Here is a 90,079-nt window from a genome sequence, read left to right as displayed (position 1 = left end):
ATATCCTTCCCAGCGCGGATCCTTCGGCACGCCTGGACTTCGCCTGCAAGCTCACCGACAAGGCCTGGCGCATGGGGCACCGCATCTACCTGCATTGCAGCGACGCGGCCCAGCGCGATGAGCTCGATGCCCGGTTGTGGCGCTTCAAGGGCGAAACCTTCGTGCCCCACGGCCCCGTCGAAAGCGAACCGGATGGCCTGATCGTTCTCGGCCTGGGCGACGACCCCGGCGAGCACCATGACCTGCTGGTCAACCTGGACCTGAAAGTCCCGGCATTTGCCCAGCGGTTTGCCCGCATCGCCGAAGTGGTGGTGGAAGACCCGACTATCCGCCAGGCCGCTCGCGAGAGTTTCCGTTTCTACCGCGAACAGGGCTATCCTCTGCAAGATCACCGTTTACAGCGACTCTGAGCCATCGATGGACACTCCCAAACCGCTGCAAAAGTCCGCGCACCTGCTGGATGACCTCGAGTCCATCCGCCAACTGCTCGGCGATGACGACCTGCAACCTCCGCTGCTGACCGAGACCGTCGACGGCGAAGTGCAGATTCCACTGCTGTTCGATATGGTCGGCGGCAAGCCTGCCGTCGAACCCCTCGACGAGGCGCCGACAGAACCACAACCAGCCCCCGCTCCGGTGGTCGAACCGCCACCTGCTCCTGTAGCGGCCGCTCCAGCCCCTGCACCAGCACCGACACCAAAACCCGCTCCAGCGCCCAAGAGCCAGGATGCCCTGCTGCACCTGGACAGCGAACTGCGCGCCGCCGCGCAACTGATCATGCAAGACGTGATCGACGACTTCGCCCCGCACATCGAAACCGAAATCAAGCGCCGCCTCGACGCGCGCATGGATCGCCTGCTCGCCGCAGCGACAAGCGGCAAGCCATAAGTCGCAAGCTGCAAGCAAAAGCCGGGTATGGCGATCTTGTCACTTGGAACTTGCCGCTTGTGGCTTGCAGCTACCCCCCTCCGCTATACTTCCCGGCTTTTCCTGAATAAATGCCAATAGGGTCCCGCCGCGCATGGATAAGACCTACCAGCCGCACGCCATTGAAACTTCCTGGTACCAGACCTGGGAGTCAGAGAATTACTTCGCCCCGCAAGGCGCGGGCGACTCGTACACCATCATGATTCCGCCACCGAACGTCACTGGCAGCCTGCACATGGGCCATGGCTTCAACAACGCGATCATGGATGCCTTGATCCGCTTCCGCCGCATGCAGGGCCGCAACACCCTGTGGCAGCCGGGTACCGACCACGCCGGTATCGCCACCCAGATGCTGGTGGAGCGTCAGATCGAAGCCCAGGGCCAGAATCGTCACGATCTGGGCCGGGAAAAATTCCTCGAGAAAGTCTGGGAGTGGAAGGATCAGTCCGGCGGCAACATCAGCCGCCAGATCCGCCGCCTGGGCTCGTCCGTGGACTGGAGCCGCGAGCGCTTCACCATGGACGACGGTCTTTCCGAAGCCGTTAAAGAAGCCTTCGTGCGCCTGCACGAAGACGGCCTGATCTACCGCGGCAAGCGTCTGGTCAACTGGGACACCAAGCTGCACACCGCGATCTCCGACCTCGAAGTGGAGAACCACGACGAGAAAGGTTCGCTGTGGAACCTGCGCTACCCGCTGGCCGACGGCGCCAAGACCGCCGAAGGCCTGGACTACCTGATCGTCGCCACCACCCGTCCGGAAACCATGCTCGGCGACTCCGCCGTGGCCGTTAACCCGAACGACGAACGCTACAAGGCGCTGATCGGCAAGTTCGTCGAACTGCCGCTGGTGGGCCGTCGCATCCCGATCATCGGCGACGACTACTGCGACCCTGAATTCGGCACCGGCTGCGTGAAGATCACCCCGGCCCACGACTTCAACGACTACGAAGTCGGCAAGCGCCACAACCTGCCGCTGCTGAACATCTTCGACAAGAACGCCGAAGTGCTGCCGGCTGCCCAGGTGTTCAACCTGGACGGCACGCTGAACGAAAGCATCGATGGCAAGATCCCGGCCGAATTCGCCGGTCTCAACCGTTTCCAGGCGCGCAAGGAAATCGTCGCCGCGTTCGACGCCGCCGGCCTGCTGGTCAGCGTCGACGACCACGCCCTGAAAGTGCCGAAAGGCGACCGCTCCGGCACCATCATCGAGCCGTGGCTGACCGACCAGTGGTACGTCTCCACCAAGCCGCTGGCCGAGCCGGCCATTGCCGCCGTGGAAGACGGCCGCATCGCCTTCGTGCCGAAACAGTACGAAAACATGTACTTCTCCTGGATGCGCGATATCCAGGACTGGTGCATCAGCCGCCAGCTGTGGTGGGGCCACCGCATCCCGGCCTGGTACGACGAATCGGGCAAGGTCTATGTCGGCCGCGACGAAGCCGAAGTGCGCGCCAAGCACAACCTCGGGCCTGAGGTTGCACTGCAACAGGACAACGACGTCCTCGACACCTGGTTCAGTTCGGGCCTGTGGACCTTCTCCACCCTGGGCTGGCCGGAGCAGACCGAGTTCCTCAAGACCTTCCACCCGACCGACGTGCTGGTGACCGGTTTCGACATCATTTTCTTCTGGGTCGCCCGGATGATCATGCTCACCATGCACCTGGTGAAGAACGAAGACGGCACACCGCAGGTTCCGTTCAAGACCGTGTACGTACACGGCCTGGTTCGCGACGGCCAGGGCCAGAAGATGTCCAAGTCCAAGGGCAACGTCCTTGACCCGCTGGACATCATCGACGGTATCGAGCTCGAAGCGCTGGTGCAGAAACGCACCACCGGCATGATGCAGCCGCAACTGGCGAAGAAGATCGAGAAGCAGACCCGCCAGGAGTTCGCCGACGGCATCGCCAGCTACGGCACCGACGCCCTGCGCTTCACCTTCTGCTCGCTGGCGTCCACCGGCCGCGACATCAAGTTCGACATGGGCCGCGTCGAAGGCTATCGCAACTTCTGCAACAAGATCTGGAACGCCGCGCGCTACGTGCTGGACAAGGGCGAGGACTGCGGTCAGAACGGCGAAGCCTACGAGCTGTCGCTGGCCGACCGCTGGATCATCTCCCAGCTGCAGCGCACCGAAGCCGAAGTGACCCGCCAGCTGGACCAGTTCCGCTTCGACCTGGCGGCCCAGGCGCTGTACGAGTTCATCTGGAACCAATACTGCGACTGGTACCTGGAGTTGTCCAAGCCGGTGCTGTGGGACGAAAACGCGCCGGTCGAGCGCCAGCGCGGCACCCGCCGCACCCTGGTGCGCGTACTGGAAGTGGCGCTGCGCCTGGCCCATCCGTTCATGCCGTTCATCACCGAAGAAATCTGGCAGCGCCTGGCGCCGCTGGCCGGCATCCAGGGCAAGACCATCATGCTGCAACCCTGGCCGGTGGCCGTTGAAGCGCGCATCGACCAGGCCGCCGAAGACGACATCGAATGGCTCAAGGGCCTGATGCTCGGCACCCGTAACATCCGTGCCGAAATGAACATCGGCCCAGGCAAGCCACTGGCGTTGTTCCTGAAGAACGCCAGCGCCGAAGACCAGCGCCGCCTGAGCGAAAACGAGACCCTGCTGAGGAAGCTGGCCAAACTCGAATCGATCACCGTGCTGCAAGCCGGCGACGAAGCACCGCTGTCCGCCACCGCCCTGGTCGGCGAGATGGAAGTGCTGGTGCCGATGGCCGGCCTGATCGACAAGGGTGCCGAACTGGCGCGCCTGGACAAGGAAATCCAGCGCCTGCAAGGCGAAGTGCAGCGGGTCGGCGGCAAGCTGTCCAACGCCGCCTTCGTCGACAAGGCCCCGGCCGAAGTGATCGACAAGGAACGCGCCAAACTGGCCGAAGCCGAACAGGCTCTGGGCAAGCTGGCCGAGCAGCACGCACGGATCTCCAGCCTGTAACGGCGATTCGAGCGGTCATAAAAAGGGAGCCCTGCAAAGGGCTCCCTTTTTTATACCCGACCGAAAGGCTCATGCCTCTGTAGGCGCGAGGCTTACCCGCGAAGCGTTATTCCTGGCACACCGCGTTATCCTGGCGGCGCCGCTGCCGGGGCAGATATGGGACAATGCGCGCCACTTTGAGCCATACCCGAACCGATTTCGCCCATGACCGCCCCCCGCCCTCCCAAAGTTCCGCGCAAAAAGCCTCAACCTCCTGCCCCGGCCAAGGCCGTCGCGCCGCGAGAAAAGGCCAGCCTGCACCCGCGTAATCGCCATCAAGGCCGCTATGACTTTGCGCAGTTGATCAAGAGCACCCCGGAGCTGGGGGCTTTCGTGATCATCAATCCTTACGGCAAGGAGAGCATCGACTTCGCCAACCCGGCGGCGGTGCGGGTGTTCAACCGGGCATTGCTCAAAGCGTTCTACGGCATCGCCCATTGGGACATCCCGGCCGACTTCCTCTGCCCTCCGGTACCCGGTCGCGCCGATTACGTGCACTTCCTCGCCGACCTGCTGGCCGCGCATAACGAAGGCGTAATTCCCCGCGGCGCGGCGGTGCGGGTGCTGGACATCGGGGTCGGCGCCAACTGCATCTACCCGCTGATCGGCCACTCCGATTACCGCTGGCAGTTCCTCGGTTCCGACATCGACACCACCGCCCTCGCCGCCGCCAAGGCAATCGTCCAGGCCAACGGCCTGAACAAGGCCATCGGCCTGCGCCAGCAAGCCAACCGCAAGCAGATCCTGCTGGGGCTGCTGGAGAGCGACGAGCGCTTCGACCTGACCCTGTGCAATCCGCCGTTCCATGCCTCCCTGGAAGAAGCCACGCGCGGCAGCCAGCGCAAATGGCGAGCCCTGGGCAAGGCCGATCCCAAGCGCAAGCTGCCGGTGCTGAACTTTGGCGGCCAGGCGGCGGAGTTGTGGTGCGAGGGTGGCGAAGCGCGCTTCGTGACCCAGTTGATCGGCGAAAGCGCCCAGGTGGCGCAACAGGTGTTGTGGTTCAGCACCCTGGTGTCGAAAGCCTCGAACCTGCCGGCGATTCAGGCCGCGCTGAAAAAGGCCGGGGCGCTGGAGAGCCAGGTGGTGGAGATGTCACAGGGGCAGAAACAGAGCCGCTTCGTCGCCTGGACCTTCAAGGACAAGGCACAGCAACAGGCCTGGCGCCAGGAGCGTTGGGTTCGGAAGGGATAGTACGAGGGGGAAAACGGCGATTTACCTTGCGTAAATCGTTGCGGCCTTAAAGCCTGAAAACCGTGCCCGGAAGTGTTCCGAGGCACGGTTCTACTGCAGTCTTACTTGTTGATCGAGTCGGTCAGGCCTTTAGCCACAACCAGCTTGATAACTTTCTTGGCAGCGATTTCGATGGCAGCGCCAGTCGATGGGTTACGGCCAGTACGGGCAGGACGCTCGGTCACTTTCAGTTTGCCGATACCTGGCAGAGTGATTTCGCCGCCATTTTCCAATTGATCAGCAACGATCTGGGCCAGTTGGTCCAGAGCGTTACGCGCGGTGGTTTTCGGCGCGTCGATAGCTTCAGCGATATCAGCGATCAGTTGGTCTTTAGTAATAGCCATTGTGGTGTTCCTTCCCTATCAAATTCATTTGGATTGCAGAGTGCAGTGTCAGCCATCGAGCCAGGTCTTGTGGATCTGGCACCCCGGTCACAACCACGAAAGATCGGGGTTATAGATACCGAAATCAGGGTTTGGTTCGACCTGACAAATGCTGAATGCACGCTTAACGCCGAGACATCGCGTAAGACGGGGCAAAACTAGCACAGAGACGGGGAAATATCCGCCTCTACCTAGCCATTTGGTCAGCTTTATTGCTCTAAATCCGTAAAAAAATGCATAAGCTTGACCCAAGCCGCCTTCCACACCCTTCAAACAGCGCCAAAACCAGCGGGTGCGGTACACTGGGCACTTTTTCGGGGAGTCACGCCCTCTCCCGCCAACCAGCCGAGAAGCCCATGCCGATCCGCCATTGCATCGTCCACCTGATCGACAAAAAACCCGACGGCACACCCGCAGTTCTGCACGCCCGCGATTCCGAACTGGCTGAATCCGCGGCCATCGAGAACATGCTCGCCGATCTCAACGAAAGCTATAACGCCAAACAGGGCAAAGCCTGGGGCCTGTTCCACCCGGAGTCCGGCGCGTTTCCCTTCAGCGGCTGGCTGAAGGAATACCTCGATGGCGGCCAGGACTTCACCGCCTTCAGCCGCGTCGCGGTCGAGCACCTGCAAAAGCTGATGGAAGAGTCCAACCTGTCGGTCGGCGGCCACGTGCTGTTCGCCCACTACCAGCAAGGCATGACCGACTACCTGGCCATCGCCCTGCTGCACCACAGCGAAGGCGTGGCGGTGACCGACGAGCTGGACGTGACCCCGTCTCGCCACCTGGACCTGGGCCAGTTGCACCTGGCCGCGCGGATCAACGTCTCCGAGTGGCAGAACAACAAGCAGTCGAAACAGTACATCTCGTTCATCAAGGGCAAGAACGGCAAGAAAGTCTCGGAGTATTTCCGCGACTTCATCGGCTGCCAGGAAGGCGTCGACGGCCCGGGCGAGACCCGCACCCTGCTCAAGGCGTTCAGCGACTTCGTCGAAAGCGAAGACTTGCCGGAAGAATCCGCCCGGGAAAAGACCAAGGCCCTGGTGGACTACGCCAGCAGCCAGGCCAAGCTCGGCGAACCCGTGGGCCTGGAAGAGCTCTCGGAGCTGATCGACGAGGACCGCCCCAAGGCGTTCTACGATCACATCCGCAACAAGGACTACGGCCTGTCGCCGGAGATCCCGGCGGACAAGCGCACCCTCAACCAGTTCCGCCGCTTCACCGGCCGCGCCGAAGGCTTGTCCATCAGCTTCGAGGCGCACCTGCTGGGCTCGAAGATCGAGTATGACGAGGAAGCCGGGACCCTGATCATCAAGGGCCTGCCGACCCAACTGACCGATCAGCTCAAGCGCCGCAACTGATGCTGCAGGGCGTGCTGAAGAAATTCCTGCTGATCCTGCTGGTGGTCGTGGCGTACCAGAACTGGGGCAAGATCGAGCGCCTGTTCAACCCCTCGCAGGCCGCCTCGGAGCAGGTCCGGGCCAATGCCCGGGTGGTGCTCTACGCCACCGACTGGTGCGGCTACTGCAAGGCCACCCGGCGCTTTCTCGATCAGAAGGGCATTGCCTTTCGCGAGTTCGATATCGAGAAGGATGCCGAGGCGCGCAAGGCCTATGAAGCCCTGGGTGGACGAGGAATTCCGATCCTCGATGTGAACGGCACGCTGATCCGCACCTACGACCCGGACCAGATCATGGCGGCGTTGCAGCGCTAAAACCTTCATCACGGGCCAGCTCACTTCTACAGCGAGCTGGCCCGCGATAAATTCTCAGCCTTACAGCGCCTCGATGCGGAACCCGAAACGCGGGAAGTGCACATGCACCACCCCGCCGCGCGGGTCTTCGCGACGCAGGATCAACTCCTCGCGCCCGGCAAACAGCAACTCCCCCTCCACCGGATCGACGCCATAGTCGGTCGCCGCAATCCGCACCCGCTGGCCGGCGTGGAAACCGTTCGGATCGATGAAGACTTCATCCGGCAAGGCTGCCGGGGTAGCCCTGCGCGCCACTTCCAGCGCCTCCTCGGAGGTCATTGCACTCGAAGCGCCATGACCGAAACCCAGTACCCGGGCCAGCCATGCCGCCACCGCCGGATAGGCGTCCACCAGCGGTGCGGTCACCGGCGTGCCCTTGAGGAACCACAGGGGATGGGCCATGGCGAAGTCGGCAATCGATGGATCGCCGAACAGGAAGTCGCCCTCCTCGCGCTGCAACTGCTGCTCCAGGCGCGCCATCAGCGTCGGCCATTGATGCTTGGCCAACTCCAGCGGCACTCGGGCAGAACTACCGCCGCTGAACAGCCCGGCGCGGTCGGCCATGAAGGCCTTGACCGCTTCCGGCGGTAAATGACCGAAACGCACGGCCGCCGACTCCGGCTGGAACACCAGGCTCACCGTATGCTGGAACACCACCGAATCGGCCCAGGCCGCGAAGGTCGCGCTGACCATTTCCCGGCCTTCGGGAAACAGTGCCGGCGAGGCCTTTTCCTGCTCCAGCCGCCGGGCGATCAGCGCCGTGTCGCAATAAATGTCGGCGCCGACCTGCAGCACCGGGGTCTTGCGGTAACCACCGGTGAGCGCGGTGAGATCGGGTTTGGGCATCACCGGTGAGATCTTCACCGAGCGCCAGGACAAGCCCTTGAAGCCCAGCAACAGCCGGGCTTTTTCCGCGAAAGGAGAAGTTGGGTAATGATGCAGAATCAACTCTGACATGCTGGGGTTCCACTGGATAAGTAGGAAGAGCCAGCTTAGCGTGCAAAGACCGGACAGCCTATATAACCTGTCTGATCACCATCCATCACCGACACTGATCGGGCACCGCGCCTCACCAGACCAGCCGCCTGAGCATGATAGGGAATCCAGCCTTTGGCCATTAAGAACATGAAACCCGTACTGGCGTATTACACCCGTTTTTTATATTTATGCGTTTACAAGTTCCCGAAACTCTTCACCTATAAGTTCAAGAGCCATTTCTTCTCTTACTCGGCGCAGCTGTATAACCCAAAGAAAAGCAAAGCTGTCTATCAGCAGGCAAGCCTTCTGGAAGGGCCGGGACAATGGCGATCAGTCAGTATCATCATCCCCATCACGCCCACCGAGTTGATGTCTCTTCGCAAATGGTTTCATAGAAAAGAACCGCCGTACCACGAAGATGGCCCTGAAAGTTCGACCCCGCACACCGAGGCGGCAATCTTTCCAGTCAAGGGGCTTGGCTATATCCCATTCAATGACACCCACCCTTATGACCCCAGCCGGATATCGGTAAAAACCGACGCTTTCAGGAGCTGCACTATCACCACCATCGAGCTGACCAACAGTGTCACTTACCTGGCGCTCGATTTCTCCCTGCAAGACAGGTCTCAGACAGCACTGTTCAACCTGAATACTTCCCATATCCACGATTACCATGCCTTCAAGAGACTGAACCCCTTCTCGAAGAACTTCCGCATCGTTCACTCCAGTTACTACGTAGAGGAACTACTGACTCAGGGCGTCAACAAGATTGTCGGCGACGCCCACCTGGTCGTGGAAAAGCTGTTCAAACTTTGGGGTATCCGTGCACAAGCCCACTCCCGTATCACCACCGGACGCCTCAAAAGCGAGCTGAGCGACCCATACATCAATCTCTACGCCAGCAGTGACTATAACCATTACTCCCTGATCAGCCGCAACCCCGGCAGACAATGCGACTATTACCGCGATGATTCGGGCAACTTCAGCTACCTATATAACTTCGAATCGAGCTCATTGAACCTGGATGCATTCTTCATCGATAACCTCAATGACCCTCACGACATAAACGACTGCTTGGCCAACTACCTCAACCTGTCGTTGATCAAGGAACTCTGGCATCAGTACAACCAATGCCGGGACGACGTGAATCCGGTGCTCTCGACCATAAGCCAGAACACTTCCGAGAGCCTGCAAACCCTATTGGAAACAAACATAAGGATTGAACGTATCGAAGAAAAGATAGAGGCCCTGACACCGTTCAGCGATCAGTCCTATTGCCCGAGCTTTCGAACCGAGGCAGAAGACGAACTGAAAAGGCTGGTAGAGAAAATCGAGTTACTGAAAAAACGCATCGCCCAACGAAAGTCCCTCAGCAACGATCAGGTGCAATTCGAGAACCTCAAGTTCAATCGTTTCTACTCCTGGATAGTCGGCGGCCTGGCCTTTCTTCAGGTTTTCCTGGCCGCTATCGTCATCGACTGGAGCCAGTCGCTGCAAAGCAACAATCCGGTATTGAACAATCTGAAAGCCCTGCTGCGCTGGCTTCAGGGTTGAGCCCCCCCGACTCTGACAGGATCAGGTAGCCAGATCCCAACTGGCCACCAGGCATTCCTTGGCGCTTTTCCGGAGTTTCTTGATCAGCCGTTCCTGGCGCAGGGCTTCGCTCTTGTCGCGGCAGGCTTCGGTGTAGACCAGCGCGACGGCGGGGCTGGAGAGGAAGAAGCGTGCGCCCTTGCCGCTCTGGTGCTTGGCGAAACGCTTGACCGGGTCGTCGCTGATGCCGCAGTACAAGGCGCCGTTGGCGGCACGCACCAGGTAGACAAACCAGGGTTTGCTCACCACGGGTACAGATTCTGCGTCGTTGGCGGGGGATTGGCTGGGGCGGGTCACGGTGATCGCGGCATGTGGATAACAAGCCGCGATCTTACCAGAGGCAACGATTCAGCGGCCGGCCTGGAAGGCTTTCAGGCCTTTGCGGGCCTGGGCGCGCACGGCGTTTTTCAGCAGCGGGGTCCAGCCGAGGATCAGGCCCTTGGTGCCCAGGGCCTGGCGGGCCCAGCGCCACATATTGAAATGATCGTGGTGCTCGCAGATCTTGCCGTCACGGAACACGAAACGCGCCTGGATATCGTTGACCACGGTATTGCCGGTCTGGCTGAACAGGTAGGTCGCCACCCAGTGGGCTTCGCCGCTGCGCTCGTCGGCGCGCACCTTGTCGAAGGTCAGGGAGAAGTCCTTGGCCCGGGTGGTGAGCATGCGCCACATGTCCCCGGCATCGCGGCCGCGCAGTTCGCCGAACGCCGGATCACTGAACAGCACATCCTCGGTGTAGCAGGCGGCCATGGCCTCGGCATCCAGGCGCTGGAAGGCGCTATAGAACTCAGTGATCAAGGCGCGGTGGGCGTCACTCATGAAACAGGCTCCGACTCAGGGAAAGATGCCTGCACGATAGTCTGCAAACCCGGGAAACACTATCGGCATTCGCCGCGCAAATACCGACAGTGGGACGGATCAGATTTTTTCGCTTTCGACCTGCACGTAGAGCGCACGCCCGGCGCCCAGGCCAGCCACTATGGCCCCCAGGCCGATCACCGCGAAAATCCAGCCCAGGGCGGTCCAGCCACCGGTCCAGTCATGCACCAGGCCGACCGCGAACGGGCCCATGGAGGCCAGGGTGTAGCCGATGCCTTGGGCCATGCTCGACAGGTTGGCCGCCACATGGGCGTCCTTCGAACGCAGGACGATCAGGGTCAGCGCCAGGCTGAAGGTCCCGCCCTGCCCCACGCCCAGCAGAATCGCCCAGCCCCACAGGCCGTCGATAGGGGCATACAGGCAGCCGAACAGGCCGCCGAGGGTGAGCAGCATCACCACCACGATCGCCAGGCGCTGGTCCTTGCCCCGCGTCGCCAGCCAGGGCGCGGCCAGCGAACTGGCGAGCTGGACGATCACCGAGCCGGACAGCACCAGCCCCGCCTGGGTCGGGCTCAGGCCGCGGCCAATAAGGATCGACGGCAACCAGCCAAACACGATGTAGGCCAGCGAGGATTGCAGGCCCATGTACAGCGTCACTTGCCAAGCCAGCGGATCGCGCAGCAAACCGCGCACCCGATAGGCCACATGGTGCGCGCCTTGCCGCTTGCCGACCTGGGGCAGCCAGAACAGCGCCGCCGCCAGCGCCGGCAACGCCCAGAAGCCGAGGCCCAGCGCCCAGCTGTTATCGAAGTGCTGGCTCAAGGGCACGGTCGCCCCCGCGGCCATCGCCGCGCCCAGGCACAGGGCCATGGTGTAGACCCCGGTCATGGTGCCGGCGTGTTTGGCGAAGTCGCGCTTGACGATGCCCGGCAGCAACACCCCGATCACACCGATGCTGGCGCCACCGAGGATGCTGCCGGCGAACAGCCCGACGTCCCCCAGGGAGCTGCGCAGGATAATCCCGCACGCCAGCGTCAGCAGAATGCCGAGCACCACCCGCTCGGCACCAAAGCGCCGCGCCAGCACCGGGGCCAGCGGGGCGAACAGGCCCAGGCACAGCACCGGCAAGGTAGTCAGCAGGCCGGCCTGGGCCGCCGACAGCCCGAGGCTACGCGACACCTCGCTGAGCAGCGGCGCCATGCTCGACAGCGCCGGGCGCAGGTTCAGCGCCACCAGGATCAGCCCCAACAGCAACAGCCACGGGCGACGCGGCGCCGGGTGGCTCTGCTGGACCTCGGCATCGTCGGCCTCGGCGTCGATCAGCAGCTCTTCGAGCTCGGCCTCGCGTCGAGGGACAGCAATAGGTGGCGGGTTATTGGCCTGGTGGCTGGACATGGTGCTCTCGGTCTCAAGGTTCATTGATCAGCTGCCGGGAAATGGCCTTGGCCCGCTCCGGGTCGCGCTGCTCGACGGCGTCCAGCAGGTCGATGTGCAGATCGAACACGGCCTGGCGCCGGGGATGGATGTTCAGCGTCTGGCGCAGTTGCGCGCCGACCACGCTGGAGAAATAGCGGTACAGCTCGCTGAGGGTGGGGTTATGCGCGGCGTCCACCAGGCGCCCGTGAAACACCAGGTCGCAGGCGATGTAGCTCTCCAGATCGCCGTGATAGTGATCGCCGCTGAGGGCCAGGGCTTCGCGCAATTCCAGCAGATCCTGGTCGGTACGTCGCAAGGCCGCCAGGCCGATGGCCTCCGTCTCGATGATCTGCCGGGTTTCGCGCGCCTGCTCCAGGGAGCACTGGGACAGGGCCTTGAGGGTGTCCAGCGGATCGACCACCGCGCGCAGGTAACTGCCGTCGCCCTGGCGAATCTCCACCAGGCCGGAAAACGCCAGGACCCGCATGGCCTCGCGCACAGTGTTACGACTGATGCCCAGTTCCGCCGCCAGCTCCGGCTCGGTCGGCAGGCGCTGGCCGATGCTCCATGCACCGTCATTGATGCGCTGGCGCAGTTGTTCCAGGGCCTGATCGACCAGGGAGCGTTTAATCAAAGGAGAAATTTCTGTCATATGCAGTCGCCTTTTCATCCAATCATCGGATGAATTTTTTGCATATTAGTCAGCTTCGCGTGGGTGAACAACAAAGCCGATGCACGCAGGTAGCAAGCGGAAAGGAAATCCGATTGCTAAAAAAACCCTTTAAGGGTAATTTCATCTCGACTCCAGGTGTCTTATGGAAAAGCACACACCTCATTACGACCTGTCGGTGATCAAGGCGGATGTCGCCCGGCTAGGGGCAGTCGCCTTTACCCGCACCGCCCTGGTCAGCGGCCGGCACCTCGGCCTGACCTGCCGGGACATGCAGCAGGTGATTGCCGGGCTGCAGGGGAAAATGCTCTACAAGTCGATGACCAGCTATCTCGATCATCGAATCTGGCAGGACGTGTATTACACCCACATCGATTCCGTGGAGCTGTACATCAAAGTCACTTACCGCCCCGGCGGCGGTCCCCCAGTGATCTCCTTCAAGGAGAAACACCCATGAAACAAAGACAATGCGTCAGCTGCGGTGCCCCGGCCGGCATGCAGCCGTTCAACAATCGCAGCGAGCTGATCGATTACAAGCACCTGCTGCGGCAGGTCGACGGCCTGGATGGCTGGGAATGCCAGGCCTGCGGCGAAATCGAATTCGACCCGGCCAGCGCCGAACGCTACGCCAGCGCCGGCGACCAGTTGCTGGAGGACGGCCGGCAGTTCATGGCCAGCGAGATGAAGCGCATCCGCCGCAAGCTGCACCTTTCGCAGAAGGATGCGGTGAGGCTGCTCTCCGGCGGTGGGCATAACGCCTTCTCCCGCTACGAGCGCGGCGAGGTCGCCCCACCCCAGCCGCTGTTCATGCTGATGCGCCTGCTCGATCGTCATCCCGAACTGATGGCCGAGGTGCATGCCCTCAGCGCGCAGCAGGCCCCAGCGACGACCGACGACCAGCCGCAGCAGCCGCGCCTCGCCACCTCATGAACACCGGGCAAAAATAAACCCGGCGCCAGGCCGGGTTCATTTTCAAGGCTGTGCCTGGATCAGTGCAGGATCTGGCTCAGGAACAGCTTGGTCCGCTCGTTCTGCGGGTTGTCGAAGAAGTCGTTAGGCGCGGCCTGTTCGACGATTTCACCCTTGTCCATGAAGATCACCCGGTTGGCCACGGTACGGGCGAAGCCCATTTCGTGGGTCACGCAGAGCATGGTCATGCCGTCTTCGGCCAGGCCGATCATGGTGTCCAGCACCTCTTTCACCATCTCCGGGTCGAGGGCCGACGTCGGTTCGTCGAACAGCATGATCTTCGGCTTCATGCACAGCGCCCGGGCAATCGCCACACGCTGCTGCTGACCGCCGGAGAGCTGGCCCGGGTATTTGTTCGCCTGCTCCGGAATGCGCACGCGCTCCAGGTAATGCATGGCGATTTCCTCGGCCTTGCGCTTGGGCATCTTGCGTACCCACATCGGCGCCAGGGTGCAGTTCTGCAGGATGGTCAGGTGCGGGAACAGGTTGAAATGCTGGAACACCATGCCGACTTCCCGGCGGATCGCTTCGATCTGCTTGAGGTCGTTGGTCAGCTCCACGCCATCGACCACGATGCGGCCCTGCTGGTGTTCTTCCAGGCGGTTCAGGCAACGGATGGTGGTGGACTTGCCCGAGCCGGAAGGCCCGCACAGGACGATGCGCTCGCCCTGCTTGACGTTGAGGTTGATGTCCTTGAGCACGTGGAACTGGCCGTACCACTTGTTCACGCCCTGCATCTGAATAATGCCTTCAGGGCCCACAGGCTTTTTGATCGCTTCACTCATGGAGATACTCCTAACGCTTGTGGCCTGTGTCCAACTTACGCTCCAGATGCATGGAGTAGCGGGACATACCAAAACAGAAAATCCAGAACACCAGGGCCGCGAAGACATAGCCTTCGGTGGCCATACCCAGCCATTTCGGGTCGGCGGCGGCTTGTTTCACGCTGTTGAGCAGGTCGAACAGGCCGATGATGATCACCAGGCTAGTGTCCTTGAACAGGGCGATGAAGGTGTTGACGATGCCGGGGATCACCAGCTTCAGGGCTTGCGGCAGGATCACCAGGCCCATGCTGCGCCAGTAGCCCAGGCCCATGGCCGCGGCCGCTTCGTACTGCCCCTTGGGAATCGCCTGCAGGCCGCCGCGCACCACTTCGGCGATGTAGGCCGACTGGAACAGGATCACCCCGATCAGCGCCCGCAGCAGCTTGTCGAAGTTCATGCCTTCGGGCAGGAACAACGGCAGCATCACCGAGGACATGAACAGCACGGTGATCAGCGGCACGCCGCGCCAGAACTCGATGAAGGTCACGCAGACCACACGAATCGCCGGCATGTTCGAGCGTCGTCCCAATGCCAGCACAATGCCCAGCGGCAAGGCGCCGACGATGCCGACAGTGGCGATCACCAGGGTCAGCATCAGGCCGCCCCATTGACTGGTCGCTACGTTGCTCAGGCCGAGATAGCCACCGTGCAGCAGGCTGTAGGCAATGATCGGGTACAGCACCAGGAAGCTCAGGCCATAGATGGCCTTGTGCGGAACCCGGGCGATGAACAAGGGCGCCACGCCGATCACCGCCAGCCACACGGTCAGGTCCACGCGCCAGCGCAGGTCCACCGGGTAGTAGCCGTACATGAACTGGCCGAAGCGCTGCTGGATGAACACCCAGCAGGCGCCTGACTGGGTGCAGTCGGCGCGGGTGGTGCCCACCCAGTTGGCGTCGAAGATCGCCCAGCTGAGGATCGGCGGCACCACCAGGTAGATCAGGTAGAAGGCAAACAGGGTCAGCAGGGTGTTGATCCAGCTGGAGAACATGTGTGCCCGCATCCACGCCACGATCCCGATGCTGCTGCTCGGAGGTGGCATGTCGGGTTTGAAAGTATGAGTGCTCATGCGCGTTTCCTCACCGCTCGATCAGCGCAATGCGCTTGTTGTACCAGTTCATCAGCAGGGAAATGCTGATGCTGATCGCCAGGTACACGCTCATGGTGATGGCAATGACTTCGATGGCCTGGCCGGTCTGGTTGAGCACGGTACCGGCGAACAGCGAAACCATTTCCGGGTAACCGATACCGGCCGCCAGGGACGAGTTCTTCGCCAGGTTCAGGTATTGGCTGGTCAGCGGCGGAATGATCACCCGCAGGGCCTGCGGGATGATCACCTTGCGCAGGGTCGGACCGTTGCGCAGGCCGAGGGAACGGGCCGCCTCGGTCTGGCCATGGCTCACCGACTTGATCCCCGAACGCACGATCTCGGCGATGAACGCCGCGGTGTAGACGGTCAGGGCCAGGGTCAGGGCCAGCAGTTCCGGGATCAGCACCCAGCCACCGACGAAGTTGAAGCCCTTGAGCTCCGGCATTTCCCAATGCACCGGCGCGCCGAAAATCAGCGTGCACAGCGCCGGGATCACCAGGAACAGCGCCAGGCCGACCCAGAACTTGTGGAACGGCACGCCGGTGTCTTCGAAGCGCTTGTTGGCCCAGCGGCACATCAGCACGATGGCGACAATCGCCACCACGATGCTGAACACGAACGCCCAGAAGCCGTCGGCCACCAGGGCCGCCGGCATGTTCAGGCCGCGACTGCTGACGAAGAAGGTGTCACCGAAGTTGTGGCTGTTGCGCGGCCCCGGCATGGTCAGGAACACCGCGAAATACCAGAACAGGATTTGCAGCAGCGGCGGAATGTTGCGGAACACTTCCACATACACGGTCGCCAGTTTGCTGATGATCCAGTTCTGCGACAGGCGCGCCACACCGATGATGAAACCGAGGATGGTCGCCAGGATCACGCCGATGAAGGTGACCAGCAGGGTGTTGAGCAGGCCGATCACGAACACCCGGGCATAGCTGTCCGCTTCGGTGTAGGAGATCAGGTGCTGAGCGATGCCGAAGCCGGCGCTGCGCTCGAGGAAGTCGAAACCGGAAGTGATCCCCCGGTGCGCGAGGTTGGTTTGAGTGTTGTTGAACAGGAACCAGCCCAGCGAGATCACCGCGACAATCGTGACGATCTGGAATAACCACGCACGCACTCGTGGATCGCTGAGACTGAGCCTCTGCTTTGGTGCGCCGATTGAATTTTGCATGAAGTGCCCCAGGAATAATGGAACAGAACATCACCCGGTGGTTGGCCCACCGGGTGATAGAACCATCAGCGCACAGGTGGTGCGTATTGAATGCCGCCGTTGTTCCACAGCGCGTTCAGGCCGCGGTCGATGGCCAGTGGAGTGCTCTTGCCGAGGTTCCTCTCGAACACTTCACCGTAGTTGCCGACTTGCTTGACGATCTGTACTACCCAGTCCTTGCGCAGCTTCAGGTCCTTGCCGTATTCACCGTCGGCGCCCAGCAGACGAGCGACGTCCGGGTTCTTGGTGGACTTGGCTTCGGCCTCGACATTCTTCGAGGTGATGCCGGCCTCTTCGGCATTGAGCATGGCGAACAGGGTCCACTTGACGATGCTGAACCACTCTTCGTCGCCTTTACGCACCACCGGGCCCAGCGGCTCCTTGGAGATGGTTTCCGGCAGCACGACGTAGTCGGTCGGGGTCGCCAGCTTGCTGCGCTGTGCGTAGAGCTGGGACTTGTCGGAGGTCAGCACGTCGCAGCGGCCGGACTCCAGCGACTTGGCGCTTTCATCGGAGGTGTCGAAGGTGATCGGGGTGTATTTCAGGCCGTTGCCACGGAAGTAGTCGGACACGTTCAGCTCGGTGGTGGTACCGGCCTGGATGCAGATGGTCGCGCCGTCCAGTTCCTTGGCGCTCTTCACGCCCAGCTTGTTGTTCACCAGGAAACCGATGCCGTCGTAGTAGGTCACGCCGGCGAACACCAGGCCCATGCCCGAATCGCGGGAACTGGTCCAGGTGGTGTTGCGCGACAGTACGTCGATCTCGCCCGACTGCAGCGCGGTGAAACGCTCCTTGGCATTCAACTGGCTGAATTTCACTTTGGTCGCATCGCCGAATACCGCGGCGGCTACGGCGCGGCAGACGTCGGCGTCGATGCCGAGGATCTTGCCGGTGGCGTCCGGTACCGAGAAGCCCGGCAGACCGTCGCTCACACCGCACTGCACGAAGCCTTTCTTCTGCACGGCATCCAGGGTCGCACCCGCCTGTGCGAAGCCGCTCATGCCCAGTACCGCGGCGGCCGTGACCACAGCCAGGGTGGATTTCAACATCTTCATTCAAACCTCCAGTTTTGCTCTTGTTGTGTCGGAGCTTGAGTCCTGCCGCACCCTTATGAGGCGCTGTTGACCCTTGTTGGCTTTTTATGGGGTCAAGCGGCGTAGGACTTTAGCTATGAGTCTAGTAGGAGAAAATCCATTTAAGAGAAAACCCATACTCACCAAGCGACCGAACGGGCTGTAGCCCTTGCATGTTCGCGAAGCCCGTAGCGGCCATTGGCGAACGTCCATCATCGGATCTTTGCTATCCCACACCCGCCAGTAGCCTGATAGTGTTACCGGCAGGGTGAACGCAATCACTTCACGCAACGGCTATAGCAAAGCCCGTACCAGAGTGCCGGCTAAAGCGGTTCCGGCAGGGGTCAAGAGCAAAACTTGCAGCCTTGCGACATCTTCTTCACTGATCAACCGACCGCGCACCTCGATCACGCACCGCTTGGGCGCGTGCGCACATATTTGGAGCAACCATGACCGAGCCCTTGATTCTTCAGCCCAGCAAGCCCGTCGATGCCTGTGTGATCTGGCTTCATGGCCTGGGCGCCGACCGCTACGACTTCCTGCCGGTGGCCGAAGCGCTGCAGGAAAGCCTGCTGACCACCCGCTTCGTCTTGCCCCAGGCACCGACCCGCGCCGTGACCATCAATGGCGGTTATGCCATGCCCAGCTGGTACGACATCCTGGCCATGAGCCCGGCGCGGGCGATCAACCGCGAACAGCTGGAGGAGTCGGCAAAACGCCTGAGCGACCTGATCGAAGAACAGCGCGCCAGCGGAATAGACCCTTCGCGGATTTTCCTCGCCGGTTTTTCCCAGGGTGGCGCGGTCGTCCTGCACACCGCCTTCCTTAAATGGCAGGGTCCGCTGGGTGGCGTGCTTGCCCTCTCCACCTATGCCCCGACCTTCAGCGACGAACTCGAACTGTCGGCCAGCCAGCAACGGATTCCGACCCTGTGCCTGCACGGCCAGTACGACGAGGTGGTGCAGAACGCCATGGGCCGTACCGCCTACGAGTACCTGAAACACCATGGTGTCACCGTGACCTGGCAGGAATACCCAATGGGGCACGAAGTGTTACCCGAAGAAATTCGCGATATCGGCGCCTGGCTCGGCGAGCGTTTGCGCTGAATCGATAAGTTAGGTAGCCCGTTGAGCAATCCACTACGCCGCGCCCGATTCTTGCATTACACTGCCCGGCGTACATTCCTTAACCAATTGATGAGATGACCGTGCTCAAAGCACTCAAGAAAATCTTCGGTAAAAGCGAGGCTGAGCAGCTCGCGCCAGGCTCCAGCCCATCTTCCTCCAGCCCCAGCAGCCGCACCGACGGCCATCAGCCGGAACGGACCGCGCCTGCCCCCGTGGCCAAGCCAGAGCCGGTGACCGCAGCCGCCCCGACGGCCCAGACCGCGCGCAGCGACAAGCCAAAGGCCGAGCAGCCGCGCCGCCCACGCGCCCCGAAGCCACCGGTGAGCACCTGGAAACTGGAAGACTTCGTCGTCGAACCGCAGGAAGGCAAGACCCGCTTCCACGACTTCAAACTCGCGCCGGAACTGATGCACGCGATCCACGACCTGGGTTTCCCCTACTGCACGCCGATCCAGGCGCAGGTCCTGGGGTTCACCCTGGCCGGCAAAGACGCCATCGGCCGCGCCCAGACCGGTACCGGCAAGACCGCCGCGTTCCTGATCTCGATCATCACCCAGCTGCTGCAGACCCCACCGCCGAAAGAACGCTACATGGGCGAGCCAAGGGCGCTGATCATCGCGCCGACCCGCGAGCTGGTGGTGCAGATCGCCAAGGATGCGGCCAGCCTGACCAAATACACCGGCCTCAACGTGATGACCTTTGTCGGCGGCATGGACTTCGACAAACAGCTCAAGCACCTCGAAGCCCGCCATTGCGACATCCTGGTCGCCACCCCGGGCCGCCTGCTGGACTTCAACCAGCGCGGCGACGTGCACCTGGACATGGTCGAAGTGATGGTGCTGGACGAAGCCGACCGCATGCTCGACATGGGCTTCATCCCCCAGGTACGCCAGATCATTCGCCAGACCCCGCCGAAAAGCGAACGCCAGACCCTGCTGTTCTCCGCCACCTTCACCGACGATGTGATGAACCTGGCCAAGCAGTGGACCACCGACCCGGCGATCGTCGAGATCGAAGCCGAGAACGTGGCCAACGCCAACGTCGAACAGCACATCTACGCGGTGGCCGGCGCCGACAAATACAAGCTGCTGTACAACCTGGTCAACGACAACGGCTGGGAACGGGTCATGGTCTTCGCCAACCGCAAGGATGAAGTGCGGCGCATCGAAGAACGCCTGGTACGCGACGGCGTGAACGCCGCCCAGCTGTCCGGCGACGTGCCGCAGCACAAGCGCATCAAGACCCTGGAAGGCTTCCGCGAAGGCAAGATCCGCGTGCTGGTGGCCACCGATGTCGCCGGTCGCGGCATCCACATCGACGGCATCAGCCACGTGATCAACTTCACCCTGCCGGAAGTGCCGGACGACTACGTGCACCGTATCGGCCGTACCGGCCGGGCTGGCGCCGACGGCGTGTCCATCAGCTTCGCCGGCGAGGACGACTCCTATCAGCTGCCGTCGATCGAGGCGCTGCTGGGCCGCAAGATCAGCTGCGAAATGCCGCCGACCGAGCTGCTGCGCCCCGTGGAGCGCAAACGCCCAAAAGCCTGAGCAGCATCGTTGTAGGAGCGAAGCTTGCTCGCGATGAACGATAACGCGCAGTGTCAGTAATGACGCCTCGCGGGTAAGCCTCGCTCCTACAGATACAAGCCTGCCCGCAAAAAAACGCAGCCCGACCACAGGCTGCGTTTTTTTTCGCCTGGATATTGCCCGATAAAACTAAAAGTCCATAATGGACAAATTAGTTTATTTCTTGGGAGCACCCGCATGTCCAGCACGCCTTGCGTGATTACCCAGCCTCAAGCCCGCCAGTTGCTGGCGCAGGTCGACGTCCCGCAGATCCTGCGCAAGCTGTTCCACGACCTGGCCGCCGGGCTTGCCGTGCAGCCGGCGCAGCAACTGGTGGAGTTTCCCCAGGGCGCCGGGGACTTCATCAACTACCTGGGCGTGCTGGCCGAAGAGCGGGTCTACGGGGTCAAGACCTCGCCTTATATAGTCCGCGCCGAAGGTCCTCTGGTCACCGCCTGGACCCTGCTGATGTCGATGGACAGCGGCCAGCCGCTGCTGCTCTGCGACGCTGGCGAACTGACCACCGCGCGCACCGCGGCCACCACCGCCGTGGCCGTCGATGCCCTGGCGCCGGCCGCTGCCCGGCACCTGGCGATCATCGGCAGCGGCCCCGTGGCCCAGGCGCACCTGCATTACGTGAAAGCCCTGCGCGAGTGGCAATCCATCCGCCTGTATTCCCCTGGCCTGGCCGGCAAATCCGCCGAAGACATCGCGCGCCTGAAGGCCCTCGACCCACGCCTGCAGATCGTCAGCCAGCTCGATGACGCCTTGCAGGACGCCGACGTGATCATGCTCTGCACCTCCTCCGCCAGCCCGGTGATCGACCCGCGAACCTTGCACAAGCCGGCGCTGATCACCTCCATCAGCACCAACGCGCCACGGGCCCATGAAGTACCGCCCGCCGCGCTGAAGGACATGCAGGTGTATTGCGACTATCGTCAGACCACCCCCGGCTCGGCCGGCGAGATGCTGATCGCCGGCGAACAGCATGGCTGGGACAAGGCTGCGATTCTCGGCGACCTGCCCGAACTGCTCAGCGACCTGGCCCAACGACCGGAGCCGGGGCGCCACGTGTTCTTCCGCTCCATCGGCCTGGGCCTGGAAGACATTGCCCTGGCCAGTGCGCTGTACCGCTTGCAACGCACTCACTGAATACCAATGGCATATCTGTAGGAGCGAAGCTTGCTCGCGATTGACGGCCCCGAGCGAACCACCGTGACAGGCTCAAGATCGATCGCGGGCAAGCCTCGCTCCTACAGACGCGCGTTATCCATTTTTACGGAGGCTCGAATGACCCAGGCAGACTTCATCATCATTGGCGGCGGCATCGCCGGGGCATCCACCGGCTACTGGCTGTCACGCCATGGCCGGGTGCTGGTGCTGGAACGCGAACCGCACCCGGCCTACCACTCCACCGGGCGCTCCGCGGCGCTCTATACCGCAGCCTACGGCACGCCCCAGGTGCGCGCGCTGACCCTGGCCAGCCGGGATTTTTTCGATGCCCCGCCGCCAGGCTTCTGCGAGCACCCGCTACTGAGCCCGCGCGGCGAAATGACCGTGGACTTCACTGGCGACCCCACCGAGCTGAACAACCAGTACCTGAGCGCCAAGGCCACGGTGCCGGAGATGCAACTGCTGAGCGCCGACGAAGCCTGCGCGCGCCTGCCGATCCTGCGCCGCGAGAAGGTCCACGGCGCGCTCTACGACCCGAGCGCCAGCGACATCGACACCGACGCCCTGCACCAGGGTTACCTGCGCGGCATCCGGCGCAACCAGGGCGAGGTGCGCACCGACTGTGAAGTGCTGGGGCTGAGCCGCGACCAACAGGGCCAGTGGCAGGTCCAGACCGCCGGCCAGACCTTCAGCGCGCCCATCCTGATCAACGCCGCCGGTGCCTGGGCCGACCAGGTCGGCGTCATGGCCGGCGCCCGGCCCCTGGGCCTGCAGCCGAAACGTCGCGCGGCCTTCATTTTCGCCGGGCCCGAAGGTGTCGATATCCATCACTGGCCGATGCTGGTGAGCCTGGACGAATCCTTCTACATGAAGCCCGACGCCGGCATGTTCCTCGGCTCGCCGGCCAACGCCGACCCGGTGGAACCCCACGATGTGCAGCCGGAAGAGCTGGACATCGCCATGGGCATCTACCAGATCGAAGAAGCCACCACCCTGACCATTCGCCGCCCGACCCGCACCTGGGCCGGCCTGCGCAGCTTCGTCAGCGACGGCGACCTGCTGGCCGGCTTCGACACCCAGGTTCCGGGCCTGTTCTGGGTCGCCGCGCAGGGCGGCTATGGCATCCAGACCTCGCCGGCCATGGGCCAGGCCAGCGCCGCCCTGGTGCGTGGTGAAGCCTTGCCCGAGCAACTGGCGCGCTTTGGCCTGGACGCCGCCATGCTCTCCCCTGGCCGCCTTGGCTGACCCGTTCAGGTGACGCGCCCCAACGATTGCGGCACACTCGCAGCGCCCCGCCTCGCGGGGCGCTGACACCGCCTGGAGAACCGCCCATGACCTCACCCGCGCAGGACCCTGCCCTGGACAATTTCCGGACGATCGCCGACGCCATCGCCACGCTGTTCTTCCCCCATGCCGAGGTGGTGCTCCACGACCTGCGCACGCAGAAGATCGACTACATCGCCAACAACATCTCCAAGCGCGAAGTGGGCGACGATGCGGCCCTGGACGACATGCTCGGCGAGGACAGCAACGAGCGGAATATCGGCCCCTATGAAAAGCTAAACTGGGACGGCCAGAAGATCCGCAGCCTCAGCAGCGTGCTGCGCGACAGCAACGGCCAGCCGCTGGCGGTGCTGTGCATCAACCTGAATATTTCGCTGTTCGAGAATGCCAAGGCGGCGCTGGACCTGTTCCTCTCGCCGAGCAAACTGATCCCGCAACCGGACTCGCTGTTTCGCGACGACTGGCAGGAACGCATCAACACCTTCCTGCACAACTGGCTGCGCGAACGGCAGCTGGGCCTCAACCTGCTGACCCGCGAACACAAGCGCGAACTGGTACTGGCGTTGCACGCCGAAGGCGCGTTCAAGGGCAAAAGCGCCGCCAACTATGTGGCCAACGTGCTGAACATGGGGCGGGCGACGGTGTACAAGCACCTGAAGGAATTGAAGGGCTGACAGCCTCTAAAAGCATCGCGGACAAGCCTCGCTCCTACAGACGACGCCTGTAGGAGCGATGGCGTCCTCACGAACGCCACACGGCATCAGTCGCCGTAGATGTCGGACTTGAAGTACTTCTCGGAAATCTTCTGATACTCGCCACTGGCGCGAATGCCATCGATGGCGGCATTCAACTGGCTGACCAGCTCGGCATTGCCCTTGCGCACCGCGATCCCCGCGCCCTCACCCACGTATTTCGGGTCCTTCAGCTCCGGCCCGACAAACGCATAGCCCTTGCCGCGCGGCATCGACAGAAAGTCATTCAGCGGAATGGTGTCAGCGAAAATCGCATCGAGACGCCCGGCCGCCAGGTCCATGTAGATCTCTTCGTTGTTGCTGTAGCGCTTGACGTTGATGCCCTTGGGCTCGAACACCTCGGTGGCGTAGCGGTCGGTGGTGGTCGCCCGTTGCACACCGACATTCTTGCCCTTGAGGCTGGCGTACTGGTCATCGACCGTCGCACCTTCCTTCATCACCAGCCGCGAGGAAGTGAAGTAGTACTTGTGGGTGAAGTCGACCGACTTCTTGCGGTCTTCATTGATGGTCATCGACGACAGTGCCATGTCGATTTTCTTCACTTTCAACGAAGGAATCAGGCCATCGAATTCACCCTCGACCCATAGGCACTTGACCTGCATCTGCGCGCACAAGGCATTGCCGATGTCGTAGTCGAAACCGACGATCTCACCTTTGTCGGTTTTCGAGGCGAACGGCGGATAAGCCGCCTCGATGCCGATGCGCAGGGTTTTCTCGGCGGCGAACAGGCTGCCGCACGCCAACAGGCTCAGGACCAGGCCACTGATGAGGGGGAGTTTCTTCATATTCGTTCTCTCGCGGGTTGTTGTTGGTTTGGCAAGACAGAAGAAAGGAGTGAAACGGTGAAGCCTTGTTTTGTACTTGTAAATCCATACTGGACTTTTACGTATATTTCGTCAACGGAGCGGATACGCTTCGTCCCGCCTTTGGTCGAGATACCAAATCGAGAGAGAAACAGGGAAGTCGAGGGTGTAACTGAGGGCCTATCGCGGGCAAGCCTCGCTCCTACAGACGGTGTTGATCGTAGGAGCGAGGCTTGCCCGCGATGGCGGACTTGCGGTCAATACAGAGGGATCAGGCCATCACTCTTTCCAGCGATCCGCCGCCGCATGATCGCTGTCACGGCCTTCCACCCAGCGCGGGCCATCGGCGGTGGTTTCCTTCTTCCAGAACGGCGCGCGGGTCTTCAGGTAGTCCATGACAAAGGCACAGGCATCGAATGCCGCCTGGCGGTGGGCGCTGGCGGCGCCGACGAAGACGATCGGCTCGCCCGGCTCCAGCGCACCGATGCGATGCAGCACTTCCAGCTTGAGCAGTGGCCAGCGCTGTTCGGCCTCGGCGGCGATCTTGCCCAGGGCCTTCTCGGTCATGCCCGGGTAATGCTCGAGAAACATCCCCGCCACGTCCAGGCCGTCGTTGAAGTCACGCACGTAGCCGACAAAGCTCACCACCGCGCCGACGCCGACATTCGCCGCATGCATTGCGTTGACTTCCGCCCCCGGATCGAAGGCGCCCGATTGCACGCGAATCGCCATGTCAGCCCCCGGTCACGGTAGGAAAAAACGCCACTTCGTCGCCGTCGCTCACCGGCTCGTCGAGCTGGCAGAGGTCTTCGTTGCGGGCGCACATCAGGTTCTGTTCGCTGAGCACCTCGGCGCCCTCGCGCTGCGCCAGCAGTGCGCGCACATCGTCGACCGTGGCGAAATCGCCGGCGACCCGCAGCGAATCCACGCCCAGCGCCTCGCGGTAGCGGGCGAAAAACTTCACGGTCAGGTTCATTGCTCGTCCGCCTGGTAATGGCCGCTCTTGCCGCCCAGTTTCTCCAGCAGGCGCACGCCTTCGATGGTCATGCCGCGGTCCACGGCCTTGCACATGTCGTAGATGGTCAGGGCGGCGACACTGGCGGCGGTCAGGGCTTCCATTTCCACCCCGGTCTGCCCGGCCAGCTTGCAGCGGGCAACGATGCGCACGCTGTCCTCGCCTTCGGCGCTGAGCTCGACCTTGACGCTGGTGAGCATCAGCGGATGGCACAGGGGGATCAGATCGCTGGTCTTTTTCGCCGCCTGGATGCCGGCGATGCGCGCCACGGCGAACACATCACCCTTGGGGTGACCGCCGCTGACGATCATTTGCAGGGTTTGCGGGAGCATGCGCACCCGGGCTTCGGCCGTGGCTTCGCGGGACGTCACGGCTTTGTCGGTGACGTCGACCATATTGGCGCGACCTTGGGAATCGAGATGAGTCAGCACAGCCTTACTCCTGATCAGGAAAGGCGATTGTAAACCCGAGGGTCAATTTTCCGCACGCCTGATTATCCGCGTGCCCCCGATCCCGTAGGAGCGAGGCTTGCCCGCGATCCAGGCAACGCGGTGCAGCAGGACAAGCGCGGTGATGCCATCGCGGGCAAGCCTCGCTCCTACGGAAGACAGGTTTTGTTCGGGCACAAAAAAAACGGGCGGCCTTGCGGCCGCCCGTTGGGTGAAGGTTACAGATGGGATTCGGCGTATTCGGCCAGGATCGAGCGGGGAACCCCTTGCAGGGTGATGTGCACCCCGTTGGGGAAGTCCTTGAAGCGTTCAGTCAGGTAGGTCAGCCCGGAGCTGGTCGCGGACAGGTAAGGGGTATCGATCTGCGCCAGGTTGCCCAGGCACACCACTTTGGAACCGGCGCCGGCACGGGTGATGATGGTTTTCATCTGGTGCGGGGTGAGGTTCTGGCATTCGTCGATCAGGATCAGGCTCTGCTGGAAGCTGCGGCCGCGAATGTAGTTGAGGGATTTGAACTGCAGCGGCACCTTGCTGAGGATGTAGTCGACGCTGCCATGGGTGTTTTCGTCATCCATGTGCAAGGCTTCGAGGTTGTCGGTGATGGCGCCGAGCCAGGGCTCCATTTTTTCCGCTTCGGTGCCCGGCAGGAAGCCGATCTCCTGGTCCAGCCCCTGCACGCTGCGGGTGGCGATGATGCGCCGATAACGCTTGCTGACCATGGTCTGTTCGATGGCCGCGGCCAGGGCCAGGATGGTCTTGCCTGAACCTGCGGCCCCGGACAGGTTGACCAGATGGATATCCGGATCGAGCAGGGCGAACAGCGCCAGGCCTTGATAGATGTCGCGCGGTTTCAGGCCCCAGGCTTCCTGGTGCAACAGGGGTTCCTGATGCAGGTCGAGAATCAGCAGCACATCGGCGCGAATCTCCTTGATCCAGCCGACAAAACCCTGTTCGTCGATGATGAACTCGTTGATGTGCACCGCCGGCAGGTTGTCGGTGAGTTGCACCTGGTGCCAGGTGCGGCCGTGGTCCTGGCGGGTTTCCACCTTGCTCACGCGGTCCCAGAAGGAGCCGGTCATGTTGTGGAAGCCGTTGGGCAGCAAGGCCACGTCGTCGACCAGCTGGTCGGTGCTGTAGTCCTCGGCGGCGATCCCGCAGGCGCGCGCCTTGAGGCGCATGTTGATGTCTTTGGTCACCAGCACCACGCGCAGCTCCTTGTTGCGCGCATGCAGGTCGATCAACTGGTTGATGATGATGTTGTCGTTGAGGTTTTCCGGCAGCAGGCTGTTGGGCTCCGAGCGTTTGCTCATGAGGATCGACAGCAGGCCTTTGGGGCCGCTCTTGCCACGCTGGATCGGCACACCCAGCTCGACATCTTCCGGCGAGGCCTCACCCAGGGTCTTGTCGATCAGGCGAATGGCCTGGCGGCATTCCGCGGCAACGCTGTGATGGCCGCTCTTGAGCTTGTCGAGTTCCTCCAGGACGATCATCGGGATCGCCACATGGTGTTCTTCGAAGTTCAGCAGGGCGTTTGGATCGTGAATCAATACATTGGTATCGAGTACATAAAGGATTGGCTGGTTGGAGGAAGGGCTACGTCCGTGGTCATCCATACTCGGTCACCTTATGTGGGGGCCAGTCGACGCAATACCATGGCGGTGCTGCGCCTCGAATCGACCGTCGAATTCACCCGCGAAGGTTCGAGTGAAGTGCACACAAAAGGAGTCTTGGGAGACGCCACCTGTGTTGCAGGTTTCGGCGGTCTGACTTCGTAATACTCCAAAACCTGTGACAGGAAAAAGCACTTTGACGCTTTTTTTAAGTTTATTTTGCAGAGTGACGAATAGCCCTTGGCGCGCTGCCCAAGCACCGTTAAAGTCGGAAGTCCGCTTGTATCGAAATCCTCGCCAAAATCGGCAACCTTTCCCCTTCGCCCCGCAAATACAGGCCTTTCGTCGTTTCTAGCGAAACGCGTCCTGACAATCCTCCCAACCGATTCCGCTCTGCGCCGTCTGCGTCAGCAACCAGGGCAATGCCGTCTTCACCGCGTCCTGCCGGGCGTTGAAATTGATCACCCCGTGCCGCCACAACAGCATCAGGGTCAGTACCCGCTGGCCGCTCTGCTCGCCCTTGAGCTTGCCGGCGCCGTCCTGCGGATCGATGTCCCACAGCGCCACCTGCAAACCCTGGGCATTAAAGAAGGCCTGCGCGTCGGCTCGGCGCTGACCGTAGGGCGGGCGGAACAGCGGCACATAGTTTTCCGGCAGCTTGCCCTTGACCAGCTCGACGCTGCGCTCGATCGAGTCCTGCCAGTCCTGCCAGTGGCTGTGGGAGCGATACTCCCAGCCCTGGACGCCCACGCACTGCTGCGCATACAGGGCCTGCAGGCTGGCCACCGAACGTTGTTCCAGGCGGCTCTGCAGCTCGCTGCCGAGTACGAAGAAGGTGCCGTTCATGTTCGACTTGCGCAGGTATTCAGCCAGCCAGGGGGTGTTGTCCGGGGCGAGATTGGCGGCGCTGTCGAAGGTCAGCAAAAACAGTCGGTCATTGAGTTCGTCGCCGTTGCGCTCGTAGTCGCCAAAACGCTCAATCTCGCTGGCGGTCTGGGGAAACAGCGCGGCCTTGCGCAGCAATTCGTCCAGGTACTGCTCATGGAAGGCCCGGCTCGGCTCGGCCCAGCGAGCGTAATAAGAGTCATCGCCCAACTGGAACTTGCCGGCCTGCTCGCGCAGGGTGTCCAGGTCTTCCACCAGGAAACAGAAGGAGGCGTCCTGGTCGCAGCTCTGCTGGGCGAAGTTGTAGTTGGCCAGCAATTGCTGCCAGAGCCGCTGGCGAACGGCATCGATCGACGCCATGTTGATGATCCGCAGGCCCAGGCGCTGCTTCAACGAGCCTTCATCCCAGGCCTCGCTGACCAGCAGGGCGCGGGCAAAGGTGAGGATTTCCGCCCGCGACGCCACGTCGAACAGGGTCGGGTTGCTGAGCTGTTCCGGCCAGGTGCTGCGATCCAGGGTCGCCACCTCGCTCGGGGCCGCCAGGGCGCCGAAGCTCAACAGCCAGATCGAAAGAAAAAACGCGCTGCGCAAAGGGATGTCTCCATAACAAAACCCGCGCGGCACTATAGCCGATGCCACAACCCCGACCCTATTCGAATCCCCATCCCCTCTGTAGGAGCGAGCTTGCTCGCGATGCTCGTCAACGATGACGCATATCGCCTGATACCTTGCGCTGCTCTCCGATTCATCGCGAGCAAGCTCGCTCCTACAGAAAGCAGCAGACAACGGACGACCGGCCTCCCCTATTGCCTTCATAGGTGGAGTCAAATCGCCCAAGCCCCTAGAATCCCCCGACGCTTACAGGAGACGACTTCATGCTGATGGTGATTTCACCCGCCAAGACCCTCGATTTCGAGACCCCGCCCGTCACTCAACGCTTCACCCAGCCGCAGTACCTCGATCACTCCCAGGAACTGATCCTGCAATTGCGCGAACTGAGCCCGGCGCAAATCAGCGAACTGATGCACGTCTCCGACAAGATCGGCGGCCTCAACGCCGCGCGTTTCGGCAGCTGGACCCCGGCCTTCACCCCGGCCAACGCCAAGCAGGCGCTGCTGGCGTTCAAGGGCGACGTGTACACCGGCCTGAATGCCGAAACCTTGAGCGAAGCCGATTTCGACTACGCCCAGCAGCATTTGCGCATGCTCTCCGGCCTGTACGGCCTGCTGCGCCCGCTGGACCTGATGCAGCCTTACCGCCTGGAAATGGGTACCAAGCTGGCCAACGCCCGCGGCAAGGACCTGTACGCCTTCTGGGGCACGCGCATCAGCGAATGGCTCAATGAGGCCCTGGCCGAACAGGGCGACGACCTGCTGCTCAACCTGGCGTCCAACGAGTACTTCTCGGCGGTCAAGCGCACGGCCCTGAACGCCCGGATCATCAATACCGAGTTCAAGGACCTGAAGAACGGCCAGTACAAGATCATCAGCTTCTACGCCAAGAAAGCCCGGGGCATGATGAGCCGCTTCGTCATAGAAGAACGCATCAACGACCCGGCGGCACTCAAGCAGTTCGATGTCCAGGGTTATCGCTACAGCGCCGAACAGTCGAAACCCGACAATCTGGTTTTCCTGCGCGATCACGCACCGGAATAACGCACCCGGTCGACGCACTGGTTTCGCGCAAACGAGTGCGTCGACGAGCGGTCACTTTCCTCTTTGACCCCCGCCAAAACGCCAAACAATTGGCGCCAAAATATTTTCTTCTGAATTTATAACTTTTGTTTCACTCGACAGAGGTCATTTTTTTCAGTAGTGGCACGCAATTTTTTTATCGGTAGTGGCATAAAAATATCCCCGCGCTTTAACTCCCCATAACTAAAGGCTGAAATGGTAAGTGCTATCAATATGAAAGCAGTGCCATCTTTTGCAATATTTCAAGAAATTTCAGAAAACAGGATCAGCGGTCTGGAACTATGTCCTGAACCACCGCTCATACCACCGGTAACGATTCTCGACGAGTTTGTAGGAGATGACTTACATGGGATCCAACGACAGTAGCGAAGTTGTCATATTGTCCTGACCTACTGCTCAAGGACTCGAACTCAGGGTCAATACACAGGAGATAATGCACCATTACTATCCCCTACAAGGCCATGGCATAGCCCGCCTTAAAACGCTTCCGGGAGCGTGTAACTACCTGATTATCATGGGCCTGCGCCTATAAATCAGGATTATCGCCAACCTCGGAGCTGCCTTCCAGCAGGAAGGACGGCGACATTTAAGGGCAGCCCCTACAACAAGGCCAAGTTGCGCACAACTTGAGTGCACTTATTTAGACACTCGGAACTTAGTCTGCCTGCACTGGATATATCAACGCTTGTTCGTTGAACTTCCGAGTGCGCAATTAAAGCTGGCAAACATTAACTCCGGCCATCTAATGGCGTGAATAACACAGAGGTAAATGCGATGCGCATCAGCATATTTGGTTTGGGTTACGTCGGTGCAGTATGTGCCGGTTGCCTGTCTGCACGGGGCCATGAGGTCGTTGGCGTCGATGTTGCCAAGGACAAGATCGACATGATCAACGCAGGCCGTTCGCCGATCGTTGAACCGGGTCTGGGTGAACTTCTGGCGCAAGGTATTCAAACCGGTCGTCTGCGCGGAACCACCAACTTCGCCGAGGCGATTCGCGACACCGACTTGTCGATGATCTGTGTCGGCACGCCAAGCAAGAAGAACGGCGACCTGGAACTCAACTACATCGAGGCGGTATGCCGCGAGATCGGTTTTGTCCTGCGTGACAAGACCTCCCGCCACACCATCGTGGTGCGCAGTACCGTACTGCCGGGCACCGTGGCCAACGTGGTGATCCCGATTCTCGAAGACTGCTCCGGCAAGAAGGCCGGCGTCGACTTCGGCGTCGCGGTCAACCCTGAGTTCCTGCGTGAAAGCACCGCGATCAAGGACTACGACTTCCCACCGATGACCGTGATCGGCGAGTTCGACAAGGCTTCGGGCGACGTCCTGCAATCGCTGTACGAAGAACTCGACGCACCGATCATCCGCAAGGACATCGCCGTCGCCGAGATGATCAAGTACACCTGCAACGTGTGGCACGCCACCAAGGTGACCTTCGCCAACGAGATCGGCAACATCGCCAAGGCCGTCGGCGTCGACGGTCGTGAAGTGATGGACGTGGTCTGCCAGGACAAGACCCTCAACCTGTCCCAGTACTACATGCGCCCAGGCTTCGCCTTCGGCGGTTCCTGCCTGCCCAAGGACGTGCGCGCCCTGACCTTCCGCGCCGGTTCCCTGGACATCGAAGCGCCGCTGCTCAACTCGCTGATGCGCAGTAACGAGTCCCAGGTGCAGAACGCCTTCGACATCGTCTCCAGCCACGAAAAACGCAAAGTCGCCCTGCTCGGCCTGAGCTTCAAGGCCGGTACCGACGACCTGCGCGAAAGCCCGCTGGTGGAACTGGCGGAAATGCTGATCGGCAAAGGTTTCGACCTGAGCATCTACGACAGCAACGTCGAGTACGCCCGTGTCCACGGTGCCAACAAGGACTACATCGAGTCCAAGATCCCCCACGTCTCGTCCCTGCTCAACGCGGACTTCGACTCGGTGATCGACAACTCCGACGTGATCATCCTCGGCAACCGCGACGAGAAGTTCCGCGCCCTGGCCGAAGACGTGCCGCACGGCAAGCAGGTCATCGACCTGGTCGGGTTCATGTCCAAGGCCACCAGCGCGAATGGCCGGACCGAAGGTATCTGCTGGTAACCAGCGGTATCGGGGGCAGCTCCCCGTTCCTGTAGCCGCTGTCGCAGGTGCGATCGAGCCCGAAGGGGTCGCGACGCACCTGCAACTGCCGGAGGTTTATCGCAGCCCCCGGCAACGGCTACAGGAATGTGCCCCTTTGGCTTTTTTGCCTGCCTTAACCCCATCGGGCCACCCCACAGGCTCGCCCGAGATCGAGACGGATGCAGATTATGCACAGGCTAAAGCACGGCCTACTCCAGGCCGCAGGTTGGCTGTTTTTCTTGAGTTTACTGATGGGTCTCGCCCTGGCGTTGCCCGCGTCCACATTCGACTCCGAATCGAAGGACTTCATCTTCCTGATTGGCGCCGTGGGTATCTGGCGCTACTCGATGGGTGCCACGCATTTCGTGCGCGGCATGCTGTTTCTCTACGTGGTCTACCCGCACCTGCGCCGCAAGGTCCGCAAGCTGGGCAAGGCCGCCGATCCGTCCCACGTGTACCTGATGGTCACCAGTTTCCGGATCGACGCCCTGACCACCGCCCAGGTCTATGGCTCGGTGATCCGTGAAGCCATCGACTGCGGCTTCCCTACCACCGTGGTCTGCTCGATCGTGGAAATGTCCGACGAGCTGCTGGTGAAAAGCCTCTGGGCCCGCATGAACCCGCCGGCCCACGTCAAGCTCGACTTCGTGCGCATCCCCGGCACCGGCAAGCGCGACGGCCTGGCCTTCGGTTTCCGCGCCATCTCCCGCCACCTGCCGGACGACCGTGCCGTGGTCGCGGTGATCGACGGCGACACCGTGCTCGGCGAAGGCGTGGTGCGCAAGACCGTGCCCTGGTTCCAGCTGTTCGGCAACGTCGGCGGCCTGACCACCAACGAGTTCTGCGAAGTGCGCGGCGGCTACATCATGAGCGAGTGGCACAAGCTGCGCTTCGCCCAGCGCCACATCAACATGTGCTCCATGGCCCTGTCCAAGCGCGTGCTGACCATGACCGGACGCATGTCGGTGTTCCGCGCCAGCGTGGTCACCAACCCGGACTTCATCGCCGACGTGGAAAGCGACTCGCTGCAACACTGGCGCCTGGGCCGCTTCAAGTTCCTCACCGGCGACGACAAGTCCAGCTGGTTCAGCCTGATGCGCCTGGGCTACGACACCTTCTACGTGCCCGATGCGGCGATCAACACCGTGGAGCACCCGCCGGAGAAGAGTTTCATCAAGGCCAGCCGCAAGCTGATGTTCCGCTGGTACGGCAACAACCTGCGGCAGAACTCCCGGGCCCTGGGCCTGGGTCTCAAGCGCCTGGGGCTGTTCACCAGCGTGGTGCTGTTCGACCAGCGCGTGTCGATGTGGACCTCGCTGCTGGGCCTGACCGTGGCGCTGATCGCCAGCTTCAAGTACGGCACCGCCTTCATCCTGGTGTACCTGCTGTGGATCGGTATCACCCGCCTGCTGCTGACCCTGCTGCTGTCCTGTTCGGGGCACAGGATCGGCCCGGCCTACCCTTTGATCCTCTATTACAACCAGATCGTCGGGGCCCTGGTGAAGATCTACGTGTTCTTCCGCCTCGACCAACAGTCCTGGACCCGCCAACCGACTGCTCTGTCCCGTGACCTCGCCAGCTTTCAACGTTGGTTCAACACCTGGTCGTCTCGGACCATGACCTTCTCCGCCGGCAGCATTTTCGTCGCCGCGCTGCTGCTGATGGTCTGACCCGCCTTGCCTGAATTAACTAGGAAATCGCCCTTATGAACACCGCCGTGAACGTCAACGTAGTGCATGAATCCGAAGCCCAACGCCAACACGCCCGGGTCAAAATCCCGGCCAAGCTGCGCTTCTTCGGCCCCGACCGGACCCCGGTCGAAGCGCGGGTCATCGACCTCTCCGCCGGCGGCCTGAGCTTCAACTGCGGGCAGCTGCCGATCAAGGTCGGCGACGTGCACAAGGGTCGCCTGCAGTTCGTCATCGACAACCTCGGGCTGGCCATGGACGTGGAGTTGCAGGTGCGCTCCGTGGATCGCCAGAGCGGTCGTGTCGGTTGCCAGTTCCAGAACCTCGAGCCCCAGGACATCTCGACCCTGCGCCAGCTGATCACCTCGCACCTGGCCGGCGACATCGTGACCATGGGCGACGTGCTCGCCACCCTGCAGCGCGACAACTTCACCAAGGCGCGCAAGACCAAGGACGCCGGCCACGGCATGAGCGCCCTGGGCCGCCTGCGCGCGGTGACCTTCAGCGCCGGGATCTTCGTCGTCGGCCTGGCGGCCTTCGGCTTCATCCTCAAGTCGGTGTACGGCATGTACTTCGTCAGCCACGCCCAGGCCGGCCTGGTCAGCGCGCCGGGGATGAACGTCACCATGCCGCGTGACGGCACGGTGCAGAGCCTGATCCAGGCCGACGGCGTGGCCGCCAAGGGCGCCCCGCTGGCGACCTTCAGCACCAGCATGCTCGACGTGCTCAAGGGCCACCTGAACGAAGACCAGCTGCAACCGGCCAAGGTCGAGGAACTGTTCGGCAAGCAGATGACCGGCACCCTGACCTCGCCCTGCGACTGCACCGTGGCCCAGCAGATGGTTGCCGACGGCCAGTACGCCAGCAAGGGCGACGTGATCTTCCAGCTGGTCCCGCGGGGCAGCCAGGCCAACATCGAGGCGCGTTTCTCCTACCGCCAGTTCGCCGACGTGCGTCCGGGGACCAAGGTCAGCTTCCAGATCGCCGGCGAAGACGACGTGCGCACCGGCACCATCGTCAGCAGCACCAGCCTCAACAGCAGCGACCTGTCCTCGGACATTCGCGTGCAGATCAAGCCCGATGCCCCGCTGAGCAGCGCCTTCGCCGGCCGTCCGGTGGAAGTCAGCAGCGACCGCGGCCCATCCGTGAACTGGCTGATCGACAAAGCCATGGCTGCCGGTCTCTAAGCGGAGGACATGCCTGTGACTAGCCTTTCCATTCGAATCGGTGCCGGCCGCGAGATCCTTCGCGAGCAAGCTCGCTCCTACACGAGCGCTGCAGCCACCTGTAGGAGCGAGCTTGCTCGCGATAAATCCCAGGGTCGTCGCGCGCTGGCCCTGTGCTCGCTGGCCCTGGCCGTGAGCCTGGCCGGTTGCGCCGGCCTGCCCGACCAGCGCCTGGCCAACGAAGCCCTGAAGCGCGGCGACACCGTGCTTGCGGAGCAGAACTACCGGCAACTGGCGGACCTGGGCTACAGCGACGCCCAGGTCGGCCTGGCCGACATCCAGATGGAAACCCGCGACCCGGCGAAGATCAAGCAAGCCGAGGCGACCTACCGCGCCGCGGCCGACACCTCGCCGCGGGCCCAGGCACGCCTGGGCCGCCTGCTGGTGGCCAAGCCCGGCTCCACCGAGGCCGAGCATCACGAAGCCGAAGGCCTGTTGAAAAAGGCCTTCGCCAACGGTGAAGGCAACACCCTGATCCCGCTGGCGATGCTCTACCTGCAATATCCGCAGAGCTTCCCCAAGGTCAACGCCCAACAGCAGATCAGCCAATGGCGCAGCGCCGGCTACCCGGAAGCCGGCCTGGCCCAGGTGCTGCTGTACCGCACCCAGGGCACCTACGACCAGCACCTGGCCGAGGTGGAAACCATCTGCAAGGCGGCGCTGAACGTCACCGATATCTGCTACGTCGAGCTGGCCACCGTCTACCAGAAACGCGGCCAGCCGGAACAACAGGCCGAGCTGCTGAAACAGCTGCAGGCCGGGCACGCCCGCGGCGCCATCAGCGCGCAACGAGTGGACAGCGTGGCCCGGGTGCTGGGCGACGCCAGCCTGGGCAAGACCGACGAGAAAACCGCGCAGGCGCTGCTGGAGCCGATCGCTCCCGGCTACCCGGCCTCCTGGGTCACCCTGGCGCAACTGCTCTACGACTTCCCCGAACTGGGCGACGTCGACAAGATGATGCAGTACCTGGACAACGGTCGCGCCGCCGACCAGCCCCGCGCCGAACTGCTGCTGGGCAAGCTCTACTACGAAGGCAAGATGGTCCCGGCCGACGCCAAGGTCGCCGAAGAACACTTCAAGAAGGCCCAGGGCAAGGAAGTCGCCGCCGACTACTACCTCGGCCAGATCTACCGCCGTGGCTACCTGGGCCAGGTCTATCCGCAAAAGGCCCTGGACCACCTGCTGACCGCCGCGCGCAACGGCCAGAACAGCGCCGATTTCGCCATTGCCCAGCTGTTCTCCCAGGGCAAGGGCACCAAGCCCGACCCGCTCAATGCCTATGTCTTCAGCCAGCTGGCCAAGACCCAGGACACCCCGCAAGCCAACGAGCTTGCGCAACAACTCGAAGCCCAACTGCCGCCAGGCCAACGCGCCGAGGCCCAACGCCTGCTGCAACAGGAGCAGGCCGTACGTGGCGCCTTGAGCCAGAACACGTTGGAACTGCACGCGCTGCAGGAAGAAGACGGTGAGGAATCCCTATGAAGTTCACTCCATCCAGCCACGCCAATCCTGTAGCCGCTGCCGCAGGCTGCGATCGAGCGCGCAGCGCTCGCCAACCAGGCGACCGAGATCTGTCAGTGGCACCGCGTGCGCAGGTTTTGCGGCCGCTGCGCAGCCGATCGCAGCCTGCGGCAGCGGCTACGGGAAAACTGTTCAGCCTGTCGAAGCTGGGTGTGGCCCTGGGTTTTGCCCTGGTCTGGTCCAACCCGACGCTCGCGGCCATCACCGAGAGCAAGAACTTCGGCCTGGAAGTGAAGATCACCGGCCAGTCCGAAGACGACCGTGACCTCGGCACCCTGGGCGGCGGCGACGTCAACGGCGTCGGCCTCGACCTGCGCCCCTGGGTGTACGGCGAAAGCGGCAACTGGAGCGCCTACGCCATGGGCCAGGCGGTGACCTCCACCGACATCATCGAGACCGACACCCTGCAGCAGTCCGACGGCGCCAGCACCGAAAGCAGCAACAACAGCGACCGCAAGAGCAAGAAGAACTACCTGGCGATGCGCGAGTTCTGGATCGGCTACAGCGGCCTCACCCCCTACCCGGGCGAGCAGTTGAAGTTCGGTCGCCAGCGCCTGCGCAACGACGACGGCCAATGGCGCGACACCAACATCGAAGCCCTGAACTGGACCTTCGACACCACCCTGCTGCGCGCCAACGTCGGCATCGCCGAACGTTTCAGCGAGTACCGTACCGACCTCAAGGAGCTGGCGCCGGAAGACAAGGATCGCCTGCACGTCTATGGCGATGTGGCCTACCAGTGGACCCCGGGGCATTGGGCCGGCGTCCGCGCCCACCACAGCCACGACGACGGCAAGCTCGACTACCCGGTACCGGGCGAAGCCACCGACTCCCTGGACAAGCGCCAGAACGGCGACCTGACCTGGCTCGGCCTGGAAGCCAACAGCGACGCCTACAACTGGCGCAACACCAACACCGTCAACTACTGGGCGAGCATCACCGGCATGAGCGGCGACCGCGACAAGGTCAACGCGCTGAACACCGACGGCACCCGCCCGGCCCAGGCCAAGAGCGGCGAGAACCTCGACGGCTGGGCCACCGACCTCGGCGTGCGCCTGCGCCTGGACCCGAAATGGCAGGTCGGCGCGGCCTACGCCCGCGCCAGCGGCGACTACGAACAGAACGGCCTGGAAAGCAACCGCTCGAACTACACCGGGACCCGCTCGCGGGTGCACCGCTTCGGCGAAGCCTTCCGCGGCGAAATGAACAACATGCAGACCGCCACCCTGTTCGGTTCCTGGATGCTCGCCGACGAATACGACGCCAGCCTGATCTACCACAAGTTCTGGCGCGTGGACGGCAACAAGCCGGTGGGCAGCAACGGTATCAACGCCGTGGAAAACAACTACGACGACGCCACCGGCGCCCTGCTCTCCAGCTCGTCCCTGCCGCTGCGCGATGGCGAGAAAGACCTCGGCCAGGAAGTGGACCTGGTGGTCACCAAGTACTTCAAGCAAGGCCTGCTGCCGGCCGCGCTCAGCCAGTCGATCGACGAGCCTTCGGCGCTGGTGCGCTTTCGTGGCGGTGTGTTCAAGCCGGGCGATGCCTATGGCAAGAACGTCGACTCGTACATGCACCGCGCCTTTGTCGACGTGATCTGGCGCTTCTGATGCGAGTCGCCAAGGGAGTGCCTGAGATGAACAGCCCGATGAACAGCCCAGCGGTGCGAGGCTCGATCAGCCTGTTGGCCGGCGCCATGCTGCTGGCCAGCAGCGCCGCCTTCGCCAACGTCGAACCGGCCCCGGCCGCCACGCCCGGCAAGCAGCCGACCGTGGCCAAGGAGCTGCAACAGGCCAAGACCTACACCGTCAGCAGCGCGCCCACCGCGCCGCTGAACCTGGCCAAGCCGACCTTGCCCGACCTCTCCGGCTACACCGCCGAAGCGGCAGCGGCGAAGATCGTGCGCAGCAAGCCCGGCAAGATCAGCGTGCGCCGCATGATGCAGGAAGATGCGCTGAAGGACTTTATCGGCGGTGACAACAAGATGGCCGAATGGGTGGTGCGCCAGCACGGCATCCCCCAGGCAATCTTCATCGACGACGGTTACGTCAACCTCAAGGAGTTGGCGAAGAAGCTGCCCAAGCAGTACATCAGCGAAACCTCGCCGGGCGTGTACCTGGCGCGGCTGCCGATCGTGGTCGGGCGCAAGGGCATCCTGGAAATCGACCAGCAGACCCAGGAACTGCGCCTGTCCCAGGAAGGCGGCTCGTTCCTGGTCAACGACGGCCAGCTGTTCGTGCGCGACACCAAGGTCACCGGCTGGCGCGAGAAGGACAACGGCCCGGCGACCTTCAACTCGCCCAAGGAATTCCGTCCGTTCCTGCTGGCCTGGGGCGGCACCGAGACCTACATCGTCAACAGCAAGATGGCCAGCTTCGGCTACGCCAACAGTAAGTCCTACGGCGTGAGTATTTCCCAGTACACGCCGAACATGGCCAAGGTGCTCAAGCGCCCCGAACCCACCGGCTGGATCATCGGCTCGGAGTTCTCGGACATGTGGTACGGCTTCTACTGCTACGAGACCCGCGACTTCGTGGTCAAGGGCAATACCTACAAGGACAACATCGTCTACGGCATCGACCCCCACGACCGTTCGCACCGGCTGATCATCGCCGACAACACCGTCTACGGGACCAAGAAGAAGCACGGGATCATCATTTCCCGGGAAGTGAACGACAGCTTCATCTTCAACAACCGCAGCTACGACAACAAGCTCTCGGGCCTGGTGATCGACCGTAACAGCGTGAACAACCTGATCGCCGACAACGAGATCTACCGCAACCACACCGACGGCATCACCCTCTACGAGAGTGCCGACAACCTGCTGTGGGGCAACAAGGTGATCAGCAACCGGCGCCACGGCATCCGCATTCGCAACAGCGTGAACATCCGCCTGTACGAAAACGTCGCCATGGCCAACGGCCTGACCGGCGTCTACGGCCACATCAAGGACCTCTCCGACACCGACCGCGACATCAAGCTCGACCCGTTCGACGCCCAGGTGTCGCTGATCGTGGTCGGTGGCGAGCTGGCGGCCAACGGCAGCGGCCCGATGTCCATCGACTCGCCGTTGAGCGTCGAGCTGTACCGCGTGTCCATGCTCGCCCCGACCAAGAGCAGCGGCATCAGCTTCTCGGGGATCCTCGGCGAGCGCCAGGACGAAATTCTTGACCTGCTGGTGCGCCAGCAGAAAGCCGTGCTGATCGACCCTGTCGAACGCCAGACCGAAATGCGCGATTGAGGATGACTGTCATGCGCCCACACCTGATCAAACTCTTGAGCCTCTCGGCATTGACCGCGGGCATTCTCGCCGCCGGCAACAGCGCCCGCGCCGACGAAACCCAGGCACCGAAGTTCACCGCCGAGCCGTGCTGCAACCTGTGCCCAGCGGCCCACGACGCGAAGAACTACACCACCCGCTACCAGCAGAACTTCACCACCCTGGTGCAAGCCCAGGGCGACTGGCTGTTCCGCACCCAGGAAGACCTGCGCACCGAGTTCAACACCACGCCGGAAGGTTATCGCCGCCTGCAACAGCTGCACGACGCCTTCAAGAGCAAGGGCGTGGAGCTGGTGCTGGTCTACCAGCCGACCCGTGGCCTGGTGAACCGCAACAAGCTCAACCCGCAGGAGAAGGCCAGCTTCGACTACGACAAGGCGCTGAAAAACTACCAGGGCATGCTCGGCCGTTTCGCCCAGATGGGCTACGTGGTGCCGGACCTGTCGCCGCTGACCAACGAGCAACTGCCGGAGACCCTGCCGGCCCACGATTTCTACTTCCGCGGCGACCAGCACTGGACCCCGTACGGCGCCCAGCGCACGGCGAAGATCGTGGCGCAGAAGGTCAAGCAACTGCCGGCCTTCGCCGACATTCCCAAGCGTGAGTTCGAGACCCACAAGTCCGGGCGCATGGGCAAGACCGGCACCCTGCACAACATGGCCGGCCAGCTGTGTGGCACCAGCTACGCGATCCAGTACATGGACCAGTTCACCACCGAACCCAAGGGCGAAGCCGGCGACGGCGACCTGTTCGGCGATTCCGGCAACCCGGAAATCACCCTGGTGGGCACCAGCCACAGCGGCAAGAACTACAACTTCGCCGGCTTCCTGCAGGAAGAAATCGGCGCCGACATTCTCAACGTCGCCTTCCCCGGCGGTGGCTTCGAAGGCTCCATGCTGCAGTACCTGGGCAGCGAGGAATTCCAGACCAAGCCACCGAAGATCCTGATCTGGGAATTCTCGCCGCTGTACCGCCTGGACCAGGAAACCATCTACCGGCAGATGATGGCCCTGCTCGACAACGGCTGCGAAGGCAAGCCGGCGCAAATGAGCGCCAGCGCCACCCTCAAGCCCGGCAAGAACGAGCTGATGGTCAACAGCAAGAACATGGACCTGCGCAACAGCAGCCACCAGGTCGATATCCGCTTCGCCGACACCTCGGTGAAAACCCTGCAAGCTACCCTCTGGTACATGAACGGGCGCCACGAGGACATCAAGATCGAAAAACCGGAAACATCCGACACCGACGGGCGTTTCGCCTTTGAACTGCGCACCGACGAAGACTGGGCCTCGCAGAACCTGCTGGCGGTCGAAGTCCAGGGTCCGGAAGCGGGCGCCGCGGCGCAGAAAGTCGAAGCGAAAATTTGCAAACGCAACGTATTCCCGGACGCCGGTCAACGCACCGCGCAAATCGGGCAATGAGGTTCCTATGCAAAGCAAAACGCTGAAACAGTTCTTGGCCCCGAGCCTGTTGAGCCTGGCGCTGTTCGCCGGCGCCACCCAGGCCGCGGCCCCACTGCGTCCGCCCCAGGGGTATTACGCGCCGGTGGATAAATTCAAGAGCGGCGACCACAGCGAAGGCTGCGACACCATGCCCGCGCCTTACACCGGCTCGCTGCAATTTCGCAGCAAGTACGAAGGTTCGGACAAGGCCCGCGCGACCCTCAACGAACAATCGGAAAAGGCCTTTCGCGACAGCACCGCCGACATCACCAAGATCGAGCGCGGCACCAGCAAGCGGGTCATGCAGTTCATGCGCGACGGTCGTCCGGAACAACTGGACTGCACCCTCAGCTGGCTGAGCGCCTGGGCCCAGGCCGATGCGTTGATGTCCAAGGACTTCAACCACACCGGCAAGTCCATGCGCAAATGGGCCCTGGGCAGCATGGCTTCGGCCTACCTGCGCCTGAAGTTCTCCGACTCCCATCCGCTGGCTACCCACCAGCAGCAAGCGCAACAGATCGAGGCCTGGTTCAGCAAGATGGCCGACCAGGTGGTCAGCGACTGGGACAACCTGCCGCTGGACAAGACCAACAACCACTCGTACTGGGCCGCCTGGTCGGTGATGGCCACCGCCGTGGCGACCAACCGCCGCGACCTGTTCGACTGGGCCGTGAAGGAATACAAGGTCGGCGCCAACCAGGTCGATGCCGACGGTTTCCTGCCCAACGAACTCAAGCGCCAGCAACGCGCCCTGGCCTATCACAACTACGCCCTGCCGCCGCTGGCGATGATCGCCAGCTTCGCCCAGGTCAACGGTGTCGACCTGCGCCAGGAAAACAACGGCGCGCTGAAACGCCTGGGCGAGCGGGTGCTGGCCGGGGTGAAGGATCCGGACGAATTCGAAGAGAAGAACGGCAAGGAACAGGACATGACCGACCTCAAGGTCGACTCGAAATTCGCCTGGCTCGAACCCTTCTGCAGTCTCTACACCTGCGCCCCGGATGTGCTCGAACGCAAGCACAAGATGCAACCGTTCAAGACCTTCCGCCTGGGCGGCGACCTGACCAAGGTCTACGACCCCTCGCATGAGAAGGGCAACAAGGGTTCGTAAGAAACACGCAAAACCCTGTAGGAGCGAGCTTGCTCGCGATAGCCGCAAAGCGGCGATTCAACCGACACCGCGTCATCGTTGAGTTTTTTTCGCGAGCAAGCTCGCTCCTACAGGACACGCAAGACTCATAGCCGCAGCCAAGGCATGTGATGAATGCAATACGCCTCCCCGGTTTTTCACGGGGGGGTTTGGGGGGGCTCCGGCCCTTTACTGTTGGTCAAACATGGAGAGATCGGGATGGTTTTCTCATCCAATGTGTTCCTGTTCCTGTTCTTGCCGATCTTTCTCGGCTTGTACTACCTGAGCGGGCAACGCTATCGCAACCTGCTGCTGCTGATCGCCAGCTACGTGTTCTATGCCTGGTGGCGGGTGGACTTCCTGGCGCTGTTCGCCGGCGTCACCCTGTGGAACTACTGGATCGGCCTGAAAGTCGGCGCCGCCGGGGTCAGGACCAAGCCGGCCCAGCGCTGGCTGCTGCTCGGCGTGGCGGTGGACCTGTGCATCCTCGGCTACTTCAAGTACGCCAACTTCGGCGTGGACAGCATTAACGCGATCATGACCTCCATGGGTCTGGAGCCGTTCATCCTGACCCACGTGCTGTTGCCGATCGGTATCTCGTTCTACATCTTCGAGTCCATCAGCTACATCATCGACGTCTATCGCGGCGACACCCCGGCGACCCGCAACCTGATCGACTTCGCGGCGTTCGTGGCGATCTTCCCGCACCTGATCGCCGGCCCCGTGCTGCGTTTTCGCGACCTGGCCGACCAGTTCAACAACCGCACCCACACCCTGGACAAGTTCTCCGAAGGCTGCACGCGCTTCATGCAGGGCTTCATCAAGAAAGTGTTCATCGCCGACACCCTGGCGGTGGTCGCCGACCATTGCTTCGCCCTGCAGAACCCGACCACGGGCGACGCCTGGCTGGGCGCCCTGGCCTACACCGCGCAGCTGTACTTCGACTTCTCCGGCTACAGCGACATGGCCATCGGCCTGGGGTTGATGATGGGTTTCCGCTTCATGGAAAACTTCAAGCAGCCCTACATCAGCCAGTCGATCACCGAGTTCTGGCGGCGCTGGCACATCAGCCTGTCCACCTGGCTGCGCGACTACCTGTACATCACCCTGGGCGGCAACCGCAAAGGCACGCTGATGACCTATCGCAACCTGTTCCTGACCATGCTGCTCGGTGGCCTGTGGCACGGCGCGAACATCACCTACGTGGTCTGGGGCGCCTGGCACGGCATGTGGCTGGCGATCGAGAAGGCGCTGGGCATCAACACCACGCCACGCACGCTGAACCCGATCCGCTGGGCGCTGACCTTCCTGCTGGTGGTGATGGGCTGGGTGATCTTCCGCGCCGAGAACCTGCACGTCGCCGGTCGCATGTACGGCGCCATGTTCAGCTTCGGCGACTGGTCGCTGTCGGAACTCAACCGCGCCAGCCTCACCGGCCTGCAAGTGGCGACCCTGGTCGTGGCCTACGCCACCCTGGCGTTCTTCGGCCTGCGTGACCTGTATCGCAACCCGACACCGGTCAAGAGCAAGCCTGAAATCAACACCGAGGCCGACGGTCCGGCCACCGCCCAGCCTGGCCTGATCAAGGCCGTACCGGGGGACAAGCCGGACAGCATCCACCAGCCGGGCTACACCGTGGGCGTCGAAGCCCAGGTCCAGCCGGCCTACTGGGTCGCCGACTGGCCGCGTTACGTGATGCGCGCCCTGGTGCTGCTGCTGTTCATCGCCTCGATTCTCAAACTCTCGGCGCAAAGCTTCTCGCCGTTCCTTTACTTCCAGTTCTGAGGGATCTGACCATGACCCGCTCATTACGCGTCTTCTACATTGCCCTGTTCCTGGTGACCCTGATGGTCCTGGGCCTGTGGTCGGTGCGCAGCTTCTTCGGCTTCAGCACCAACAACGACGCCACTGTGCTCAACGGTCGCTGGGCCAAGGCTGTGGAAACCCACTACGACGACGAGTTCCCGATCAAGCGCCTGGGCACCAACCTGTGGGCGGCCCTGGACTTCAAGCTGTTCAACGAAGGTCGTCCGGGCGTGGTACTCGGCCGCGACCAGTGGCTGTACAGCGATGAAGAGTTCCACCCGATCGTCAACGAAGAACTCAACCTGCAAGGCAACTACGCGCTGGTCGAAGGCGTGCGCCAGGCCCTGAAAGAGAAAGGCGTGAAACTGGTGATGGCGATCGTGCCGGCCAAGGTGCGCCTGTACCCGGAACACCTGGGCGACGTCCAGCCGGCCAGCATCCACGCCAACCTCTACCAGGACTTCCACGCCCGGGTGGCGGCCGACAAGATCCTCGCCCCCGACCTGCTGGGCCCGTTGCAACAGGCCAAGCAGAACGGCCAGCAAGTGTTCCTGCGCACCGACACCCACTGGACCCCGGCCGGCGCCGAAGTCGCCGCCAACCAGTTGGCCAAGGCGATTGCCGACAAGGCACCGCTGATGGGCCAGCCGCAACGCTTCGTCACCGAAGCCGAGCAGACCGTGGTGCACAAGGGCGACCTGCGCCTGTTCCTGCCCCTGGACCCGCTGTTCGAAAACCTGATGCCGGCCAAGGAGCCGCTGCAGAAACGCGTGACCCGCGCCGCCGACGATCAGCCGGCCGCCGACGACGCGCTGTTCGCCGACAACGAAGTGCCGGTGGCCCTGGTGGGCACCAGCTACAGCGCCAACCCCAACTGGAACTTCGTCGGCGCGCTCAAGCAGGCCCTGCACAGCGACGTGGTCAGCTACGCCGAAGACGGCCACGGCCCGGTGTTGCCGATGCTCAGCTACCTGAAAAGCGATGCCTTCAAGAACAGCCCGCCCCAGGTGCTGATCTGGGAGTTCCCCGAACGATATCTGCCGGTCAATAACGATATCGGCGACGCCGACCCGCAGTGGGTCGCAGAGCTCAAACAAGCCGGCGCCCGCCAACAGAACGTAGCTGCACTCAACAAATCCGAGACGCCCGATCGGGCGCAAAACTGAAAGAGAGGTACACCATGACTTTCACTATCACTCCGCGTCGTCTCGCCAAGGCAATCACACTGGCTGCCGGCATGAGCGTCCTGTCCCTGCCCGCCTTCGCCGGTGGCGACGCCGCGCTGTACGGCCCGACCGCGCCCAAGGGCTCGTCCTTCGTGCGCATCTACAACGCCAGCAACCAGGAAGTCAGCGCCACCGTCGGCAGCACCAATGTCAGCGACGTCGCGCCGCTGGCCAGCAGTGACTTCAGCTTCATGCCCGGCGGCGACTACACCGCCAAGGTCGGCAGCCAGAGCCTGCCGGTGAAACTCGCCGCCGACCACTATTACACCCTGGTCAACAACGCCAGCGGCCAGCCGCAGTTGATCGAAGAACCGCCGTTCAAGAACAAGCAGAAGTCCCTGGTCCGGGTGCAGAACCTGAGCGACAAGGCCCTGACCCTGAAGACCGCCGATGGCAAGACCGACGTGGTCCAGTCGGTGGCCGCCAAGGGCCGTGGCGAACGTGAAATCAACCCGGTGAAAGTCAGCTTCGCGCTGTACGAAGGCGAGAAAAAAGTCAGCGACCTCAAGCCGGTCGCCCTGGAGCGCGGCGAAGCCGCGGTGCTCTACGTCACCGGCAATGGCAGCAGCCTGTCGCCAGTCTGGGTCAAGCGCCCGGTCTCGACACGTTAACAGCAGCTGCAAGCCTCGAGCCTCAAGCGGCAAGAGAAGTGCTTTTTCTTGCCGCTTGAAACTTGCTGCTTGCAGCTGCTCCCCCGGACAAAAACAAGAGAGTGAAACGACAGAACGCAGTAGCTCTAACCCAAACGATTTTTGAAGGAGTAACAACATGATTCCGGTGATCTTGTCAGGTGGTAGTGGCTCACGTCTTTGGCCGCTTTCGCGTAAGCAATTCCCTAAACAGTTCCTCGCCCTGACCGGCGAACACACACTGTTCCAGCAAACCCTCGAGCGCCTGGTGTTCGAAGGCATGGACACGCCGATCGTGGTCTGCAACAAGGACCACCGCTTCATCGTCAACGAGCAACTGGCGGCGCGCAAACTCGAAGCCCAGCGCATCCTGATGGAGCCGTTCGGCCGCAACACCGCGCCGGCCGTGGCCCTGACCGCGATGATGCTGGTCAACGAAGGTCGTGACGAGCTGATGCTGGTGCTGCCGGCCGACCACGTGCTGGAAGACCAGAAAGCCCTGCAACGCGCCCTGGCCCTGGCCACCGTGGCCGCCGAGCGTGGCGAGATGGTGCTGTTCGGCGTGCCGGCGACCAAACCGGAAACCGGTTATGGCTACATCAAGTCGACCAACGATGCGCTGCTGCCGGAAGGCGTGAGCCGCGTCTCGCACTTCGTCGAGAAACCCGACGTCAAGCGCGCCGCCGAGTTCGTCGAGGCCGGCGGCTACTTCTGGAACAGCGGCATGTTCCTGTTCCGCGCCAGCCGCTTCCTCGAAGAGCTGAAAAAGCACGACCCGGACATCTACGACACCTGCCTGCTGACCCTGGAACGCAGTGCCCAGGACGCTGACACCGTGGACGTCGACCCGGCCACCTTCGCCTGCTGCCCGGACAACTCCATCGACTACGCGGTGATGGAAAAGACCCAGCGCGCCTGCGTGGTGCCGCTGAGCGCCGGCTGGAGCGACGTGGGCTGCTGGTCGTCGCTGTGGGATGTGCATGAAAAGGACGTCAACGGCAACGTCAGCAAGGGCGACGTGGTGATCCAGGACAGCCGCAACTGCATGATCCACGGCAACGGCAAGCTGGTGTCGGTGATCGGCCTGGAAAACATCGTGGTCGTCGAAACCAAGGACGCCATGATGATCGCCCACAAGGACAAGGTCCAAGGCGTGAAGCAGATGGTCAACACCCTCAACGAACAGGGCCGCAGCGAAACCCAGAACCACTGCGAGGTCTACCGTCCGTGGGGCTCCTACGACTCGGTGGACATGGGCGGGCGCTTCCAGGTCAAGCACATCTCGGTCAAGCCGGGCGCGTGCCTGTCCCTGCAGATGCACCACCACCGCGCCGAACACTGGATCGTGGTCAGCGGCACCGCCGAAGTCACCTGCGACGAAAACGTGTTCCTGCTCACCGAAAACCAGTCCACCTACATCCCGATCGCCTCGGTGCACCGCCTGCGCAACCCGGGCAAGATCCCGCTGGAGATCATCGAAGTGCAATCGGGCAGCTACCTGGGCGAAGACGACATCGAGCGCTTCGAAGACATCTACGGCCGCTCCACTCCGGTGGAACGTGGCGTCGCGGTGAAAACCATCGCCCAGTAACCACAGCGACAAGTTTCAAGCGGCAAGCTGCAAGTAAAAGCAGGAAGTCGTTGTCAGCAAGTCCTTGCCCCCCGTCCGACCGACTGCGTCCCCTATCCGCAGGCGGTTGGGCGGGGGCTTTTTTATGCCCGCGCGCCTCTCGAATGCTCACATCCCTGTAGCCGCTGCCGAGCCCTGGCGAGGCTGCGATAGGACCGAAGGTCCTCCAGCGATCTCAAGACCCTGCGCCCGCTGCGCGGTCGATCGCAGCCTCGCCAGGGCTCGGCAGCGGCTACAGGGATAGGCGTTCAGCCATTCCTACGAGACATTTAGAAAGCGCCGCCGGGCGTTTCAGATAGCTCTCAACGACTTCATCCATGCAGCTCATTAGGGTTTCGGGAGGTAAAGACACATAGCGAAAACAGCGATGGGGCAGCGGATACACACACAAGAAAAGGCAACCGAAAGTGCTGCCTGCACCGACCATGGTGCCTGCCACAGCCACGGGACAAAGACCGATGGCTGAGCAACCCTCCGGCAACAAATACACCACCGATTCCCGTGGCGAACCGACCCCGATGCCTCATGTGCTGCGCCCTGCCAACCCGAATCCTCCGCTGCCGGGTGCACGGATAAAGAACACCTCGATACTGACCACGCCTCAAGGCCTAGACGCTCCTGCGAAACCCTCACAGGTCCAGCCCTCTACACCTGTCGCCCCCGGCTTCTACATCGTGCCCCGGAGCATGCCGCTGAGCGAGTTGCAGCGCCACCTGTTCGACAGCCCCTCACCCGGCGTCCTGGCCAAATACCTGGCCCTCAATCCAGGCCTTGGCGATACGGTCAAAGCCGGCAGCCTGATCGTACTCAGCGATCCGGCCAACCACGCCTGCACCTACGAGGAAGCGCAACTCATGCTCGCCGCCGAGCAGGTCAGGATCGCTCTCGCCCCCCTGACACCCGAAGCCGCCGACTTCATGGTTCGCCATCAGGCCGAGATCGCCGGCTTCACCAGCCAGGCCTCGACCTGGCTGGGCATCGGCACCTCGGTGCTGGGCAAACACCTGGACAAACTACGCGAGACCTTGCAAGACATGGAACGCCTGCATCAGGACAGCTACCGCCAACACGGCCACCTCAGATCCCCCGAATTCCTCGCCCGCCGCCGGCGCCTGTTGGCGCAGCTGGACGCGCAACTGCTGAACTCCACCCGCCTGCGCGGCTACACGCCCCTGGGCGACCACCCCAAACTGAAAACCGCCCTCGGCCTCTCCAGCCGCAGCCTGGTACACCATTGGAACAAAGCCGGCGCCCCCGGCCAGATCCCGGGATACGCCACCCACGTGAACGCCGTCAGCCGCGCGGCGAAGTACATGCAGACGGGTGGGTACATCGGCATTGCGATTGGCGGAGTGTCGTCGGCGTTGAGGATTCAGGAGGTTTGTCAGGCGGGTTCGGGTGATGAGAGTTGCAGGAAGGTGATGTTTACTGAGACGGGGAAGTTTGCGGGCTCAACATTAGGAGGAAGCATGGGAGCGCATGTTGGATATGCAGGCCGCGGTTTTGTATGCGCGGCGCTCGGGGCTTCTACCGGGGTAGGTGGAGTCATATGCACAGCAGTCCTGATAGGAACTGGTGCGTGGCTAGGTACAAATATCGGTGATGATTTTGGAGAAAACGCAGGCCAGATTCTTTACGAGAATACGCTGCAATGATGGGACAAGCGTTTTGGAGTTCCTGGCTCGCTTTTGGACTTTTGATATGTCCGATTCTGTTATGCGCTGTAAGTCTCGCGTACAGCTACTATCTGAGCCGACGCTACCTGAGGGAAATGTTGGAGGCCCTGCAGCGGAGTAAATACTTCTATCGATGGACTGAAAGGCTTCAATATCAGGGATGGTTCGAGCACTTTCTGATGTCTGCCAGTGTTCGAGGAATGATGTTCTGCCCCGGCCCTGGACTACGTAGAGGGTTACTTTCACCGGAGGATGTACACAACTTCCCCCCCCGACTCAAACGCCTTCTGAGCATACAGAACAGATTGGACGGTATTCTTTTCGTCTGGTCCGCAATCATGTATGCGTTGCTGAAGTTGACGGGCTGACGATGCACACGCTCCCTCCGCTAATCGCCCTTATTCTGACTGGAGGCTTGCTTTTGCTTGCCCTCATCAGTCTCCTCTTCAGCTACTACATGAGTCGACGCTACCTCGACGGGATGCTGGGTGCGCTAAAGGGGAGTAACTATTTCGCAGGCTGGGCAACCTACCTGCCTCGCCAGGGATGGCATCCTCGCTATCTGATGTTCGCGAAACTCAGGGGCATGATGTTCTGGCCTGGGCCGGGAATACGCAGGGGGATAATTTCCCCAGACGATGTGCGCAACTTCCCACCGCAGTACAAGCGCCTTTTAAAAACACAGAACGTGCTCGATGGCGTGATTGTCGTGTGGGGCACATTTGTGTACCTGCTGATAAAGCTTTAGTCATTCATCTGCAACCACTGACCAGTGCACCTTCCCAACTATCCATGGAAAGCTTTTATGCATGCACAAGATCTTTGCGAACAGACATCGCCATGACAGGGCAACAATTCTGGCATTCCTGGCTCGCCTTCATCCTTTTGTTATGTCCATTGTTGCTGGCCGTGACAAACCTCTCCTTCAGCTACTACCTAAGCCGGCGATACCTGAAAGAGATGCTGGAAGCCCTGCGGAGAAGCCAGCACTTTTATCGCTGGACCGACAGCCTTCCTCACGAGGGACGGTTCACGCATTTTCTAATGTTAGCCGCCGTTCGAGGATCGATGCTTTGGCCTGGCCCTGCGGTTCGCAGAGGCTTTCTTTCCTCGGAAGACATAGGCAACTTCCCTTCCCATCTTCAGCGCCTGCTGACCATCAGAAACTGGATGGATGTCGTGCTTCTGGTCTGGGGTTCGATCATGTATACGCTGTTGAAACTGACTAAGCACTGACGTGGCGCGCGGGTACGGATGCAGTAGCACTGTCACAGCACCTTCCAGCTGGCTGTGGTTCCTATCCGCAGCCGGCTGGACGGGGGATTCTTTTGTGCCCTGGCGAGGCCCACCGACCTAGTTCATGAACAGTGGCAAATACCCCAGCTCCACCAGCTTGATATCGATCTCCGCCACTCGCTGGACATCAGCCCGTTTGCCCTCATCCATCACCTGTGGACAACTCACGATCAGCGTGCCGCGTTTTGGAATGTCGATGAGCTGGTCGGCGCTCGGAAAATCCCCGGCCCGCAACACGTGTGGACAAAACCCGACCCAGCCGACGGTCTGCCGGTCCTTGAACACCTTGGTGCGCAAATAGTGGTCTTTTGGCGCCAGCACACACCAGTCAAGTTCAGGCCACAGTTCAACGGCCAACTGAATCACCCTGATCACTATCGGTCTCACATCGGGAATGGCTGCCACAAGCGCCCCGCCATCTTCGAAGCGCATGCTGGCGACTGAGTCCAGGTCGTGGGCGTTGTAATGAAAGGCCAACCCACCCTTGAGGGGATCATCCAGGCCATTCCACACGGAAAACTGCAACTTCGTGGGGAAGTCGTCGTTATGGTTGCTCCGCGCTTCTTCACGCAGGTACTCGAAGTCGTCATTGATCCGCTTGCGCAGCGACTCCTCCCTGGAACCGGCCTGCAGATACCAGTCCTGCAACAGAGGATGAATCTCGCCAAGGCCCTGGAAAAAGCGCTCGGCTCTTTCCAGCTGCTCCTCATGCGGGACCGCGGAGATCTTCTGTTTGTCGAAACGCAGAACGAATGAAAATTTTCTGAACAAGCGCTCGTCCTCAGTCAGGCTTCAAAAACACGGTCGGGATTTTCACGGCGGTACTCATCCCACTCTTTCTGCTCTTTTGCACGTTGCTTGATGTACTCATCATGATCCTTGGTGCCCGGCATCGGGTTCCAGTAGGCGGTCAGGTTGGTAAGCCCCTTCTCTGCGTACTGTTCGGCACAATACTCATAGACCACCCTTTGCAGGAAATGCCATTCCACCGAAACCGGTGGGCTGGGCCGGGCTTTCAGGGAATGTATCTCGGCCGGGGTAATCAGGGTTTTCTCCACATTGGCCCAGGGGCGCGGCAGCCCGATAAGCGGAATGAACATGAACGCATAATTGGCCTTGGCTTCCAGCAAGGTGCAACGCGGTTTGTCGAAACCATCCCACCAGGTATTGTTCCACCACCACTCGTAGGGCGTCGGGAAAGCAGTCACCCACGCCTGATAGAGCGCGGACTGGGCGGACATACTATGACCTTTGCCGTTATTGGGTATCGTCATGGTCCCCTGCTCGGGGGGGCATTTCACACAGTCCTTGTCCCGCTTGGCCTTGCAGTCGCGCTCGGCTTCCCGAGTCCGTTCAGCGGTCGTCGGAGGCGCATCCACCCTGGGTTTTGCCTGGGGTTGCGTCTGCGGCAAAGGGACGGGCTGCGGGATTGGCCGGGGCGCCGGCAGTGGCTGAGTGGGCCTGGGCGTCGGCATCGGCATTGGCCGTGGAGGGGGCATCGGCAGCCTGGGAGTCGGGGTTGGAATCTCGAATGGTAAACGTGGCCCCAAGCGAGGCGTCATGCGTAGAGCCATGGGCCCTGTGCTTGGCAGAATCCCCAATCCACTCATGGTCGAATCTCCCCGACGGCTTGCATGTCCCGCCAGTGCTGCATGTTCATCCTGAACACCACGATATCCTCGTAATCCTCGAACCGCCGCTCGGGGCTATCCGCTACAGGCCTGTTCATGAACTCGATAAAGGCCGGCTGCTTGTCAAAGTCGGTAAAGGTCAATCCATGCCGCAGAAAATGCTCGACGGACTCGGGCTCCCTGATGCCAAAACCCCACGCACGCTCACGCAGGTCTTTCAACATCTGCAAAGCCGGCATCAGCCCCTTTCTGGACAACCACTCAGGGTTCTCTTGCTGTACTTCCAGTAACAGCCGCTCAAATACTTCGTTCTGACGAATGTCATCCAGTTGTGAAAGCTGTTCGGTACTCAACTCAAGCATGTTGCTCCCCCACTTGCTCGACGCCGTAGCTGAGATAGCAACCTTGCAGGGGTTGCCAGACCAGCCAGTCCTGGACATGACGCATGAGCTGCTGGATCTGGGAGGGTGATATCACCTTGTCCAGCGCACGCCTGACCTCAGGACTGTAGTAACGAAACAGTGCTCGACGCCCATCCGGCATTTGGCTGAACAACAGGTCCTGGTGATAGTCGCGCAGGGTTTCGAACGGCTGATCACTCCAAAGCCAGGAAACCATCGGTGCCTGCTGGTCTCGTGTAACCAGCCAATTGCCGAATGCCCCGCGCAAACCGCTCCTGGAGTCAGGAAACTCAACCAGTACCGGGCCGGCATGGCGAATTTCATCCAGTGCGCCAGCGCTCAGGAGCCAGTGAAAACGGATGCTGTCGTCCGCCTCTTCAAGGCGTTTGTTCAACGTCAGATAGCGGGCACCATCGATAAGGGCAAGCAGTCTGGACGATGACCCGGAGGGCTCCGAGAGCCGCCAGAACAAGGAGCCGACACGCCTCATGCGCTGCTCCCCAGGGCTTCCAGCGGTACAAAGGTCTGATTGCGCTGAGCGGCCAGCAGCAGGCACTTCAAACATAATCCGGGCACGGAGGGGAATGCGGCTACTGCGGAAGACGCCGCACCGCCGCCACTGTTGCCGATGATGATCGTCCCCGAACCACCCACAATCACATTGCCGTGACTGCCCAGGGAACCCAGGACAGCGACCGGCTTTCCGTTGATCAGTACGTTGGGAATGACATTGGCGTTCAATGCTGAACCGCAAGCCGTCGGGTCACCTTCCCGTGCGACGGGCAGGTGATCAAAGAGGACATCAGGCGAGCCACTGGTAATCGGATTGGTACCGTGGCCAGGCAAAGGACAGACGGTTGGATCTCCAACGCGCGCGGCAGGTTTCCCAGACATTTCAACTTCCCTATCGAAACTGGCGAGAAAACCGACTCTGCCGAATGCTCAAAAAACATACAATCAACAATCCTTTTCAAAGTTTTTCCGAACAACAGTGATCCCGGTCTCCTCCCCCCGATAAGTCACCAGGGGGCTCAGTCCCGGGATCAGGGTTGGTCAATCCCACCTACGCTTAGGTAGGATGGCTGCACTATTTCCCCCGAGGTTCACCTCATGTTCATCGGCGTTCTGCTGGTTATCACCTGGCTGATCCTGCTGGTCCGCTACCCCGCCAAGGCCTTGCCGGTGTCCATGGCCGCCGCTGTCGGCCTGGGCCTGGTGGCGGTGTGGGTGGTCTGGATGGATAACCGCGAAGCCCAGCAACTGGCGCGCCTGGAATTGCGCATCAGCTACGCCCCCGAGCATTGCCCGGCGGATCGCCCGCTGCTGTTGAAGATGAACAACGGCAACGATGTGCCGCTGACCGAACTGCGCTGGCGCGTCGCCGCCTATGCGCCGGGCGACACGGTAAACCTGGCCGACAACCAGTACAGCGCCCCGCGTTATCGCGGCCCCGGCGAGTTGCAGGCCGGCGCCAATTGGGAAGACTGCCTGCCCCTGCCGCCGCTGCGCCCCGGCTATCGCCCGCAAACCCTGGAGTTTCGCGCCGAGCGCTTGCAGGGTAGTTTCTCCGACTGATTCCCCCTTCCCTCTTTTTGCACAAGGACCGCGCCATGCCCGTTGCGCTGATCACCGGTTGTTCCAGCGGCATCGGCCGCGCCCTGGCGGATACTTTCAAGGCCGCCGGCTTCACCGTCCTGCCCACCGCCCGCAGGGCCGAAGACGTGGCCATGCTGCAAGCCGCGGGTTTCAACGCGGTGCAACTGGACGTCAACGATGGGCCGGCGCTCACCGCCCTGGGCGAGCGCATCAACCAGCAACACGGCGGCCTCGACCTGCTGATCAACAACGCCGGCTACGGCGCCATGGGCCCGCTGCTGGATGGCGGTGTCGAGGCCATGCAGCGGCAGTTCGAAACCAATGTGTTCGCCCTGGTCGGCGTGACCCGGGCGATGTTTCCAGTGCTGCGCCGCAGCCGCGGGCTGGTGGTGAATATCGGCAGCGTGTCGGGCGTCCTGGTCACGCCTTTTGCCGGTGCCTACTGCGCCTCCAAGGCGGCGGTGCATGCCTTGAGCGATGCGTTGCGCATGGAACTGGCGCCGTTCGGCATCCGCGTGATGGAGGTCCAGCCCGGCGCCATCGCCTCGAGCTTCGCCAAGAATGCCGGGCATCAAGCCGAGCAACTGCTCACCGAACAATCGCCCTGGTGGCCGCTGCGCGAAGGCATCCGCGCACGGGCCCGGGCCTCACAGGACCACCCGACACCCGCCAACGAATTTGCCGCCAGGCTGCTCAAGGCGGTGCAGCAGGACAAGCCTGCGCGTCTGGTTCGGATTGGTAATGGCAGCCGCGCATTGCCCTTGATGGCCAGCCTGTTGCCCAGAGGCTTGCTGGACAAGGTGCTGATGAAGCGTTTTGGCCTGGGTGCAAAGCTGTGACGGTCGATCACCGGTAGCGAAATGTCGCCCGGCCGTTTCCACAGGTTCCAGAAAACGTCTTTTAGTAGCCAGTATCACAGACACCGCGGTTCAGGTTGTGCCCATCCCCAATCCCAGTAGAATGCGCGCACTCGAGGCCTCCAGGGCCTCGATCAGGCCGCATGGATCGCTGGCGCACCGCTGAAACTCCCCTTCTTCCATGCTCGCTGCCATTCAATCGTCGATCAGGGAATATCCATTGAAACCTCAACACCTGCTGCCGCTGGCCTTGGCCACTGTATTGATCGGCTGCGCGCCGTCGCCAGACGAGGAGCTGAACGCCACCCTGCCCCAGCTCAGTCTCAAGGAGCTGTTGCCGCAAGCCGTCGCCAACGAGTACTGCAACCCCAAGCTGGACAGCGATCTGCTGTATGGCATCGGCTACCAGCTGTACAACGACGACAAACCCGAGCAAGCCCGCAGTTGCCTGATCATGGCCGCACCCACCCACGACCGGGCCCTGTGTTATCTAGCGAGCATCGCGGAACAGGACAGCAGCAAGGACAGCGCCGAGCGCGACCGCGAAGCCTTCGGCTACATGGCCTATTCCGCGGTGAAGAATGACGCCTGCGCCGAGTTCGGCATGTTCCAGAACTTCACCTACGGCATGCGCGGGCAGACCCCGGACAGCGACCTGGGCCTGCGCTGGCTGGAGCGTTCCGCGCGTCACGGCGATGCGGATGCGCAACAGACCCTGGTGCGTCTGCACAGCAACAAGGGCAATCTGCCGCTGGCCTACAGCTGGGCCAAGGTCCTCGATGACCAGGCACAGATCGACACCCTGAAACAACGGATGAACCCGCAGCAAATCAGCGAAGGCGAACAAGGCTTCGAGCAACTGGGCAAGATCGTCACCAGCAAGGACGCCGTGCGCAAAGAGGCCCGCGAGGAGAACATCGCGGTGTACTCGGCGAACATCCATATGGAATACCCCGAGACCTTCAAGGGCCTGTCGGTGGCCGAGCGTCATGCGCTCATGGAGCAGGCCGTGGCCACGGTGAGCGCCCGTCCCGAGTTCAGCACCCGTGGCCAGCTTTACGCCTATGTGATCATCGCGCGGCAGGCCCAGTTGAAGCAGGCCGGCGTCGATGTACTGCAGAACCCGCAGATTGTCGAGCTGCTCAGCGATACCGAGCTGCAAGTGAGTGAGGCGGTAAAGAAGGCCGACGTGATCCTCGGCCAGGCCGCCCTGTAACAGCGGGAACACCGCCGGCCGCGCCTACAGGGGCCTTATACATGGCCGCCGTCTTGTAGGTGCCAGCTCCTACAAGGGGGCGCGGTCAGGTTGTTCACCCAGCTGATGAAGCGTTTCGGATTAAGCGCCAGGCTCTGAGCATTCAACGCCGGCCATCACGCGCATGACACCGTTGTATGCCGCGCCGATGCCCGTAGAATGCCCGCACTCCAATCGCAGGGAAGCGGCACCTCAAGCACGGAACGGCTGCACCCCGCCCCTGCTCATGCCCTCTTGGCGTCCTCCCTTTACCAGTGAACCTCAGGGACTCTCCATTGAAATGTCGTAGCCTGCTGCCCTTGGCCATCTTCACTCTGCTGCTGGGCTGCGATGCCTCGTCGCCGGACGAAAAACTCAATAATTCCCTGCCGGACCTGAGCCTCGAGCAGATCCTGCCCAAGGTCGAGGCCAACCTGTACTGCACGCCGGAGATGGACAGCGAATTGCTGCTCGGCCTCGGCATCCGACTGATCGATGAGGACGAGGTACTGTATGGCGCAGGCCGTACCTTGCTGGCGAGCAAGGAAATAAAAATGGCCCGCAGCTGCCTGATCATGGCCGCCCCCCGCTACACCACGAGCTTGTGCATCCTGGGCAAGATTGTCGGCGCCAGGCAAAACAACTATGACAAAAGCGAAGCCTTCAACTACATCGCCTACGCCGCCAAGCACAATGAATCCTGCGCGGAAGCAGGCCTGTACGACATCTACAGCGTTGGCAAGCTGGGCCAGCCACCGAACAAGGAATTGGCCATGGGCTGGCTTGAGCGCGCCGCTCGGCACGGCGACCAGGACGCGCAACAGGACATGGTGCGCTGGAGCAGCGAACAGGACCATTTCCCGGTGGCCTATGCCTGGGCCAGGGTCCTGAATGAGGCAAAAACAATCGAGGCCGTGCAGCGCAAAATGAGCCCTCAGCAAATGGCCGAGGGCGAGCAGCACTACACCCGGCTGCTCAGCCAACTCACCCCCGAAAAGGATATTGAGCAGGCGCTGCGCAAGGACCTCATCGCCCTGAGCTCAGGGGATCTGTACTACAGCCACCCGGAGGTATTCGAGGGCATGTCCCCTGTGCAACGGCATGCTTTCGTGGCCCAGTTGGTGGACATGCTGGACCTCTACCCGAAGTTCCACACGCGAGGCCAAGTGGTGGCCTACGCCTTGATTTCCCGCCTTGTGCAAAGTACCGGGCCGGCCGTGGACCTGTGGCAGGACCCGGCACTGCATGCCTTGCTGGTCAATGATGACCTGAGCGTGGAAGAGACCGTGGCCAAGGCCAAAACCATCCTGGCCAAGCGCAAGCCATAACTGGAGCGGCTGGCGCTACTCCTCTTGAAGCCGCCGCCGAGGTGTCGCGCGCGCAAGGCCCGAGGGCCATCTGCTGCGGCTAAACAGGTGCTGCGGTTTCGGTTGTACGCCCTCTCAAACCCAGTAGAATCCCCGGCCTTGAGCGCCCGCGCTCAAGCAGCATGGAATCGCTGGCGTCGACACTGAAGCACGGAACTGCTCAAGCTCCCTCTCTCCCGTCCTGTCCCTGCGTCATTCCATGCGCCTCTTCATTCAATCGCAGATCAGGGAATATCCATTGAAATTGTTCAACGTGCTGCCACTGGCATTGGCTGTCTTGCTGGCGGCCTGCGCCACCACGGCTCCGGAAAAGACCGAGCCGAAAATCCCCGAGCTGAATGACACCCTGCCCAAGCTGACGCTGGAAAGCGTCTTGCCCAAGGTCAGCGCCAACGAGTACTGCAACCCGGCCATGGACGCCGATGTGCTGTACGGCGCCGGTTACAAGCTGTACGAGGCCGAGGACTTCAAGAGCGCCAAGAGCTGCTTCGCCATGGCCGCGCCGAACTACACCCGGGCCTTCTGCTACCTGTCCACCAGCACCGATCAGGAAACGGACAGACCCAAGGCCGAGCGCGACCGCGAGTCCTTCAACTACATCGCCTACTCGGCGTCGCAGAACGATTGGTGCGCCGAGTACGGCATGTACGCCACCTACTGGTTCGGCGACAAGGACATCCCTCAAGACAAGCACCTGGCCGTCCGCTGGCTGGAGCGCTCGGCCCTGCATGGCAACCCGGAACCGCAGCAGAGCCTGGCCGACGCCGCCGAAGAGTCTGGCGACCTGGTGAAGGCCTATGCCTGGCTGAAGGTCATCGATAACACCGAAGACACCAGCCAGCTGGATGCCTTGAAAGGCAAGATGAGCCCGGAACAACTGGCCGAAGGCGAACAACGCTTCAGCGAGCTGAAGGCGCGCGTGACCAGCAAGCAGGTGATGTACGACGAGGCGCGGGCTGAGGAGGTGGCCATTTTCTCGGCCGAGATCCATTTCGATATCCCCGACCTGTTCAAGGGCATGACGACGGCCGAGCGCCAGGCCTTTGTCAAAGCGGCCATCGCCAAGGCCCGGGACAGCGGCAAGTTCGATCTGCATTACGCGGTGACCCAGTACATCATCGTCTCGCGCCTGGCCCAGCAGCGTTACCCCGGCGTCGACGTACTGCAGAACCCGAAGCTGGTGGCCGCCATCAACCACGTTAACGACGGCTTGGAAGCCACGGCGAAGAAGTCCCTGGCGATCATGCAGAAAAGCTACAAGTAACCCTCGCTCTCCGGCGCGCTAGCGCCTGGTCGCCCGCCGTCTCCCGCAAGATATTGTGGGAGACGGCTCGCCAGAGATGCCGTGCAGGCACGCCCGGCAGCGGCCCGATCACTGCGCCTCCCCGCCCTCCTTCACCACCACGGTGCAGGTAATCCCCGCCGCCAGCAGCACACCCTCAGGCACTTCATCGATATGGATGCGCACCGGCACACGCTGGGCCAGGCGTACCCAGTTGAAGGTCGGGTTGACGTCGGCGACCAGCTCGCGGCTTTCCGGGTTGTCGCGGTCGTAGATGCCGCGGGAAATACTCTCCACATGGCCCTTGAGCACCTCGCCGCTCATCAGCTGCATATCGGCCTTATCGCCGACGCGCACATGGGGCAGCTTGGTCTCCTCGAAGAAGCCGTAGACCCAGAACGAATGCATGTCGACCACCGCCATCTTCGGCTCGCCGATGCGCGCATAGTCGCCGCGGTGCACGTTGAGGTTGGTGACGTAGCCGTCCACCGCGGCGCGCACCTGGGTGCGCTTGAGGTTGAGTTCCGCGGCCTCCAGCTGGGCCTGGGCCTGCTGGTAGTCGGCCAGGGCCGAGTCGGCGATGTTGCTGGCGTCGTCGCGGTTTTCCTTGGAGATCACCAGGTTGTCCAGGTCGGCGCGGCGGTGGGCGTTGACCTTGCGCATCTCCCAGGTGGCCTTTCTCGAAGCCACCAGCGACTGCGCCTGCTTGACCGCGATCTGGTAATGCTCGGGGTCGATCTGCATCAGCAGGTCGCCCTTTTTCACCAGCTGGTTGTCGCGCACCGGCACGTCCACCACTTCCCCGGTGACGTCGGCGGCGACGTTGATGATGTCGGCGCGCACCCGGCCGTCGCGGGTCCACGGCGTGTTCATGTAATGCACCCACAGGGTGCGGCCGATCCACAGGGCCAGGGCCAGCACCAGCAGGGTCGCGAGCAGGCTGAAAAACTTTTTCATCGTGGGACTCTCAACGGTAAACAGTGAGCGCCATGGCGCCGAACAGACAGCAGAACAGGCTCAGGCGCAGCAGCGCCGGGTGCCAGAAAAAACGGTACAGGTCATAACCCGAAATGAAGCGGTCCAGGGCCCAGGCCAGGGCCGCGGCAATGAAGAACATCAGGGTCATGGTCGGCATGTACACGCCGTGGAAGGCGATTTCACGAGGCATGTTCAAGTCCTTGGAGCGGGGCCTGTACGGCTGGCGGCGCGGCATAGGCGGCCAGCGGCGATTGCGGGTCGAGCAATGAGCTGCGGATGAAGTGCAGGTAGCTCTTCACCCGGCGCAACACCGAGGTATCGAAGTGCGGGGCGAAGGGTTCGTCGCTGGCCTGGACCCGGCTGATGGCGTGATCTACCGCGACCAGCGCGCGCTCCAGGTTGCTCTGGCCCGGTTGCAGGAACAGCCGCACCAACGAGCGGCCCATCACCCGGATCGCCTGGCGCCATGGCTGGGATTCGGCATAGGCCGGGTGCACCGGGAGGATCGCCTGCTCCTTGCGCAGCTCGATGATGGCGTGCCCCACCTCCAGCACCACGAACATCCAGCGCAGCAGCTCGCGCTGCACCTGCGGCTGCCCCGCCGCCAGGCCATAGGCCTGGTGCAGCAGGTCGCGGGTGCGGCTTTCGAAGCTCGACGCCAGGCCCTTGAGCTTGCCGCTGATGGCGTACACCACCTGGCCGCGCAGGTCCTGCTCCAGGCGGCGCCACAACCAGCGGCTGTTGGGCGGCAGGATGATCGCCCCGGCGGCGGCACAGACCAGCATGCCCATGATCATGGCGATGTAGTCGTTGATGAAGGCGTAGGGGTTGTAGACGGTCAGGTTGTCCGGCACCGAACCGGTGCTGAAAAAGATCAGCAACCCCAGGCCCACGCCAGCGTACTGCGGGCGTGAAGCGAGGAACGAACCAAGCACGATCACCGGCGCCAGCATCACGCACAGCAGCGGAAAACCGTCGATCCAGGGGAACACGAAGAACATCTCGACGAAGCCGACCACGGCCCCGATCAAGGTGCCGCAGGCCATCTGGAAGGCCATGCGTTTCGGGTTCGGCGTCGCCGCCGAGAGACCGACGGTGGCCGCCGCGATCAGGGTCATGGTGGCGCCGCTGGGCCAGGCGGTGGCGACCCAGTAACTGCCGAGCACGATCAGGATGAACGAGGCGCGGATCCCCGAGGCGGCCGAGGCCAGCCAGTTGGTCTGCGGGGTGAAGGGCTCGTCCCAGCGCTCGCGCTCGTGGCTGTGTTCGGCCAGGGACGCGTGGGTCTGGGCATAGCTGTGCAACTCGTCGACGAAGCGATAGAGCAGCTCATAGGCGGTGTGGAAATCCAGCTGCTCGGCATCGCTCGGTTCGTGCTCCTGGAACAGCGCGCGCATGCTGCGCACCCGCGCCGGCAGCTCGGCCTTGTAGCTTGCCAGTTGCTCGGCCAGGCGCGCGGCATCGGGGCTGGTCAGGGCGCGGCCGGAGAAACCGTCCAGCAGTTCGGCGAGGTCCTGCAACCCGGGTTTGGTCGCCGCCAGCACATACTCGGCGGCGCTGCCGCGCAGGCGCTCGAGCAACTGATGCAGGGCGTTGAAGCGGGTGGTGATGCCCATGAACTCGCTGTTCAAACGGCTCAGGCGGCCGTTGCGCCGGCGCATGTGCGGGTCTTCGAACACCGTGACGCTGCGCAGGCCTTCCAGGCCCACCGCTTCGGCGATGAAGCGCACGTTGCCGCTCTCGAACGCATCGCGCTGGCTGCGGCCACGCAAACCGTCGGTGACGAACAGGGCGAACACCCCGAAGCGCTGGTACAAGGCGTTGCGCATCGCCGCGCTGGCGGTCTGCGGCAGGATCGCAGCGCTGACCAGGGTCGAGCAGAGAATCCCCAGGGAGATTTCCAGCACCCGCCACACCGCCGCCATAAAGGCCCCGTCCGGATGGGCCAGGGCCGGCAAGCCGACCATCGCCGCGGTGTAGCCGGCAAGCACGAAGCCATAGGCGCGGAAGTTGCGATAACGGGCGGCGCCGGCCGAGCAGATGCCGACCCAGATCGCCAGCGAACCGAGGAACAGTTCGGTGTTCTGGGCGAACAGGGCGATCAGCGCCACCATCACCGTCGACCCGGCCAGGGTGCCGAGAAAGCGATAGAAGCTCTTGGCGAACACCTGGCCGCTCTGCGGCTGCATGACGATGAACACGGTGATCATCGCCGTGCGCGGTTGCGGCAGCTCCAGGCGCATGGCCAGCCACAGGGTGAGGAACGCGGCGGCCAGGACCTTGAAGATATAGACCCAGGTCACGCCGTCGCTGCGTGCCCAGTCGAAGAAGCCCCGGCGCCATTCAAGGGAGTACAGCCAGCGCAAGGGTGCAGGCAAGGAAGTCATGGGTCTTACTCAGTGATCAGCACTTGGGGGTCGGCTTTTAATGGCCAGCTCTTAATGATCGAAGACAGCCAGCGCCGCCGGGGTCTTGCTCGGTTGGGTCTTGCTGTCCTCGGGCACATCCCGGCCCGCCTCCAGGCCGCCACCCAGGGCCGTCACCAGCTCGGCATGGGCGCTCAGGCGCGCGGCCTGGACCTGCTGCTGGACCTGTTGCTGGCGGAACAGCATGCCCTGGGCATTGAGCACATTGAGGTAGTCGGTGAGGCCACGCTGGAAGGCGACCATGGCGATGTCGTAAGTCTTCTGCGCCGACGCCACCGACTCGGCGGCGAACTCGGCCTGCTTGTCCATGGACTCGCGGCGGATCAACTGGTCGGAGATGTTCTTCAGGGCGTTGACCAGGGTCTGGTTGTAGTGGGCCACGGCGATGTCGTAGCCGGCCGCGGCCTCGCCCAGTTCAGCGCGCAGGCGGCCGCCGTCGAAGATCGGCAGGCTGATGGCCGGGCCGACGTTGTAATTGAGCTTCTTGCCGGTGAGGAACTCCAGCGCCCCGCCGCCGGTGGCCATGTAGCCAAGGCTGCCCACCAGATCGACGTTGGGGTAGAAGCCAGCGTGGGCGACATCGATGCCGCGCGCCTGGGCCGCCACCTGCCAGCGGCTGGCGACCACGTCCGGACGCTGGCCGAGCAGTTCAGCGGGCAGCGCCGACGGCAATTTCAGCGGCGCGGCCAGGGACAGGCTCGGCCGTTGCAACTGCGCGCCCGCCCCCGGTCCCTTGCCGGCCAGGGCGGCGATCTGGTTGCGACCCAGGGCGATTTCTTCGTCCAGGGCATCCAGCTGGCGATGGGTTTCCGGCAGCGGGGTCTGCGCCTGGCTGACTTCGAAGTGGGTGCCGATGCCGCCGGCCAGGCGCTTTTGCGCCAGTTCGAGAATCTGTTCCTGCTGTTTCAGGGTCGCCAGGACGATGTCGCGCTGGGCGTATTGCAGCGACAGCTGGATATAGGCGCGCACGACATTGTTCTGCAGTTCCAGCTGGGCCTGGCGCGCCTCGGCGGCGCTCATGTGCGCCAGGTCCACGGCGCGCTCGCTGGCATTGCTTTCCCGGCCCCAGAGGTCGAGGGCATAGCTGAAGCCGAGCGCGGCGTTGTTGTCCCAGGTGGTGCTGTTGGCCAGCTCGCCCGGGCCATAGAACTGGTCGGTGGGCCAGTTGTGGCGCTTGAGGGTGGCGTCGCCCTTGATCTGCAGCGACTCGGCCGACTCGGCGATGCCGGCCATGGCACGCGCCTGGCGTACCCGGGCGGCGGACATGGCCATGCTCGGGCTGCCCTGCACGGCCAGGTTCACCCACTGGTTCAACTGCGCATCGCCATAGGCCTGCCACCACTGGGCGGTGGGCCAGCGGGCGTCGCGCGCGGCGCTCTGGATCGCCTCGTCGGTGGCCAGTGTATTGGCCGGTAGTGCCTTGCCTTGCGGGGCAATGCCCCCGGTTCCGATGCAGCCGCTGATTGCTAACGATAAAGCCCAAACACTGAGAGTCTTCAGCTCTCTGCTGATGCGACGCGGCACTGCTGCGAATTCCTGAAATAGGGAGAAGGCGGATCCCTGTAGGAGCGAGCTTGCTCGCGAGACGGTGTCACTGACCCACCGCATTGCACGGGGCTCCGGCAGCCGGCCCCTACAGATCGGCGCAATTCTAGGCGGCGGGCTTTGCGGCGATAAGCTGGGATTCCTGTGAATCTTTATTACCGTTCGCGCGATAATCCCTTGGTGGAATAGCCAACAATCTGTTACTTCGTGTCACAATTTGCCATCTCCCGAGAGAGCACCCCATGGACACTTTGCAAAACATGCGCGCCTTCAGTTGTGTCGCCGAAGCCGGCAGCTTCACCGCCGCCGCCGTCCAGCTCGACACCACCACGGCCAACGTCTCGCGCGCGGTCTCCAATCTGGAGGCCCATCTGCAAACCCGCCTGCTCAACCGCACCACTCGCCGCATCGCGCTCACGGAGGCCGGCAAGCGCTACCTGCTGCGCTGCGAGCAGATCCTGGCCTATGTCGAAGAAGCCGAGGCCGAGGCCAGCGACGCCCACGCGCGCCCGTCCGGGCAGCTGAAAGTGCACACCATGACCGGCATCGGCCAGCACTATGTGATCGACGCCATCGCCCGGTACCGCAAGTCGCACCCGGACGTGACCTTCGACCTGACCCTGGCCAACCGCGTGCCGGACCTGCTGGACGAGGGCTACGACGTGTCCATCGTGCTGGCCAGCGAACTGCCGGACTCGGGTTTCGTCTCCCAGCGCCTGGGCATCACCTACAGCATCGTCTGCGCCTCGCCGGCCTACGTGAAAGCCAATGGCTGCCCGAGCAGCCCCAGCGACCTGTCGAACCATGCCTGCCTGCGCCTGGTGAGCCCGGTGATCGCCCTGGACAAATGGCTGTTCGACGGCCCCGAGGGCCAGGAAGGGGTCACGCTCAACGGCTCGCCGTTCCTGGTGAACTCCGCCGACGCGCTGAAAACCGCGATCACCAGCGGTATGGGCCTGGGCGTGCTGCCGGTGTACGCGGCCATCGAGGGCCTGCGCAACGGCACCCTGGTGCGGGTCATGCCCAAGTACCGCTCCCAGGAGCTGAACCTGTACGCCATCTACCCGTCGCGCCAGTACCTGGATGCCAAGATCAAGACCTGGGTCGAGTACCTGCGCAACACCCTGCCGGAGATTCTCGCCGCCCATCAGGCGGAGCTCGCGGCCTATGAACTGAGCGGCGGCCTCAGCGGCGTACGCCTGACCACTTGAGCCAAGCCCTTCGGGGCTTTGTCATGCTTCCCCCCTGTAGCCGCTGCCGCAGGCTGCGAAAGGTCCGCAAGACCTCCTGCGATCTCAAGAGCACGTCTCCTGCGGAGCCGATCGCAGCCTTTGGCAGCGGCTACAGTCGCAGAACCTTCTTGCCCTCACAGCCCTGTGCAGCCGCTACAAAAAGCCCGTGGGGAATGTTAGCTTGCTTGGCATTCTCCTCCGCCTGACGAGCTTTCCCGCGATGAAAAAGACCGTACTTGCCTTCAGCCGCATCACCCCGGACATGATCGAGCGCCTGCGCCAGGACTTCGAGGTGATAGTGCCCAACCCCAAGCTGGGCGATATCGGCGCGCAATTCAACGAAGCCCTGCCCCACGCCCACGGCCTGATCGGCGTCGGTCGCAAGCTGGGCCGTGCGCAACTGGAAAACGCCAGCCAGCTGGAAGTGGTCTCCAGTGTCTCGGTGGGCTACGACAACTATGACCTGGCCTACTTCAACGAACGCGGAATCATGCTCACCAACACCCCGGACGTGCTCACCGAAAGCACCGCCGACCTGGCCTTCGCCCTGCTGATGAGCAGCGCCCGGCGCGTCGCCGAACTGGACGCCTGGACCAAGGCCGGGCAATGGCAGGCCAGCGTCGGCGCACCGCTGTTCGGTTGCGATGTGCATGGCAAGACCCTGGGCATCGTCGGCATGGGCAATATCGGCGCGGCCATCGCCCGACGCGGTCGCCTGGGCTTCAACATGCCGGTGATCTACAGCGGCAACAGCCGCAAAACCGCGCTGGAACAGGAGCTGGGCGCGCAATTCCGTAGCCTCGAGCAGTTGCTGGCCGAAGCGGATTTCGTCTGCCTGGTGGTGCCGCTCAGCGAAAAGACCAAGCACCTGATCAGCCACCGCGAACTGGCGCTGATGAAGCCGAGCGCGATCCTGGTGAACATCTCCCGCGGTCCGGTAGTGGATGAACCAGCGCTGATCGAGGCCCTGCGCAACGGCACGATTCGCGGCGCCGGCCTGGATGTCTACGAGAAGGAACCGCTGGCCGAGTCGCCGCTGTTCCAGCTGAAAAACGCCGTGACCCTGCCGCATATCGGCTCGGCCACCCATGAAACCCGCGACGCCATGGCCAACCGCGCCCTGGCCAACCTGCGCAGCGCCCTGCTCGGCGAACGCCCGCAGGACCTGGTCAACCCGCAGGTGTGGAAAGGCTGAAACCCGCTGCTGTCCTCCGTAGGAGCGGCCGGTCGACGCTCGATTGCCCGCGATAGCGGTGTACCTGAGGCACCGCTATCGCGAGCAAGCTTCGCTCCTACAGAAGCTCTTCAAACCCTGCAGCAGCCGCGCTACCCATCAGGCGAGCCGGGGATCGCGGACGGCCAGCGGCTTGGGCTTGCGGAACACCAGCACGTTGCCCAGCATCACCAGGACCAGCCCGGCCAGCGCCGGGGCGGTCCATTGGTAACCTTCGGCGAAGGCCGAGACATTCAGCGCCACCACCGGGAACAGCACGGTGCAGTAGGCCGCCCGCTCCGGGCCCATGCGGCCGACCAGGGTCAGGTAGGCGGTGAAGCCGATCACCGAACCCGGGATCACCAGATACAGCAAGGAGCCGATGTAGCGCGCATTCCACTCCATATCGAAAGGGATGCCCTTGACCAGGCAATAAGCCGCCAGCATCGCCGCGCCATAGGCCATGCCCCAGGCGTTGGTGGTCAGCGGCTTGAGGCCGGCTTTCTGTTGCAGGCTGGACAACATGTTGCCCGCCGAGAAACACAAGGTGCCCAACAGCGCCAACCCCAGGCCGAGCAGGGTTTGCGGGCTGGCGCTATGGCCGGCCAGTTCCGGCCAGAACAGCAGGCCCAGCCCCAGCAGCCCCAGCGCCCCGCCCAGCAGTACGTTGCGGGCGATTTTCTGGGCGAAGAACACCCGGGCATTCAGGGCGTTCCACAGGGTCGCAGTGGAAAACACCACCGCCACCAGGCCGCTGGGAATCCACTGGCTGGCATGCAGGAAACACATGAAGTTGATACAGAACAGGCACAGCCCCTGGGCCAGGCATATCAGGTGCCCGCGGCGGTTCATCACCTGCAGCTTGCGGCTGAGCAGCAGCATGACGAACAGCACCAGGGCCGCCAGGGCGAAGCGATAGACGATGGACACCGGAATCACCACCACCCCCAGCTGCCACTTGAGGGCGATCCAGGTGGTGCCCCAGATCAGGACGGTGAGCAGATAAAGCGAGAGGTTCATGGCGCGGGACTCCTGTGCAGGGCAACCCAGTCTCAGGCCATGGGGCGCTCGGGCGCTTGCATAAACTTGCGCTTTTATCGGTTGCCGGGCTGGCAGCGCGCGGCCTACGGAGTAGGATGCGAAACATCTGACTTCGCTCCTGTAGCCGCTGCCGAAGGCTGCGATAGGCCGGGGTCGCGCTCGACCCGCAGGACCTTCTTGCGATCTCAAAAGCGCGTCTCCTGCGGAGCCGATCGCAGCCTGCGGCAGCGGCTACAACGTGCCACCCTTTATCGAATCAAAACCATGTCTACCCTGGAAACCCTGCAAGTCTTTCAAGCCCTGAACCGCTCGCCCAATGCTCGCCTGGAGCACAGCGCCGAGCTCGGTGACGGCTTGGCCGCGGCCTTGTGGAGCAACCATCACGACGCCCAGGACTACGAAGCGCCGAGCCATCACACCCTGTCGTGCTACATCGCCGGCGGCACCGGGACCTTTCGCCGCGGCCAGCCGGGGACCAAGGGCGGCCCGGACAAGCTGTGCATCCTGCCCGCCGAGCATCGTTCGGCCTGGGTGATCAACGGCGAGATCCGCCTGGCCCACCTGTATTTCAGCCCTGAGCAATTTGCCCTGGGCTGCGTGACCCTGCTGGACCGCGAACCCCGCGAGCTGCAATTGCAGGAAACCACCTTCCTCGACGACCCGCAGCAGGCCAAGCGCTTTCGGCAACTGATCCAGTTGAACTGGGACGAACCCGGCGAACGCCTGCTGACCAGCAGCCTGGCCCACGAGATGCTCAGCCACGCCCTGCTGACCCAGGTCGGCCAGCGCCAGGGCCTGCGCCTCAAGGGCGGGCTGGCGGCGCATCAGCGCCGGCAACTGGTGGAGTACATCGACAGCCAGCTGGCCGAACCGCTCAGCCTCGGGCAACTGGCCGCGCGCTGCGCCTTGTCGGAATACCACTTTGCGCGGATGTTCCGCGCGAGCTTCGGCCTGCCACCTCACCAATACCTGCTGGCGCGACGCCTGAAACACGCTCGCGACCTGCTGCGCAGCACCCGCCTGCCCCTGGGCGAAATCGCCCTGGCCTGCGGTTTCGCCAGCGCCAGCCACTTCACCAATCGCTTTCGCCAGGCCCTGGGCGGCACGCCCGGGGAATATCGCCAGGCGTTTCTTGGCTGAGCACAGCCGCCAGTTACAGCGCGTCGCCTTTATCGCGAGCAAGTCGGATCGCCGCCCGTTCGCTCCTACAGAAGCACCGCGCCCGCCCTCACACCGCACAACCCGTAGGAGCGAGGCTTGCCCGCGATGGCGATGTGTCAGGCAAACCCGATCCCCAGCCTTATTGCAACAACGCCTGCGCCACCCGATCCTCCAGGGCCTTGATGCGCGCGCCGTCGACCCGGTAGTTGTTCGACAGCATCACCAGCACCAGCCGGCGGCCATCGGCCGTGAGCAGATACCCGGACAGCGACGACACGCCCTGCATCGAGCCGGTCTTGGCATGCAGGTTATCCACAGCCCCTGTGCCTTGCAGGCGATAACGCAGGGTACCGCCAGTCATGCGCTGGGCATCGCCGGCCACCGGCAGCGCCGCGTACCAGGTGGCGAACCAGGGCTGCTTGCGCGCTACCAGCAACAGGTCGCTGAGGCTCTGGCTGGAAATCTGGTTGCGCCGCGACAGCCCCGAGCCATCCACCTGCACCAGCCCTTGCGGGCTCAGGCCCTGGCGCCGCAGGAAGCCCTCGATGGCCGCCACCCCGGCAGCCGCGGTGCCGGCATTGGCGGTCTTGCGGCCCATGGCCTTGAGCAGCACTTCCGACATGTTGTTGTTCGACAGCTTGAGCAGCGGCGTGATCAAGCCCGCCAGCGGCATCGACGAGTGGCTGGCCAGTACCCGGGCAGAGGACGCCGTGGGCTGGCCGAGGCGCACCTGGCCCTGCACCGTCACGCCCTGCTCGGCCAGCGCTTGCTGGAACACGTCCGCCACCAGGCGGGTCGGCTCCCACACGCTGACCCAATGGCGCCGCGACTGCCCCGGCGGCAAGGCGCCGCTGACCAGCAGCAGGTTGCTGCCATGCTCACGGCCGACCTGCAGGCTGTCCGTCGTTCCGACCCGGCCCTGATTGCGCAGGCTCATCAACCGGTTTTCCGGGCTGACGCGTACCGCCAGCGGCGCTCCCGGCATCGTCGGCGCCGTGACTGACACCAGCACGCTGCCGGCGTCGAAGTCGTCGTTGGGGGAAATATTGAGGGCGGAAATCTGCGCCGCGTAATACAGGCTTTCATCGTCGCTGGCCCAATCGACGCCGAGCCGCTGGTCATCGAAGGCGGTGTCGTCGAGCACCAGGTCACCTGCAATCTGACGAATGCCGGTGCGCGCCACTGCCGCCGCCAGCTCCCGATAATCCTTGGCCTGCATGCTCGGGTCGCCGGAACCGCGCAGGTAGAGATTGCCCAGCAGGCGCTCGCCCTGCTGCGCGCCGTCGCCCAGCACCTCGGTGGCGAAACGGTAGTCGGGGCCGAGGACGTCCAGCGCCGCGGCGGTGGTCAGCAGCTTGAGGCTCGAAGCCGGGATCAGGCGGCTATCGGGGTTGTGCTGATACAAGGCCGCGCCACTCTCGGCATCGCGCACCGTCAGCGATACCGTGGCGCCCTGCAGCGCCGGATCGGCCAGGACCTGATCCAGGCTGGCGGCGTAGCGGGCGCCGGGATGGCTGGCGCAAGCCGCCAGTGACAGGGCCAGGAACAACCCCAGCCCGCGAGTGTAGAAACGATGTGCTGAACCCATGAAAAACATATTTCCTTGATGACCTCGAACCCGCGCCGACAACCTTGCAGCCGCTGCGGCGGGCGCCCAGATAACGATTGGCGAGGGGTTCGTGTCAACGAACAATCGAGCCGGCCCCTCAGGCCCGGCGCTGCAAAACGCTCATTGCGCCAACGCGGCCAGCGGGCTGACCAGCAATCCCAGCCCCGCCGCCAGCAACGCCAGGCGCGGTTGATACGGCAGCAACAGCACCAGCGACAAGGCGCTGAGCATCAAGGCCGCGCACCATTGCACCAGGCCCAGGCCCCAGCCGGCCGCCGCGATCGCCGCCCACAACGAGCCGGCCAGCAGCAGCCAGCCGCCAATACGCAAGCCAGAGCGGCGACGGGCCGTGGGTTTGTAGCCCAGGAGTTCGGCGTGATGACGGTCCATCGACAGGCACAAGCCGGCAAAGCCTGGGTAACACAACAGCAGCGCCAGGAGCATTCAGTTCACCTCGGTTTCAAGGGCGGCCCGTCGCGAGCGGGCGGCAACGGCAGGCTGGGCGACAGGACGCGACATCTTCCAGGCCCCCCAAGCGAGGAACAGCCCCGCCGCCAGGCAGGTCAGGTCGAAGCCGGCGCGGACCCAGTCGCCATGCACCAGGAAACCATCCAGCACATCGGGCATCGTCAGCGCATCGAGCAGCGGCACGCTGGCCAGCAGCAGCGCCGCCAGGCCCAACTGCTCGACCCAGGCCTTGCGCCCGCGACGCAGCGCGGCATGCAGCAGGCTCAGGCCCCAGACGATAAAGAAGCTGTTCACTTCCCAGTCCGCCCGCCCGGCAAGGCTCACCGGCAACAGGCGATTGGCCCAGAAGAAGGCGGCGACGGCCAGCACCAGGCCGGACATGCTGGCGATGTTCAGCACTTCCACCAGGCGCAGTTCGAAGGGCGTCACTCCACTCTTGGCATGCTTGAGCTGGCGCTTGCCCAGCCAGATCACCAGCCCGGTGCCGATCATCGCGGTGGCGGCCAGGCCGCAGATAAAGTACAGCCAGCGCAACAGCGGCCCGGCGAAGAGGCCCATGTGCAGCCCGTAAAAACTGCCGTTGATGGCCAGGGCCGTCGACTGCGGCGGCGACACCTGCAACAGCTTGCCGCTGACCCCGTCGAACGTGACCACATTGCCAAAGTCGCGGACCACCTGGTCGCCACCGTGGCGCATGACATTCACCGAGGCATTGGCGTCCCCCGGATTGTTCACCGTGATCCGCCCCACGCGGCCGCCCGGCCACTGTTCGCGGGCCTGCTCCAGCAGCGGTTCGAGTTGCACCAGGTGTGCTGGCTTGCCAGCGGCCGGGGCGGTTTTGCTGGCGGGGAACACTTCGTTGAAATACGCCCGGGTGTCGTTGCCGTAGGTGGCCAGGATGCTCGCCGGCATGACCATCGACATGAAGATCACCAGGCTGCTGTAGGTGATCATCAGGTGGAACGGCAGCACCAGCACGCCCACCGCGTTGTGCCCGTCGAGCCAGGAGCGCTGGCCCTTGCGGGGGCGGAAGGTGAAGAAGTCCTTGAAGATTTTCTTGTGGGTGATGATGCCGCTGATCAAGGCGACGAACATCAGCATGGCCGCCGCGGTGGACAGCCAGCGGCCCCACGGATGAGGCATCTGTAACTGGAAATGGAAGCGGTAGAAGAACTCGCCGCCGCGGGTATCGCGGGCCTGCAGCTCGGCGCCGGTGGCCGGGTCCAGCAGTTTCTGGGTGAAGGCGCCGCGCTCGCCGGGCTTGCCCGGGAACTGCCACATCACCGACAACCCCGGCTCACGGGCATCGGGCAGGTTGATGAACCAGCGCGAGGCACCCTGGGCGTGCTGCTGCAGATAACTCTGGGCAAGGATCAGGCTGGTCTCGTTGCTGACCGAGCGCGACGGCACTTCGGGCTGCATCCAGTGGCTGATTTCGTCCTTGAAGTAGGCCAGGGTGCCGGTCAGGAAAATCGCCAGCAGCAGCCAGCCGAATACCAGCCCGGCCCAGGTGTGCAGCCAGGCCATGGACTGGCGAAATCCCTCCTTCATGAAAGATTCATCCCGTGCGCCCACGCAGAAATCGCCGCCAACCCCAGCGCCGGCAGCAACAAACCGAGCCAGGCCTGCCAGGCCGTGCGGCAGGCAAAGCACCAGAGCACCGCCACCAGATAGAACAGGAAGGAGGTCATCATGCCGCTGACCACCGCATCGGCGCGGGACACGGGGAGCAGCAGGGTCATGCAGACGCTGGACAACGCCGCCAGCAGGTAACCGCCGAATACCGCGGCCAGCACTCGCGACGTCACCGCCAGACGGTAGGAAGAGGGGATCGTGGCAACTTTGCTTTTCATGTTTCGACCTTGAAACCAGGACCGCCCGGCGCAGGGAATTCCCCTACCCGGACTCAAGTCGGCGCAATATTAATGATAAATATTCTCATGCGCAAAAATTCACTGACCCGCAGCGGGATCTTCCGCCGGTCCGGGTTGATTGCCGAATGCCATGCCAGGCCACTACAATGCGAACAATTCTTGTTCTCTTAAGCATTTTCATGCTGCCGGAGCGTTCGGCTTGGCTCACTCCTCTACCGTCGAAGTCCTCTATCACGCCCATCACAGCTGGCTGAACGGCTGGTTGCGGCGTCGGCTCGGCTGCCCCGACAGCGCCGCCGACCTGGCCCAGGACACCTTCATGCGGGTGCTCAGCACCCGGGAAACGCCGTCGATCGTCGAGCCCCGGGCGTTCCTCACCACCATCGCCAAGCGGGTGCTGTGCAACCATTACCGGCGCCAGGACCTGGAACGGGCCTACCTCGAGACGCTGGCACAGATGCCGGAACTGCTGGCGCCGTCCGAGGAAGACAAGGCGATCATCCTGCAGACCCTGCTGGAGCTGGACCAGTTGCTCGACGGTTTGCCGCGCCTGGTGAAACGCGCGTTCCTGCTGGCCCAGGTCGATGGCCTGAAACATGGCGAGATCGCCCGCGAGCTGGGGATCTCCATCGCCACGGTCAAGCGCCACCTGCACAAGGCAGCCCTGCGCTGCTACTTCGCCCTGTGAACACTGCCCTCCCCCGCCCGCCGGACATCGGCGCCCAGGTCGCCGAACAGGCCGTGCACTGGCTGCTCGAAATGCAGGCGGGCCCGCTCAGCCCACGCCAGCAACGGGCCTGGCAGCAATGGCACGACGCCCACAGCGAACATCAACGGGCCTGGGAACATATCCAGCGGGTCAATTCGCGGCTGCGCGGCCTGTCTTCGCCCCTGGCCCATGCCGCGCTCGCTGCGCCGAAGTCCTCCAGCCGGCGCCAGGCGCTGAAACTGCTGCTGATCCTCGGCGCCGGTTCCGCCGCGGCCTGGGGCTTGCGCGAACACAATCCGCTGACCCCGCTGATGGCCGACTACCGCAGCCCGGTGGGCCAGCGGCGCAAACTGCAATTGAGCGATGGCAGCCAGTTGCAGCTCAATACCGACAGCGCGGTGGACGTAAGTTTCGACGGCCAGCAACGGCTGATCCGGCTGTTGGCCGGGGAGATCCTGCTGACCGCCGCGGCCGACCGCCGGCCGCTGTTGATACAGAGCGCCCAGGGTGTTTTACGCCCGCAAGGCGCACGGCTGAACCTGCGCCAGTTCAGCCAGCGCACCCAGCTGGCGGTGTTCGAAGGCAACGTCAGCCTCAGCCCGTCGGATTATTCGGGAGCGCCGTTAGTGGTAAGCAAGGAACAGCAATTGAGCTTCACCCGCAGCGCCTGGGACAACCCGCGGCCGCTGGACGCCGGCAGCGGCGCCTGGAGCGAAGGCATGCTGGTGGCCGCCCAGATGCGCCTGGCGGACTTCCTCGACGAGTTGGGGCGCTACCGTCGCGGCCAGCTCAACTGCGATCCACGGGTCGCCGACCTGCTGATCTCCGGCAGTTATCCACTGGACGACAGCGAACGGATCCTCGACCTGCTGGAAATCAGCCTTCCGGTGAAGGTCCGTCGCTTCACCCGCTACTGGGTCACGGTCGAAGCCCGCGCGTGACCTGTAGCCGCTGCCGCAGGCTGCGATCGGCCCCGAAGGGGACGTGCTCTTGAGGCCCTCGAAGGCCCTTCGGGCCTTATCGCAGCCTGCGGCAGCGGCTACAGGCGTCGATTCAATGTTTTTCCCGGTGTGCCGTTTTTTTCATTTTGTGTGAGCCGTTTTCCAGCACTCGCGTGACAGAGAAGGAAAGCCCCCTTGACTGCAACCTTCTCAGGATCGATGTCCATGCCCCAGCAACCCACTCGCCTCACGCCCCTTGCCCGCACCCTGCGCCAGTTGCTGCTGGGCGCCAGCCTGAGCTTGGCCGCCCTGCCGCCGGCCATGGCCGCCGATGGCCTGTCGCGCGATTACCACATCGCCGCCTCATCGCTGGAAAACGCCCTGAACCAGTTCGGCCGTGAGGCCGGGGTGCTGATCTCCTTCGGTTCCCAGGTCGCCAGCGGCGTGCAGAGCCAGGGCCTGGAAGGCAGCTACACCACCGAAGAAGGTCTGAATGCCTTGCTCAAGGGTACCGGCCTGCAAGCCCGCGCCGAAGGCGGCAATGCCTTCAGCCTGCAACCGGTGAGCGCCGAGGGCGCACCGGCGGCCCTGGAGCTGGGCACGTCCAGCGTGGTCGGCGACTGGCTGGGCGATGCGGAGCAGACCAACGTCTTCGAACACCCGGGGGCCCGTGACGTGATCCGCCGCGAAGCATTCGAACGCCAGGGCGCCACCCAGGCCCGCGACGTGCTCAACCGCATCCCCGGGGTCAACGCACCGGAAAACAACGGCACCGGCAGCCACGACATGGCGCTGAACTTCGGCATTCGCGGGCTCAACCCACGCCTGGCCTCGCGCTCCACGGTACTGATGGACGGCATTCCGGTACCCTTCGCGCCCTATGGCCAGCCGCAGCTGTCCTTCGCCCCGGTCAGCATGGGCAACATGGACGCGGTGGACGTGGTGCGTGGCGGCGGCGCCGTGCGTTACGGGCCGCAGAACGTCGGCGGCATCGTCAACTTCGTGACCCGCGCCATCCCCGATGCGCCCACGGTCAAGGGCGGCTTCCAGACCGAGACCAGCCCGTCCTCCAGCCACGACGGTTTCAAGACCACCGGCAACCTGCTGGCCGGCGGCACCGCCGACAACGGCCTGGGCGGCGCCCTGCTGTACTCCGGCACCCGTGGCGGCGACTGGCGCGAACACAGCGGCACACAGATCGACGACCTGATCCTCAAGGGCCATTACCAGCTCGACGACGCCAACAGCTTCAATGCCATGGCCCAGTACTACGAGGGCGAGGCCGATATGCCCGGTGGCCTCAACGTTGCCGACTACAAGGCCGATCCGTATCAGTCGACCCGCCCGTACGACAAGTTCTGGGGTCGTCGCACACTGATCAACTTCGGTTACCGCTACCAGGAAGATCGCCGCGAATTCACCGTCAACAGCTTCTTCACCAAGACCCTGCGCAGCGGCTACCTGGACCAGGGCAGCTTCCTGTCGCTGTCGCCGCGCGAATACTGGGTGCGCGGCATCGAAACCCGCTTCGCCCAGGGCTTCGACCTCGGGCCGACCAGCCATGAGCTGGGCATCGGCTACCGCTACATCAACGAGGCCGGGCACGAGTTGCGCTACCGCACGCCGATCAGCGCCAACCAGCAACTGCCCAGCACCAGCAGCCGCAACGACCGCGATACCCGCGGCGGCACCGAGGCCAATGCGTTCTTCATCGACGACCGCATCGACATCGGCAAGTGGACGCTCACCCCGGGCATCCGCTACGAGATGATCGAGTCCCAGCAGACCAACAACCTGACCAACGTCAAATACAAGGGCGACTACAACACCGCGCTGCCGGCGCTGAACGTGATGTACCACCTGACCGACAGCTGGAACCTCTACGCCAACACCGAAGGTTCGTTCGGCAGCGTGCAGTACAGCCAGATGCCCAACCGCGTGAGCAGCGGCGAAGTGAAACCGGAGAAGGCCCGCACCTGGGAACTGGGCACCCGCTATGACGACGGCAGCCTGCGGGCGGAGATCGGCGCATTCCTGATCAACTTCGACAACCAGTACGACAGCAACCAGACCAACGACTCGGTGATCGCCCGTGGCGAAACCCGCCACCAGGGCATCGAGACCAGCGTCAATTACGCACTGGACGGCCTGAGTCCGGCGCTGGCCGGTTTCGATCTGTACGCCACCTACGCCTACGTCGACGCCACCATTCGTGAAGACGGGCCGAACAAGGGCAACCGCGTGCCGTTCTCGTCCAAGCACAAAGGCACCCTCGGCATCGGTTACACCGAAGGCCCGTGGAAACTGAACTTCGACAGCAGCTACCAGAGCAGCCAGTTCGCCGACAACGCCAACACCTCCACCGAAAGCGCCGACGGCAGCACCGGACGGATTCCCGGCTACATGCTGTTCAGCAGCCGCGCCGCCTACGACTTCGGCCCGCAACTGTCGGACCTCAACGTGGCGGTCGGGGTGAAGAACATCTTCAACCACCAGTACTTCACCCGCTCGTTCGACGACAACAACAAAGGCAAATACGTGGGCGAACCACGGACCCTGTACGTACAGACCTCCGTGGCGTTCTGATCCAACGTGCTCCTGCAGAACAGCACGTCCCCGTACTTCTGTAGGAGCGGCCGGTCGACGCTCGATTGCTCGCGATGGCGCCCGGCCTGACACACCGCGGCATCTGCATCGCGAGCAAGTCGGATCGCCGCCCGCTCGCTCCTACAGAAACGCGGCGCACAAAAAAGGGCCTGCATGTGCAGGCCCTTTTGGCTAGGTGCTTCTTGGTTGGGTACTTGCGCCGTCAGCTATTGAGCGCGGCCTGTTCGTTTTCCAGGAATTCCTCTTCAAGCAAGGCGTCGGCCTGACCGGCGCGGGCGCTTGGCGCTGCCGCGGCGCGCTTGTTGCGCAACCGGCCGAACAGGTGTTCCAGGGAGTTCTCCAGCTTGGTGGCCGCTCCTTCGATGGCCAGTTCCAGGGATTCGGCTTTGTGGGTCACGGAAATCGGTTGATGGCCTTTTGGCCGCGCCTCCAGTTGGCAGCGCAAATCGTGGGGACCGGGCTTGTCGCCGTTCTCGTCCCGCAGATGAACCTCGACTCGGGTCAGGTCCTCCTCGTAGCGTTCGAGCGTGCTCTCAATGGTAGTACGTACCCACTCCTCCAGTCGGATGCTGCTTTGAATATGGTTATCGCTATTGACCTGGATTTGCATAGTTCTTCCCTTATTTCAGCTAGCTCGCGAGAGGAACCGCGTGCCCCTGAGGGCGTACTTTTTGCGGCCTCTTGGTTACAGAGTTGGGCAGAGCGCAGAACAATTCAACCCCTTAAAAAAGATAAATATCTATTGGCAAATAAAGCCGGACAAAGCGCAAAAGCGCTGTTAATGTCGGGAGTTGGGTCGCCTCACTCCCCTGTCCTTTCTGCTTACCCGTGTCCCCCTCCCAGCGGGTGCAAACCGCGAAATATCTCCGCCTCTTCCACCAGCCAGTCGTGCACCGCGCGCACGCCCGGATGGCTCAGCGCGCCCGGCGCATACAGCAGCACATAACGCTTGTGATTGGGCACCGCGAGGCCAAACGGCACGATCAGGGTGCCGCGCTCCAGTTCATCGTTGAGCAGGGTGCGCCGGGCAATCGCCACCCCCATCCCGGCAGTCGCCGCCTCGATGGTCAGGTGGTTGCGGTTGAAGGTGTGCCCGCGCCGCACATCCGCGCCCTCGAAGCCGATGGCATTGAGATAGAACTCCCACTCCGCGTACTCGTAGCTGCCGCGCCAGGCAGTGATGTCGTGCAGCAACGGGAAATGCACCAGGTCTGCCGGACCGTGCAGCGGCGGCCGCCCGCGCAACAGGCCCGGGGCACAGACCGGGAAGATCTGCTCATCCAGCAGGGCTGTGGATAACAGTCCCGGATAGCTGCCGTCATTGAGGTCGATGGCCAGGTCGAAATCACCTTCATGCAAGGCCACGCTGCTGTCCTCGGCCACCAGCCGTAGCTGAATGTCCGGAAAACGCTGCTGCAACCGGGGCAAACGCGGGGTCAGCCATTTGCCGAGAAACGACGGGATCGAGCGCAGGCGCAAGGTGCCGCTGATCATCCCGGCATCCAGCCGGCGCAGTTCGGCGTCGATGCTGCCGTAGGCCTCGTTCACCGTGATCGCCAGCCGCTGCCCCTCGGCGCTCAGTTCCACTCCGCGGGCGCGGCGGTGAAACAGGCGAAAACCGAGCCGCTCTTCCAGCAGGCGGATCTGCTGGCTGACCGCCCCCGGGGTGATGTGCAGTTCTTCCGCGCAACGGGTGAACGACAAGTGCCGCGCGGCACAGGAAAACACATGCAGCCAGACATAGGTCTGGGCATGAAATTGACGACTCATCGTTTAGTCCTGCTAAAGGCTGTCTTAGGAAAATTCGTTGGTCAGTCTTGACCGAGCTAGGCAGTATCGCCGACCTAACGCTCGGCCTACAAAAAATGGCAGCGATTTCTCCTCCATTGCTTGTAAGGCTTTAGCATGGCTATCAGTGTTTTCGATCTCTTCAAAGTCGGCATCGGCCCGTCCAGTTCCCACACCGTCGGCCCGATGCGCGCCGCCGCGACCTTCGCCCAGGGGCTGTTCGAGCAAGGGTTGCAGGCGCAGGTGCAGCGGGTGGAAATCCGCCTGTACGGCTCGCTGTCCGCCACCGGCGTCGGCCATGCCACCGACCGCGCCTGCGTCATGGGCCTGATGGGCGAATGGCCCGACAGCATCGACCCACGCAGCATCGGCCCACGCATCCAGCAACTGCGCGAAAGCGGCGAGCTGAGCCTCGGCGGCCGCTCGACCATCGCCTTCGACTGGCACCGCGACCTGCTGCTGCTCGACGAAAGCCTGCCCTACCACCCCAATGCCATGTCGCTGTCGGCCTTCGGTGCGGACGGCCTGCTGTGGCGGCAGACCTACTACTCGGTGGGTGGCGGTTTTATCGTCGAGGAAGCCGAAGTGGCCGAAGGCGCTCCGGCGGCCAACAGCGTCGAGCTGCCCTACGACTTCAACAGCGCGGTGGAACTCCTGGCCCTGTGCCAACGGCACCAATTGCGGGTCTCGGAACTGATGATGGCCAACGAACGGGCCTGGCGCAGCGACGCCGAAATCCGCAGCGGCCTGCTGCACATCTGGGCGGTGATGCGCGAATGCGTCGAGCAGGGCCTGCGCCACGAAGGCACCCTGCCCGGCGGCCTGGATGTGCCGCGCCGCGCGGCCAAGCTGCATCGCAACCTGCTGGAAATCGGCAAGCCCAACGTCATCAGCTCGACCCTGTCGGCCATGGAGTGGGTCAACCTGTTCGCCCTGGCGGTGAACGAGGAAAACGCCGCCGGCGGGCGCATGGTCACCGCACCGACCAACGGCGCGGCGGGGATCATCCCGGCGGTGCTGCATTACTACATGAAGTTCAACCCCGAAGCGTCGGACGACGACGTGATCGACTTCTTCCTCGGCGCCGCCGCGGTGGGCATCCTCTGCAAGAAAAACGCCTCGATCTCCGGCGCCGAAGTCGGCTGCCAGGGCGAGGTGGGCTCGGCCTGCGCGATGGCTGCGGCTGGCCTGGCCGAGGTGCTCGGGGCCACGCCGGAGCAACTGGAAAACGCCGCGGAAATCGGCCTGGAACATAACCTCGGCCTGACCTGCGACCCGGTCGGCGGCCTGGTGCAGGTGCCTTGCATCGAGCGCAACGCGATCGCCGCGGTGAAGGCGATCAACGCCACCCAGATGGCCCTGCGCGGCGACGGCAAACACTTCATTTCCCTGGACCGGGTGATCCGCACCATGCGCGATACCGGCGCCGACATGCACGACAAATACAAAGAAACTTCACGGGGCGGCCTGGCCGTGAGCTGGGTGGAGTGCTGAGGAGCATTCCCTGACCGTCCGCCCCACGTGAGCCCGAGCAAAAATAATAACGAGGCGATACCGATGACCGATGTACGAACACCCGCTGCCGAAAACCCTGCCGTAGAGACTGCCCGCGACACCACGACCACCAGCCAGGGCTGGAGCAAACACGACACCACCTGGATGCTCGGCCTGTACGGCACCGCCATCGGCGCCGGCACCCTGTTCCTGCCGATCAACGCCGGGGTCGGCGGCTTCTGGCCGCTGATCGTGCTGGCGCTGCTGGCCTTCCCGATGACCTTCTTCGCCCACCGCGGGCTGACCCGCTTCGTCCTGTCCGGCCGCTCCGGCGACATCACCGAAGTGGTGGAAGAACACTTCGGCATCGGCGCCGGCAAGCTGATCACCCTGCTCTACTTCTTCGCCATCTTCCCGATCCTGCTGGTGTACAGCGTGGCGCTGACCAACACCCTGGGCAGCTTCATGGAACACCAACTGCACATGACGCCACCGCCGCGGGCGATCCTGTCCCTGGTGCTGATCCTCGGCCTGATGGCCATCGTGCGCTGTGGCCAGGGCGTGATCGTGCGGGCCATGAGCGTGCTGGTCTATCCCTTTGTCGCCGCGCTGTTGCTGCTGGCCCTCAGCCTGATCCCGAACTGGAACGGCGCCTTCTTCGCCTCGGCCAATGACGGCATGTCCATGCCGCTGTTCCTCAAGACCCTGTGGCTGGCGATCCCGGTGATGGTGTTCTCGTTCAACCATTCGCCGATCATCTCCGCCTTCGCCGTCGACCAGAAGCGCCACTACGGCGCCCAGGCCGAACGCAAGAGCCGCGGCATCCTCGCCGTGGCCCACGGCATGATGGTGCTGACGGTGATGTTCTTCTGCTTCAGCTGCGTGCTGGCCCTGTCGCCGGCCGACCTGGCCGCGGCCAAGGCGCAGAACATCTCGATCCTGTCGTACCTGGCCAACCACTTCCAGACCCCGGTGATCGCCTATGCCGCGCCGCTGATCGCACTGGTGGCTATCACCAAGTCCTTCCTCGGCCACTACATCGGCGCCAGCGAAGGTTTCCAGGGGCTGATCGTGAAAAGCCTGCGCAGCCGTGGCCGGAGCCTGTCGTCGCGCTGGCTGGAGCGTTGCACCGCGCTGTTCATGGTCCTGACCTGCTGGGCCGTGGCCACCTTCAATCCGAGCATCCTCGGCATGATCGAAACCCTGGGCGGGCCGGTGATCGCCTGCCTGCTGTTCCTGATGCCGATGTACGCGATCCGGCGGGTGCCATCGCTGCGCCAGTATTCGGGCCAGCTGTCGAATCTGTTCGTGGTGCTGATCGGCCTGATCGCACTGTCAGCGATCATTTATTCGTTCATGCCCTGAAACGGGTAGCCAAAGAAAAACGGACCTTTTGGTCCGTTTTTTTTCGCCCCCGGATTTATTGGCCGGCGGTTTTCCCGGCATGCCCTTTGCTTTGCAAGAGCGGAGGAATACGGACGTTAACCAACCTCAGCGAACGGCCTGCCAGTGGTCTGGAGATGCGAACTAATCCCGACCACAGCCGGTCAATGACTGCACGATACAATCAGGCGGTGACGCACATGGATAACCCCTTTCAGCTGATTACCGATGCTTTCGCCCCGGAATACCGGGTCAACCTGAGCATCCAGGGCCTGGACGGCAGCATCATGCTGACCCTGTCCAAGGCCGGCCGGGTCGTGGCCAAGCGCATGATCAGCGCCGAGCAGCGCAACGATCCGCAGCGGCTCAAGCGCCTGGTGCAAAGCATTCAGTTCGGCATCGCCATCGAGCAGGGCCACAGCGCCATGGCCATCCTCGAAGCCATGACCAACAGCGACAGCTTCAAGCTGCCGCTGCCGGCCGCCAAGGGCCGGCCCGCTAACCGGCCGCCCCTGACCGTAGCGATTTAAAGCTCGCCCTTCTCGACTTCCGGATGCTCGCTGGAACCCGCGCCGACCTTGCGTTGCGGGTGTTCGATCTTCACCGACGGGAACTGCGACGAGGCATAGCGCACCACCAGGATGGAGAAGGCCAGCAGCAGGATGCCGCCACACAGGTAGATGATCCCCAGGTCCGGCGGGTTGTGGTGCGACACGTTGGAGATCAGCAGGCGGGTCAGCGCGGTGATCGCCACGTAGATCAGGAAGCGCACCGGCATGTGGTTGGTCTTGAAGTAGATGCCGACCATGGCGCCCAGTTCGAGGTAGATGAACAGCAGGAGAATGTCATCGATCTTGATATGACCTTCTTCGAGCATCCCGAGAAATTCCATCACCGCCGCCCAGGCCGTCACCGCGCCGATGGCGAACAGCGCCAGGTAGTGAAAGGTCTCGACGAACAGGTTGCCCAGGGACTCGGCCAGCTGGTGGACGTTCTGCCGCAGTTTCTCGGCCCAATTGATTTTCACGATGGTTTTTCCTTAGGTCGACTCGACCGGATGATGCGGGTTGGACGTGACGGTTGTTCTGCATGCAGAAAAAAGGCCAGCGTCTGGGGGTGAGATGGTGGCTGATGCAGACAAGGCACGTTCAGGCCGGCGGCAATCTGTAGGAGCGAGCTTGCTCGCGATAGCGTCTGTTCAGACAAGGTGGTGAATGGCCGCTGCGCGGATCGCGAGCAAGCTCGCTCCTACAGGGGAGGGCTGACAAACCCTGAAACCCGGCTAGATTAAAAAGCCACTATTCAAAGCAGCAGGATTCGCTTATTCTGCGCGCTGTATATAAATACAGTAGTAGCAAAGACCCATTATCGTGAAGGCATGTGAGGTGGTGAATGGCCGTCGAAGTGGTATACCGCAGCAGCCGAGATCTGGAGCGCTTGTTCATGGATAAAGCCGAAGCTGACCGTCATGACAAAATGCTCGAACTGGCTGAATTGCTGGCGCAAGTGTTGCAAAAAGCTGTGCCGTCCCTGAGCGAGCAGCAGGTGGAAGAAGCCGGGATCTACATGGCGAAGAACCGCGATGTGTTCGCCAAGGCCTTCAAGAGCCAGCCGGACGCTCTGTCCGAACTGCTCAGCGCGCCGGTTGCGGCGGCCGAGCCAGAGGCTCAGGTGGCAGCCCCCGAAGCCGCGGAACCCGCAGCACCGGCCAAGCCCGCCAAGGCGAGCAAAGCCGCCAAGTAAGCAGGCTCGAATTGAACAGGCCCTGAGTCTTTGGCTCAGGGCCTTTTTCATGCCTGTGGAAAACTAAAGCTCGGGTTGCTCCAGCGCTTCGACCAGCGCCTTGAAAAACCGCGCCGCCTCGCCGCCGGTCACCACCCGATGATCGAAAGTCAGGGACAGCGGCAGCAGCGGATGCACCACCACCGCGCCGTTCACGGCCACCGGCTCGTCGCGGATCACCCCGGCGGCGAGGATTGCCACTTGCGGCGGCACCACCACCGGGTTGGCATAACGGCCGAACAGGGTACCGAAGTTGGACAGGGTCAGGGTCGCGCCCATCATCTCCTGGGGTGGAATCGAACGCGCCTGCACATCGGCGCGCAAGCGCGTCACTCCAGCCTTGAGGTCGTCCGCGTCGCGCTGGCCGACATTGCGCAGCACCGGCACGAACAGGCCATCGGGGGTGTCCACGGCAATGCCCAGGTCGAGGTGCTGGTGCTGCTTGATCGACAGGGTCTTGCCATCGAACGCGCTGTTGAGCACCGGTTCCACCGCACAGGCCGCCGCCAGCGCCTTGGCCAGGCGGATCAGCGGATCGCGGGCCTGGCCCCAGCGGTGCAGGTCGGCATCGCCGTAAATCGTCACCGGCACCACCTCGGCATGGGAGCGGGCCATGTTCAGTGCCATGCTCCGGCGTACCCCGCGCAGCCGGTCGCCGCCGAACCGCTCGCGTTCCTGCTGCGCGGCGTTTTCCACATCGCAGCGGGTGACCAGCCCGTCCTTGGCCGAACCGCTCAAGGCATTCACGTCCACGCCCAGTTGCCGGGCCAGTTGGCGCACCGCTGGCGTGGCGCGGGCCGCCATGTGTTCACGGGTCGAAGGCGCGGCGCCGACAAAAAACCGGTCTTCCTGGCTGGCCCCGCCACCTTCGAGGCGCCCGACCACGGTGCCGGCATCCGCCTCGCCTTCGTAGCCGAGCAAGGGTTCGCCGACATGCAGGATGTCGCCCGGCGCGCCGTAGGTTTTCGCCACCACCCCGTCATAGGGCGCGGGAATGTCCACCAGGGCCTTGGCGGTTTCCACCGACACCAGCAACTGATCGGCCTTGACCCTATCGCCGGCCCTGACGTGCCACTCGACGATTTCCGCTTCCTGCAGGCCTTCGCCCAGATCGGGCAGTTTGAAATATTTCATCGCAGCCTCCTCAGGCGAAGTTCAGAGTGCTGTCGCAGGCGTGAAGAATGTCTTCGACGCCGGGGATGTACAGCGACTCCAGGCGATACAGCGGCGGTGGAATGTCCGGCGCGGTGACCCGCAGGATCGGCGCCTGCAATTCCAGCAACGCCCGCTCGTAGAGGCTGGCGGCGATTTCCGCGCCGACGCCGCAGGTGCGTGGCGCCTCGTGCACGATCACGCAGCGCCCGGTCTTGCGCACCGAGGCTTCCAGGGTGTCGAGGTCCAGCGGCTTGATGCTGGCGACATCGATCACCTCCGCCGACACGCCTTGCTCGGCCAGCGCGTTGGCGGCCTGCAAGGTCTCGACAATGCTCGCGCCCCAGCTGACCAGGGTGATGTCGCTGCCTTCGCGCAGGGTGAAACAACTGTCCAGCGGCAGCCGTTTGCCGTCGTCCACCAGCGGTTGCGGGTTCATGCGGTAGAGCCGGGTCGGCTCGAGGAACAGCACCGGATCGGGATCGTCGATGGCCGCCAGCAGCAGCCCGTAGGCCCGCGCCGGCGAGGACGGCACCAGCACCCGCAGCCCCGGGATATGGGCGAACAGCGCCTCGGTGCTTTCGCTGTGGTGCTCCGGTGCGCGAATGCCCGCGCCCATGGGCGTGCGCAGCACCATCGGGCAGGTGATGCGCCCGCGGGTGCGGTTGCGCATGCGGCTGGCGTGGGACACCAGGTGCTCCATGGTCGCGTAGATAAAACCCATGAACTGGATTTCCACCACCGGCTTCAGGCCCTGGGCGGCCATGCCGATCACCAGACCGCCGAGCATGGTTTCCGCCAGTGGCGAGTCGATCACCCGCTTGAAGCCGAAACTGTCGCGCAGCCCCAGGGTGGCGCGGAACACCCCGCCGTTCACTCCCACGTCCTCACCCAGGACAATCACGTTCTCGTCCTCGGCCATGGCCCGGTGCAACGCCAGGTTCACTGCTTCCAGCAGGCTGAATGTGCCATTACTCATGGTCCGCACCTCCCGCCCGCCGCGCCAGCCGTTCGAGGAACATCTCGCGCTGCTCGGCCAGGGCCGCCGGCCACTGCGCGTAGACGTAGTCCAGTACCGATTCGGGGGCTTGGGTGCCCGCCGCCTCGAAGTTATCCACAGCGCGCTGCACCAGCGCCTGGCATTCCACCATCAGCGCCTGCTCGCGGTTTCCCTCCCAGACGCCCTGCCCGACCATGAAGCGTTGCAGGCGTTTGATCGGTTCTTCCAGCCAGGCCTGCTTGACCTCATCCGCGGCCCGATAGCGCGTGGCATCGTCGGCGGTGGTGTGGTCGCCCAGGCGATAGCTCAGGCATTCCAGCAGCACCGGTCCCTTGCCGTGCCGGGCACGCTCCAGGGCCACCTGCACCCGGTCGTACACCGCGAGCATGTCGTTGCCATCGACCTGTTCGCCGTGAAAGCCGGCACCGATGGCCTTCTGCGCCAGGGTCGGCGCGCCGCACTGGATACGCCGTGGCACCGAGATTGCCCACTGGTTGTTGTTGACCACGAACACCACCGGCAACTGCCAGGTGCCCGCCACGTTGAGGGCTTCGAGGAAGTCGCCCTTGCTGGTGGCGCCATCGCCACAGGTGGTCACCACCACCCGGTGCTCGCCACGGATCTTGAATGCGCTGGCCACGCCACAGGCATGCAGGGCCTGGGTGGCGATCGGCACGCAGATCGGGAAATCCTCGGCCACCGCCGGGTCGACGAAATCGCTGCCGCGCTCGTCGCCGCCCCAGTACAGCAGGATCTCCTCCATGCGCACCCCGCGCATCAATTGCACGGCAGTGTCGCGGTAATAGGGCACCAGCACGTCTTCGGGCCGCATCAGGCTGCCGATGGCCACGCCAATGGCTTCCTGGCCGAGGGTCGGCGCGTAGGTGCCGATACGTCCGGTGCGTTGCAGGGCCACGGCTTTCTGGTCGAACAGGCGGGTCAGGACCATCTGCCGGTAGAGCCGGGTCAGCAGATTGAAGTCGTCGGCCCAGGCCGGCAGGTCGCCGAGCAACTGGCCGTCGGGGGACAAATAGCGGGTATAGGGAAGTGCAACCTTGTGAGGCATCACATGGCTCCTGGCACGCCGGGTCAGCGTGCAGTTGTTGCGCCTCGCGCTTGTGGCGCGGGGCCTACAGGGCGAAATGCCGGGTAAGGCCTTCGCCCCTAGCGGTACAGCACGCGCTCCGCCAAATCGTCGGCCACCCGCGCCGGGGAGCGCTTTTCAGCCTGGGCATGGGCGAAGACTTCGGTGAGCCGCTGGCTGATCTTCGACAGGTGGGCGGTGATGGTCGCCAGGTCTTCACCGCGATGCTTGAGCGAAACGTAGATCAGCCCGCCGGCGTTGATCACGTAATCCGGCGCGTAGAGGATGCCGCGGTTTTCCAGCTGGTCGGCGACCTGCAGGTTGGTCAGCTGGTTGTTGGCCGAACCGGCCACCGCCGAGCAGCGCAGTTGCGCCACGCTGTGGCTGTTGAGCACGCCGCCCAGCCCGCAGGGCGCGAGGATGTCGCACGGGGTGCTGAGCAAGGCTTCGTTGGCGATCGGATGGGCGCCCAGTTGCTCCATGGCCAGTTGCACCTTGCCGGAATCGATATCGCTGACCAGCAACTCGGCACCCGCGGCATGCAGCTGTTCGGCGAGGGCGAAGCCGACATTGCCCAGGCCCTGGATCGCCACCCGCAAACCTTCGAGGTTGTCGCTGCCGAGACGGGCCATCGCAGTGGCACGGATGCCGGCGAACACGCCCATGGCGGCATGCGGTGCCGGGTCGCCGGAAGCGGTGGTGCTGGTGACGTGCTGGGTGGTTTGGGCGATGCAGTCCATGTCGGCGACCGAGGTGCCGCTGTCGATGGCGGTGATGTAGCGGCCATCGAGTTGCTCGACGCAGCGACCGAAGGCTTCGAACAGCGCGGCACGGCTTTCGACGTGTGGCGGACGGATGATGACGGCCTTGCCGCCACCGTGGGGCAAGCCGGCCAGGGCGGCCTTGTAGCTCATGCCCTGGGCCAGGCGCACGGCATCGACCACGGCACTTTCGTCGTCGGGGTAGGCCAGGTAACGACAACCTCCCAAGGCAGGCCCCAGGCGGCTGCTATGAATGGCAATCACCGCCTTCAACCCGGTGGCCGGGTCAACGCTCAGGTGCAGCGATTCAAGGCGAGTGCTTTGCATGAGAGCGAACATCGTCGGGCTCCCGAATCACTTCTTGTAGTCGCCAGTATAGGCTTGTGCATGAAAATTGCTGGAGCGCGCGGGAATAAGCCGGACACCTTTTCAGGCTTTAGGAAATAACCTGCTACGGCATGTGTGCGGCACTGGACGAACGCCCGCGACGGGGCTAAAACGAGGCATTCGCCGGAGATTTCGATGAACCCGCGTCAAGCTTTTTTCGCCTGCCTGCAACAGTCCCCGCCCGCCCTTTTCGAGGCGGCGCTGTGGATTGCCGCCGAGCACGACAAAGAGGTGTCGCCCGAACAGTTGCTGCAGGATTTCAAGGAGCTGCAACAGCGGGTCAGCTCCGGCTTGCCGCTGCTGCCGGTCAGCGAACTGGGCCAGCCGCTGCTGCGGCGCATGAACGACCTGGGCTTCCAGCAGGACGAGTTCCTGCCGCTGCGGCCACAGGCGGCGCTGCTGGACAAGGTGCTGCACACCCGGCGCGGGCAACCGCTGGCGCTGGGGCTGATCGCCCTGGAGCTGGCGCGGCGCCTGGAAATCCCCATGGTCGGGGTCAATTTCCCCGGGCACTTTCTATTGCGCGTGCCCGGCGCCGATCACCTGCTCGATCCCTGCGGCGGGCGCCGCCTGTACCCCAACGACTGCCGTGAACTGCTGGAGCGCCAGTACGGGCCGAACATCAAGCTGGCCGCCGAGCACCTGGCCACCGCCAGCCCGCAGCAGATGCTCCAGCGCCTGTCGCGCAACCTGCGCCAGTTGCACCTGAGCCACGACGACCATCTCAATGCGCTGATCGATGCCGAGCGGGTCCTGGAACTGGGCAATGGCAGCGCCTCCGACTACCTGGCCCGCGCCAGCCTCTACCAGCACCTGGACTGCCCCAACGCCGAACGCTTCGACCTGGAGCACGCCCTGCTGCTCAGCGAAGACCCGATCCAGCGCCTGCGCCTGACCGAACGCCTGGGCCATCTGCCGCCCAACAGCATCGTCCACTGATGGGTCGCTCTGCCTCCCATGCCACAATGCCCGGCAACGACTCTCCGTTTGCTTCAAGGATGAACAGCATGAACAGCGCCGAACGCTTTCTTCAGGACTTTCACCAGCGTCGCCCCGGCACCACACCGCCGGCCTTTTCCGGACTGAGCCTGCCAGGGCGCGGTTCATCCTACGAGATGCTGGCAGCCACGCTCGCCACCGCTCAGCCTCGCGCGCGGGTGCTGGACCTGGGCTGCGGCGACGGTTTCCTCCTGGATCTGCTGGCCAGGGAATATCCCGAAGCGCGGTTGATCGGCGTGGACATGAGCGCAACCGAACTGCAGGCGGCACACACCCGCCTCGCGAACCGCAGCGTGCTGCTCAATGAGCGGGCCCAGTGCCTGTCGATGGCCAGCGGCAGCGTCGATGCCGTGGTCTCGCACCTGGCCCTGATGCTGATGAGCGATATCGAACAGGTGCTGGAGGAAATCCATCGGGTCCTGGCCAAGGGCGGGCAACTCTCGGCCATCGTCGGCCGGGCCTTTCTGTTGGGCGAGCCGGGCCAGCACTACGTGCAGGCCTTCCGCGCCGCCGCCCGGCGCGACCAGCTCCGTCCCCTGCCCCTGGTGGATCCCCGTACTCAGTCACAGAGTGGATGGCGGGCGCTGTTGGACCACCACTTCAGCTCACTGCAATTCGAGGAACTGGACCTTGAGTGGACGCCCACCTTCGAGGAGCTCTGGGACTCGTTGGGAGAAACCTACGACCTGGATCGCCTGACACCCGCCAATCGCGCCTTGATGAAGAGCGAACTGCGCACGGCCACACAACCCTTGCTCCGGGCGGACGGCACGCTGCTGACCGGCTGGGGGCTGCTGCTGATCCAGGCCAGGGCGGCATGACAGCCCCGTCCGGGCTCTGCCAGGATGCTCGGCTCACACCAGGGAATGGGCACAGCATGCTGATCAGAAAAGCTCATGGCGACGACGCGCAACGCGTCTTCGTCATTCGCAACCAAGCCATCAACCACCAGTGCAGCGGCCATTACCCCGCCGCGGACCTGCAGGTCTGGACCGCCGGCAGCCTGGGGGACTACTTCGTCGAAGTCCTGGAGAAGACCGGGCACGTAGCCGTCATCGACGACCAGGTCACCGCCAGCGGCATGCTCGACCTCGAGTCGGGGCAGGTCGATGCGGTGTTTGTCGATCCGGCGTACATGGGC

General features: G+C 63.1%; 84 protein-coding genes and 2 pseudogenes. 49 read left to right on the top strand and 37 right to left on the bottom strand.

The window, feature by feature from the left end:
* The first annotated feature begins 2 nt into the window (after positions 1-2).
* From J4D28_RS19520 to rlmF, 4 genes are all read left to right on the top strand, one after another.
* On the top strand, positions 3-410 hold the full coding sequence (locus J4D28_RS19520) for a DNA polymerase III subunit chi (RefSeq protein ID WP_309474217.1): 408 nt from the start codon (positions 3-5) through the stop codon (positions 408-410).
* A 7-nt stretch (positions 411-417) separates the two neighbouring features.
* Complete coding sequence (locus J4D28_RS19515; RefSeq protein WP_009047119.1) at positions 418-888, top strand: hypothetical protein; 471 nt, start codon at positions 418-420, stop codon at positions 886-888.
* A gap of 133 nt (positions 889-1,021) precedes the next feature.
* Entirely contained in the window at positions 1,022-3,868 is a 2,847-nt protein-coding gene (locus tag J4D28_RS19510; protein ID WP_009047118.1) for a valine--tRNA ligase, read from the top strand.
* A 204-nt stretch (positions 3,869-4,072) separates the two neighbouring features.
* Positions 4,073-5,098, top strand: coding sequence for a 23S rRNA (adenine(1618)-N(6))-methyltransferase RlmF (gene rlmF, locus J4D28_RS19505; RefSeq protein ID WP_009047117.1), 1,026 nt, complete (start codon positions 4,073-4,075; stop codon positions 5,096-5,098).
* Positions 5,099-5,199: 101 nt separating this feature from the next.
* On the opposite strand, the gene J4D28_RS19500 is transcribed toward rlmF, so the two are convergent.
* Positions 5,200-5,481 (bottom strand): HU family DNA-binding protein, encoded by a 282-nt coding sequence (locus J4D28_RS19500; RefSeq protein ID WP_007932138.1) that lies wholly within the window; start codon positions 5,479-5,481, stop codon positions 5,200-5,202.
* Positions 5,482-5,876: 395 nt separating this feature from the next.
* Here J4D28_RS19500 and yejK point away from each other — a divergent pair, with 395 nt between their 5' ends.
* Together yejK and J4D28_RS19490 are read left to right on the top strand one after the other, a co-directional pair.
* On the top strand, positions 5,877-6,881 hold the full coding sequence (yejK, locus tag J4D28_RS19495) for a nucleoid-associated protein YejK (protein ID WP_007932136.1): 1,005 nt from the start codon (positions 5,877-5,879) through the stop codon (positions 6,879-6,881).
* Entirely contained in the window at positions 6,881-7,234 is a 354-nt protein-coding gene (locus J4D28_RS19490; protein WP_009047116.1) for a glutaredoxin family protein, read from the top strand. The genes yejK and J4D28_RS19490 overlap by 1 nt, the downstream gene beginning before the upstream one ends.
* Before the next feature lie 60 nt (positions 7,235-7,294).
* Here the strand turns inward: J4D28_RS19490 and J4D28_RS19485 are convergent, their stop codons facing one another.
* Positions 7,295-8,230: a glutathione S-transferase family protein gene (locus J4D28_RS19485; RefSeq protein ID WP_009047115.1), complete on the bottom strand. Its 936-nt coding sequence runs from the start codon at positions 8,228-8,230 to the stop codon at positions 7,295-7,297.
* Positions 8,231-8,383: 153 nt separating this feature from the next.
* On the opposite strand from J4D28_RS19485, the gene J4D28_RS19480 reads away from it, so the two are divergent.
* The gene (locus J4D28_RS19480; RefSeq protein ID WP_009047114.1) at positions 8,384-9,805 is read left to right on the top strand and encodes a hypothetical protein; all 1,422 of its coding nucleotides are present in this window, start codon (positions 8,384-8,386) and stop codon (positions 9,803-9,805) included.
* Positions 9,806-9,826: 21 nt separating this feature from the next.
* Here J4D28_RS19480 and J4D28_RS19475 read toward each other — a convergent pair whose 3' ends face one another.
* From J4D28_RS19475 to J4D28_RS19460, 4 genes are all read right to left on the bottom strand, one after another.
* Positions 9,827-10,141: a GIY-YIG nuclease family protein gene (locus tag J4D28_RS19475; protein ID WP_009047113.1), complete on the bottom strand. Its 315-nt coding sequence runs from the start codon at positions 10,139-10,141 to the stop codon at positions 9,827-9,829.
* 51 nt (positions 10,142-10,192) lie between these two features.
* Positions 10,193-10,663: a nuclear transport factor 2 family protein gene (locus J4D28_RS19470; protein ID WP_009047112.1), complete on the bottom strand. Its 471-nt coding sequence runs from the start codon at positions 10,661-10,663 to the stop codon at positions 10,193-10,195.
* A gap of 99 nt (positions 10,664-10,762) precedes the next feature.
* A complete protein-coding gene (locus J4D28_RS19465; protein WP_028681716.1) occupies positions 10,763-12,082 on the bottom strand; it encodes a CynX/NimT family MFS transporter in 1,320 nt (439 codons plus the stop codon).
* Positions 12,072-12,731, bottom strand: coding sequence for a FadR/GntR family transcriptional regulator (locus J4D28_RS19460; protein WP_009047110.1), 660 nt, complete (start codon positions 12,729-12,731; stop codon positions 12,072-12,074). Before J4D28_RS19460 ends, J4D28_RS19465 begins: the two co-directional genes overlap by 11 nt.
* 163 nt (positions 12,732-12,894) lie before the next feature.
* Between J4D28_RS19460 and J4D28_RS19455 the strand changes: the two genes are divergently transcribed.
* A complete protein-coding gene (locus J4D28_RS19455; RefSeq protein ID WP_009047109.1) occupies positions 12,895-13,206 on the top strand; it encodes a type II toxin-antitoxin system MqsR family toxin in 312 nt (103 codons plus the stop codon).
* Complete coding sequence (locus tag J4D28_RS19450) at positions 13,203-13,679, top strand: type II toxin-antitoxin system MqsA family antitoxin (protein WP_009047108.1); 477 nt, start codon at positions 13,203-13,205, stop codon at positions 13,677-13,679. The genes J4D28_RS19455 and J4D28_RS19450 overlap by 4 nt, the downstream gene beginning before the upstream one ends.
* A gap of 59 nt (positions 13,680-13,738) precedes the next feature.
* Here the strand turns inward: J4D28_RS19450 and J4D28_RS19445 are convergent, their stop codons facing one another.
* The 4 genes from J4D28_RS19445 to J4D28_RS19430 form a co-directional block, all read right to left on the bottom strand.
* The gene (locus tag J4D28_RS19445) at positions 13,739-14,503 is read right to left on the bottom strand and encodes an amino acid ABC transporter ATP-binding protein (protein ID WP_009047107.1); all 765 of its coding nucleotides are present in this window, start codon (positions 14,501-14,503) and stop codon (positions 13,739-13,741) included.
* A gap of 10 nt (positions 14,504-14,513) precedes the next feature.
* Positions 14,514-15,611 carry an amino acid ABC transporter permease gene (locus J4D28_RS19440; protein WP_009047106.1) on the bottom strand — a complete coding sequence of 366 codons (1,098 nt, stop codon included), beginning with the start codon at positions 15,609-15,611 and terminating at the stop codon, positions 14,514-14,516.
* Positions 15,612-15,621: 10 nt separating this feature from the next.
* Entirely contained in the window at positions 15,622-16,803 is a 1,182-nt protein-coding gene (locus tag J4D28_RS19435) for an amino acid ABC transporter permease (protein ID WP_009047105.1), read from the bottom strand.
* Positions 16,804-16,868: 65 nt separating this feature from the next.
* A complete protein-coding gene (locus J4D28_RS19430) occupies positions 16,869-17,897 on the bottom strand; it encodes an amino acid ABC transporter substrate-binding protein (RefSeq protein WP_009047104.1) in 1,029 nt (342 codons plus the stop codon).
* Between the two features lie 467 nt (positions 17,898-18,364).
* Between J4D28_RS19430 and J4D28_RS19425 the strand changes: the two genes are divergently transcribed.
* From J4D28_RS19425 to J4D28_RS19405, 5 genes are all read left to right on the top strand, one after another.
* The gene (locus J4D28_RS19425; RefSeq protein WP_009047103.1) at positions 18,365-19,021 is read left to right on the top strand and encodes an alpha/beta hydrolase; all 657 of its coding nucleotides are present in this window, start codon (positions 18,365-18,367) and stop codon (positions 19,019-19,021) included.
* A 95-nt stretch (positions 19,022-19,116) separates the two neighbouring features.
* On the top strand, positions 19,117-20,592 hold the full coding sequence (rhlB, locus tag J4D28_RS19420) for an ATP-dependent RNA helicase RhlB (RefSeq protein ID WP_009047102.1): 1,476 nt from the start codon (positions 19,117-19,119) through the stop codon (positions 20,590-20,592).
* A gap of 216 nt (positions 20,593-20,808) precedes the next feature.
* Positions 20,809-21,762 (top strand): ornithine cyclodeaminase family protein, encoded by a 954-nt coding sequence (locus J4D28_RS19415; RefSeq protein WP_009047101.1) that lies wholly within the window; start codon positions 20,809-20,811, stop codon positions 21,760-21,762.
* A 138-nt stretch (positions 21,763-21,900) separates the two neighbouring features.
* On the top strand, positions 21,901-23,028 hold the full coding sequence (locus J4D28_RS19410) for an FAD-binding oxidoreductase (protein WP_009047100.1): 1,128 nt from the start codon (positions 21,901-21,903) through the stop codon (positions 23,026-23,028).
* Positions 23,029-23,114: 86 nt separating this feature from the next.
* Complete coding sequence (locus J4D28_RS19405; protein ID WP_009047099.1) at positions 23,115-23,741, top strand: transcriptional regulator; 627 nt, start codon at positions 23,115-23,117, stop codon at positions 23,739-23,741.
* An 86-nt stretch (positions 23,742-23,827) separates the two neighbouring features.
* On the opposite strand, the gene J4D28_RS19400 is transcribed toward J4D28_RS19405, so the two are convergent.
* The 6 genes from J4D28_RS19400 to J4D28_RS19375 form a co-directional block, all read right to left on the bottom strand.
* The gene (locus tag J4D28_RS19400) at positions 23,828-24,604 is read right to left on the bottom strand and encodes an ABC transporter substrate-binding protein (RefSeq protein WP_009047098.1); all 777 of its coding nucleotides are present in this window, start codon (positions 24,602-24,604) and stop codon (positions 23,828-23,830) included.
* Positions 24,605-24,901: 297 nt separating this feature from the next.
* Complete coding sequence (gene moaE, locus J4D28_RS19395) at positions 24,902-25,354, bottom strand: molybdopterin synthase catalytic subunit MoaE (protein WP_007932098.1); 453 nt, start codon at positions 25,352-25,354, stop codon at positions 24,902-24,904.
* A 1-nt stretch (position 25,355) separates the two neighbouring features.
* On the bottom strand, positions 25,356-25,598 hold the full coding sequence (moaD, locus tag J4D28_RS19390) for a molybdopterin converting factor subunit 1 (RefSeq protein ID WP_007932097.1): 243 nt from the start codon (positions 25,596-25,598) through the stop codon (positions 25,356-25,358).
* A complete protein-coding gene (gene moaC, locus J4D28_RS19385; protein ID WP_009047097.1) occupies positions 25,595-26,068 on the bottom strand; it encodes a cyclic pyranopterin monophosphate synthase MoaC in 474 nt (157 codons plus the stop codon). The genes moaD and moaC overlap by 4 nt, the downstream gene beginning before the upstream one ends.
* Before the next feature lie 236 nt (positions 26,069-26,304).
* Positions 26,305-27,699 carry a PhoH family protein gene (locus tag J4D28_RS19380; RefSeq protein ID WP_009047096.1) on the bottom strand — a complete coding sequence of 465 codons (1,395 nt, stop codon included), beginning with the start codon at positions 27,697-27,699 and terminating at the stop codon, positions 26,305-26,307.
* A gap of 348 nt (positions 27,700-28,047) precedes the next feature.
* A complete protein-coding gene (locus J4D28_RS19375) occupies positions 28,048-29,172 on the bottom strand; it encodes a polysaccharide deacetylase family protein (protein WP_103330515.1) in 1,125 nt (374 codons plus the stop codon).
* A 284-nt stretch (positions 29,173-29,456) separates the two neighbouring features.
* Between J4D28_RS19375 and yaaA the strand changes: the two genes are divergently transcribed.
* The 17 genes from yaaA to J4D28_RS19295 all read left to right on the top strand — a co-directional run bounded on the left by yaaA (position 29,457) and on the right by J4D28_RS19295 (position 50,876).
* Positions 29,457-30,236, top strand: a complete 780-nt coding sequence (gene yaaA / locus J4D28_RS19370; RefSeq protein ID WP_009047094.1) for a peroxide stress protein YaaA — start codon at positions 29,457-29,459, stop codon at positions 30,234-30,236.
* A gap of 813 nt (positions 30,237-31,049) precedes the next feature.
* Positions 31,050-32,366, top strand: a complete 1,317-nt coding sequence (locus tag J4D28_RS19365) for a nucleotide sugar dehydrogenase (RefSeq protein WP_009047093.1) — start codon at positions 31,050-31,052, stop codon at positions 32,364-32,366.
* A gap of 209 nt (positions 32,367-32,575) precedes the next feature.
* Positions 32,576-34,057 carry a mannuronan synthase gene (gene alg8, locus J4D28_RS19360; protein WP_009042274.1) on the top strand — a complete coding sequence of 494 codons (1,482 nt, stop codon included), beginning with the start codon at positions 32,576-32,578 and terminating at the stop codon, positions 34,055-34,057.
* Positions 34,058-34,092: 35 nt separating this feature from the next.
* Positions 34,093-35,262, top strand: a complete 1,170-nt coding sequence (locus tag J4D28_RS19355) for an alginate biosynthesis protein Alg44 (RefSeq protein ID WP_009047092.1) — start codon at positions 34,093-34,095, stop codon at positions 35,260-35,262.
* A gap of 9 nt (positions 35,263-35,271) precedes the next feature.
* On the top strand, positions 35,272-36,783 hold the full coding sequence (gene algK, locus J4D28_RS19350; protein WP_103330517.1) for an alginate biosynthesis TPR repeat lipoprotein AlgK: 1,512 nt from the start codon (positions 35,272-35,274) through the stop codon (positions 36,781-36,783).
* The gene (locus J4D28_RS19345) at positions 36,780-38,432 is read left to right on the top strand and encodes an alginate export family protein (protein WP_256587539.1); all 1,653 of its coding nucleotides are present in this window, start codon (positions 36,780-36,782) and stop codon (positions 38,430-38,432) included. Before algK ends, J4D28_RS19345 begins: the two co-directional genes overlap by 4 nt.
* Before the next feature lie 26 nt (positions 38,433-38,458).
* Positions 38,459-40,063: a mannuronan 5-epimerase AlgG gene (gene algG / locus J4D28_RS19340; RefSeq protein ID WP_103330520.1), complete on the top strand. Its 1,605-nt coding sequence runs from the start codon at positions 38,459-38,461 to the stop codon at positions 40,061-40,063.
* Between the two features lie 11 nt (positions 40,064-40,074).
* Entirely contained in the window at positions 40,075-41,523 is a 1,449-nt protein-coding gene (locus tag J4D28_RS19335) for an alginate O-acetyltransferase (RefSeq protein ID WP_009047088.1), read from the top strand.
* A 7-nt stretch (positions 41,524-41,530) separates the two neighbouring features.
* Entirely contained in the window at positions 41,531-42,655 is a 1,125-nt protein-coding gene (locus tag J4D28_RS19330) for a mannuronate-specific alginate lyase (RefSeq protein ID WP_103330522.1), read from the top strand.
* 237 nt (positions 42,656-42,892) lie between these two features.
* On the top strand, positions 42,893-44,458 hold the full coding sequence (locus tag J4D28_RS19325) for an MBOAT family protein (protein WP_009047086.1): 1,566 nt from the start codon (positions 42,893-42,895) through the stop codon (positions 44,456-44,458).
* 11 nt (positions 44,459-44,469) lie between these two features.
* The gene (locus tag J4D28_RS19320) at positions 44,470-45,645 is read left to right on the top strand and encodes an alginate O-acetyltransferase (RefSeq protein ID WP_009047085.1); all 1,176 of its coding nucleotides are present in this window, start codon (positions 44,470-44,472) and stop codon (positions 45,643-45,645) included.
* A 14-nt stretch (positions 45,646-45,659) separates the two neighbouring features.
* The gene (locus tag J4D28_RS19315) at positions 45,660-46,316 is read left to right on the top strand and encodes an alginate O-acetyltransferase AlgF (protein WP_009047084.1); all 657 of its coding nucleotides are present in this window, start codon (positions 45,660-45,662) and stop codon (positions 46,314-46,316) included.
* A 157-nt stretch (positions 46,317-46,473) separates the two neighbouring features.
* Positions 46,474-47,925 carry a mannose-1-phosphate guanylyltransferase/mannose-6-phosphate isomerase gene (locus tag J4D28_RS19310; RefSeq protein ID WP_009047083.1) on the top strand — a complete coding sequence of 484 codons (1,452 nt, stop codon included), beginning with the start codon at positions 46,474-46,476 and terminating at the stop codon, positions 47,923-47,925.
* A 725-nt stretch (positions 47,926-48,650) separates the two neighbouring features.
* Positions 48,651-49,619, top strand: coding sequence for a hypothetical protein (locus J4D28_RS19305; protein WP_103330523.1), 969 nt, complete (start codon positions 48,651-48,653; stop codon positions 49,617-49,619).
* Positions 49,616-50,008 (top strand): hypothetical protein, encoded by a 393-nt coding sequence (locus J4D28_RS30745; protein WP_009047081.1) that lies wholly within the window; start codon positions 49,616-49,618, stop codon positions 50,006-50,008. Before J4D28_RS19305 ends, J4D28_RS30745 begins: the two co-directional genes overlap by 4 nt.
* A 53-nt stretch (positions 50,009-50,061) precedes the next feature.
* Positions 50,062-50,388, top strand: a complete 327-nt coding sequence (locus J4D28_RS19300; RefSeq protein ID WP_101284074.1) for a hypothetical protein — start codon at positions 50,062-50,064, stop codon at positions 50,386-50,388.
* A gap of 92 nt (positions 50,389-50,480) precedes the next feature.
* Complete coding sequence (locus J4D28_RS19295; protein WP_103330636.1) at positions 50,481-50,876, top strand: hypothetical protein; 396 nt, start codon at positions 50,481-50,483, stop codon at positions 50,874-50,876.
* A gap of 117 nt (positions 50,877-50,993) precedes the next feature.
* Here J4D28_RS19295 and J4D28_RS19290 read toward each other — a convergent pair whose 3' ends face one another.
* The 5 genes from J4D28_RS19290 to J4D28_RS19270 form a co-directional block, all read right to left on the bottom strand.
* Entirely contained in the window at positions 50,994-51,707 is a 714-nt protein-coding gene (locus J4D28_RS19290) for an Imm52 family immunity protein (protein ID WP_028681700.1), read from the bottom strand.
* A 14-nt stretch (positions 51,708-51,721) separates the two neighbouring features.
* The gene (locus J4D28_RS30585; RefSeq protein WP_009047077.1) at positions 51,722-52,177 is read right to left on the bottom strand and encodes a Tox-REase-5 domain-containing protein; all 456 of its coding nucleotides are present in this window, start codon (positions 52,175-52,177) and stop codon (positions 51,722-51,724) included.
* A gap of 365 nt (positions 52,178-52,542) precedes the next feature.
* The gene (locus tag J4D28_RS19280) at positions 52,543-52,929 is read right to left on the bottom strand and encodes a hypothetical protein (protein ID WP_103330525.1); all 387 of its coding nucleotides are present in this window, start codon (positions 52,927-52,929) and stop codon (positions 52,543-52,545) included.
* A complete protein-coding gene (locus J4D28_RS19275; RefSeq protein ID WP_101281846.1) occupies positions 52,922-53,458 on the bottom strand; it encodes a DUF4123 domain-containing protein in 537 nt (178 codons plus the stop codon). The genes J4D28_RS19280 and J4D28_RS19275 overlap by 8 nt, the downstream gene beginning before the upstream one ends.
* The gene (locus J4D28_RS19270; protein ID WP_029526655.1) at positions 53,455-53,862 is read right to left on the bottom strand and encodes a PAAR domain-containing protein; all 408 of its coding nucleotides are present in this window, start codon (positions 53,860-53,862) and stop codon (positions 53,455-53,457) included. The genes J4D28_RS19275 and J4D28_RS19270 overlap by 4 nt, the downstream gene beginning before the upstream one ends.
* Positions 53,863-54,078: 216 nt before the next feature.
* Here J4D28_RS19270 and J4D28_RS19265 point away from each other — a divergent pair, with 216 nt between their 5' ends.
* The 5 genes from J4D28_RS19265 to J4D28_RS19245 all read left to right on the top strand — a co-directional run bounded on the left by J4D28_RS19265 (position 54,079) and on the right by J4D28_RS19245 (position 59,286).
* A complete protein-coding gene (locus J4D28_RS19265; protein WP_009047073.1) occupies positions 54,079-54,543 on the top strand; it encodes a hypothetical protein in 465 nt (154 codons plus the stop codon).
* 35 nt (positions 54,544-54,578) lie between these two features.
* Positions 54,579-55,403, top strand: coding sequence for an SDR family oxidoreductase (locus J4D28_RS19260; protein WP_103330528.1), 825 nt, complete (start codon positions 54,579-54,581; stop codon positions 55,401-55,403).
* 238 nt (positions 55,404-55,641) lie between these two features.
* Positions 55,642-56,637 (top strand): hypothetical protein, encoded by a 996-nt coding sequence (locus tag J4D28_RS19255; protein WP_223815546.1) that lies wholly within the window; start codon positions 55,642-55,644, stop codon positions 56,635-56,637.
* Between the two features lie 314 nt (positions 56,638-56,951).
* On the top strand, positions 56,952-57,983 hold the full coding sequence (locus J4D28_RS19250) for a hypothetical protein (RefSeq protein WP_053268244.1): 1,032 nt from the start codon (positions 56,952-56,954) through the stop codon (positions 57,981-57,983).
* 277 nt (positions 57,984-58,260) lie between these two features.
* Positions 58,261-59,286, top strand: coding sequence for a hypothetical protein (locus J4D28_RS19245; protein WP_016703286.1), 1,026 nt, complete (start codon positions 58,261-58,263; stop codon positions 59,284-59,286).
* Positions 59,287-59,394: 108 nt separating this feature from the next.
* On the opposite strand, the gene J4D28_RS19240 is transcribed toward J4D28_RS19245, so the two are convergent.
* The 4 genes from J4D28_RS19240 to J4D28_RS19225 are packed head-to-tail and all read right to left on the bottom strand — an operon-like array spanning position 59,395 to position 64,232.
* A complete protein-coding gene (locus J4D28_RS19240) occupies positions 59,395-60,261 on the bottom strand; it encodes an HlyD family secretion protein (protein ID WP_009047068.1) in 867 nt (288 codons plus the stop codon).
* A gap of 10 nt (positions 60,262-60,271) precedes the next feature.
* Positions 60,272-60,472 (bottom strand): DUF1656 domain-containing protein, encoded by a 201-nt coding sequence (locus J4D28_RS19235; protein ID WP_007930063.1) that lies wholly within the window; start codon positions 60,470-60,472, stop codon positions 60,272-60,274.
* Positions 60,462-62,669: an FUSC family protein gene (locus J4D28_RS19230; RefSeq protein WP_103330532.1), complete on the bottom strand. Its 2,208-nt coding sequence runs from the start codon at positions 62,667-62,669 to the stop codon at positions 60,462-60,464. Before J4D28_RS19230 ends, J4D28_RS19235 begins: the two co-directional genes overlap by 11 nt.
* Before the next feature lie 51 nt (positions 62,670-62,720).
* Positions 62,721-64,232, bottom strand: a complete 1,512-nt coding sequence (locus tag J4D28_RS19225; RefSeq protein ID WP_103330535.1) for an efflux transporter outer membrane subunit — start codon at positions 64,230-64,232, stop codon at positions 62,721-62,723.
* Positions 64,233-64,495: 263 nt separating this feature from the next.
* Between J4D28_RS19225 and J4D28_RS19220 the strand changes: the two genes are divergently transcribed.
* Positions 64,496-65,464 carry a LysR family transcriptional regulator gene (locus tag J4D28_RS19220; protein ID WP_009047065.1) on the top strand — a complete coding sequence of 323 codons (969 nt, stop codon included), beginning with the start codon at positions 64,496-64,498 and terminating at the stop codon, positions 65,462-65,464.
* A 241-nt stretch (positions 65,465-65,705) separates the two neighbouring features.
* Positions 65,706-66,680 (top strand): D-glycerate dehydrogenase, encoded by a 975-nt coding sequence (locus tag J4D28_RS19215; RefSeq protein WP_016703290.1) that lies wholly within the window; start codon positions 65,706-65,708, stop codon positions 66,678-66,680.
* Between the two features lie 138 nt (positions 66,681-66,818).
* Here J4D28_RS19215 and J4D28_RS19210 read toward each other — a convergent pair whose 3' ends face one another.
* A complete protein-coding gene (locus J4D28_RS19210; protein ID WP_103330537.1) occupies positions 66,819-67,718 on the bottom strand; it encodes a DMT family transporter in 900 nt (299 codons plus the stop codon).
* Between the two features lie 285 nt (positions 67,719-68,003).
* Between J4D28_RS19210 and J4D28_RS19205 the strand changes: the two genes are divergently transcribed.
* A complete protein-coding gene (locus tag J4D28_RS19205; protein WP_103330540.1) occupies positions 68,004-68,879 on the top strand; it encodes a helix-turn-helix domain-containing protein in 876 nt (291 codons plus the stop codon).
* 160 nt (positions 68,880-69,039) lie between these two features.
* On the opposite strand, the gene dacB is transcribed toward J4D28_RS19205, so the two are convergent.
* From dacB to J4D28_RS19185, 4 genes are all read right to left on the bottom strand, one after another.
* Complete coding sequence (gene dacB, locus J4D28_RS19200) at positions 69,040-70,488, bottom strand: D-alanyl-D-alanine carboxypeptidase/D-alanyl-D-alanine-endopeptidase (RefSeq protein WP_103330637.1); 1,449 nt, start codon at positions 70,486-70,488, stop codon at positions 69,040-69,042.
* Positions 70,489-70,629: 141 nt separating this feature from the next.
* The gene (locus tag J4D28_RS19195) at positions 70,630-70,953 is read right to left on the bottom strand and encodes a DUF3325 domain-containing protein (RefSeq protein ID WP_009047060.1); all 324 of its coding nucleotides are present in this window, start codon (positions 70,951-70,953) and stop codon (positions 70,630-70,632) included.
* A complete protein-coding gene (locus tag J4D28_RS19190) occupies positions 70,954-72,528 on the bottom strand; it encodes a PepSY domain-containing protein (protein ID WP_038630634.1) in 1,575 nt (524 codons plus the stop codon). It lies immediately after the preceding gene.
* Positions 72,525-72,830 (bottom strand): DUF3649 domain-containing protein, encoded by a 306-nt coding sequence (locus J4D28_RS19185; protein ID WP_009047058.1) that lies wholly within the window; start codon positions 72,828-72,830, stop codon positions 72,525-72,527. The genes J4D28_RS19190 and J4D28_RS19185 overlap by 4 nt, the downstream gene beginning before the upstream one ends.
* A 220-nt stretch (positions 72,831-73,050) precedes the next feature.
* Here J4D28_RS19185 and J4D28_RS19180 point away from each other — a divergent pair, with 220 nt between their 5' ends.
* From J4D28_RS19180 to fecA, 3 genes are all read left to right on the top strand, one after another.
* Complete coding sequence (locus J4D28_RS19180) at positions 73,051-73,539, top strand: sigma-70 family RNA polymerase sigma factor (RefSeq protein ID WP_016703295.1); 489 nt, start codon at positions 73,051-73,053, stop codon at positions 73,537-73,539.
* The gene (locus J4D28_RS19175; protein ID WP_101281837.1) at positions 73,536-74,501 is read left to right on the top strand and encodes a FecR domain-containing protein; all 966 of its coding nucleotides are present in this window, start codon (positions 73,536-73,538) and stop codon (positions 74,499-74,501) included. Before J4D28_RS19180 ends, J4D28_RS19175 begins: the two co-directional genes overlap by 4 nt.
* A gap of 225 nt (positions 74,502-74,726) precedes the next feature.
* Positions 74,727-77,087 (top strand): TonB-dependent Fe(3+) dicitrate receptor FecA, encoded by a 2,361-nt coding sequence (fecA, locus tag J4D28_RS19170; RefSeq protein ID WP_038630631.1) that lies wholly within the window; start codon positions 74,727-74,729, stop codon positions 77,085-77,087.
* A gap of 223 nt (positions 77,088-77,310) precedes the next feature.
* Here the strand turns inward: fecA and J4D28_RS19165 are convergent, their stop codons facing one another.
* Complete coding sequence (locus tag J4D28_RS19165; RefSeq protein WP_009047054.1) at positions 77,311-77,718, bottom strand: HPF/RaiA family ribosome-associated protein; 408 nt, start codon at positions 77,716-77,718, stop codon at positions 77,311-77,313.
* Between the two features lie 212 nt (positions 77,719-77,930).
* A complete protein-coding gene (locus tag J4D28_RS19160; protein ID WP_007932401.1) occupies positions 77,931-78,878 on the bottom strand; it encodes a LysR substrate-binding domain-containing protein in 948 nt (315 codons plus the stop codon).
* Between the two features lie 135 nt (positions 78,879-79,013).
* Between J4D28_RS19160 and J4D28_RS19155 the strand changes: the two genes are divergently transcribed.
* The 3 genes from J4D28_RS19155 to J4D28_RS19145 all read left to right on the top strand — a co-directional run bounded on the left by J4D28_RS19155 (position 79,014) and on the right by J4D28_RS19145 (position 82,303).
* Positions 79,014-80,390: an L-serine ammonia-lyase gene (locus tag J4D28_RS19155; protein ID WP_009047053.1), complete on the top strand. Its 1,377-nt coding sequence runs from the start codon at positions 79,014-79,016 to the stop codon at positions 80,388-80,390.
* Positions 80,391-80,453: 63 nt separating this feature from the next.
* Positions 80,454-81,755: a serine/threonine transporter gene (locus tag J4D28_RS19150; RefSeq protein ID WP_028681685.1), complete on the top strand. Its 1,302-nt coding sequence runs from the start codon at positions 80,454-80,456 to the stop codon at positions 81,753-81,755.
* A 218-nt stretch (positions 81,756-81,973) separates the two neighbouring features.
* Positions 81,974-82,303 carry a DUF3509 domain-containing protein gene (locus J4D28_RS19145; RefSeq protein WP_009047051.1) on the top strand — a complete coding sequence of 110 codons (330 nt, stop codon included), beginning with the start codon at positions 81,974-81,976 and terminating at the stop codon, positions 82,301-82,303.
* On the opposite strand, the gene J4D28_RS19140 is transcribed toward J4D28_RS19145, so the two are convergent.
* A complete protein-coding gene (locus tag J4D28_RS19140) occupies positions 82,300-82,800 on the bottom strand; it encodes a phosphate-starvation-inducible protein PsiE (protein ID WP_009042237.1) in 501 nt (166 codons plus the stop codon). The two genes, J4D28_RS19145 and J4D28_RS19140, sit on opposite strands and share 4 nt — an antisense overlap.
* 365 nt (positions 82,801-83,165) lie before the next feature.
* Between J4D28_RS19140 and J4D28_RS19135 the strand changes: the two are divergent.
* A pseudogene (locus tag J4D28_RS19135) lies at positions 83,166-83,423 on the top strand (YebG family protein); the annotation flags it as partial.
* A 156-nt stretch (positions 83,424-83,579) separates the two neighbouring features.
* On the opposite strand, the gene J4D28_RS19130 reads toward J4D28_RS19135, so the two are convergent.
* The 4 genes from J4D28_RS19130 to J4D28_RS19115 all read right to left on the bottom strand — a co-directional run bounded on the left by J4D28_RS19130 (position 83,580) and on the right by J4D28_RS19115 (position 87,891).
* Entirely contained in the window at positions 83,580-84,689 is a 1,110-nt protein-coding gene (locus J4D28_RS19130) for a dihydrolipoamide acetyltransferase family protein (RefSeq protein WP_103330542.1), read from the bottom strand.
* 10 nt (positions 84,690-84,699) lie between these two features.
* Positions 84,700-85,686, bottom strand: coding sequence for an alpha-ketoacid dehydrogenase subunit beta (locus J4D28_RS19125; protein WP_009047048.1), 987 nt, complete (start codon positions 85,684-85,686; stop codon positions 84,700-84,702).
* Complete coding sequence (gene pdhA / locus J4D28_RS19120) at positions 85,679-86,773, bottom strand: pyruvate dehydrogenase (acetyl-transferring) E1 component subunit alpha (RefSeq protein WP_103330544.1); 1,095 nt, start codon at positions 86,771-86,773, stop codon at positions 85,679-85,681. Before pdhA ends, J4D28_RS19125 begins: the two co-directional genes overlap by 8 nt.
* A gap of 98 nt (positions 86,774-86,871) precedes the next feature.
* On the bottom strand, positions 86,872-87,891 hold the full coding sequence (locus tag J4D28_RS19115; protein ID WP_007932382.1) for a Glu/Leu/Phe/Val dehydrogenase dimerization domain-containing protein: 1,020 nt from the start codon (positions 87,889-87,891) through the stop codon (positions 86,872-86,874).
* Positions 87,892-88,074: 183 nt separating this feature from the next.
* On the opposite strand from J4D28_RS19115, the gene J4D28_RS19110 reads away from it, so the two are divergent.
* From J4D28_RS19110 to J4D28_RS19100, 3 genes and pseudogenes are all read left to right on the top strand, one after another.
* Entirely contained in the window at positions 88,075-88,878 is an 804-nt protein-coding gene (locus J4D28_RS19110) for a SirB1 family protein (RefSeq protein ID WP_023969645.1), read from the top strand.
* A 68-nt stretch (positions 88,879-88,946) separates the two neighbouring features.
* Positions 88,947-89,759 (top strand): class I SAM-dependent methyltransferase, encoded by an 813-nt coding sequence (locus J4D28_RS19105; RefSeq protein ID WP_177477854.1) that lies wholly within the window; start codon positions 88,947-88,949, stop codon positions 89,757-89,759.
* A 56-nt stretch (positions 89,760-89,815) separates the two neighbouring features.
* A pseudogene (locus J4D28_RS19100) lies at positions 89,816-90,079 on the top strand (GNAT family N-acetyltransferase); the annotation flags it as partial.

Origin of the sequence: Pseudomonas sp. GW531-T4 (assembly GCF_017349615.1) — a bacterium.
GTDB lineage: Bacteria > Pseudomonadota > Gammaproteobacteria > Pseudomonadales > Pseudomonadaceae > Aquipseudomonas > Aquipseudomonas chlororaphis_I.
Note: the sequence above shows the minus strand (reverse complement) of the source record. Positions and strands in the feature narration are given on the sequence as shown.

What these genes read in the sequence shown, in the direction of transcription:
- J4D28_RS19515 (WP_009047119.1), top strand. Translation starts at nt 418, where the DNA reads ATGGACACTCCCAAACCGCTGCAAAAGTCCGCGCACCTGCTGGATGAC.
- J4D28_RS19510 (WP_009047118.1), top strand. Translation starts at nt 1,022, where the DNA reads ATGGATAAGACCTACCAGCCGCACGCCATTGAAACTTCCTGGTACCAG.
- rlmF (WP_009047117.1), top strand. Translation starts at nt 4,073, where the DNA reads ATGACCGCCCCCCGCCCTCCCAAAGTTCCGCGCAAAAAGCCTCAACCT.
- J4D28_RS19500 (WP_007932138.1), bottom strand. Translation starts at nt 5,481, where the DNA reads ATGGCTATTACTAAAGACCAACTGATCGCTGATATCGCTGAAGCTATC.
- yejK (WP_007932136.1), top strand. Translation starts at nt 5,877, where the DNA reads ATGCCGATCCGCCATTGCATCGTCCACCTGATCGACAAAAAACCCGAC.
- J4D28_RS19490 (WP_009047116.1), top strand. Translation starts at nt 6,881, where the DNA reads ATGCTGCAGGGCGTGCTGAAGAAATTCCTGCTGATCCTGCTGGTGGTC.
- J4D28_RS19485 (WP_009047115.1), bottom strand. Translation starts at nt 8,230, where the DNA reads ATGTCAGAGTTGATTCTGCATCATTACCCAACTTCTCCTTTCGCGGAA.
- J4D28_RS19470 (WP_009047112.1), bottom strand. Translation starts at nt 10,663, where the DNA reads ATGAGTGACGCCCACCGCGCCTTGATCACTGAGTTCTATAGCGCCTTC.
- J4D28_RS19465 (WP_028681716.1), bottom strand. Translation starts at nt 12,082, where the DNA reads ATGAACCTTGAGACCGAGAGCACCATGTCCAGCCACCAGGCCAATAAC.
- J4D28_RS19460 (WP_009047110.1), bottom strand. Translation starts at nt 12,731, where the DNA reads ATGACAGAAATTTCTCCTTTGATTAAACGCTCCCTGGTCGATCAGGCC.
- J4D28_RS19455 (WP_009047109.1), top strand. Translation starts at nt 12,895, where the DNA reads ATGGAAAAGCACACACCTCATTACGACCTGTCGGTGATCAAGGCGGAT.
- J4D28_RS19450 (WP_009047108.1), top strand. Translation starts at nt 13,203, where the DNA reads ATGAAACAAAGACAATGCGTCAGCTGCGGTGCCCCGGCCGGCATGCAG.
- J4D28_RS19445 (WP_009047107.1), bottom strand. Translation starts at nt 14,503, where the DNA reads ATGAGTGAAGCGATCAAAAAGCCTGTGGGCCCTGAAGGCATTATTCAG.
- J4D28_RS19440 (WP_009047106.1), bottom strand. Translation starts at nt 15,611, where the DNA reads ATGAGCACTCATACTTTCAAACCCGACATGCCACCTCCGAGCAGCAGC.
- J4D28_RS19435 (WP_009047105.1), bottom strand. Translation starts at nt 16,803, where the DNA reads ATGCAAAATTCAATCGGCGCACCAAAGCAGAGGCTCAGTCTCAGCGAT.
- J4D28_RS19430 (WP_009047104.1), bottom strand. Translation starts at nt 17,897, where the DNA reads ATGAAGATGTTGAAATCCACCCTGGCTGTGGTCACGGCCGCCGCGGTA.
- J4D28_RS19425 (WP_009047103.1), top strand. Translation starts at nt 18,365, where the DNA reads ATGACCGAGCCCTTGATTCTTCAGCCCAGCAAGCCCGTCGATGCCTGT.
- rhlB (WP_009047102.1), top strand. Translation starts at nt 19,117, where the DNA reads ATGACCGTGCTCAAAGCACTCAAGAAAATCTTCGGTAAAAGCGAGGCT.
- J4D28_RS19415 (WP_009047101.1), top strand. Translation starts at nt 20,809, where the DNA reads ATGTCCAGCACGCCTTGCGTGATTACCCAGCCTCAAGCCCGCCAGTTG.
- J4D28_RS19410 (WP_009047100.1), top strand. Translation starts at nt 21,901, where the DNA reads ATGACCCAGGCAGACTTCATCATCATTGGCGGCGGCATCGCCGGGGCA.
- J4D28_RS19405 (WP_009047099.1), top strand. Translation starts at nt 23,115, where the DNA reads ATGACCTCACCCGCGCAGGACCCTGCCCTGGACAATTTCCGGACGATC.
- J4D28_RS19400 (WP_009047098.1), bottom strand. Translation starts at nt 24,604, where the DNA reads ATGAAGAAACTCCCCCTCATCAGTGGCCTGGTCCTGAGCCTGTTGGCG.
- moaE (WP_007932098.1), bottom strand. Translation starts at nt 25,354, where the DNA reads ATGGCGATTCGCGTGCAATCGGGCGCCTTCGATCCGGGGGCGGAAGTC.
- moaD (WP_007932097.1), bottom strand. Translation starts at nt 25,598, where the DNA reads ATGAACCTGACCGTGAAGTTTTTCGCCCGCTACCGCGAGGCGCTGGGC.
- J4D28_RS19380 (WP_009047096.1), bottom strand. Translation starts at nt 27,699, where the DNA reads ATGGATGACCACGGACGTAGCCCTTCCTCCAACCAGCCAATCCTTTAT.
- yaaA (WP_009047094.1), top strand. Translation starts at nt 29,457, where the DNA reads ATGCTGATGGTGATTTCACCCGCCAAGACCCTCGATTTCGAGACCCCG.
- J4D28_RS19365 (WP_009047093.1), top strand. Translation starts at nt 31,050, where the DNA reads ATGCGCATCAGCATATTTGGTTTGGGTTACGTCGGTGCAGTATGTGCC.
- alg8 (WP_009042274.1), top strand. Translation starts at nt 32,576, where the DNA reads ATGCACAGGCTAAAGCACGGCCTACTCCAGGCCGCAGGTTGGCTGTTT.
- J4D28_RS19355 (WP_009047092.1), top strand. Translation starts at nt 34,093, where the DNA reads ATGAACACCGCCGTGAACGTCAACGTAGTGCATGAATCCGAAGCCCAA.
- algK (WP_103330517.1), top strand. Translation starts at nt 35,272, where the DNA reads ATGCCTGTGACTAGCCTTTCCATTCGAATCGGTGCCGGCCGCGAGATC.
- J4D28_RS19345 (WP_256587539.1), top strand. Translation starts at nt 36,780, where the DNA reads ATGAAGTTCACTCCATCCAGCCACGCCAATCCTGTAGCCGCTGCCGCA.
- algG (WP_103330520.1), top strand. Translation starts at nt 38,459, where the DNA reads ATGAACAGCCCGATGAACAGCCCAGCGGTGCGAGGCTCGATCAGCCTG.
- J4D28_RS19335 (WP_009047088.1), top strand. Translation starts at nt 40,075, where the DNA reads ATGCGCCCACACCTGATCAAACTCTTGAGCCTCTCGGCATTGACCGCG.
- J4D28_RS19330 (WP_103330522.1), top strand. Translation starts at nt 41,531, where the DNA reads ATGCAAAGCAAAACGCTGAAACAGTTCTTGGCCCCGAGCCTGTTGAGC.
- J4D28_RS19325 (WP_009047086.1), top strand. Translation starts at nt 42,893, where the DNA reads ATGGTTTTCTCATCCAATGTGTTCCTGTTCCTGTTCTTGCCGATCTTT.
- J4D28_RS19320 (WP_009047085.1), top strand. Translation starts at nt 44,470, where the DNA reads ATGACCCGCTCATTACGCGTCTTCTACATTGCCCTGTTCCTGGTGACC.
- J4D28_RS19315 (WP_009047084.1), top strand. Translation starts at nt 45,660, where the DNA reads ATGACTTTCACTATCACTCCGCGTCGTCTCGCCAAGGCAATCACACTG.
- J4D28_RS19310 (WP_009047083.1), top strand. Translation starts at nt 46,474, where the DNA reads ATGATTCCGGTGATCTTGTCAGGTGGTAGTGGCTCACGTCTTTGGCCG.
- J4D28_RS19305 (WP_103330523.1), top strand. Translation starts at nt 48,651, where the DNA reads ATGCCGCTGAGCGAGTTGCAGCGCCACCTGTTCGACAGCCCCTCACCC.
- J4D28_RS30745 (WP_009047081.1), top strand. Translation starts at nt 49,616, where the DNA reads ATGATGGGACAAGCGTTTTGGAGTTCCTGGCTCGCTTTTGGACTTTTG.
- J4D28_RS19295 (WP_103330636.1), top strand. Translation starts at nt 50,481, where the DNA reads ATGACAGGGCAACAATTCTGGCATTCCTGGCTCGCCTTCATCCTTTTG.
- J4D28_RS30585 (WP_009047077.1), bottom strand. Translation starts at nt 52,177, where the DNA reads ATGTCCGCCCAGTCCGCGCTCTATCAGGCGTGGGTGACTGCTTTCCCG.
- J4D28_RS19280 (WP_103330525.1), bottom strand. Translation starts at nt 52,929, where the DNA reads ATGCTTGAGTTGAGTACCGAACAGCTTTCACAACTGGATGACATTCGT.
- J4D28_RS19275 (WP_101281846.1), bottom strand. Translation starts at nt 53,458, where the DNA reads ATGAGGCGTGTCGGCTCCTTGTTCTGGCGGCTCTCGGAGCCCTCCGGG.
- J4D28_RS19270 (WP_029526655.1), bottom strand. Translation starts at nt 53,862, where the DNA reads ATGTCTGGGAAACCTGCCGCGCGCGTTGGAGATCCAACCGTCTGTCCT.
- J4D28_RS19265 (WP_009047073.1), top strand. Translation starts at nt 54,079, where the DNA reads ATGTTCATCGGCGTTCTGCTGGTTATCACCTGGCTGATCCTGCTGGTC.
- J4D28_RS19260 (WP_103330528.1), top strand. Translation starts at nt 54,579, where the DNA reads ATGCCCGTTGCGCTGATCACCGGTTGTTCCAGCGGCATCGGCCGCGCC.
- J4D28_RS19240 (WP_009047068.1), bottom strand. Translation starts at nt 60,261, where the DNA reads ATGAAAAAGTTTTTCAGCCTGCTCGCGACCCTGCTGGTGCTGGCCCTG.
- J4D28_RS19235 (WP_007930063.1), bottom strand. Translation starts at nt 60,472, where the DNA reads ATGCCTCGTGAAATCGCCTTCCACGGCGTGTACATGCCGACCATGACC.
- J4D28_RS19230 (WP_103330532.1), bottom strand. Translation starts at nt 62,669, where the DNA reads ATGACTTCCTTGCCTGCACCCTTGCGCTGGCTGTACTCCCTTGAATGG.
- J4D28_RS19220 (WP_009047065.1), top strand. Translation starts at nt 64,496, where the DNA reads ATGGACACTTTGCAAAACATGCGCGCCTTCAGTTGTGTCGCCGAAGCC.
- J4D28_RS19215 (WP_016703290.1), top strand. Translation starts at nt 65,706, where the DNA reads ATGAAAAAGACCGTACTTGCCTTCAGCCGCATCACCCCGGACATGATC.
- J4D28_RS19210 (WP_103330537.1), bottom strand. Translation starts at nt 67,718, where the DNA reads ATGAACCTCTCGCTTTATCTGCTCACCGTCCTGATCTGGGGCACCACC.
- J4D28_RS19205 (WP_103330540.1), top strand. Translation starts at nt 68,004, where the DNA reads ATGTCTACCCTGGAAACCCTGCAAGTCTTTCAAGCCCTGAACCGCTCG.
- dacB (WP_103330637.1), bottom strand. Translation starts at nt 70,488, where the DNA reads ATGGGTTCAGCACATCGTTTCTACACTCGCGGGCTGGGGTTGTTCCTG.
- J4D28_RS19195 (WP_009047060.1), bottom strand. Translation starts at nt 70,953, where the DNA reads ATGCTCCTGGCGCTGCTGTTGTGTTACCCAGGCTTTGCCGGCTTGTGC.
- J4D28_RS19190 (WP_038630634.1), bottom strand. Translation starts at nt 72,528, where the DNA reads ATGAAGGAGGGATTTCGCCAGTCCATGGCCTGGCTGCACACCTGGGCC.
- J4D28_RS19185 (WP_009047058.1), bottom strand. Translation starts at nt 72,830, where the DNA reads ATGAAAAGCAAAGTTGCCACGATCCCCTCTTCCTACCGTCTGGCGGTG.
- fecA (WP_038630631.1), top strand. Translation starts at nt 74,727, where the DNA reads ATGCCCCAGCAACCCACTCGCCTCACGCCCCTTGCCCGCACCCTGCGC.
- J4D28_RS19165 (WP_009047054.1), bottom strand. Translation starts at nt 77,718, where the DNA reads ATGCAAATCCAGGTCAATAGCGATAACCATATTCAAAGCAGCATCCGA.
- J4D28_RS19160 (WP_007932401.1), bottom strand. Translation starts at nt 78,878, where the DNA reads ATGAGTCGTCAATTTCATGCCCAGACCTATGTCTGGCTGCATGTGTTT.
- J4D28_RS19155 (WP_009047053.1), top strand. Translation starts at nt 79,014, where the DNA reads ATGGCTATCAGTGTTTTCGATCTCTTCAAAGTCGGCATCGGCCCGTCC.
- J4D28_RS19150 (WP_028681685.1), top strand. Translation starts at nt 80,454, where the DNA reads ATGACCGATGTACGAACACCCGCTGCCGAAAACCCTGCCGTAGAGACT.
- J4D28_RS19145 (WP_009047051.1), top strand. Translation starts at nt 81,974, where the DNA reads ATGGATAACCCCTTTCAGCTGATTACCGATGCTTTCGCCCCGGAATAC.
- J4D28_RS19130 (WP_103330542.1), bottom strand. Translation starts at nt 84,689, where the DNA reads ATGAAATATTTCAAACTGCCCGATCTGGGCGAAGGCCTGCAGGAAGCG.
- J4D28_RS19125 (WP_009047048.1), bottom strand. Translation starts at nt 85,686, where the DNA reads ATGAGTAATGGCACATTCAGCCTGCTGGAAGCAGTGAACCTGGCGTTG.
- pdhA (WP_103330544.1), bottom strand. Translation starts at nt 86,773, where the DNA reads ATGCCTCACAAGGTTGCACTTCCCTATACCCGCTATTTGTCCCCCGAC.
- J4D28_RS19115 (WP_007932382.1), bottom strand. Translation starts at nt 87,891, where the DNA reads ATGTTCGCTCTCATGCAAAGCACTCGCCTTGAATCGCTGCACCTGAGC.
- J4D28_RS19110 (WP_023969645.1), top strand. Translation starts at nt 88,075, where the DNA reads ATGAACCCGCGTCAAGCTTTTTTCGCCTGCCTGCAACAGTCCCCGCCC.
- J4D28_RS19105 (WP_177477854.1), top strand. Translation starts at nt 88,947, where the DNA reads ATGAACAGCGCCGAACGCTTTCTTCAGGACTTTCACCAGCGTCGCCCC.